At 45.4% G+C, this 115,343-nt stretch carries 100 protein-coding genes (1 of these 100 cut by a window edge); 24 read left to right on the forward strand and 76 right to left on the reverse strand.

The window, feature by feature from the left end:
* The 7 genes from ACTHPG_RS12540 to ACTHPG_RS12570 form a co-directional block, all read right to left on the reverse strand.
* Nucleotides 1-318, reverse strand: partial view of a cupin domain-containing protein gene (locus tag ACTHPG_RS12540; RefSeq protein WP_440389665.1) — the 5' portion only. Its footprint begins 279 nt before the window's first position; 318 of the gene's 597 nt are visible here — the first part of the coding sequence; its start codon is at nt 316-318; the stop codon falls past the left edge of the window.
* Between the two features lie 138 nt (nt 319-456).
* Nucleotides 457-585, reverse strand: coding sequence for a hypothetical protein (locus tag ACTHPG_RS12545; RefSeq protein ID WP_440389667.1), 129 nt, complete (start codon nt 583-585; stop codon nt 457-459).
* Nucleotides 586-617: 32 nt separating this feature from the next.
* A complete protein-coding gene (locus tag ACTHPG_RS12550) occupies nt 618-1,340 on the reverse strand; it encodes a GntR family transcriptional regulator (RefSeq protein WP_440389669.1) in 723 nt (240 codons plus the stop codon).
* Nucleotides 1,341-1,350: 10 nt separating this feature from the next.
* Entirely contained in the window at nt 1,351-2,364 is a 1,014-nt protein-coding gene (locus ACTHPG_RS12555) for a sugar kinase (protein WP_440389671.1), read from the reverse strand.
* The gene (dagF, locus tag ACTHPG_RS12560) at nt 2,357-3,112 is read right to left on the reverse strand and encodes a 2-dehydro-3-deoxy-phosphogluconate aldolase (protein WP_440389673.1); all 756 of its coding nucleotides are present in this window, start codon (nt 3,110-3,112) and stop codon (nt 2,357-2,359) included. The genes ACTHPG_RS12555 and dagF overlap by 8 nt, the downstream gene beginning before the upstream one ends.
* Nucleotides 3,109-4,218: a DgaE family pyridoxal phosphate-dependent ammonia lyase gene (locus tag ACTHPG_RS12565; protein ID WP_440389674.1), complete on the reverse strand. Its 1,110-nt coding sequence runs from the start codon at nt 4,216-4,218 to the stop codon at nt 3,109-3,111. The genes dagF and ACTHPG_RS12565 overlap by 4 nt, the downstream gene beginning before the upstream one ends.
* Complete coding sequence (locus tag ACTHPG_RS12570; RefSeq protein ID WP_440390238.1) at nt 4,196-5,245, reverse strand: amidohydrolase/deacetylase family metallohydrolase; 1,050 nt, start codon at nt 5,243-5,245, stop codon at nt 4,196-4,198. The genes ACTHPG_RS12565 and ACTHPG_RS12570 overlap by 23 nt, the downstream gene beginning before the upstream one ends.
* 263 nt (nt 5,246-5,508) lie before the next feature.
* Between ACTHPG_RS12570 and ACTHPG_RS12575 the strand changes: the two genes are divergently transcribed.
* Nucleotides 5,509-7,833, forward strand: a complete 2,325-nt coding sequence (locus ACTHPG_RS12575; protein ID WP_440389676.1) for a helix-turn-helix domain-containing protein — start codon at nt 5,509-5,511, stop codon at nt 7,831-7,833.
* Between the two features lie 71 nt (nt 7,834-7,904).
* Here ACTHPG_RS12575 and ACTHPG_RS12580 read toward each other — a convergent pair whose 3' ends face one another.
* From ACTHPG_RS12580 to ACTHPG_RS12605, 6 genes are all read right to left on the reverse strand, one after another.
* Nucleotides 7,905-8,924 carry a glycosidase gene (locus ACTHPG_RS12580; protein ID WP_440389678.1) on the reverse strand — a complete coding sequence of 340 codons (1,020 nt, stop codon included), beginning with the start codon at nt 8,922-8,924 and terminating at the stop codon, nt 7,905-7,907.
* 51 nt (nt 8,925-8,975) lie between these two features.
* Nucleotides 8,976-10,586 (reverse strand): extracellular solute-binding protein, encoded by a 1,611-nt coding sequence (locus ACTHPG_RS12585; protein WP_440389679.1) that lies wholly within the window; start codon nt 10,584-10,586, stop codon nt 8,976-8,978.
* 38 nt (nt 10,587-10,624) lie between these two features.
* Complete coding sequence (locus ACTHPG_RS12590; RefSeq protein WP_440389681.1) at nt 10,625-11,536, reverse strand: carbohydrate ABC transporter permease; 912 nt, start codon at nt 11,534-11,536, stop codon at nt 10,625-10,627.
* A gap of 25 nt (nt 11,537-11,561) precedes the next feature.
* Complete coding sequence (locus tag ACTHPG_RS12595) at nt 11,562-12,512, reverse strand: ABC transporter permease (RefSeq protein WP_440389683.1); 951 nt, start codon at nt 12,510-12,512, stop codon at nt 11,562-11,564.
* A gap of 387 nt (nt 12,513-12,899) precedes the next feature.
* Complete coding sequence (locus ACTHPG_RS12600) at nt 12,900-14,252, reverse strand: glucoamylase family protein (protein WP_440389685.1); 1,353 nt, start codon at nt 14,250-14,252, stop codon at nt 12,900-12,902.
* Nucleotides 14,253-14,531: 279 nt separating this feature from the next.
* Nucleotides 14,532-15,599: an ankyrin repeat domain-containing protein gene (locus ACTHPG_RS12605; protein ID WP_440389687.1), complete on the reverse strand. Its 1,068-nt coding sequence runs from the start codon at nt 15,597-15,599 to the stop codon at nt 14,532-14,534.
* A 191-nt stretch (nt 15,600-15,790) separates the two neighbouring features.
* Between ACTHPG_RS12605 and ACTHPG_RS12610 the strand changes: the two genes are divergently transcribed.
* On the forward strand, nt 15,791-16,777 hold the full coding sequence (locus tag ACTHPG_RS12610; RefSeq protein WP_440389689.1) for a serine hydrolase domain-containing protein: 987 nt from the start codon (nt 15,791-15,793) through the stop codon (nt 16,775-16,777).
* A gap of 94 nt (nt 16,778-16,871) precedes the next feature.
* Here ACTHPG_RS12610 and ACTHPG_RS12615 read toward each other — a convergent pair whose 3' ends face one another.
* Both ACTHPG_RS12615 and ACTHPG_RS12620 read right to left on the reverse strand, forming a co-directional pair.
* Entirely contained in the window at nt 16,872-17,894 is a 1,023-nt protein-coding gene (locus tag ACTHPG_RS12615) for a serine hydrolase domain-containing protein (protein ID WP_440389691.1), read from the reverse strand.
* 146 nt (nt 17,895-18,040) lie between these two features.
* The gene (locus ACTHPG_RS12620) at nt 18,041-18,634 is read right to left on the reverse strand and encodes a TetR/AcrR family transcriptional regulator (protein ID WP_440389693.1); all 594 of its coding nucleotides are present in this window, start codon (nt 18,632-18,634) and stop codon (nt 18,041-18,043) included.
* A gap of 183 nt (nt 18,635-18,817) precedes the next feature.
* Between ACTHPG_RS12620 and ACTHPG_RS12625 the strand changes: the two genes are divergently transcribed.
* Nucleotides 18,818-19,753 carry an alpha/beta fold hydrolase gene (locus ACTHPG_RS12625; protein WP_440389695.1) on the forward strand — a complete coding sequence of 312 codons (936 nt, stop codon included), beginning with the start codon at nt 18,818-18,820 and terminating at the stop codon, nt 19,751-19,753.
* Between the two features lie 134 nt (nt 19,754-19,887).
* Here ACTHPG_RS12625 and ACTHPG_RS12630 read toward each other — a convergent pair whose 3' ends face one another.
* The gene (locus ACTHPG_RS12630; protein WP_440389697.1) at nt 19,888-20,616 is read right to left on the reverse strand and encodes a DUF1361 domain-containing protein; all 729 of its coding nucleotides are present in this window, start codon (nt 20,614-20,616) and stop codon (nt 19,888-19,890) included.
* 103 nt (nt 20,617-20,719) lie between these two features.
* Here ACTHPG_RS12630 and ACTHPG_RS12635 point away from each other — a divergent pair, with 103 nt between their 5' ends.
* Nucleotides 20,720-21,361: a spore coat protein gene (locus ACTHPG_RS12635; protein ID WP_440390239.1), complete on the forward strand. Its 642-nt coding sequence runs from the start codon at nt 20,720-20,722 to the stop codon at nt 21,359-21,361.
* A 255-nt stretch (nt 21,362-21,616) separates the two neighbouring features.
* Complete coding sequence (locus ACTHPG_RS12640; protein WP_440389699.1) at nt 21,617-22,570, forward strand: hypothetical protein; 954 nt, start codon at nt 21,617-21,619, stop codon at nt 22,568-22,570.
* A gap of 98 nt (nt 22,571-22,668) precedes the next feature.
* Here ACTHPG_RS12640 and ACTHPG_RS12645 read toward each other — a convergent pair whose 3' ends face one another.
* A complete protein-coding gene (locus tag ACTHPG_RS12645; protein WP_440389701.1) occupies nt 22,669-23,604 on the reverse strand; it encodes a sigma-70 family RNA polymerase sigma factor in 936 nt (311 codons plus the stop codon).
* 34 nt (nt 23,605-23,638) lie between these two features.
* A complete protein-coding gene (locus ACTHPG_RS12650) occupies nt 23,639-24,085 on the reverse strand; it encodes a carboxymuconolactone decarboxylase family protein (protein ID WP_440389702.1) in 447 nt (148 codons plus the stop codon).
* Between the two features lie 405 nt (nt 24,086-24,490).
* Here ACTHPG_RS12650 and ACTHPG_RS12655 point away from each other — a divergent pair, with 405 nt between their 5' ends.
* The gene (locus tag ACTHPG_RS12655) at nt 24,491-25,534 is read left to right on the forward strand and encodes a Rieske 2Fe-2S domain-containing protein (protein ID WP_440389703.1); all 1,044 of its coding nucleotides are present in this window, start codon (nt 24,491-24,493) and stop codon (nt 25,532-25,534) included.
* A 538-nt stretch (nt 25,535-26,072) separates the two neighbouring features.
* Here the strand turns inward: ACTHPG_RS12655 and ACTHPG_RS12660 are convergent.
* Together ACTHPG_RS12660 and ACTHPG_RS12665 are read right to left on the reverse strand one after the other, a co-directional pair.
* Nucleotides 26,073-26,918 carry a cupin domain-containing protein gene (locus tag ACTHPG_RS12660; RefSeq protein WP_440389705.1) on the reverse strand — a complete coding sequence of 282 codons (846 nt, stop codon included), beginning with the start codon at nt 26,916-26,918 and terminating at the stop codon, nt 26,073-26,075.
* 156 nt (nt 26,919-27,074) lie between these two features.
* Nucleotides 27,075-28,124, reverse strand: coding sequence for a leucine-rich repeat domain-containing protein (locus ACTHPG_RS12665; RefSeq protein ID WP_440389707.1), 1,050 nt, complete (start codon nt 28,122-28,124; stop codon nt 27,075-27,077).
* Nucleotides 28,125-28,235: 111 nt separating this feature from the next.
* Between ACTHPG_RS12665 and ACTHPG_RS12670 the strand changes: the two genes are divergently transcribed.
* On the forward strand, nt 28,236-28,559 hold the full coding sequence (locus ACTHPG_RS12670; protein ID WP_440389708.1) for a hypothetical protein: 324 nt from the start codon (nt 28,236-28,238) through the stop codon (nt 28,557-28,559).
* A gap of 92 nt (nt 28,560-28,651) precedes the next feature.
* Here the strand turns inward: ACTHPG_RS12670 and ACTHPG_RS12675 are convergent, their stop codons facing one another.
* The 7 genes from ACTHPG_RS12675 to ACTHPG_RS12705 are packed head-to-tail and all read right to left on the reverse strand — an operon-like array spanning nt 28,652 to nt 33,705.
* The gene (locus ACTHPG_RS12675; RefSeq protein ID WP_440389709.1) at nt 28,652-29,263 is read right to left on the reverse strand and encodes an SMI1/KNR4 family protein; all 612 of its coding nucleotides are present in this window, start codon (nt 29,261-29,263) and stop codon (nt 28,652-28,654) included.
* Nucleotides 29,263-29,706, reverse strand: a complete 444-nt coding sequence (locus ACTHPG_RS12680; protein WP_440389710.1) for a hypothetical protein — start codon at nt 29,704-29,706, stop codon at nt 29,263-29,265. The genes ACTHPG_RS12675 and ACTHPG_RS12680 overlap by 1 nt, the downstream gene beginning before the upstream one ends.
* Before the next feature lie 32 nt (nt 29,707-29,738).
* A complete protein-coding gene (locus ACTHPG_RS12685) occupies nt 29,739-31,040 on the reverse strand; it encodes a hypothetical protein (protein ID WP_440389711.1) in 1,302 nt (433 codons plus the stop codon).
* 21 nt (nt 31,041-31,061) lie between these two features.
* Nucleotides 31,062-31,796: an SMI1/KNR4 family protein gene (locus ACTHPG_RS12690; RefSeq protein ID WP_440389713.1), complete on the reverse strand. Its 735-nt coding sequence runs from the start codon at nt 31,794-31,796 to the stop codon at nt 31,062-31,064.
* A gap of 45 nt (nt 31,797-31,841) precedes the next feature.
* Nucleotides 31,842-32,402, reverse strand: a complete 561-nt coding sequence (locus tag ACTHPG_RS12695) for a hypothetical protein (protein ID WP_440389714.1) — start codon at nt 32,400-32,402, stop codon at nt 31,842-31,844.
* Nucleotides 32,399-33,049 carry a hypothetical protein gene (locus ACTHPG_RS12700; RefSeq protein ID WP_440389715.1) on the reverse strand — a complete coding sequence of 217 codons (651 nt, stop codon included), beginning with the start codon at nt 33,047-33,049 and terminating at the stop codon, nt 32,399-32,401. The genes ACTHPG_RS12695 and ACTHPG_RS12700 overlap by 4 nt, the downstream gene beginning before the upstream one ends.
* Nucleotides 33,050-33,096: 47 nt before the next feature.
* Nucleotides 33,097-33,705 (reverse strand): hypothetical protein, encoded by a 609-nt coding sequence (locus ACTHPG_RS12705; RefSeq protein WP_440389716.1) that lies wholly within the window; start codon nt 33,703-33,705, stop codon nt 33,097-33,099.
* 279 nt (nt 33,706-33,984) lie between these two features.
* On the opposite strand from ACTHPG_RS12705, the gene ACTHPG_RS12710 reads away from it, so the two are divergent.
* The 3 genes from ACTHPG_RS12710 to ACTHPG_RS12720 all read left to right on the forward strand — a co-directional run bounded on the left by ACTHPG_RS12710 (nt 33,985) and on the right by ACTHPG_RS12720 (nt 36,334).
* A complete protein-coding gene (locus ACTHPG_RS12710; RefSeq protein ID WP_440389717.1) occupies nt 33,985-34,974 on the forward strand; it encodes a multicopper oxidase domain-containing protein in 990 nt (329 codons plus the stop codon).
* A 57-nt stretch (nt 34,975-35,031) separates the two neighbouring features.
* Nucleotides 35,032-35,718 (forward strand): Crp/Fnr family transcriptional regulator, encoded by a 687-nt coding sequence (locus ACTHPG_RS12715; RefSeq protein ID WP_440389718.1) that lies wholly within the window; start codon nt 35,032-35,034, stop codon nt 35,716-35,718.
* A 190-nt stretch (nt 35,719-35,908) separates the two neighbouring features.
* A complete protein-coding gene (locus tag ACTHPG_RS12720) occupies nt 35,909-36,334 on the forward strand; it encodes a YlbF family regulator (protein ID WP_440389719.1) in 426 nt (141 codons plus the stop codon).
* Between the two features lie 189 nt (nt 36,335-36,523).
* Here ACTHPG_RS12720 and ACTHPG_RS12725 read toward each other — a convergent pair whose 3' ends face one another.
* A complete protein-coding gene (locus ACTHPG_RS12725) occupies nt 36,524-37,246 on the reverse strand; it encodes a ZIP family metal transporter (protein ID WP_440389721.1) in 723 nt (240 codons plus the stop codon).
* 138 nt (nt 37,247-37,384) lie between these two features.
* A complete protein-coding gene (locus ACTHPG_RS12730; RefSeq protein WP_440389722.1) occupies nt 37,385-38,113 on the reverse strand; it encodes a YwiC-like family protein in 729 nt (242 codons plus the stop codon).
* Nucleotides 38,114-38,184: 71 nt separating this feature from the next.
* On the opposite strand from ACTHPG_RS12730, the gene ACTHPG_RS12735 reads away from it, so the two are divergent.
* Nucleotides 38,185-38,886, forward strand: coding sequence for a Crp/Fnr family transcriptional regulator (locus ACTHPG_RS12735; protein WP_440389723.1), 702 nt, complete (start codon nt 38,185-38,187; stop codon nt 38,884-38,886).
* Nucleotides 38,887-39,009: 123 nt separating this feature from the next.
* Here ACTHPG_RS12735 and ACTHPG_RS12740 read toward each other — a convergent pair whose 3' ends face one another.
* Genes ACTHPG_RS12740 through moaA form a run of 6 tightly spaced genes read right to left on the reverse strand, consistent with a single transcriptional unit; the run spans nt 39,010 to nt 48,196 of the window.
* Nucleotides 39,010-40,521 carry a nitrate/nitrite transporter gene (locus ACTHPG_RS12740; protein WP_440389724.1) on the reverse strand — a complete coding sequence of 504 codons (1,512 nt, stop codon included), beginning with the start codon at nt 40,519-40,521 and terminating at the stop codon, nt 39,010-39,012.
* Entirely contained in the window at nt 40,522-41,247 is a 726-nt protein-coding gene (gene narI, locus ACTHPG_RS12745) for a respiratory nitrate reductase subunit gamma (protein WP_440389725.1), read from the reverse strand. It abuts the gene before it with no gap.
* On the reverse strand, nt 41,244-41,906 hold the full coding sequence (narJ, locus tag ACTHPG_RS12750; protein ID WP_440389726.1) for a nitrate reductase molybdenum cofactor assembly chaperone: 663 nt from the start codon (nt 41,904-41,906) through the stop codon (nt 41,244-41,246). The genes narI and narJ overlap by 4 nt, the downstream gene beginning before the upstream one ends.
* Before the next feature lie 14 nt (nt 41,907-41,920).
* The gene (gene narH / locus ACTHPG_RS12755; protein ID WP_440389727.1) at nt 41,921-43,390 is read right to left on the reverse strand and encodes a nitrate reductase subunit beta; all 1,470 of its coding nucleotides are present in this window, start codon (nt 43,388-43,390) and stop codon (nt 41,921-41,923) included.
* Nucleotides 43,380-47,132, reverse strand: coding sequence for a nitrate reductase subunit alpha (locus ACTHPG_RS12760; protein WP_440389728.1), 3,753 nt, complete (start codon nt 47,130-47,132; stop codon nt 43,380-43,382). The genes narH and ACTHPG_RS12760 overlap by 11 nt, the downstream gene beginning before the upstream one ends.
* Nucleotides 47,133-47,191: 59 nt before the next feature.
* A complete protein-coding gene (gene moaA / locus ACTHPG_RS12765; RefSeq protein WP_440389729.1) occupies nt 47,192-48,196 on the reverse strand; it encodes a GTP 3',8-cyclase MoaA in 1,005 nt (334 codons plus the stop codon).
* A 321-nt stretch (nt 48,197-48,517) separates the two neighbouring features.
* On the opposite strand from moaA, the gene ACTHPG_RS12770 reads away from it, so the two are divergent.
* From ACTHPG_RS12770 to ACTHPG_RS12790, 5 genes are read left to right on the forward strand one after another with little or no spacing between them, the layout of a single operon-like run.
* A complete protein-coding gene (locus tag ACTHPG_RS12770; protein ID WP_440389730.1) occupies nt 48,518-48,751 on the forward strand; it encodes a DUF2249 domain-containing protein in 234 nt (77 codons plus the stop codon).
* Nucleotides 48,752-48,768: 17 nt separating this feature from the next.
* Entirely contained in the window at nt 48,769-49,143 is a 375-nt protein-coding gene (locus tag ACTHPG_RS12775) for a hypothetical protein (protein ID WP_440389731.1), read from the forward strand.
* The gene (locus ACTHPG_RS12780; protein WP_440389732.1) at nt 49,130-49,735 is read left to right on the forward strand and encodes a DUF2249 domain-containing protein; all 606 of its coding nucleotides are present in this window, start codon (nt 49,130-49,132) and stop codon (nt 49,733-49,735) included. Before ACTHPG_RS12775 ends, ACTHPG_RS12780 begins: the two co-directional genes overlap by 14 nt.
* A 13-nt stretch (nt 49,736-49,748) precedes the next feature.
* Nucleotides 49,749-50,981 (forward strand): hypothetical protein, encoded by a 1,233-nt coding sequence (locus ACTHPG_RS12785; RefSeq protein ID WP_440389733.1) that lies wholly within the window; start codon nt 49,749-49,751, stop codon nt 50,979-50,981.
* A 31-nt stretch (nt 50,982-51,012) separates the two neighbouring features.
* Complete coding sequence (locus ACTHPG_RS12790; protein WP_440389734.1) at nt 51,013-51,312, forward strand: metal-sulfur cluster assembly factor; 300 nt, start codon at nt 51,013-51,015, stop codon at nt 51,310-51,312.
* Nucleotides 51,313-51,553: 241 nt separating this feature from the next.
* Here ACTHPG_RS12790 and ACTHPG_RS12795 read toward each other — a convergent pair whose 3' ends face one another.
* The 9 genes from ACTHPG_RS12795 to ACTHPG_RS12835 form a co-directional block, all read right to left on the reverse strand.
* The gene (locus ACTHPG_RS12795) at nt 51,554-51,898 is read right to left on the reverse strand and encodes a cupin domain-containing protein (RefSeq protein WP_440389735.1); all 345 of its coding nucleotides are present in this window, start codon (nt 51,896-51,898) and stop codon (nt 51,554-51,556) included.
* Between the two features lie 139 nt (nt 51,899-52,037).
* On the reverse strand, nt 52,038-53,996 hold the full coding sequence (locus ACTHPG_RS12800) for an FtsX-like permease family protein (protein WP_440389736.1): 1,959 nt from the start codon (nt 53,994-53,996) through the stop codon (nt 52,038-52,040).
* Nucleotides 53,971-54,741: an ABC transporter ATP-binding protein gene (locus ACTHPG_RS12805; protein WP_440389737.1), complete on the reverse strand. Its 771-nt coding sequence runs from the start codon at nt 54,739-54,741 to the stop codon at nt 53,971-53,973. The genes ACTHPG_RS12800 and ACTHPG_RS12805 overlap by 26 nt, the downstream gene beginning before the upstream one ends.
* Before the next feature lie 193 nt (nt 54,742-54,934).
* Nucleotides 54,935-55,933: a sensor histidine kinase gene (locus ACTHPG_RS12810; protein WP_440389739.1), complete on the reverse strand. Its 999-nt coding sequence runs from the start codon at nt 55,931-55,933 to the stop codon at nt 54,935-54,937.
* Complete coding sequence (locus tag ACTHPG_RS12815; RefSeq protein WP_440389741.1) at nt 55,930-56,643, reverse strand: response regulator transcription factor; 714 nt, start codon at nt 56,641-56,643, stop codon at nt 55,930-55,932. Before ACTHPG_RS12815 ends, ACTHPG_RS12810 begins: the two co-directional genes overlap by 4 nt.
* 83 nt (nt 56,644-56,726) lie before the next feature.
* Nucleotides 56,727-57,701, reverse strand: coding sequence for a sugar kinase (locus ACTHPG_RS12820; protein ID WP_440390240.1), 975 nt, complete (start codon nt 57,699-57,701; stop codon nt 56,727-56,729).
* A 68-nt stretch (nt 57,702-57,769) separates the two neighbouring features.
* Nucleotides 57,770-58,813: an SPFH domain-containing protein gene (locus ACTHPG_RS12825; RefSeq protein ID WP_440389742.1), complete on the reverse strand. Its 1,044-nt coding sequence runs from the start codon at nt 58,811-58,813 to the stop codon at nt 57,770-57,772.
* Between the two features lie 197 nt (nt 58,814-59,010).
* On the reverse strand, nt 59,011-63,387 hold the full coding sequence (locus tag ACTHPG_RS12830; protein ID WP_440389743.1) for a glycosyl hydrolase 53 family protein: 4,377 nt from the start codon (nt 63,385-63,387) through the stop codon (nt 59,011-59,013).
* Between the two features lie 633 nt (nt 63,388-64,020).
* A complete protein-coding gene (locus ACTHPG_RS12835) occupies nt 64,021-64,923 on the reverse strand; it encodes a diacylglycerol/lipid kinase family protein (protein WP_440389744.1) in 903 nt (300 codons plus the stop codon).
* A gap of 340 nt (nt 64,924-65,263) precedes the next feature.
* On the opposite strand from ACTHPG_RS12835, the gene ACTHPG_RS12840 reads away from it, so the two are divergent.
* Nucleotides 65,264-66,376 (forward strand): nuclear transport factor 2 family protein, encoded by a 1,113-nt coding sequence (locus ACTHPG_RS12840; RefSeq protein WP_440389745.1) that lies wholly within the window; start codon nt 65,264-65,266, stop codon nt 66,374-66,376.
* A 95-nt stretch (nt 66,377-66,471) separates the two neighbouring features.
* Here ACTHPG_RS12840 and ACTHPG_RS12845 read toward each other — a convergent pair whose 3' ends face one another.
* The 8 genes from ACTHPG_RS12845 to ACTHPG_RS12880 all read right to left on the reverse strand — a co-directional run bounded on the left by ACTHPG_RS12845 (nt 66,472) and on the right by ACTHPG_RS12880 (nt 76,054).
* On the reverse strand, nt 66,472-67,299 hold the full coding sequence (locus ACTHPG_RS12845) for a YihY/virulence factor BrkB family protein (protein WP_440390241.1): 828 nt from the start codon (nt 67,297-67,299) through the stop codon (nt 66,472-66,474).
* A gap of 35 nt (nt 67,300-67,334) precedes the next feature.
* The gene (locus ACTHPG_RS12850) at nt 67,335-67,838 is read right to left on the reverse strand and encodes a DedA family protein (protein ID WP_440389746.1); all 504 of its coding nucleotides are present in this window, start codon (nt 67,836-67,838) and stop codon (nt 67,335-67,337) included.
* Nucleotides 67,838-68,179, reverse strand: coding sequence for an Asp23/Gls24 family envelope stress response protein (locus ACTHPG_RS12855; protein ID WP_440389747.1), 342 nt, complete (start codon nt 68,177-68,179; stop codon nt 67,838-67,840). The genes ACTHPG_RS12850 and ACTHPG_RS12855 overlap by 1 nt, the downstream gene beginning before the upstream one ends.
* A gap of 225 nt (nt 68,180-68,404) precedes the next feature.
* The gene (locus ACTHPG_RS12860; protein WP_440389748.1) at nt 68,405-70,300 is read right to left on the reverse strand and encodes an LTA synthase family protein; all 1,896 of its coding nucleotides are present in this window, start codon (nt 70,298-70,300) and stop codon (nt 68,405-68,407) included.
* A gap of 149 nt (nt 70,301-70,449) precedes the next feature.
* Nucleotides 70,450-72,669 carry an MMPL family transporter gene (locus ACTHPG_RS12865; RefSeq protein WP_440389752.1) on the reverse strand — a complete coding sequence of 740 codons (2,220 nt, stop codon included), beginning with the start codon at nt 72,667-72,669 and terminating at the stop codon, nt 70,450-70,452.
* Nucleotides 72,670-72,906: 237 nt separating this feature from the next.
* A complete protein-coding gene (locus ACTHPG_RS12870) occupies nt 72,907-73,554 on the reverse strand; it encodes a response regulator (RefSeq protein WP_307534972.1) in 648 nt (215 codons plus the stop codon).
* Nucleotides 73,541-74,749: a sensor histidine kinase gene (locus ACTHPG_RS12875; RefSeq protein ID WP_440389757.1), complete on the reverse strand. Its 1,209-nt coding sequence runs from the start codon at nt 74,747-74,749 to the stop codon at nt 73,541-73,543. Before ACTHPG_RS12875 ends, ACTHPG_RS12870 begins: the two co-directional genes overlap by 14 nt.
* 588 nt (nt 74,750-75,337) lie before the next feature.
* A complete protein-coding gene (locus ACTHPG_RS12880; RefSeq protein ID WP_440389759.1) occupies nt 75,338-76,054 on the reverse strand; it encodes a YceI family protein in 717 nt (238 codons plus the stop codon).
* 193 nt (nt 76,055-76,247) lie between these two features.
* On the opposite strand from ACTHPG_RS12880, the gene ACTHPG_RS12885 reads away from it, so the two are divergent.
* A complete protein-coding gene (locus ACTHPG_RS12885; protein WP_440389761.1) occupies nt 76,248-76,934 on the forward strand; it encodes a response regulator transcription factor in 687 nt (228 codons plus the stop codon).
* Entirely contained in the window at nt 76,919-78,385 is a 1,467-nt protein-coding gene (locus ACTHPG_RS12890; RefSeq protein WP_440389763.1) for a HAMP domain-containing sensor histidine kinase, read from the forward strand. The genes ACTHPG_RS12885 and ACTHPG_RS12890 overlap by 16 nt, the downstream gene beginning before the upstream one ends.
* Before the next feature lie 72 nt (nt 78,386-78,457).
* Here the strand turns inward: ACTHPG_RS12890 and ACTHPG_RS12895 are convergent, their stop codons facing one another.
* A complete protein-coding gene (locus tag ACTHPG_RS12895) occupies nt 78,458-79,270 on the reverse strand; it encodes an AAA family ATPase (RefSeq protein WP_440389765.1) in 813 nt (270 codons plus the stop codon).
* A 338-nt stretch (nt 79,271-79,608) separates the two neighbouring features.
* Here ACTHPG_RS12895 and ACTHPG_RS12900 point away from each other — a divergent pair, with 338 nt between their 5' ends.
* Both ACTHPG_RS12900 and ACTHPG_RS12905 read left to right on the forward strand, forming a co-directional pair.
* Nucleotides 79,609-79,764 carry a DUF1540 domain-containing protein gene (locus tag ACTHPG_RS12900; protein ID WP_440389767.1) on the forward strand — a complete coding sequence of 52 codons (156 nt, stop codon included), beginning with the start codon at nt 79,609-79,611 and terminating at the stop codon, nt 79,762-79,764.
* A gap of 202 nt (nt 79,765-79,966) precedes the next feature.
* Nucleotides 79,967-81,424, forward strand: a complete 1,458-nt coding sequence (locus tag ACTHPG_RS12905; RefSeq protein WP_440389769.1) for a 4-hydroxyphenylacetate 3-hydroxylase family protein — start codon at nt 79,967-79,969, stop codon at nt 81,422-81,424.
* 20 nt (nt 81,425-81,444) lie between these two features.
* On the opposite strand, the gene ACTHPG_RS12910 is transcribed toward ACTHPG_RS12905, so the two are convergent.
* From ACTHPG_RS12910 to ACTHPG_RS12920, 3 genes are read right to left on the reverse strand one after another with little or no spacing between them, the layout of a single operon-like run.
* Nucleotides 81,445-82,011, reverse strand: coding sequence for a nitroreductase family protein (locus ACTHPG_RS12910; RefSeq protein ID WP_440389771.1), 567 nt, complete (start codon nt 82,009-82,011; stop codon nt 81,445-81,447).
* A 52-nt stretch (nt 82,012-82,063) separates the two neighbouring features.
* Nucleotides 82,064-82,870, reverse strand: a complete 807-nt coding sequence (locus ACTHPG_RS12915) for a hypothetical protein (protein WP_440389773.1) — start codon at nt 82,868-82,870, stop codon at nt 82,064-82,066.
* Between the two features lie 5 nt (nt 82,871-82,875).
* The gene (locus ACTHPG_RS12920; RefSeq protein ID WP_440389775.1) at nt 82,876-83,328 is read right to left on the reverse strand and encodes a flavodoxin; all 453 of its coding nucleotides are present in this window, start codon (nt 83,326-83,328) and stop codon (nt 82,876-82,878) included.
* A 292-nt stretch (nt 83,329-83,620) separates the two neighbouring features.
* Here ACTHPG_RS12920 and ACTHPG_RS12925 point away from each other — a divergent pair, with 292 nt between their 5' ends.
* The 3 genes from ACTHPG_RS12925 to ACTHPG_RS12935 all read left to right on the forward strand — a co-directional run bounded on the left by ACTHPG_RS12925 (nt 83,621) and on the right by ACTHPG_RS12935 (nt 85,745).
* Nucleotides 83,621-84,484: a class I SAM-dependent methyltransferase gene (locus tag ACTHPG_RS12925; protein ID WP_017687801.1), complete on the forward strand. Its 864-nt coding sequence runs from the start codon at nt 83,621-83,623 to the stop codon at nt 84,482-84,484.
* A 2-nt stretch (nt 84,485-84,486) separates the two neighbouring features.
* Nucleotides 84,487-85,218, forward strand: a complete 732-nt coding sequence (locus tag ACTHPG_RS12930; protein WP_440389777.1) for an RluA family pseudouridine synthase — start codon at nt 84,487-84,489, stop codon at nt 85,216-85,218.
* Nucleotides 85,219-85,400: 182 nt separating this feature from the next.
* Entirely contained in the window at nt 85,401-85,745 is a 345-nt protein-coding gene (locus ACTHPG_RS12935) for an MGMT family protein (RefSeq protein ID WP_440389779.1), read from the forward strand.
* A gap of 108 nt (nt 85,746-85,853) precedes the next feature.
* On the opposite strand, the gene ACTHPG_RS12940 is transcribed toward ACTHPG_RS12935, so the two are convergent.
* From ACTHPG_RS12940 to ACTHPG_RS13035, 20 genes are all read right to left on the reverse strand, one after another.
* The gene (locus ACTHPG_RS12940) at nt 85,854-87,365 is read right to left on the reverse strand and encodes a DHA2 family efflux MFS transporter permease subunit (RefSeq protein ID WP_440389781.1); all 1,512 of its coding nucleotides are present in this window, start codon (nt 87,363-87,365) and stop codon (nt 85,854-85,856) included.
* Complete coding sequence (locus tag ACTHPG_RS12945) at nt 87,362-87,808, reverse strand: MarR family winged helix-turn-helix transcriptional regulator (RefSeq protein WP_440389782.1); 447 nt, start codon at nt 87,806-87,808, stop codon at nt 87,362-87,364. The genes ACTHPG_RS12940 and ACTHPG_RS12945 overlap by 4 nt, the downstream gene beginning before the upstream one ends.
* A gap of 281 nt (nt 87,809-88,089) precedes the next feature.
* Entirely contained in the window at nt 88,090-88,530 is a 441-nt protein-coding gene (locus ACTHPG_RS12950; RefSeq protein WP_421891008.1) for a MarR family winged helix-turn-helix transcriptional regulator, read from the reverse strand.
* Between the two features lie 229 nt (nt 88,531-88,759).
* Complete coding sequence (gene gyrA / locus ACTHPG_RS12955) at nt 88,760-91,222, reverse strand: DNA gyrase subunit A (protein ID WP_440389783.1); 2,463 nt, start codon at nt 91,220-91,222, stop codon at nt 88,760-88,762.
* A gap of 12 nt (nt 91,223-91,234) precedes the next feature.
* Nucleotides 91,235-93,214: a DNA topoisomerase IV subunit B gene (gene parE / locus ACTHPG_RS12960; protein WP_440389784.1), complete on the reverse strand. Its 1,980-nt coding sequence runs from the start codon at nt 93,212-93,214 to the stop codon at nt 91,235-91,237.
* Between the two features lie 76 nt (nt 93,215-93,290).
* Nucleotides 93,291-94,280, reverse strand: a complete 990-nt coding sequence (locus ACTHPG_RS12965; RefSeq protein WP_440389785.1) for an ABC transporter permease — start codon at nt 94,278-94,280, stop codon at nt 93,291-93,293.
* Nucleotides 94,273-95,238 carry an ABC transporter ATP-binding protein gene (locus ACTHPG_RS12970; protein ID WP_440389786.1) on the reverse strand — a complete coding sequence of 322 codons (966 nt, stop codon included), beginning with the start codon at nt 95,236-95,238 and terminating at the stop codon, nt 94,273-94,275. The genes ACTHPG_RS12965 and ACTHPG_RS12970 overlap by 8 nt, the downstream gene beginning before the upstream one ends.
* Nucleotides 95,239-96,108 carry a GDSL-type esterase/lipase family protein gene (locus ACTHPG_RS12975; RefSeq protein ID WP_440389787.1) on the reverse strand — a complete coding sequence of 290 codons (870 nt, stop codon included), beginning with the start codon at nt 96,106-96,108 and terminating at the stop codon, nt 95,239-95,241.
* Nucleotides 96,109-96,401: 293 nt separating this feature from the next.
* Nucleotides 96,402-97,217: a CAP domain-containing protein gene (locus tag ACTHPG_RS12980; protein ID WP_440389788.1), complete on the reverse strand. Its 816-nt coding sequence runs from the start codon at nt 97,215-97,217 to the stop codon at nt 96,402-96,404.
* 318 nt (nt 97,218-97,535) lie between these two features.
* A complete protein-coding gene (locus ACTHPG_RS12985; RefSeq protein WP_253438357.1) occupies nt 97,536-97,994 on the reverse strand; it encodes a GNAT family N-acetyltransferase in 459 nt (152 codons plus the stop codon).
* Nucleotides 97,984-99,171, reverse strand: coding sequence for a formate-dependent phosphoribosylglycinamide formyltransferase (gene purT / locus ACTHPG_RS12990; RefSeq protein WP_440389790.1), 1,188 nt, complete (start codon nt 99,169-99,171; stop codon nt 97,984-97,986). The genes ACTHPG_RS12985 and purT overlap by 11 nt, the downstream gene beginning before the upstream one ends.
* 252 nt (nt 99,172-99,423) lie before the next feature.
* A complete protein-coding gene (locus ACTHPG_RS12995; protein ID WP_440389791.1) occupies nt 99,424-100,449 on the reverse strand; it encodes an NAD(P)/FAD-dependent oxidoreductase in 1,026 nt (341 codons plus the stop codon).
* A gap of 62 nt (nt 100,450-100,511) precedes the next feature.
* On the reverse strand, nt 100,512-101,498 hold the full coding sequence (locus tag ACTHPG_RS13000; protein WP_440389793.1) for an ABC transporter substrate-binding protein: 987 nt from the start codon (nt 101,496-101,498) through the stop codon (nt 100,512-100,514).
* A gap of 131 nt (nt 101,499-101,629) precedes the next feature.
* Complete coding sequence (locus ACTHPG_RS13005; protein ID WP_440389795.1) at nt 101,630-103,270, reverse strand: helix-turn-helix domain-containing protein; 1,641 nt, start codon at nt 103,268-103,270, stop codon at nt 101,630-101,632.
* Between the two features lie 213 nt (nt 103,271-103,483).
* Complete coding sequence (locus tag ACTHPG_RS13010; protein ID WP_440389797.1) at nt 103,484-105,334, reverse strand: ABC transporter ATP-binding protein; 1,851 nt, start codon at nt 105,332-105,334, stop codon at nt 103,484-103,486.
* A complete protein-coding gene (locus ACTHPG_RS13015) occupies nt 105,331-107,103 on the reverse strand; it encodes an ABC transporter ATP-binding protein (RefSeq protein WP_440389799.1) in 1,773 nt (590 codons plus the stop codon). Before ACTHPG_RS13015 ends, ACTHPG_RS13010 begins: the two co-directional genes overlap by 4 nt.
* A gap of 324 nt (nt 107,104-107,427) precedes the next feature.
* Entirely contained in the window at nt 107,428-111,114 is a 3,687-nt protein-coding gene (locus tag ACTHPG_RS13020) for a dynamin family protein (RefSeq protein WP_440389801.1), read from the reverse strand.
* Nucleotides 111,115-111,415: 301 nt separating this feature from the next.
* Nucleotides 111,416-111,688: a hypothetical protein gene (locus ACTHPG_RS13025; protein ID WP_017687779.1), complete on the reverse strand. Its 273-nt coding sequence runs from the start codon at nt 111,686-111,688 to the stop codon at nt 111,416-111,418.
* A 23-nt stretch (nt 111,689-111,711) separates the two neighbouring features.
* A complete protein-coding gene (nth, locus tag ACTHPG_RS13030) occupies nt 111,712-112,407 on the reverse strand; it encodes an endonuclease III (RefSeq protein WP_253438436.1) in 696 nt (231 codons plus the stop codon).
* Nucleotides 112,408-112,570: 163 nt separating this feature from the next.
* The gene (locus tag ACTHPG_RS13035) at nt 112,571-115,309 is read right to left on the reverse strand and encodes an S-layer homology domain-containing protein (protein ID WP_440389803.1); all 2,739 of its coding nucleotides are present in this window, start codon (nt 115,307-115,309) and stop codon (nt 112,571-112,573) included.
* Between the last annotated feature and the right edge of the window lie 34 nt (nt 115,310-115,343).

The raw sequence follows: 115,343 nt of genomic DNA on the forward strand, positions 1-115,343 counted from the left end.
AAACCAGCCCTTCGGAAAAACCACAACCTGGCCTGGTTTCAGACGATATGTCAATCGTTCACGCGTAAACGGATTGAAGACTGACGCTGTAACTTCACCAGTGATGACTATAATCATCTCCGTAACATTGGTGTGCCAGTGCGGCTGCACAATAATTCCTTTGCTTAAGTACACGTTGAAGAAACCATTGGCAATGGTCGGCAGCTGTTCTCCAAACAACTGGGTTACATAGTTGCGTGAATCCCGCTGATAATTGACAACCGCATTGGAATCGGCAGCTAGCGGAACATTCGGGGATTGCAAAATCGGATTTATCATGCGATCATTTCTCCTCCTTGAGCATACATCTCATCGTTGTACTGTATGCCGGAGAATAGAAAGTTAATACTGTTGACACATGTTATATAGAGTTCTTCATCCTGAACTGTAGGTTTCTATGAATCATGTACTACTGAACTAGGCTTGACCAGGGAATCTGCCTCCGGCTGCAATGCCTTGAGGTGATATGCGATCAATCTGCTTCATCTCATCATCCGTAAGCATTGCAGGACCCCTTTTGTATGAATACAATTTCTTGCACTCCATTTTCACCTTCTAATTGAATAATGAGTTCAACCTCAAGTGTCATAACTAACCAGATAATGATGAAGTTCCGTGTTATAACAGCCGATACTGTGTTCAATTAATCTGCCTTCTCCATCGAAGGAGTTACGAAGGCGCTTGAGTACATGCTTCCCCGGTGGAATCTTCAGCAGTTGGCATACTTCAGGAGTTGCCGGTTCTACAAAAAAACGGTCTTTGAAGTTTTCCAGCAAAATGTCGTTCTCCTCCAGAGAGTCATACAGCGATTGAATGTCTCCATTGATTCCTTCCTTCCCTTCGCCGGTCAAAGCAGCTGCTGCCAAGAAGTGTATCAGATGAATATAGGGTTGTCCGTTAAGAATGTAGAGCCTTTCGATCCGCTGGCAATATGACCCGTAGAGACCATACTCCTCCGTACCGGTATCATTGGTGAGTAACCGGGAATTCAGAACTTTCTTTTCCAGCTTATGGCCCTCTTCTACAAGTAGTTCCGTAAACCTTTTACCCTTTGAGAGCTTCTGATGGGAGGTGTTCCGCATCACAATTGTACCGACACCGCTTTTTTTCTGCACGTAACCTTCCTGGGACAGCTCTTGGACCGCACCGCGGACTGTCATTTTGCTGACGCCGAATTCTTTCTCCAGCTGCGGTTCAGAGGGGATCGTGCTTCCGAGAGGATATACGCCATGTAGTATCCGATCTTTGAGAATTTTTTGGATTTGCTGATATAAAGGACCTTGCTTGCGCTTGAGAGACACTCACTTTTCACTACCTTTCAACATCTGAGGTATGGTCCGACAGCGCCCGGAGCACCTCATTCTCGGTAAAAAGCGCTGTATCGCCTTGGGTGGTATGGGCCAGCATCGCTGCTGCCACTGCCATATTAACCGTATGTTCCAGTGGGTATTGCTGCAATTCCCCATGGATGATGGCACTGGCAAACACATCGCCGGCACCGATTCTATCGTAGACCGGAAATGTTAGCTTGCGGGAAAATACAAAAGTACCCTGATGATAAATATATCCTGTCAAGGAATGCGTATGGTCCGCGTTAATCTCACGGTGGGTTCCTGCTACCGTTCCGATTCCGAAGCGCTTTGCAACTTCAGGGATCGCGTGCTTCATCTGGGTTATTCTATCATATTCTTCGGTACCGATGCCAAGAATACCCTTCGCATCCTTCTCATTCATTAAGACCAGATCTGCCAACCCCAGCATTACCTCATAATGCGGGCGGGCCTTGACATAGCCGTCCGTTCCCCATAACGAAGGACGGTAATTACAATCAAATACTACCTTGCCGCCAGCACTCTTCACTTCCTCAGCAAGCCGTTTCATCTGCTTGCGCACGCTATCATTCATAGCCAGCGTAATGCCACATAAATGAAGAACGTCGATCCGGGAGGCAAGATCTTTCATATCATAATTGTCTGCGTCCGCGGTATTAAAACTGCTGCCCAGTCGATCTGTGTAAGTGACTCTGCCTGAGCGGGCTCCAAAGCCATTTTCCAGAAAGTACATCCCAAGGTGTCTACCGCCGTGTCTAATAAGAGAGGTATCCACCCCAAGCTTGCGCAGATAAGCGATAGCCGCTTCGCCCACCGGGGTTTCCGGCAAAGTCGTAATAAGAGCACCGTTATGCCCGTATCTGGCTAGTGCTGCCGTTACATTCACCCCGCTGCCGGAAAAAGAATACTCCAGCCTGCTGCCCTGGACCAGCGTTTCGTACCCCGGAACCTGCAGCCGCATCATCACTTCGCCAAATGCAACAACCCTAGGCATATCGGTCCACCAGCGATTTCATTGTTTCGAGCAGTCTGCGGACATCCTGTACGTTCGTATTCCCGGTCTGTGACTCAATAATTGAAGAATACACATGGGGTATAACTTGAGGAACTCCTGCCTGAAGTGCAATCTCTAGAATGGGTCCAAAGTTGTCCAGATCAATTCCACCTGTAGGCTCCAGAGCAAAACCCGCTTCCCCACAAGCCTTGGCGACCGCACGGTACTCCTCTTCGAGCTTCAACCCTTGCATCGGATAATATTTAAGCGCGTTCCCTCCCATGTCACGAACCAGTGCAATAGCCGCATGAACCGGAACAATAGCCTGCGGATTGGTTACTGAACTGATGGGGCCAGTCGATATATTTACATAGCCTGGCTGTCCGCATGGAGAGACCAGGCAGTTAATCCAACTATCTTTAGGTCCCAGATTGGCACGGGTTGCCCCCACTGCCGGGAATACCTGATTGATATGACTGCCCGGATAACTCGCGGCAATCTCGGCCACAACTGCAGCCTGACGGCTGTCTCCAGCACCAAGTCCGATGGATACGGCATCTTGAATAGCCTGACCATATTCAGTCATGGCAACTACAGCTTCCTCCGACGTAGCATAGTTTTTGGAGAGCACACCCACAAGCGCATATCCTTCCGCAGCCTCGTACACATCTCTAGCGTTCACGATACTTCCAGCCAGTACATTCATTGCGGCCCTATTCTTATACAGACACTGCTGAATATGACTCATTTCGGTTTACCTCCCACGATTTCATGTATTCTGCTGATAATGACCTGCAAATCATCCCCTTGCAGCGACCTTGGATCAATATCAAAATATCCCTGCTTGACGCCATAATCTCGGGTATATACCGCAATTACACCTTCACGAAGCTGGTCATTCACTTTCTTCGCATCCACCCCAGCAAGAGAGGAATCAATCTGGACACGCCCTCGAAAAATCGATCTGCCGGCTTCATCCTGCACGATGCGGACTGAAACACCAGGAAGTCCACCAAGTGGCTGAAGAGCCTCCAGCGTCTGCTTCTCTCGTTCACTATTGTCCGCTTTGTCCTGGTATTCCTCCAGAGCTTGAAGTAACCCAAAGATGGTCTCTTTGCCAACCTTCATGCTGCGGCCAATCCCGTGTAGCTGTACCTTTAGCCACTCGACGTATTTCTTTTTACCGGCGACAATGCCGGAAGTAGGGCCTTCAATAGCTTTCGACCCGCTGTAAATGGCCAGATCGGAGAACTGGATATACTTATGCAGATCCTCTTCCGCTGCCGCATCAACAATCAGCGGCACACCTCTACGCTGTGCAACCTCCCAGGCCTCTTCCACAGAAATCATGTTTTTCTGCACAGCATGATGGGATTTAACATAAAGAATGGCTGCCGTGCGTTCACCGATTGCCTGATCAATATGTTCCTTGCGGCCTTCATTGGCATATCCGACTTCCACTACCCGGCCGCCGCCAAGAAATATCATGGTTTCGACGGGTGCTCCATATTGCACATTATGGCCCTTTAGCATAATAATTTCATTTTTTAATACCGGCTCCTGATGCAGACGAAGGCTGAGACGCGGATCTCCGGCAGTCACAATGGCTGCCACCGACAGCGCAATACCACTGGATGCTGAGTTCACCACAACCGCGCTTTCCGAACCAAGTAACTGTGTAATATATTCTCCGGATTTGTCCACAAGATCTGCAATTTCTACGTACCGCTGTCCGCCTTGTTTCATCGCATCCATGACTGAATCCGTTGGTGCGGAAACACCAAGGATGCTCATTCTCCCACTGGCATTAATAACACGCTTCAATCCATATTTAGCCTGTAATGAGTGACCCATTAGCAAAGACTCCTTTAACCTCAATATAGTGTCGCGTGACCCGGACATCTCCTTCCGAGTCCTCAAGTTGCTTTTCTCCTGCTTCCAGGGAAAACAAAGTCAGGTTTGCTGGCTGTCCCACCCTGATCTTCCCGAGCTCTGGCTTACCGAGCCACTCCGCTGGACTTCTTGTAACCGCGCGGATGACCTCTTCAAGACTGTAGCCGAGGTACAGAAATTTCGTCAGCACATTCGACATACTGTATACCGGACCATTCATACGGTTGCCTCGGTAAATGTCCGTACTGATTGTATTCAGCGCAATGCCTGCAGCCTTGGCCTGTTCTGCAATCCGGAAGGAAAAGCTCGCTGTGCCATGACCCACATCCAGATGAACTCCCCGAGCAGCCGCATTCAGTAATTCTTGCAGCGGTGTGCCATCCGGATGAAACAGATTGTTCGACTTACCGTTAAGATAATGGGTGATTACATCGCCCGACTGTAGTAGCTCCAGCACATCCGAGATCGCGGGCGGAGCAGAACCAATGTGAACCATAAGCGGAAGTTTCGTTTCCTCCGAGAGTGTGCGTGCCAACTTGAGCGGTTGTATCCCGCTGTCTTTGACGACACTTTCGCTGATGCGCGCTTTCAGGCCAACAATGAAATCAGGATAAGCCGCTACTGCCTCCAGGACCTTGGCCCGGTCAATCCATTCCAGCTGTGACAGTTCATCCGTCCGTTCGAGTCCGATCCTTGAAATATTCAACAGAGCAAATACTTGTGTAGCAGCCTGTAATCTTGCGGTGTAGAAAGCGCCAATTCGGTCTGCACCGCAGCTTCCGGCATCTACAAGTGTTGTTACCCCCTGCTTCACACCAATTTCGTCGATATCATCCCCATAGGGATCAAGCTCCTGAACGGCATGCACATGCAGATCAATCCACCCACTGGACGCATATAACCCTGAACAATCCAACTCATTTTCTCCTTCAGCCTGTCCTGGCGGTGACATGGCGGTGATGATCCCGTCCTGAATGGCGATATCCATGATTCGCCCGTCAACAAGCTGCAAATTGCGCAGCACATTCTCTGTGCCCACTCATCCCATCTCCTTTTTCAACCCCGGTATACAGGCAAATTCCAAAAATGATTCATGACATGTAAATCGTACTTCCAATTCGTTAAAAATAAGCCTGATGAGCTACTTCATTCTAAAGATTATAATGTTATAATGTTTATACTAGCACAAGTGTAATCCAGAAGAGAATAGTGATTTTAATCCGAATATTTTAACACTGGAGGGAATACTTCATGGCAAATTCGGCACTCAAGCCATCCTTGCTCAACAGATTCAGGCTCAGCTGGAATCATTTCAAATCAAGGCTTCTGCTGAAATATGCCTTTTCTTACATTCTCATATTTCTTATCCCTCTGACAGGTGTAACTATTTTTGTTTATGAAAACGCTGTCAAAGGTTTGCGTGTAGAAATCGAACAATCAAATGTCAATCAGCTTAACCAGGTGAAGAGCACGATAGATAACCGGATGAATGAACTTCAGGAAATAGCGGGGAGAATCGCCTATGACAAACACCTGACCCCTTATATGGTAAATCACCCTTATTACAGCTTGGAGGCGATTCAGGCGTTGGCGAATTACAAAGCTAGCAGCAGCATTGCAGAGGATCTGCTTCTCTACTTCCATAACGATTCCCACATCTATTCGCACCGCGGTTTGGCTAATCTTGATGTCACCTTTGGTAGCCTCTATCAGTTCGAGCATTGGAATCTGGAAGAATTGCAACAGGACTTGAATGAAACCAGGCATCCCCTGGTCCGTGCCGCTGAGAATGTGAAGGTTAATTCCCGAATGGAACCGATGCTCGTCATGCTTGTGCCCATTAAACCGAATGATCCGTTTCCATATGGGACCGTTGTCTATTTAATGAAAGAATCCAACCTTACCGGGGTCATGGATTCGATTTTGAGTGATTTTTCAGGGAGCAGCTACATATTCAGTCCCTCCGGAGAGGTGTTGACCGCGAACAGCCATGGCATCAGCCTTCCCCAAGACGAAATTGAGAACTTGGCTACACTTGAGCCCGGTATTCATAATTTGAAAATGGACGGAGAACAATACTCCGTTGTTTCTGTTCAATCGGAAGAAAATGGCTGGACCTATGTGACTACGATGCCAAGCTTCCAGTTCTTCAGCCGTGTCGCTCATGTCCAGACCCTGATCCTGATCGTATTCTGTATTACCGTCATTACCGGCATAGCTGCTGCGCTGCTGTTAGCCAAACGCCAGTACCATCCAATCAGGGATTTAATGGACAAGATGAGAGGCAGCGGCGATGATGCTTCCAAGCTGCGCAATGAATGGGAATGGATACGACAGACCCTACACAATTACAGTGCGAAAATTGATTTTCAGGAGCCCTTCGTCCGTAATCAGTGCATGCTGCTGTTACTCAAGCACGGCAAGCCGGATGATCCGGAGATTGAGCAAATGATTCTGAGCGCCGGATTCCGGCACCCTCAAGGACAAGGCCTCTATTTCTTGGCTATATTGTCTTGGGATTTGCCTGGCGACAAGTCCTGGCAGGAACGCCTTCTGTTGCAGGATATCCTCAGCAATGTATGTCTTACTGGTACCAGTGCTCAGATCTTCGGTGTAGAATTCTCGGTCAAAGACCAGTTTGCTCTGATTATTTCACTTCCCGGTGATGTGGACAAGCCGATTCAAAACCAATTGGAACAGGTGATTGAAGCTATTCAAGTGGTAATCCGCGAGCACTCGCAGCTATCTCTGAGTATCGGTGTTGGCACGGCATACAGGGACTTGGCCCGTCTTAACCAATCCTTCATTGAAGCAGCTACAGCTCTGGAGCACCGGATTATCCGGCGCAGTGGTCAGGTAACTTATTTTGAGCAGCTTGCCGAATTGAACCCTTCTGCTTCAGAGAGTTTCTGGTTACCACGCAAATCCATGCTGAAACTGGAGCAGAGTCTAAAGCAGGGCAACGAATCAGTAACCGCTCAACTGATTACCGAAACTATTCATACGATCAAAAACGAGCCCTTACAGGTTCATTTATTGCGTTGCATCTGTTTCGATCTGTTGAACGCTTTTCTACGCACCGCCTCCGAGCTTGGGATGAACGAAGTGTTCGCCAATATGCCGGAACTGACTGCCTTTGAAACACTTGAAGAGCTGGAGAGTCGCTTGGTCTGTCTGGCCGCTGACATCTGCGCGCAGGTGGATCTGAATACAAAGACAAGCGAATCTACATTAATGGATGACATTCTGGTTTACGTGGATCAACAGTTTGCAGATTACACACTCAGCCTAGAGCATGTGGCACTTAAGTTTGCCATTTCAACTTCATACTTAAGCCGGAGCTTCAAAGAGAAGACCGGCCGCAATTTTTCACAATATATCTGGCAGCGACGTGTAGATGAAGTCATGCGGCTGCTGGAGAACACTAGCGCACCGCTCAAAGAAATTATCGAACAGGTCGGTTATATGGATGCTCCGAATTTCATCCGCAAGTTTAAAAAAGAAATCGGTCTGACACCAGGGCAGTATCGCAAGGAACATGCCTTGAGAGGAGCTACTATTAAAAGACCTGTTTAAATTGGTGGAGCTTCCGAACCCTCTGTATTACATTCTTATATTTGATATACCGTTTCACTTTATGGTTTATTTTACTGTTGCCCTTCCTGGAGGATATGCTCTACCAGCTCATCCAGTGGAACTGTCGCAAGCGCAATCGCCGTGTCTGTTACTCCGTAATAGATATAAAGTAGCCCATCTTTGACCACATTTCCGGTCGGGAAGATGACATTTGGGATCTGGAACCCAAATTTCTCATAATACATCTCCGGCTCCATAATAAAATAAGGCGTCCGGGCAATGATTTTCTCCGGTTGATCCAAATCCAGCAGCATGGCCCCCACACGGTAGACAATGTCCTCATCGACGCCATGATAGAGCACCAGCCAGCCCTTGTCCGTACGGATCGGGGGCGTTGAGCCTCCAATCTTCCTTGATTCCCAGGAGAGGTTCTGGGCGGCAGCAAGCAGCTTGGGCTCTTCCCAGTTCACCAGATCCTCGGAGTAGGTAATCCACATGGCCGCCTTATCCGTACCGTAGGCTTCGCCCACATATTCCTCGGGACGACGCAACAGTACGAATTTTCCGCCTATTTTCTCGGGGAACAGAATGTTGTCCCGGTCATTGATATCAAGAGGTGTCGTGTCCGCCACATACTCCCAATCCAGCAGATTATCTGATTTCAAAATGGAGGACCGGGTTAGCCAATGTCCCTCCTCGTCCCCCCACCCGTCCGGATATTCCGGAATTGAGCGAAGGGGAACCCCTGCCCCGGTAGGATAATAACTCATGGCACAAGGGCGAAGGGCATAGTTCAGATAGAAGGTCCCATCAATTTTGACAATTCGGGGGTCCTGTACACTACCATAAGGGAATCCAAGCATGTCTGGCGTCACAATGGGCTCATCCTTCACGTGGATAAAGTTCACCCCGTCATCACTCTCTAGCAGACCCAAGTAATTTTTGCATGGAGTTAAGGAACCAGCGGTGCGCTCAATCATATAAAATTTGCCGTTATCAATGATCACCGCAGGGTTGAAAACCGTAACCTTGCGCCATTCGTAGTCCCCCGGCACAACAATGGGATTATTCGGATGTCTCGTGATTTGCATATCTAATCCTCCTGCATTTAGTGTTCTGCAACTTTCTGCGCATGGACCTGATTAGTTGGATTTCCAGCGATCATAGGCAGCCTGGTTGATTTCAACCATACGCTCTCCGCCCATTTTTTTGACAGTCGTCACATAATTATCCCAGCCTGTAAGCGGCTCGGCTCCGGTGATGAATTTCGCCTCCATCTGATTCACATACGTCTTCAAATCAGAATTCAGGCTACTGATTTCGGTCTGCTCTTCTACGGTAAGGAATAGCGTTGGGAACGGAATCCGTGCGCCTTTATCGAGAAGCTTCTGCTTGGTCTCCTGCTCTACCCAGAGGTCAAAGTCTGTCTTTAACCCTTTATTAATATCATCCATGGACAGGGTTGGAGCGGGTATGCCGTAGTTAGGTGTCAGCGTTGCCCGATAATCTTCCATTTCCTTGCCGTCTGGTACCGGTAAATACTTTTTGACCCGGTTCTCTATGTCGGTGTACTCCCAGAGAATGCCCTCTGGACCTTTATTGAAGAACATGGCACCTTCATAGGAATATAGATAATCCACCCAGCGTATAGAAGCTTCCGGTGCAGGATTACTCTCCGTGATCGCAAAGGCACCGCTTGTAATCCCCCTGTTCTTGGCAATGGCTGGGGCAGCAACTGATTCACTGTGGACAGGTGCAAACATCGGATCTTCTGTCGAAGGCTCTCCACCTTTGCTCATGTAGGCATGCCAGTCCGAAAAAAGGGCGATTTGATTGTTCTGTGCTTTGGCCTTTTTTTGCTCCGCTGTTTGTGAGAAGCTTTCATGATCCAGCAGATCTTCAGACCACAGGCGGTTCATATAGGTCAGATATTCCTTGTAGCCTTCTTCAAGCGGTGTATAATGCACCTTGTCCGCATCGTCCACGTAAATTTCTTCTTCATAAATGCCGAAGGCACCCAGCAGCCAGGTACGGATATCGCGGAGGTTCGCAGCGGGTGTTGTCACGGAAGAGATTGGAATTTCATCGGCTATGCCATTCCCGTTTGGATCTTCCTCTTTCACACGCTTCAGATAGGTATACAACTCCTCTGTCGTTTCCGGAAGTTTATCGATATTCAGCGCCTTTAGGAAGTCCCCGTTATACCACATCGGATTGCGGTACCAGTGCTGGCTAAGTTCTACTACTGGCAAGGAATAGATATGCCCGTCCGGTGCAGTTATCGATTTGCGGACATCCGGATTCTCCTCCAACAGCGCCTTGAAATTCGGAGCATACTCTTCAATCAGATCCTCCAGTGGAATGAGGATCCCCTGCTCTCCGTAATTCATCTGCTCTGCAGTTGTCAAACCCGCAGCATAGAGGATATCCGGGTAATCTCCACTGGCGAGCACCAGATTTTTCTTCGTTTCGAAGCTATCCTTAGGTGCGTTCTTGTATTCCAGCGTAATACCTGTCTTCTCCTGCATCTGCTGAAGCACCGCCATGTTCTCCCAGTTCTGAATTCCTACATCTGGTGCCATAAGCGACAGCGTAACGGGTTCATTAACAATCGGGAAACCTTCATTGTTCACAGCGACTTTTCCGAGATTGTTATTCGCTTCACCTTCGTTTGAACTGCTGCAGCCTGCCAGTAATGTAATAACTAAAGCCGAAGATAGCAGCAGCTTCCATGGCTTGCGTGTGGTTGGCATTTTATAATTCCTCCCTTGATTTCATACATTTTAGCTGTTTAGCCTTTAACAGAACCTATCATGACCCCTTGGACAAAGTAACGCTGCAGGAACGGATAAATGGCCACGATGGGCAATGTGGAGACAACAATAACTCCATATTTAATCAGGGATGCCGTTTCTGCCTTATTATTCATGGCTGTCGCCACCTCGCCGTTGATGGATGAGCCAGTCGTTTCCGCCGTCATTTCCTGAAGAACAAGGATCTGACGCAGAACCATCTGCAGCGGATACTTCGCTTCATCATTTAAATAGATCAGGGACGGGAAGTAACTGTTCCAGTGACTTACACCATAGAATAGGGCCATAACGGCTACAATCGGTGCCGACAGCGGAAGAACAATGCGAATGAACAGCTTGAGATTCGTACAGCCGTCGATGTGTGCTGCTTCCTGAAGTTCTTTCGGGATGGTCGTCTGAAAAAAGGTACGGGCCACGACGATATTCCAGACCGAAGCAGCTACCGGCAGAATCAATGCCCACATGCTGTTCATGAGTCCAAGGTTCTTGACCAGCAGATACGTCGGTACAATTCCTCCGCTGAAGAACATCGTGAATAGAATGAGGCCCATGAACAACTGGCGCCCGACAAAATCAGATCTGCTGAGCGCATACGAGGCCGGCAAAGTGACAGCGAGATTAAGCAAAGTCCCCACCACTGTGTATATAATTGTGTTCAAGTAACCACTCCATATCTTCGGGTTCTCAAACACAAGCTTGTAACCGTCCAGTGTTACATTCTTCGGAAACAACCACATCGCTCCCGAATTAACATCCTGCGGCGAACTGATTGAAGCGCTAAGAATATAGATGAGTGGATAGAGAACAACCAGCAGTGACAGACCTAAATAAATATAAGTGCTGATCAGAAAAAGCTTGTCCCCCCTGGATTCTTTCATCGCAGTAACCAAAGACTTCAACTCCTTTCTTCCAGATCTACCAGAGGCTGTTCTCACTGGTGCGTTTGGCGATCTGGTTGACTGTAACAAGCAATATAACGTTAACTACCGAATTAAATAATCCCACAGCCGTTGAGAAGCTATACTGGGCGTTCACCAAACCGGCGCGGTATACATAGGTGGATATTACATCGGAAGCTTCCATATTAAGTGAATTCTGCAGTAGCAGAATTTTCTCGAAGCCAAGGCCCAGTATATTACCCATATTCAGGATCAGCATGATTGTAATCGTGGGTAATATCGTTGGCAGGTTGATATGCAGTACCCGTTTAATTCGGCTTGCTCCATCCATAATGGCCGCTTCATGGAGCTGGGGATCTACACCTGACAGAGCCGCGAGATAAATAATGGTTCCCCACCCGGTGCTCTGCCAGACGCCTGAGAATACATACACGGTCTTGAACCATGCGGGATCCGTCAAAAATTGTGCTGGTTCAAGACCAATGAATTCGATGAACCGGACAATCATTCCGCTTGAGGGTGATAAAAAGGTAATGATCATACCTGCCATGACAACTACAGAAATGAAATGGGGTGCATAGGTGACCGTCTGGACCGATTTTTTGAACGGGCCGTTGCGGACTTCATTGAAGGCCAGCGCCAAAATGATAGGCAGCGGAAATCCGATGGCAAGTTCATAGAAACTGATACTGAATGTGTTCCAGAGCAGATCCCAGAAAAAATAAGAATTGAAAAAGCGTTCAAAATGCTCAAAACCAACCCATTCACTGCCTGTAATTCCTTTGGAAGGCACGAAATTCTTGAAAGCAATCTGAATGCCGTACATCGGTCCATAATGAAAAACAAGGAAATACAACAGCACGGGAAGCATGAACAGATATAGCTCCCAATTTTTCCAAATTCTTTTGCCAAGGGAATTCCTCTTCAATGAAGGATTTACGGGTACTACAATGTGACTTTCCTTCATTCTCCCACTCCTTTCTATATCTTTTTCATTGGATAGGAATATGTTGCTGCTATGCATCCTGTTAACTCTCTTTTTGGTAACGCTTACAAGTTGAAGTATAGAGAAATAAAGATGACACAGTAAATATGTAGGTTCTGCATTGTCATGTATAGGGTGTATAAAACCGCGCTACTGCAGTACTTTCCGTTCTGCTCTGATGTGGATGGTTGCAGATGGAGCAAGGCCGCAAATATGTGAAATACGAACCTCTCTTCACACTGCATAAGATACATATTGTGATGAACGAGTGTACCTAAAATTCGGTTTCGACATACGCAAATGGAACGAAGCAGAAAACACGCTGCTTCGTTCCATTTGAACAATCAGTATGGCAAGTTTCCCTCTCCTTTAATGAATGGAAAACACTTCTTTTTTCAACAATTCTTCTGGCTTCTGCCCAATCTCATCGCTGTGAAAATAATCGCGTATAACGCCATCCTGAAGATAGTTAGCGATCGACACCATAATCATTCCTTGATCCAGTGCCAGATAAGCCTTCGCAATCTCTCCCGTTTCCACATTGACTGAGTCATAGAATCCGTATTTGCCAACCATTTTGAAGTTCTTTAAAGCTTTGATGTTCTTTCGAACAGCTTCAGGAGCATAGTCCAGGGCAAGGAATGTTGCGTGTGCGGTTACCGTTGCTCCATCTTTATAACCTGAGGTACCTAACGGCGTTGCTGCAAACTCACTGTAACCTGTCGGAGTTGCGGATGGTGAAAATCCCCATGCGGCATACTCTTTTTCTTTGGCATATTCAATTTGCAATTCGACATGACGCTTGTTGTTCAATCCCAAAGCTTGAGTACCCAGCTCTTTTTCCTTTATAACCATACCGGGCATAAGAGCTTCAAACATACTGCCTCCCCAGCTTGGCACGAACTTTTTATCCTTATATACATAACTTCCTTCAAACACATCCACTCCATCGTACTTAACGGATTTGCCTTGAGGAATCTGTGCTTGCCAATCCCATTCTTGAGGTAATGTGCGATACATCTTCCACCAATGATCTTGGGGAACATCACCTTTCCCAATGGCAATATAGCTGCCTACACGTGGTTCCGTGTAAAACATTCCATAATGGTGATCCGTCAGTGCGCCTTTAGCCACATCGTAGCCTCCGCGGAATTGGCCGACTTCAGGATCATATAACGGAGTATAATTCATATTTTCAACCAACTTGCTTGTTTCCCCATGGAGTTCTTCATAGGCTTGCCCAACAACAATTAAACCAGCGGATAACCAGCCATTATCAACTTGGGAAATAAATTGTCCCCAATCTTTTTTCACTGAACCGTCATCTGTGTTATACCAGTTATAAAATAGGCCGTTCCACTTTTCTAACTTTTCGAGGGAATTTATAGTCGTTTGCAGACGATGTACCGCTTCTTTCTTCGAAATAGTGCCCAATTGTTGCGCGGAAACGGTACTCATCATATACATGGCGATGTTCGTGGGCGAGGTACGTTTAGCTTCTTCTGTCCCATTTTCAGTGAGCCGTACTTCATCGTAAGTCAAGCCGGTGTTCTGATCCGTATAGTCCTCAAAATACGAATAGGTCTTATATGCAATCGCTTTCAATTCTGCTCGAAATCCAATTAATTTGCTTGAGTCACCTGCTGAAGCCATAGGAGTTAAAGCCAGGCTAGCTAACAGACAAATAGTTAAAATAAAGTTGAACTTTTTTGCTTTTTTCATAAATTTTCTCCCTTCAAATGGATTCGAAACGTTTCGTGTATATGTTATCATAAAATTCCCATTTCAGTAACCATAAAATATAACGCTTACAAACAATGAATATAATACGGATTAGTTATAAATATAAATTCGAAACGTTTCATTGTCGAGGTAAGATGAAGGCAGAGTTTTAAGTTCTGAATTAAATATTTTTCCTATATTAGTATTTCTATCATAGTAAAAAAACCTCTCCCACTGATAATAGGAAAGAGGTTCATGGAATTCTCGTGTATACCCCATCTAATTCAGGATATCCTCTATAGCTGTAGCTGGATTTAACATGAACTCTTCAAATGTAGCTATTAGTCCATGTTCTTGATGTTCAATATCTGCATATCCAATCATTTTTTTGCTTGGATTCCAGACAATCAGAATATGTGAGTATTGATCGATGTTCGAGGATATACGCAGTAGCTTTTGTCTGCCCATTTTCATCTCTACCGTATCAATCAGATGAAAGAATTCTATATATCGGATATCTGATTCATTTTCTGGCAAGCCTATTCTTCGGGTACCGCTAGTTAGAAAATCAATGAGTTGCTGTGGAAGTTTATAAGACTTCAATGCATATAATTTGTTGCTCATATCATGAAACTCTTGAGGTTCGTGCCCCTTTAGATATTCCGCCATTTCTTCATTTTTCTGACTCACTGCAATCGTGTACGCCCGCTCACCATCCTTCTCCTGGATAGTCACATCTGCTCCGTGGTCCACCAGATATCGAACCATCTTCATGTTATCAAGTCGTGCAGCTACCGTGAGCGGTGTGGCTTTGTACGGATATACCATGTCCGGTTCATTGTAATTGATATCTACTCCCTGCTCCAGCAAGTACTGGACTGTCTTCATATCGTGATCAGCAACCGCTTTGCGTAACGTTTTGCCTCCATATTTTCGAATATCCAACCCGAGTTCATTCAGCACGGTTATATTCTTTTTGTTACCATAGTAGGCTTCATCATATGCACTGGATTTGACCCGATTAAGTCCGTTTAACTTGGCACCTTGCTGGTACAGGTATCGCACCATTTCTGCTCCACAATATCTGACTGCCTTCAGGATCGCCGAATTATTTTTGACATTCAAATTAACTCCATGCTCTACCAACAACTTAACCACTTCCGGTTGATTGCAGATTAAAGCAATGTCCAGTGGGGTCAGTGCTATGTATTTACTAAGCGTAATTTCTTCTTCGAGATCCATGCCCTGCTTAATGAATTGTTCTACAGCACCGGTATCTCCCTCATATATTGCCCTGGCATGATCAGGAAGCGTTTCAAACGTTCCTTGATTTCCGATTTTGAACAAAGGTGTACCCTCCTAATGTTTTATTTCTGCTACACTACGATCATCTTATTTTTATATTCCTAGCTACTAGTATACCTTTCACACCTGGAATACGTAATCGTTTGTTGAGCTTCGCTTAGCTAGTATGCTAAGATAATGGACACCTATTTCCACCAAATCTTATACCAAATCAACCGTACAGAAAGGACACTATGAATCCTTCATTACTGTCATCCAAGTTACAACAGATCATTCCACCGCTAGATTTGCGAAGCTGCCTCGTCAGCGTACGCGGTGAGATCATGTATGAACACTACCGCAACCAAGAGGCTGCGAACGATATTGCAAAAATCAATTCATGTACCAAGAGTGTGCTGTCCGCCCTCATCTGTATTGCGATGGATAAAGGCTTGTTGCCAGAGGCATCAACCCCAATCTCCACCTTTTTCCCACAGTTGACAACCGATCCTGACCCGCGTAAACCAGCAATTACACTGGAACAACTGCTGACCATGACAGCCGGATTTAACTGGGACGAGTTCGGTGGGCAGAATTCATTCCCTCGCATGACCCGCACTGATCATTGGGTGAATTTTGCGTTGGAACAACGCTTAAGCCATGTACCGGGTACATATATGGAGTACAACTCCGGAGTGTCACAGATTCTATCCGCCATCCTGATGCAAAATGCAGGTATGAATGTAGCCGAGTTCGCAGAGCGTTATCTTTTTAATCCACTCGGAATTAAGCATTACGAATGGGAGAGTGACCCTCAAGGTGTCCATACTGGCGGATTTGGTCTGAAGATGTTGCCCGCAGATCTGCTGAAGTTCGGCCAACTCTTTTTACAGCAAGGGATGTGGGAGGGTAAATCTCTCATTTCAAGTCATCTCGTCACCCGTTCTACGCAGCCTTACATTACAGTTCCTCCACCGAATTACGGCAGTTATGCTTGGCATTGGTGGGTGGATGTCTATCCGGATGAAAGATCTGCCGCCGAAGATATTGCTACTGAAGACACTCAATCCAATCTCCAATACTATTACGCGCGAGGGTTTGGCGGTCAGTATGTATATATTGTGCCAGAGCTTGAACTCGTTACCGTGTTAACCAATGACAAACGAAAGAAAGAGAAACCTCCGCTGGATGTTTTCCCTCGTTTAATCGCTCCTGAACTATGGAAAATGTTATACATGTAAACAACCGTACTTTTATCTTGTTCGAACCATGGTTAGATCCACGAACCCCCAACCTATGAAGGCTTAACCAGCCCATAGGCTGAGGGTTTCTTCGTCATACGAATGCCTCTTCGATGGCAACCGTGATTGGATAAGGACCAGACTCTTGATTAGAGACCACGACCAGTTGTAGATCATAGTCCGGATACACCGAAGACATGAACGACACCCCTGGATCGAATCCCATAATGTGAAATTTGAAAATGTCCTCCCCAATGCGGTCAATCCAGATCCCCTGCCCATAGTACTCTTCATCCTCTTGATGAGCATATGGAGTTAATAACTGACGTGTTGTCTCTGCATTTAACAATTGGTGACCCAGCAATGCCTCCCAGAACCGAATCATGTCCGGTGCGGTAACATATGCCCCACCATCTGATCCACCTTTGACAGGAAGAGCGAACATATTGGTGTTCCATGAGCCATCTTCGTGATCAATATATCCTAAAGCTGTATTCCGCGGTAGCTGATCTGTTAAGAAATAACCCGAGTCCTTCATGCCACACGGTTTGAAAATGTGCTCTTCCACATAATCTGTAAACGCCAGTCCTGAAACCTGTTCCACGATAAGCCCCAACACAATGAACCCCGCATTGTTGTAGTGAAAACGTCCACCCGGAGCAGACTTCATTGGCAGATGCTGAAACATGGGCAGAAAGTCACTTAAACGCCGCATCACGTAAACCGGTCTGTCTTTCCATAATTCTGAGAAGTCATCCATCACCTCTTCATCAAAATAATCCGGAATACCTGACGTGTGTGTTAACAACTGATGAATGGTAATTCCTTCGTCCCACAGCGGAAATTTCACATCCAACACATCCGTGAGCTTAGAATCAGCAGATAACTTCCCCGCTTCAATGAGTTGGCATATACTCACTGCCGTGAAGATTTTACATCCTGATGCAATGCCGAAGCGTGTATCCACCTGATTGGCAAGCTCTTCACTGCGATTTGCATAACCACGTTTCATATTCAGAAGGGTTTTCCCGCCTTGCTGGAGTAACACAACACCCGAAAAATTCACGCTCTCCATGACTTCTTCTACTTTTGTTGTCAGCTCTAATACATTCAACATTTTTTTCTTCACCTACTTGTCTATGTATTCATTACATTCTCATTCTTAATTCTTCGTTATATCATCCTGCATACCTGCCAAATTTTCATAAAAAGAAGGGTTACTCCCTTATAAAAGGAAATAACCCTTCTTCATACTAGGTAAGACTAAGTTGGACATAGCATGCTCAAGTGCTGTTCAATCACTTGCTCCCCTCGGTTTACTGTAAGTCTATCTGGCTGCATTAACATATGAATGGCGAGTCCATCCACAAGAGCATATAACTTCTCCGTCTCCATCTCGGCGTTCAGATCAGGTTGTGTCATGCCCTGCTTCTGCAACTCCTGTATTACCCACTGAGCAGACCGATACATCCCCTGATGCATCTGATCACTTAACTTTTTTAATTCAGGGTACACCAATAATTTGGCTGTAAACGTAAACCAGACCTCCATTTCCATCATTCTGTCTTCGTCCAACGGGAGAAATTGCAAGAGCAGATTCTTCATATCCTGCAGTACAGATCCACTCATCTGTAACGCCTCAACCCTTTTTTGTACCCGTTCTGCAAAAAGATTCATGCAAAAGGCGAACAATTCGGCCTGTGTGGCAAAATAATGACGCATGGAACCTACCGACAGTCCCGCTTCCTTTGCTATATTCCGAACGGTAGCATGCTCGAGTCCGTGATCTTGTATGACCCGGATTGCTGCATCAGCAACGATTTTCCTTTGAGCTTCATGATCTACAATTTTTGGCATGACATCATTATACACCATCCTTCTCTTTTAGTAATACACTGTGCTATAATAATATTTAATACATTGTACTAAATAAAATAACGCTGTAAGAGAGGAATTCATACGATCATGCATACAACTATTCCAACCAAAAAACGAAAGAAATTCAGAGTTCTCACCTTCATCATAAGGATATTCTACACAATGTTATTGCTAATTGGAGCGGCATTCCTTTATGAGTGGTTTGCCTCGTCGCAGACCAAAAAGGACTTTCCGCCTCCGGGTACGTTAGTTCAAGTCAGCGGTTACCAACTACACATTCATAAACAAGGCAGTGGTTCGCCAACCATCCTTATGGAGGCTGGAAGTGGGGAGACCAGCTTGTCGTGGAGAGACATTCCTGCCGAACTAGCCCAACATGCAACGGTGGTTACGTATGATCGCGCAGGATATGCCTGGAGTGAATCTTCATCCACAGAACGTACAGGTGCGAATATCGTTCAGGATTTACACGCAGCTCTGGAGAAGGAGAATATCCGTGGACCTTACGTTATGGTAGGTCATTCCCTCGGGGGGATGTATGCCAGACTCTTCGCACAGACCTACACAAATGAGATTCAAAGCCTTGTCCTCATCGATGCGAGACCTGAGAATGATGAGCAGAATACAAGGGCTTTGTTGGAACAGGCTCAGTTTCAGGGAAACCCGCCTGCCTCCCTATTATCATTATTAAAATCATCTGGAATTTTCAGATTATTTCCAGACTTTATGCTTGATGGTCTTGTTGCCAAGCAAGATCGGGATACTTTTGTTAATGTGATTGCCACCCCTTCCTATTTTCACGCCAAAGAAGAAGAAGCTCTCCTCGCTCATTCAACAGAAGATGCCATTCGTGGCCAAACTCTTGGATCCATCCCTGTACGTATCATTGCACGCGGACATCCTCAAGACTATGCTAGTGCAGGGATCTCGATTGAAATTGGGCAGAGACTCGAATCCATCTGGCAATCGGGACAGCGTAACATGTTGAATATATCGGAGGATAGTCAACTCATTACGGCCACCAACAGTGGTCACATGGTTATCCACGATGAACCCGAACTGGTTGTGAAAACCATCCTTGAGTTAATCCGTAAATAAGTAGAGGTATTTATCCAGGGCTCGATCCAATGTAAAAAGGCTGTTCCAAAAGCCATGTGTATGACTTGGAACAGCCTTCTCAGCAATATACGTTACGATTAGATGTAATGAGTTCAGCCTCAAGATAACAAGAGTTAGCGTAACGCTTGCAGGTCCCTCTCGGGACTTCCTGCACTCTGCTTCATTTCACGGGGAAACCTTGTATTGATCAGATAGTATAGTGTGGCATAGATTGTGATGATAAATGTGCCAAAAAACAGGCAAAACGCTAGAGACGGACGGCTTACACTTTCGTGCATCAGTTCAATTAGCGTCTCTCGGTTCGTCAGTGCATCCCAGCTATTCAGTCGATATACACGTCCAAGCAATACGCCATAACTTCCCAGAGCACAGCCAGCCAATACAAAGATCCATGATGCCCAGCGTCCAATGCGGTAATAGATCACTTCCTGAAGCTGATACATCGACAGGAATCCAAGCAGGAGCCCTGTCCAGACAAACATTAATACAACACTTAAGTCGTACCAGTACGTGTAGTCCACCCCATTACCACCATAGTACCGGGAACTTCTCGCTGTCAGATGTACCAGATCGGTAACAATGTACGAAGAATTCGGGAAAAATAACAACCACAGCAGCCCACTTGCGACTGCAAGCCATACAGCACCTTTCCATTTCACATGACTTAGAAGATAAGTTGCATAAGAGAACACAAAAGGAATCCAGCCCAAGAACAGATTCCAGATCAGGAAGCGAAAATAACGTTGATCCAGCCAATCTGCGGCTACGTAGTACAAGCCCAGCGTTACTATTGTGACCACACTAAGGAAAATAAATATGTGAATATAATTCAGTTTTCTCAATGACTCTAACCTCACTTATGTACATAAATTTACTACTCTCCAAGCATACTAGAATCATACCATTTACCAAAGGAGAATCAAATTTACAATGAATCCAAATTCCATGAACCCTCAGAATGCAGTACAGCCCACATTGAATACGAATCCAAATATCAGCCCTAACTTAAATCATGGTGGCCATGAGATGTTCGATGTGCATGAAATTCTGGCCTCCACCATTAACGTGCTGGATCAATATATGATCTTTCGTACATTTGTGCAGAGTCAGGAACTGATTGGTATTCTGGACCGACAGTATAACTTCATTTTATCCCAGTACAATCTGACTGCAGAGTGTTTTGCATCAGGACAGAAGCCTCATCAAGAGACGGCAACCTATATGATTCCCAACATGGTACCACCGGTATATGGCCTTAAGCCCTCAGCACCGAAAAAGCCAAACCAGAGCTTGGCTGACGTAAAGGATGCCGGGATTAGCGGTCATATGCTGGGACTGATCAAGTCACATGCGAGTCTTCTTGGCATGTCTTGCAGCGAAATTACGAATGGAACGGTTCGTCGAGTCATCGCTTCGCAGATTCAGCATTTTATTGAGATGGCTTATGAAATTTTCATGTTCCAGAATAAAAACGCCTATTATCAAGTACCTCAACTCACACCAAGTGATACACAACAGATGCTTCAGGCTTATATTCCAGCAACCGGAGCACCTCAGATGCCTATTGGCAATAAACCACTGCATTAATTAAAAACAAAGTCCCATATACCAGGTCAGAGGACAGTCTCTATAACCCACTCGGGTTGTAGGGGCTGTTTTTTTTGAATGTTCGTAATCAATTTTCATGCTTAAGACACTTGATTCAGTTACCAGAAACTGGTTTAATCAAAATCTAACCCGTACATATTCAGCTTACGGACCATACATATAAAATACGTTAAAGTACCGTTACACGAGAATCAGAATCAAAATGGCTTTTTCTTATTATGGGGAGGTATATGAATGAAATGGAATCAACCTGCTAAACTCGGTTTACTGGCTATGGCTCTCGGCTGTACTGCCATTGGCTCAACACTTGCGACCTCAACCACAATGGCTGCACCTGTCCCCGCTTCCAAAGCGGTGTATCATCAATTCCAAACCTATCGAACAGAAGCAGTGAAGTCCACACAAAGTCTGGTTAAAGCCCGTAAATATCTCATGAATCATATCGATAAAGTTAGTCCCTGGCAGGCAACATTGATGACCCTGCAATTGGAGAACATGCAGAACGTGAAGCTGGCTGATTTGGAATACCAAATGTATACGGAACAATTTCAACAAGCCCTATCTCAAGCCCATGAACAACTGGGTTACGAACAGAAGCTTACATATAGTCGTCTGCTCAAAGAAATTAAAGATCCGGCAGTGAAGAAGATTCTGCAGGAAGCATCTGATCTCGGGTTCAAACTGGAAACCAGTGAAGGCTTGTATTACCCCATCATCAATTATGAGATATACCAAAAGTTCAAACCTTTCGTTAAAGCTGATATTGCCGCGTACATTAATATTATGGCTACCGAGTCCAATCAAATGACAACTGCAGATGCTGGCATCATCATTCCCTGGAATGAACTAATTCAGCGCACATTGGAGAAAGAAGCCTTTTTGAACAACTTTCCGAATTCCAATCGTACAACAGTAGTGAAGCAGTGGTTATTTGTTGAATATCTGTTCTACGGAAGTGACAACACGCCTGCTTATGATTGGTACACGGATGAAGAAATTCGCACCATAGACCCTGAGGTGAAAAAGGCTTACGAGAAAGCTTTGGCTAAGCGGGAGCCCCATACGGAGAGTATTCTTCTGGATGCCATGGAAAAGATTTCACTAGTTCTCAATCAGAACAATGATGAGCTCACACCAGAAGTGAGAGCAATTATTGAATCGGTTGAACAACACTTTGCACTTGAATAATAAGGTGGAGCAAAACACCAATTGAATGCAAAAAAAGCGGCAATCCTCGGAACAGAGGTTGTCGCTTTTCCGTTTATCTATCGAGTCCTTCCGTTCTGTCAAAGAGTCGTCGTGTGTACCGCTGTAAGTTTATTTGGATTCACGATGAGGTAAACACCCACAATCCGCTCCCCGGAAGAGTCCAATTCCAAACAAAATACCTCGGACAACTGCCCTTCTTTCATCAACGCAAGTTGAAGCTCGCCATTAATCCACATCGGTACCCATTCTCTCTCACGCAATCGCGTAAGGACACGCCGGGAGGTCAGGAGGGCAAGCACGCCTTTATGAACGCTCATCGTTCTCATAACGGTATGCACAACACCACCGCCATCTGCTGTAAATACAGGCTGATCCGCCAGTAACTCGAGCATTGCAGAGACATCATAACGAAGGAAAGCCGTCGTAAAACGGCTCAGTAATTCGCCTTTGGCTAACATATCCGCATCACTCTGCTCGATCGGCGAAAGTTTTTCAGGCAAATTCCTTCTGGCACGGCTAAAGATTTGACGGCAGTTACTCTCCGTTTTGTCCAGCCAATCCGCTATTTCGGAATAATCATATCGGAACGCTTCACGAAGTACAAAAACAGCCCGTTCCATAGGCGAAAGACGCTCCAACATGACCAGATAGGCATAGGATATCATCTCTTTCTTCTGCATCGTTTCCTCTGGCATATTTTCCACTTCACTGTCACCAAGCGGCTCTGGCAGCCACTCGCCGGTATAACTTTCCCGCTGGTTGCGGGCGGAATTCAAGAGATTCAAACTTCGGTTCACCACGAGTCTGGCGATGTAGGACTTGGGATTACGAATATCCTGAGCAGACGTGCTCTGAATCCCCGCAAAACAATCCTGCACAATATCTTCAGCTTCTACCACACTGCCCAGCATGCGGTAAGCTATTGAAAATGCATAATTTTTATAACGAATATACAACTCACCAACGTCCAGAGAAGACACTTCTGGCTCATTGGTGTAAGGATTGGAATTCATAAGAATGGCCTCCTCTGGCATGGTGCGAGTATTTTTAGTTAAAGCAGCCCGGATACATTCCGGTTGTAATGGCAATCCGGTTCCAGTTGTTAATCGTGTTAATGGCCAGGATCAGATCCACCAGTTCGGATTCACTGAAATGTTCGCGGACCTTATCGTACAACGCAAGAGGTACACCCTGTTCCGAGATTCGAGTCACGGCTTCAGCCAGCTCCAGCATAACACGTTCTTGATCCGTGAATAAAGGTACTTCACGCCACACACTTAACAAGAGAATATGATCCGCGTAATCTCCCAATTTCATCAGATCTTTGGCATGCATATCGAGACAAAAGGCGCAGCCATTGATCTGGGACACGCGGATTTTCAACAGTTCGTATAACACTTTGTCTTCAAATTGCCCGGATATATATTGCTCCATTGCCATCATCGCTTTAAAAGCGCCTGGACTCACTGTTCTGTAGTTCGTTCTTAAATTCATTTCATTCGCCTCCGTCATTTGGTTTACATACTGTAGACAAACGACTGCCGGGATCTGTGACATACTTTACGAAAATCTTTTTATTCCCACAAGAATGGTTGCTCAACTAACAGATATTACAATGAGATTCTAACAAAACATCTCCATACAGCCATCCATCAGTTAAAGAAATAACATGCCTAGAAGTTGTTTTCCCCCTCTATATATAACATATGATGTAAAGTAAACTCGAAAATTTCCGTGTTCATGTACGGTTTTTGCTGTACCGTTTGTGATTTAAACCAAAAATAGGTTGGATATATTGATACTTTGACTATAAGAGTAGTAACATACGGCTAATAAAGTTAACTTTTCTAACATAATAAAGAGAAATGTTTATTCATATTGTTAAGGAGTGTTTTTACTATGATAACTTCCAACGCAAACCCTAATACGTCCGAATTGCCTAGAGGTTGTACATTCACCGCTGAAGACTGGCATGTATTATCACAATATTGGTATCCGGTAGCACAAGCTACCGAAGTAACAGACAAACCACTTGCTGCTCAATTACTCGATGTGAAGCTGGTTCTCTATCGTAGTAATGATCAGGTTGTCGTAGCCAAGGATCTTTGTTTTCACCGCGGGGCCCCACTTAGCAAAGGCTGGGTAGAAAATGGTGAGATTGTCTGCCCTTATCACGGCTTCCGTTATAATTGTGAGGGTAAATGTACCGCAGTACCTGCACACCCAAGCTCCAAGATCTCGCCTAAGCTCAAACTTATCGTGTATCCCGCAGTTGAACGTTACGGTTTAATCTGGACCACTTTGGCGGGAACGGAAGAACAGATCCCCTCCTTCCCTGGATGGGATGATCCGGAATATATCAATATTTTGCCACCCAACTTTGATATTGCCGGTTCCTCTGGACGACAAATGGAGGGATTCCTCGATGTATCCCATTTTGCCTATGTGCATACGGAAACGTTTGGTGACAAAAACAACACAGAAGTCCCTCAATACAAAGTGAAACGTGAAGGTAATGAGTTACTGGCCGAGTATTGGAGTACGGTGAGCAACTATGGCAAAGGGCAAGATCTTGTTGCTCCAGAAGGTTTCCAATGGTTGCGTGAGTTTCGGGTTTTCCCGCCTTTTGCGGCTTCGCTGACGGTACATTTCCCAGGTGAAGACAAGCTGAATATTCTGAATTGTGCTTCGCCGATCTCTGCTCGGTATACCCGTCTATTCTGTCCAATCACACGCAATTTTGACAAAGACGCTCCTATTGAAGACACAATCAAGTTTAATTTGCAGGTATTCGAAGAAGATCGCGAGATGGTCGAGTCACAGAAACCGGAGGATCTGCCCCTGGATCTGCATGCCGAGGCCCACATTCCCGCTGACCGTACTTCAATTGCTTATCGGCAATTATTAACGGAAATTGGTTTGGGACGAAATTACACATCGTAAGTAGATCATATATAAGTTCAACTAATGAATATATTTACACTGGCACTCCGATGGAAGAGTAACTTTCCGTTATCATGTAGATGTTTAGTTGAACATATATAGGTGTTCTTCAACCTCAGGCAATTTATCGATGATGGATGTCAGCGCCTAAAAAGTTTTGAATTCCCATGCTGCGGATTCTGGCGAATGAGTTGAGAATTTTCTAAAGAACTCAGGACATCTTATTTGGCCTCTAGCTCCTCATCTAAAATTGTAAAGAACATCAGACACCTTATTTCCCAAATCCCCCGATATAAACGCATGAAACGGCAGTTTATTCTGATATAAGGTGTCTCAGATTCTTTAGATTCCTGGGCACGCTTCAAATCCTTGATTTAAGACGCGTGCGATTCGTTAGCGCTTCATTGCATCGGCTTTCGGCAAGTATGAAGACACCCTTAATCAAGAAAAAGAAGCGTCCGCCAAGGAACGCTTCTTTTTCTCTACCTAATACAACTGAAGTACCTATGTGTACTAATAAACCTTGCCTAATAAACCGTCATCTTTCCTCTTGAATATTCGTATTCACAGGAAGCTCTCTATAATACGGGCAACCCGGTTCGTGGATAATACGTGGATCGACCCAAGTACCCCAGTACGGAAGACGGTTTACGTAAGGTTGCATATTGGGCAGAGTATTTGGTGCCATGTTTGGTTGTGCATTTGGTTGCATATTCGGCTGTGTGTTTGGTTGCATGCTGGGTTGTGTGTTTGGTTGCATGTTTGGCTGTACACTTGGTTGTACATTCGGCATTACGTAAGGATGATGATTCACATTTGGAGCACTGTTAGAGATAGGAGCAGTCGAAGTCTGGCAATCGGCCGGCGGGCCAATAATCACTGTTTTTTGGATGGGAGCCAGCGCTTCTTGAACTTTTTTCTCTTCCAGACAGTACGTATAAGCCAAAAGTTTTGCAGGTGTAAGACGCAGGATGTCTGAGCCAAATATCGCCTCAGGCACAGGAGCATCAAAGATCGCCAGTAAATGCGTATGATCTGCAGTAGCCACTTCATAGTGCCACCAGCCTTGAGGTACATTAGCTACCTGCCCTGGTGTAATCGGGAAATGAAGCAACTCGTTCGTGAACGGATTAATGAGTGACACGACTGCTGAACCGCTGATGCAGTATACCAATTCGGTCGCATTCTGATGAATATGTGGTTCAACCACATTGCCTGTGTTAAGGAAAATATCCAGTAAGGAAGTATTGCCCAGTGTGTTTAACTGGTTGATGGAGAGAGAGTTAATATAGTTGTCCTCATCCTTCTTGAATAACGGATTGTTGCTTAAATCGTAAGTAAATTGGGTGGTTGGTAAAGTATAATCCATGGTTGAGGTTGCCAAAATAAAACGCCTGCCCTTCGCTCTCGGTTTAGGTCATAACCTATATGCCAGCTTATGCCCAGCGCCCAGATCCGTGAGCCCATTTCCGCCAAATTTTCATCGTGTAACCAATGAGCCCTGACTCGGACATCCCAAGCAGGGCCCATTGCCCATTGGCTACATATTCTTTTTCATTTCCCAGACTTCTTCCCAAGAGGTACCAAATGGAATATTCATTAAGTCTACATACTCCAGCCAGTGCATTCGTTTGACAACATCCGGAGTTCCTTCAATTAGTGCATTCGTCACCAGTAAAGCGCGTAGATTCTTCAGTTTTTCCAATTCAGGAGGGAGTTCACGTATACCAGAATATACAATTTCGAGATACTTCAGCTCACCTAATTCACCAATTTCAGGTGGAATACAATTTAATCCCAATTCAGTTTGTGGTTTGGGCCTCCAACCAGGTTTAGATTCAAAAGGGCTCCCACAATAAATTCTTAACTCTTGAAGATGCTTCAGTTTCTTGATCTCAGCCGGAATACGCTCCAAATCCAGCGTTGTAATGACCAATCTTTCCAATGAGGTCAGTTCGAACAGACTTGCAGGGAGCGAGTACAGATTCTGCTCAAAAATCGTCAATTCCTTCAAGTGCTTCAACTCCCGAATTCGTTCGGGAAGTTCACTCAAACCATGTAAGCTGATATCCAGCTTATCAGTCTGATGCCTGATAGCATCGTCTAGAAGGTGATCGATTTTTTTATGACGGTCCAACTCAAAGAACAAACCCGGAATCCTCTCCATAAGTTCACTCGCTTCTTTGTATGTAATCCTCATGCCGTACATATGCTCGTGGGACACTGAGAAGAAATAATCATTCCCGTCTTCCGTCATAAAACAAAGATCGTCCGGCAATAAAGGATAGCACCAATCATGAAAACGATTGGCTTCTTCTTTGAGTACTTGACCCGATTCCGGCGTACAGCGATATGTATAATAGGTGCCTTCTGAATAATAGGCGCCGCTTTTTAACATCATCTCTTCCATCGTAGCACGTTCAACTAAATAGGGCTTCAATCTCTCTAACACGCGAACTACTTCGGGTATTTCGCTCTCTTCGTACCTTTGTCTGTCAACCAGCATAAAACGGTCTGTCTTCTCGATCAATTCATCAATCAACAGTTCATAGGCAGTTCCTTTTGGATCGGTGTGAAAAGCTACGGCCACCTTAAGTTCCCCCTCATGACTCTATATTTATTATTCTTCAATCTGCTGTATCATCTGAAACCACTGGGGCATAGGCTGATATCATCAATCCAGTTATTGGAGGCTTGTTACATGGCATACGGCCCTGGTTCAGTGTCATCCCCGCAACCTGCGGGTTATCCTTACCCTTATTATCCACCGCCACCACCGTATCCTTACCCTTATCCCTATCCATACCCGCCTATCGTTCCTGTTCCACTACCATATCCGATTGGTGGTCCTTGGTGGCACGGTGGATATCCCGGAGGTGGTTACCCCGGTGGACACCTTGGTCATTTCCCAGGAGGTGGCTATCCCGGCGGACATCACGGAGGTGGACCCGGCGGTCCGGGTGGTCCAGGTGGACACGGAGGACCTCCAGGCGGATTTCACGGACATCGTTTCTTTCAGCGGTAATCGAGACTTATGCAAAGTTCAGGTTAAGTTCAGATATAGGAGCTGCTTCGGCAGCTTCTTTATGTTTAAGGAATTGTCTAATCGTTCAGGATTTAATATGTGATCTCATCCATCCCCTTCAAATTATGGTTCGACATACTAAGAAGATCCGTGAAGGTAGGCGTTAGATAATAGACAAAGTCCGGATCATGCACATACATAATCACCTGCCCATACGTCCCTTCCTCCGTTGGATCGAAATCGAGCATCAGATACAGTGAACCTCCCGCAATCGTTGCAAAAGGAATCCATGGTTTATGGAACAGATATGGCTTGATCTCTGGGTCCAACTGCTTAATTTCCTCTGCAGAATAATACTCCTCCAACTTCTCATCCACTTCACAGAAGTATTGTTTGGTCTCTCGAATCTCTTCCAATGACATCAGATAAAATGGCGTACAACGCCCAGCCTCAGCATCACCCGGGTACAGCACATGCAACCCATAGCCACTACCATCTTTGCCTTGGTAAAAGGTACGAAAATCGCCAGGCAGCCTAATTCCATACTCCTTTTCGAATACATCGAGACTTTCTTCGGATGCCCCTTCCCGATGCTGATATTCTTCGTACAATTGGCGAATCTCTTGATCCTGTATTTTTTCATCCAGCAAGCGATTCAACTCGTCCATAAGTACGTTTAATGTTACATTCGACTCCGGATTCACTAGATCTCCCCTTTCTTAGCTCCGCCATTCTCTTCTTGAACATATTGGTGATATTCCCAAAACGCTTCTTTCTCTCCGCCACCTTCAATCAGAATCATAACTGCGTAAGATAACATATTAAGCCATAGTTCCATCAATGCCACCTGTCCGTCCGAAATGAGGTCGTTTCTGCGAAGCATGCCCCCAGGTTCAACAGCCCAAGCACGTGCCATGTGATTAATTCCCCATAGACATGCCACGACTTCCCGGTCCAGTGAAGGCTGTGCAAGTTCAGGCGCCAGAACACGCAGTATTGCCATTAACTCATGAAAGTTCTGCTCAATTAATTGTCCACGAAAGGGCCGCAGACTGCCAATAAAACCGTTCTCCATCTTGGGATGACTCAGATCATCATAGGAAAAAGCATGACATTTTAATAACATTACTGCCTCTTCACGTTCCATTCCTTCACCCCTAACCAGGTCAAAATGCTACCTCACCAGCGCAGAGGTTCTTCTCCACGCCACAATACATACCGCTCCAACTCACGAAGAGTGCCTGTACCGATCCCGTACTCGTCCATTTCATTGGAACGAAGATCGAGCACATGCAGCATGCCACCATACGTGCCAACTGCAAGTTTGGACTGCCCTGGCGATACGGCGAGAGAATAGATGGTACTTCCCACAAAATGACGCCATACTTCCTTACCCTTACCATTCACACAGTACAGGTAACCATAGGCATCTCCAAGCACCATGCCTTCCACTATATCAACCGCTGCATACACTCGTGCATTCTCGTCCATCACTGGCCAATCTTCCTTCGTTTCGTTACCTGCGATGGACTCCAACGGCACCTGCATCGTGATCCCGTTATAGAAATGACATGCGTTAAACCAGACATTTTGGTTATCACTGGTGAATGCCGCATAATGAGGATAGCTCGACACTGGATAGAGGGAGTATGTCTTGTGCAACTGGCGGTCCATCACCATATGATTACTCCCTTGGCTGCCATAGGCAACCCATCGGCCATCCAGAGATACCGCTGCATGTCCCATATCTATCTGTGTATCCTCTAACTCATACTCTTCGATCTCTGCCGGATCGGGATGAAGCAAGTTCACCTGAGCTTGTGTGACAAGATATATCCCGTATCGTGAATGTATAAGTAGTGCTTTTCCTTCATCCACAGGTATAAGTCCCTCTAGTGTCCGTTCGGGATGCTCACAGTCTGCAAGTGATTCAATACGAGGTAAGGAAGACTGTATCCGGGCTTGAATATCCTCCCAACGATATGTCGCTATCTCCTGTCCTTCCAACCTGCGATCAGGCTGACGGATCACACGAATACCTTCCGGTCCTGCAAGTGCATAGTCAAGCCCATCCGATGAGCAACCTGCAAAAGTATACGAAGATATCAACTGCCATCCGTGCTGATCCATCGTATAGATCTGAGCATTCTCTGTGAAGATCCCGGTATTACATACAACCGTTTCCTCGTTCAGATAACCTGCAACTTTGACCGCCTGCATGGAAGCCTGAAACGTCTCGTTTAGTGGCCACGTCGCTGCTGGCAGCTCACGTCGGAGTACCTCCACGTCACCGTGAAGATTGGCCTGTTTCACCATATGAAATACTTCAGTACCCATTCCGCTTCTGGAGTCTCCCCCCAACTCGGATTCATCTGGTTGCTCTCCCTCCATGCTTCTCCGGACAAATTCATTGACATCCTTTGCATAACGCTTGCCTTCATTACGCCACTGTTCCGCGATGTCTTCTTTTAACCAGCTCATCTGTACCCCTCCACTCTAAACCTATTCATATGACGTGCAATGATGTGCTTGCAAAAACAGACTGATATCGTTATCTGCCGCCTCCTCAGTACCGGTTTTTTCTTCGTAGAACAGGGCAATTTCTCTCCCATTCGCATAGTTAAAACGTACATATCCTCCCATCGACATCATAAACAGCTTGCACGTATACTCATTTTCCAGGACAGCGTCCCACTTAAATTCCGTTTTGCACATATCCGCCAGTGCCTTCATTGAACTTCCCTGCTCGAGACCTGTATAGTGATAAAACGTATGCTTCCGCAACTCATTCCACGGTTCATAGTATGATGGGGCTATAGGTTTATCCTGACGGTAATATCCACAATAGATTTGATCCAGCGTTTCGCCAAATTCAGTCTCCGAGCATGTCCATAAGGTGATATTTTCATCATGACGTGGTAGCCACAACAACCCATCAACCTCCGGATGAACAGCAAGGAAATCTCCATCTACAGAACTGCCAATAGTAATGCACTGTTCAAGTTGATGCTGACTTATAGGCGATTCATCCGTATGTACCCAGAAATCATATTCAACAAAAGGCTTTAACACTTCCGGGTCTGGTCTTTGCACATTCATCCATCCTGTGTATGTGCCTTCGCCGTAATGTTCAATCCAGGCACGATATGCTGAAGGTAGCGAAATGGCATATTGTTGTTCCAATTGACGCAGTTCCTCTGTTGAAACCGGCTTAAGTGCACGGGATACGATATACATTGGTGACATCTCCCATTTCTCAGTTTGGTTCATTCTTAATCAGATCTAAGCCAGTTCTTCCTGTACAATGTCAGTCCATACCCCTTTACGATTCAGAATACGAATGGCGAAGGCATCATATCCATCACGCTTGACCTGATCAAAATGCATGTGCTCTCCCGTAATCAGTTCATATGCACCATTTTCATCTACATCTTCGCCGAACTCTTCATCCCAAGGCACATTGTAATAGGCCGTTAATTCCACCTCAAAGATGTCCTCTCCTTCAACATCCAGATAAGGGCGAAGAGGTCTTTCACGTAGTGTTTCTTCTAGATAGGTCTCACATAACATGGCATCATATCCGTGCTTGGCGGCATCAATGAGCAGATAACGTTCACCTGTGACGGTATGCTCCGCATATACAAGAAGCGGTGTCGAATCATGCCAGGTAATCAGATCATCTTCCATTAAGTCACCATAATAAAAAATATGGAATTTGTCATGACCATCACTCGTTTGAAGTTTGCCTTTCCACTCCACTTCCTCGGAATTTATGTCCTCGTCTTTTCTTGTCAAACCTTCCAGATAAGCAGGTCCGTGTTGCACACCATACTCATTCATCATCTCGCCTCCGATTTGTTCATTCGAATGGTTACCACTTTGTGTTCCTCATCCACTGTCAGTTTCACATCGATGTTTAACTTGTCGCGAAATAACGCCGTAATATTGATATAAGGATCGCGAGCAGCTTCGCTGCCACTCCCACTGGTACGACTCATTCCCTGATGAATAATAGATTCTACGAGCTGTTTATCTCCCTTGCCAGTGTTATCGTAGGAATAAATCACCTGCCCATCCTGATCATACAGATTCAAAACCGTTGAGAAGTCATTGGCGTTCTCATACTGTTTCTCGGTCTGCACGTAGTTGTGGTCCGTATGTTGATAGTTTACAGTACCATCCAGATATGGATTGTCCCCACCGGGTTTCACTTCATACTCCCGATAGGCCAGATTAAACAGATATTGGAGATGACTCATGTCGATCCGGTAATAAAACTGACGGTGATCCTCCTGTTTATCCATCGCTGCAAAACTGTTAACAAGCGGCCAAGCCCCATAAGACTCCCCATTCACATCAACGGCGAGAGCATAGTCAGATAAGACTGTCTGTTTTTGAAATATGCCATAAGTCTGTAAAATAAAATAAGCCGGAATCATCAACATACCCAGAATGATTGCAAAAATAGTTAATTTAAATCGTAGTTTCATGTTTTACTCTCCCTTGCAGCTTTAACGCTTCATCTTCGCTTTCACTCTCATCCAGTCTTGTGCTGAAGCTTCGACAGTGTACGTACAACCATATCCCTGTTCTTCGCATCCTTAATATAAGCCGGGATACTATGTGAAGCTGTTTTTAAAGGCATATTTCCAGGTTTTTCACGCAGATCTGCCGAAACATAAGCGATGAGATAATTTAAGTGCTCCCGGTTCACTGCCCATATTATTTTTCCTCTGAACTCATCCAGGAAGTATAGCTCCAACCCGAATACAGGATCTTTCCCTGCTCGAATCTCGGAAAAACACCTTCCGTATATCGGCTTGGCATGTAATTCAACCTGATTAACAGAACCACAATGCGGACATTCCACATGCGATGATCGGTGAGACGTCTTCTTCTCGTCTGTGACCTCCACGTTAAACCAACGTTCACATACAGCACAATTCCCTTTGGCGTTATATTGATATACTGGTTCTTCAAGAGCTTGAGCGTAACAATCGAAACACTTCCATCCCAGTTGATCTTTCCGCTTTTCAATAGATGCGTGTCCACCGCATTTTGGACATTTCACATCAACCTGACCACCCCGACGAAGTACCGAATAGAAACTGTACTTATACGCACCTTCATCTTCGAAACGTTTCATTCCATATCCACCTACCTTCTGTAATTACGACATACACAGCCTGAAAATACGTAACATTTACCAATCCATCTCTCTAAAATTATATGAAACTCCGTTCCTCAGTACAAGAATTGAAGGCAGATTGTTGAAACCTGCTCGATTAAGACATACCCAAGTGTGTGCCGCATCACACCAGCTACTGCTTTAATAACGTAATCTATAACTAAATAAATACGGATTTGAAAGAATACCTGGTTTTTAGATTGTGAAAAACATCACTTGAGTAAAGGTCGTGCAACCATGTTTTCCTTACTGAATGTATATAAATACTCTCTCGTCATCGCCATATTCACAGCAACGCTCTCTCACTGTAGTTCAACGGCCCCGGCCAAACCTGTTCATCACAATGAAGTTTCTCCTTCTGCTGTCAGCCAAGCCCCGGTGGACCCGATCATTCGGAGAGAAGGTACTACGGTATATATTGAAATGACGGCGCAGGTTACAGATGTCGAAATCTCCGAAGGTGTGATCTACAACGCTTGGACATTTAATGGTACCGTTCCTGGACCTGTTCTACGAGTGACTGAGGGAGATACACTGGTATTCACGTTAAAAAATAAAGATTCCAGCTTGCCTCACTCCATGGATTTTCACGCTGTACATGCCGCACCCAGCAGCAAGTTTATTGATGTTATGCCAGGTGAGGAAGGCACGTTCACCTATCCAACCTCCTCGCCTGGTGTATTCATGTATCACTGTGGAACCAGACCGGTGCTTGCCCATATCGCGAACGGGATGTACGGCATGATTATTGTGGAGCCCAAGGCTGGATACCCTTCCGATCACTTGGTTGATCGGGAGTACACCCTGGTTCAGAGTGAATGGTATAAAGAGCATGATTACGAAGCATTTTTAAACGGAGAACCGGATTATGTCGTATTTAACGGCAATGATTATGGATTGACCAAACATCCCCTCCTAGCCAAAGTAGGAGATACGGTGCGAATCTATGTCAGCAATGCCGGACCCAATGAAGTCTCATCCTTCCACATTGTGGGTACAATTATGGACCGTGTGTACACCGACGGGAATCCACGCAACATCCAGTATGGCATACAGACGGTTATGCTTCCCGCAAGTGGCGGAGCTGTCGTAGAGTTCACCGTAACCGAAGAAGGCGATTATGCAATTGTAACCCATCAGTTCAATCATGTAGCCAAAGGAGCTTCCGCTGTTCTCCGTGTGACCCAGGATGGTACGGATCACGGTGGAACCGCAATGTCTCACTAAGACATGACAATAGATAATGGTTTTACCCATTCTGAACAATTTCGAGGTGATGAAATAATGATCTGTGCGCATGATGCGAAGGATGCCTGTTTCTCCAAAGTATCTCTGTTCCAGCATCTTGATCCTTCCGAGGCTGCATTGCTGACCTCCCTTTTGCATACTCGCAAATATAACAAAGGTGAAGTTGTCGTACAGGAGGGCGAACGCTCAGATACGCTTCACGTGGTTCACCAGGGATGTGTGAAGTTATCCAAATACAATGAAAATGGCAAGGAACATATTATCCGGTTTCTGTTTCCCGGCGATTTCTTCGGACAAGATTCCCTGTTACATCAACAACCACATGCCGCGAACGCCGAAGTTCTGGAGCCTTCGGCCATCTGCTCCATCAGCAAGCATGACTTTGACCAGTTACTTGAACATGATCCGAAGCTTGCTTACCATTTCCTGCTTGCCATTTCCAATCTTCTCCGTGAAACCGATGAATGGAACAGCTCGCTCAGTGCGATGACAACGGAACAGAAGATTGCCAAGCTGCTTTTGTTCTTCCACAACCGGAATCATGCAAAGCATGAGATCCGCTTGCCTGTTTCCAAAAAAGATATGGCTCTGCTGCTCGGGATTACACCCGAAACACTTAGTCGCAAACTTGCCATAATGCAGACTCAAGGATTGCTTCAGGTTACAGGGAACTGCATCCTTATTCTTCAATTGGAGCAGCTCAGGGAGAAGGTTTCATACTGAGCTAGAGATCGTTTACATTAACACTACGATGACAGAATAACCCTCCCACCGATGTTATTTGATGAATGATTAGTTCAACTCATATAGCTTTGGGACAAGTATTATATTTTCCATTGGATGTGAGTATCGTCACAGTGCACCCTTGCTTTACCGTTTACAGTTAAGAAAAGATCTTCAGGAGGTTTATGCGATGAATACAGTGGTTAAATTGGACAAACAGATCATTATGCACAAAATGCAGGAGCTCTGCTCACTGTTGCTGCAGGATGAAGGCTACAAAGAGATGCGGGACATGATTGATCAGTTTGCTGCGGATGAGCAAGCTACGTCTCAGTATGAGAAATTTATGGAGAAACATCAAGCACTGGAGGAAAAAGAACGGCAGAACATCGAATTGCTTGCTTCTGAAATCCAGGTTTATGAAGAGGAAGAACGTGCACTCTATGATCATCCCCTCATTCGTCGGTTTATCTATGCTCAACGGGAGTTCAGTCAGCTGCATCAACAGATCAGTCACTATTTTACGAAATCCGTGGAATTGAACCGCCTGCCCGAGGCCAATGAACTAGGTAAGGAAGCTTGTGGGTGCGGAGGAAGCTGTTCCGGCAACCATTAAAATCATTCTTTCTATAAAATAATCAAAAAAGAGTACCCGATCAGAGATCACTCTGTTCGGATACTCTTTTTGTATAAATTCAACTAGTATTTACACGAAATACGGAGAGGACAGCAATAAGCTAAAGATGCGAAGCGTGCGCCTTAAAGCTTTCTGGAAGAAAGCTGCATCGGAAGCTTATTCTGACCTCTACAGATCCAACAACAGCGAGACAAGCAATCCCATGGATGCAATCAAACCCACAACTGGCCCACCCTCTTCAAAAGCTTCAGGCATCATCGTCGAGCAGATCATCGCAATGATTCCGCCACCTGCAAATGCGCCAATTGCTGCCCCCATCTCCTCTGGAAGCTGCTCCAGAAACAGATATCCACCCAGCGCTGCAAGTGCAGAGATCAACAGTACACTCAGCCACATCAATATGATTTTGCCACGGCTGTACTTGCCCTGTAGCCCAACCGTACTGGACAGACCTTCAGGAATATTGCTGACAAAGATCGATACCACCAGCACCACACTGACACCGTTGCCAGCCAGTAAGCTGGCTCCAAGCATGATGGATTCCGGTATCGCATCCATTACCGTGCCTGCAAAGATCCCGAGGCCGCTTTGATTCGCATCTTCTGACCTTCCTGAGCGTTTGCGCCCTGCCCCTCCCTTTGCGGAAACAAGAAGGTCAAACAGGGTATATACGACGGCACCTGCCGTAAAACCAATGGCTGTAGGTATAATCCCTCCATCATTCAGCGCATCTCCGAGAAGTTCAAAGGTTGCTGCACCGATTAATGTACCTGTCCCAAAAGCCATGATCCAGCCAATGACTCGTTTAGGTATCTTCATAAACAATGCTGCGAGTGCGCCTATAACAACCGCTGAGGCAGAGATGCCGCCCCACATGAGTGCAGTCCACATCCGGGTCGACCCCTCTCAAGTTCAATTATGTTCTATCATTCCATTAACCTTGGCTGACCAATCAAAAACAATCCTGTGTCGTTGTGATCTATATCACCTGTCATGTTCAAAAATCACGCTATGATGAAATGATGCTGATTACAACAGAATAGACCAGAGCAAGAACTGCACGGCTCCAATAATTTCGATGATACCGACCTTCATGGGGCGCAGTGTCCTGCCTGCATAGATGAAGGTTCGCCCAGCGGAGTAAACATATGCCAAAGACATCCATGGATATCCGAACACAATGGGTATGATGATGATAAGGATATGTACCAAACGCGTTAGCATCTGCCAACGCTTATTTGTTCGCTCTCGAAAGACCGATTTCACAAAGAACGTACTTCCTGTAAAATGTAAGAAAGAAAACAAAACTACGATTGCCATTCCATGGTCCCACTGCCCACCTCCAATGAGATAAGCGGCTGCACCGCCTAGAGAGAAGACCAGCATGGCACAAAGGTCATTGGTAAGCGAGCGTTCTACTTTATGTCTAACATGCCAGATGTTCACGAGCAACAGGCCGCACAACACAGGGCCGAAGAATAACAATGAGGTCTGACCGAGAACGGGTGGGATCAGACAGATTAGAGCCACTGAACCGTAGATTGCAGCCCATTTGTAAAGACGATGCCGATTGGCATTTTTTTTCAAAGACTGTAGTAAGGGGTACGCCGTTAAATATAATCCAAGCCAGGCTACAAATAAAGGCACATGCAGCCAATGCGGTCCACTTGCAATCATACCTACCAGAAAAGGTACACTAACCATGGCCCAGCCGCCATGTTCATGAGGGATAACGATTGAATGCGTATTGGTTTTCACTTCACAGTTAACCTCCTAGGATTGAATGATGACGAAGTTCAGAAATATGAACACAGAGAGGAAAGATTCTCATGAGCAGGGTAAACAAAGATTCAGCAGCGGAGTTTCTACAACAGTTCCCCATCTTTCAGGACCTTAGTCCAGAAGAATTAAAGCAGGTCGAAGATATCGCCATTTCCAGAAGCATTCATAAGAAAACGGTTATTTTTAGCGAAGGTAGCGAAAAAGAAGCTGTTTTTTTCATTCGTACTGGCATTGTAAAAGCATACAAGACAGATGAGAACGGGCATGAACAGATTGTCTCTTTCCTCAAAACAGGGGATATGTTCCCACACACCGGCTTTTTCAACGCACATCCCTACCCGGCTACCGCTGAAGCGATTACCCCTACCGAACTACTGGCCATACCCGTCAGACTGTTCGAACGATTAATGCTGAGCACACCATCGATTGCGATCAAAATCATGCGTGTACTCGGAGACAAAATACGAGAATTACAGGATAAATTGCAGGTACTTTCTGGTCAGGATGTGCGCAACCGCGTACTTTCCTTCCTCTTGATGCTCGCAGAGCAACATGGACAGACACATGGGGACCAAATTATCATCAACCTGCCAATGACACATCAGGAGTTCGCCAATTCCATTGGAACTACCAGGGAAACAGCGAACCGCCTTCTAAACCAGCTTACGAAAGAGCATTTGCTCGAAGTCGATCGCAGCCGGATTATCATTCTTGATTTACAAGCCTTAAAGGAACAACGGGATGCGTGATCATCCTTATTAACTGGTGCTCACCTCATATCCTTACACCATCCCTTATGTGCAAAAAGAGACCTTAACGCCTGCAATCAATGTTAAGGTCTCTTGCTGTATGCACAATAATCGATTCATGTATCAGGCTATTGTGAGCTCTGGCCTGCCCATGTCACTGAACATGCCCGCATAATATTTGACTTCGCCGGCTTCGTTACGGATTGCCGTTATACTCAGCCATTCCTGATATTCCTCTCCATTTTTCTTCCGATTCCAGATCTCGCCCTGCCAATATCCCTTTTCACGTAATTCCAACCACAATTGGTCATAGAAACGTTTATCCTGTTTACCGGATTTCAGCAGACTTGGCTTCTGTCCAACCGCCTCTTCAGCGCTATAACCAGTGACTGCAGTAAAGGCCGGATTCACGGAAGTAATCACACTGTTCGTATCCGTAATCAGAATGGCTTCAATCGTATTCTCCAGAATGCTGGCTGATAACTGAAGCTTCTCTTGGTAGAACATCCAGATCACAAGGACCAGACTGACCAGCGCAATCTGAGACAAAGCCATGAATCCAATGGCATAATGCCCCGTCATGCTGTACAGCATAGTCAACATCAACGGAGGGAAGAATCCGCCCAGACCACCCATAGCCGAGATCATGCCATTCGCTACACCTGGTTGTTTAACGAAATACATCGGTACTAATTTGAAAATGGTCCCGTTACCCGTCCCTGCGCATAATGCAACAGTCAGGCATCCAATGGTATAGATATAGAATGAGGGCGCGAAGGATAATACAATTGCTGCGATCGTTAATCCGCCGAAGACAAACATTAATATTTTGAACGGATTAAATCGATCTCCAAGCCAGCCTCCAACAGGTCGCATGATCGTAGCAACGAGAATGAATCCCGCCGTACGAATACCTGCATCGACTTTGTCCATCTGGAAGTGACTGACCAGGAAATTTGGCAAATAAACAGTAAACGCCACAAATGAGCCAAAGGTCAGAAAATAAAACAAGCAGAGCAACCATAGTTTATTGTTGCGTGATATGGCCTTCAGTTGCTGCATGAGCGGAACATTAACACGAGTTTCCTTTTTGTCCCCCAGAGCAAAATTCAGCGCTGCCATTCCCAATAGCAAAATACTGTAGAGCAGCACCGTCGTAGACCATCCCATTTGATTGGCGATCAGCGGGGCTCCGAATGCAGACAGTGCTGTCCCCAGGTTACCAATCCCGTAGATCCCGTTAACAAATCCATGTCGCTCTTTCGGATAATATTTGGGCAGTGAAGTCACACCGACGGAGAAGACAGCTCCCCCAATGCCGAGGAACAGTCCACCAACAACCAGATCACTGAATGACGTCGCACGGCTAATCCACCACACAGGAGCCAGCAGCAATACAAAACTGATCATGAAAATATTACGTGCCCCATATCGATTCGTCCAATAACCAATTGGGATACGGGCAATCGATCCGATCAACACGGGAATTGCTGTTGCCCATGCTAGCTGGGAAGACGTAAGGGCAATATCCTCTTTAATAAATGGCATCAGAGATGACAGGATAACCCATACCATGAAACCGAGAACCAGACTGGCGGTTTGCAAGGGCAATTGAACCTTTCCTTTATGTTGCATTTACATCGCCCTTTCCTTTTTTTGTTCCTGATTCGGATACACGGCTCCATCTCTTCTGCGATACAATACATAACTGCGTTTCAGATAACCGAGTGGCATACTTAACATGTGAACCAGACGAGTAAATGGAAACACGCAGTACAGTACAAAGGTAAGCAGAATGTGTACTTTGAAGTTCATAGGTACTGTCTGCATCAGAACCGGATCAGGCTGGAATACGATCAGACCGCGCAGCCACGGATTGATTGTTGTTCGATAGTCGAAACCCGTGTGATTCACCGCATTGGCTGAGGTCGCCAGTATTCCGGTGACAATGACAATGATCAACATGGCAAGTGCCAGCCAATCCCCGATGCTGCTCGTTGCCCGTACTCTGCGAGCAACATAACGGCGAACCAGCAAAATGACTGCACCTGCAAATGCAATGATCCCCGCAGGCAGTCCTCCTGCAATAGCCATCAAATGATATCCTTCATCACTCAGGCCGATCCAGCGATAGAACTCCACCGGGACTAGCAAACCGGCAATATGTCCACAGATTACGGCGAATATTCCGATATGAAAGAGTAAGCTGCCCCATTTTAACATGCGTTTCTCCAGCATCTCACTGGATTTGGACGTCCAACTGAAGGGATTCGTCACATATCTCCAGATCGTCGCCGTAACACAGAAAACAATGACCATATATGGGAGCGCGCCCCATAACAGCAGTTCCAGTGTACTCACCGATTCCCCCTCCTCATCTGAGCCGCAATCTGCATAAGATCTTCAGGTTGTTGGTTCACTGCTTCTTCTTGTTCTGGTACATCAGGCGCTGGAGGTTCAGGAATGACCTGTAACATCAGGCTGAGCAATGGTCCGTATGGGCTGTTCTGTCCCGTGATGCTTCGGGTCATCGTGACCAGAGCCTTATGGCAACTGGAGAGCACACCCAAGGCGTCTTCCTCGGGAGCCTCAGCCACAAATTCAAGCACCATAGGCAGATAATCTGGCAATTCACTTACTTCCATATAAAATCCCGCAGCTTCGTATCTGCGCTTCAATTCGATCAAAGCCGGGCCCCGATCGCGTTCATCGCCATGGAGAGCATACGTGAGATAGAGGTTGGACTTTTTATCAAAATCAAATATACGAACATAAGAATCCTGCCACTTAATCGAGCTGACAGCCTGTGCTTCATCGACAAATGTCAACAGGATCTGGTTCACCGTCTCATCCGAAATGGACGCTGCCGCTTCCTTAACACCTTGCAGTCCTTCTCTCCATTCTGTATCAGGATATTGCAACAGATAGGAGATCAGTTTACAGACCATTCTTCTCGTATCCGTATCGTAAACCAGAGGCTGACCTGTTCCTTCATTGGTATTAATCGTCATCGTTGTCATTGTCCCCTCTCCCATCAGAATACCCCGCAAGAACCTGGACCACCTGCAAAATCAAGTCCGCAGCTACCCTGTTCGCTGAAGAGATCTTCCACTTCCTCGCGATGAGCTGGCGGGATGACAAAACGGTCGTTGTATTTCGCAATGGCGAGCAGGCGGTACATGTCCTCCACTTCCTGAGCATCCATGCCTACTCTTTCCAGCAATGCCGATTCACTGGTCTTACCCGTCTGCTGATTACGCATGTGAATGCGCATAACTGCCATCTTCCGCAGTACTTCACGGATTCGATCCGTATCTCCTGCCGTGAGCAGATTGGCCAAATATTCCACGGGAATACGCATGTTATCAATCGCCGGGAAGATGTCGTTGGCCTCCAGCGAACTCCCCTGTCCCTCTACCCGATTGGTAATCGGACTAAGCGGCGGAATATACCATACCATTGGCATAGTGCGATATTCCGGGTGAAGCGGGAGCGCAATTTTCCAATCGATAACCATTTTATAAATAGGGGACTGCTGCGCTGCAATAATCCAATCCTCTGGTATGCCAGCCTCGCGCGCTTCGCGAACCACCTCAGGGTCATTCGGGTCAAGGAAAATATCCATCTGGGATTCATAGAGATCCTGGTCATTTTCAACCGAAGCTGCGGCTTCAACGCGGTCTGCATCATACAGCATCAGGCCGATATAACGGATACGTCCCACACAGGTTTCGGAACAGATCGTCGGCAGGCCCGCTTCAATCCGTGGGAAACATAGGGTACATTTCTCGGCTTTGTTCGTCTGCCAGTTGAAATAGACTTTTTTGTAAGGGCAGCTCGATACACAGAATCTCCATGCGCGGCATGCATTTTGGTCAACCAGTACGATCCCGTCTTCTTCCCGTTTGTACATCGCTCCGGAAGGACAGGACGACACACAGGCCGGGTTGAGGCAATGTTCACAGATCCGTGGCAAGTACATCATAAATACCTGTTCAAAATCCATCTTGATCGAATCTTCGACACCCTTCATGTTGGGATCTTCCATCCCGGTTACATGCGCACCAGCCAGATCATCCTCCCAGTTAGGTCCCCATTCCAGATTCATATATTCACCCGTGATCTGGGATTTCGGTCTGGCTACAGGCTGATGTTTTTTCTCCGGACTGTTCGTCAATTTCTCATACTCGTATGTCCATGGCTCGTAATAATCATCTATGGTAGGCTGATCCGGATTATGGAAAATGTTAAGCAAGCGTCTTGCCCGTGTGCCGGACTTCAATTCCAGTTTGCCATTCTTCATCTCCCAGCCACCGCGATAACGCTCCTGATCCTCCCATTGTTTCGGATAACCGACCCCTGGCTTGGTCTCCACGTTGTTCCAGTACATATATTCTGCACCTGGACGATTGGTCCAGGTGTTTTTACACGTTACACTACAGGTATGACACCCTATGCATTTGTCCAGATTCATGACCATACTGACTTGTGCTTTAATCTTCAAGCCAATCCACCTCCTGCAGTTTTCTGATGATGACGTTGAGGTCACGCTGGTTGCCTGTCGGGCCATAGTAGTTGAAGCCATAACTTAACTGGGCATAACCTCCGATCATATGTGTAGGCTTCACATGAATACGTGTCGGACTGTTATGCGTACCACCGCGTGTCTGTGATATTTTGGTACCCGGAACATTAATGTGACGGTCCTGCGCGTGATACATGAATGCCATGCCGCGAGGAATGCGGTGTGTCACTACAGCTCTGGCAACGACTACCCCGTTCCGGTTGAAACATTCGATCCAGTCGTTGTCGACCAATCCCGCTTCTTCTGCATCTTCGTGGTTCATCCAGATTGTCGGGCCACCTCGGAACAAAGTCAGCATCGGCAGCGCATCATAGTACATACTGTGGATCGACCACTTGTTATGTGGTGTCAGGTAATTCAGAACAATCTCCTTGCCACCTTCAATCGGACGTTTGCTGTTTGGATGGAAGGGTGTATGTTTCAGCACAGGTTTAAATGTCGCTAATGTCTCTCCGAACTCGCGAAGCATCGCATGATCAATGTAGAACTGCTGTCTGCCCGTCAATGTACGCCAGGGAATCAGGCGCTCCACATTGGTGGTGAAAGGTGAATAACGTCGTCCGCCTTTTTCCGATCCGCTGAATGCAGGCGAGGTTATGACCGTTTTCGGTTTGGAAGTGATCTCATCAAATGTAAAACATTCCTCAGACCGTTCCTCAGCCAAATCTTTCAGATGCAGTGCCGTTTTCTGTTCCAGCGCTTCCCACGCACGCACAGCCATTTTGCCGTTTGTTGTACTAGACAAGGTCAGGATGGCCTCCGCAACATTACGGTCTGTGCTCAGATCCGGACATCCTTTTCCAATACCCTCCTTCCGGTTCACACCGAGAATGCTCTTGAGCTTCTCGTACTCTTCACTCGCAGGCCAGGATATGCCTTTGGTACCGATCGGTTTGTCCTTCACAACAGGTCCCAGACTGATCATTTTGTTGTATACGGCAGCATAGTCACGTTCCACGACCTGAATATGCGGCATCGTTTTCCCCGGGATCGCTTCACATTCTCCCGCGCTCCAGTCCTTGATCTCTCCGTACGGTTGAGCAAGTTCATCCGGTGAATCATGCAAGAGCGGTGTAGCAATGATCTCCTTCTGTGGCCCATCGAATTGCTGTGCAGCCATCTCGGAGAATACACGTGCGATTTCCTTGAAGGTATCCCAGTCGGAACGGGATTCCCATTGCGCGGCTACTGCCGGGTTGAATGGATGAACGAACGGGTGCATATCCGTACTGCTTAGATCGCTTTTCTCATACCAGGTCGCTGCTGGCAGTACAATATCGGAGTACATGGCTGTACCTGCCATCCGGAAATCCATGTTGATCATCAAGTCCAGCTTGCCTTCCGGTGCTTCATCCACCCACTCTACATGCTCTGGGCGCAGTCCATGATCATCATCGTTCAGCAATCCATTCGTTGCACCGAGCAGATGTTTCAGGAAATACTCATGTCCTTTACCGGAACTTGAGATCAGATTCGCTCTCCAGACAAATAGCACACGCGGGAAGTTCGCCGGATCATCCGGTTGCTCGATCGAAAACTTCAGATTTCTGTTCTGCAATTCAGAGGCCACATACGCGCCGATCTCATCCTTCGTCGTTGCTCCGGCCTGTAGCGCATCCTGATGCAGATTAATCGAGTTACGATTGAATTGTGGATAGGATGGAAGCCAGCCCATACGCGCAGCCATCACATTATAATCAGCTACATGCTGGAACCGCGGTTTCCCCTCAAGTGCTGAGGTCAACTCTCCTACTTGGGTCTCCTCGTATCTCCATTGATCTGTTGCAAAGTAGAAGAAGGATGTTCCGTTCTGCAGACGTGCAGGTCCGGTCCAGTCACGAGCAAAGGCAATCGTCTGCCAGCCTTCAGCCGGACGCAGTTTTTCTTGACCGACATAATGGGCCCAACCTCCACCGTTCACACCCTGACAGCCAGTCATCAGAATTAGATTGATAATGGCGCGGTAAATGACATCGGAGTTATACCAGTGGTTAATACCGGCCCCCATGATGATCATGGAACGACCTTTGGTATCGATCGCATTCTGCGCGAACTCGCGTGCAATCTGTACGACGGTCTCTTGGTCCACACCAGTGATTTTCTCTTGCCACTCTGGAGTGAATGGTTTTACCTGTGATGCATGCAAGATGTCGTCTCCATGGTTAACACGGACACTCAACTGCTCCGCACCCGTGACGACTTCTGCTGAATCCGCAGAACGCGTCATCTCACGTTCAATTCCGTATTTGGCAAGTACCAGATCATATACCGCTGTTACTGTAATCCATCTGTCCCCTAACCATATCTGACGTACTGGAATCTGCCGCTGCATGACATGTTTCCCCTCATCATCAAAGTACGGCAGTTGAATTGTGACCAGATCATGATGGACGCCGAGCATGGATAATCTCGGATCAATCGGCTCACCGTACTCCACTTGTTCCATTTTGAGATTCCATGTGCCCTCTTCACCCCAACGGAAGCCCAAACTTCCTTTTGGCATTGCATAGGTTCCGCTGTTTTCATCGTAAACAAGTGTTTTCCAAGCCATGTTGTTGCCCGTCATACCCAGGTCTTCCCCAACGAGAAATCTGCCTGCTGTGTATACGCCGTCCTTTTCTTCCACAATCAGCAGATTTGGAAAGTCCGTATACTGTTTGACATATTGCATGAAGTAGTCCGTCGGCTTTTCAATATAAAATTCTTTCAGAATGACATGGCCCATAGCCATTGCCAGAGCGCCGTCCGTTCCTTGTTTTACCGACATCCACGTATCTGCAAACTTCACATATTCCGCATAATCCGGGCTGATCGATACCACTTTCGTTCCCCGATAACGTGCTTCAGCCAGAAAATGGGCATCCGGTGTGCGCGTCATTGGCAGATTGGAACCCCATACCAGAATGTATCCGGAGTTATACCAGTCGCTGCTCTCCGGCACATCGGTCTGATCGCCCCAGATCTGAGGTGAAGCCGGCGGCAGATCCGCATACCAGTCATAGAAGCTGAGCAATGGTGATCCCATCAGGGACAGGAAGCGTGACCCTGCTGCATAACTGACCATCGACATGGCCGGAATTGGAGAGAAACCAATAATCCGGTCAGGCCCGTATTCTTTGATCGTATGAATCAGTGAAGCTGCGATAATCTGTGTCACTTCACCCCATGACGCGCGAATTAATCCACCTTTCCCCCGGACCGATTTGTATCTTTTTACTTTGACCGGATCATCCGCAATGCTAGACCATGCTTGAACGGGGTCACCATGCGTCTGAAGTGCATCACGCCACATGTCCAGCAGCGCACCACGTACATAAGGATGTTTGACACGCAGCGGGCTGTACAGATACCACGAGAAGCTCGCTCCACGTGGGCAACCTCGTGGTTCAAATTCCGGCATATCCGGTCCGGTTGAAGGATAGTCGGTAGCCTGCGTTTCCCAGGTTACAATGCCGTCTTTCACATAGATCTGCCAGCTGCATGATCCGGTACAATTGACTCCGTGTGTGGAACGCACGACTTTGTCGTGCTGCCAGCGGCGGCGGTAGACATCTTCCCAATCCCGGTTAACCGGGGACATTTCACTCCAGCCCTCCGCGCTTTTTTCACGTTTGGCAAAATATTTGAGTTTGCCCATCCAGGGCATGTTTTTGTTACTCATTGTTGTCCTCCCACATATATGACCTGTTGATGCAAGTCCTGACTCCTGAACTGCTGTTGCTAACCCCCGATTTGCGACATATGTCGCAGCGTTGGCGTGCCTTCGATCTGTTGCCCGTTTAAGGCTTTTAACATGTCATGTGTTTCGGGTTTGGCTCCGAGCGCCTTGTAAAATAGAGCCTGCACCGCTTCGTCATCACCTACGAGCGGACGAACATTGAACTCATCTGACCAGTAGAGACAAGGTTTGATATTTCCGTCTGCCGTCAGCCTCAGTCGATTGCAATTTCCGCAGAAATGGCTGCTCACCGGGTGAATCAGACCGAAGGTTCCAGCTGCTCCTACAATGCGATAACTATCTGCCGGGCCATTCCCATAAATCTCTTCTCCACAGCTTTCGTAATCCCATCGTGCTCCACATGTTTCCAGCACGTGTTCGAGGGGCATATAGCCTGATCTCCAACCTTCTCCACTTTCACCAATGGGCATGTACTCAATAAAACGAATATGAACAGCTTCATCCCGGGTCATCCTCAGAAAGTCTTCCACTTCATCTTCGTTCACGCCTTTCATCAGCACCACGTTAAGCTTGATCGGCTGAAATCCGGCCTTTTGGCTGGCCTTAATGCCTTCCAGCACACGCTGCACCTTGCCACCTCGGGTAATGCTTGCGAATCGTTCTGGCTTCAAAGAATCCAGGCTTATGTTCACCCGAGTTAGCCCAGCAGCCTTCAGTCGATCCGCATAAGCTGCCAAATAGATGCCATTGGTTGTTAATGCGATATCCTCAATTCCCGGAATAGCGGATAACATCGCAATCAGTTGATCCAGCCCCTTGCGAACAAGAGGCTCCCCTCCGGTCAAACGCAATTTTCGAATGCCCAGTGGAGCAAGCGCCTTAACGATGGACGTGATTTCTTCATAGGACAGGATGCGTTCTGTCGGTTCAAATTGCATTCCTTCCTCCGGCATGCAATACACACAGCGGAGATTACAGCGATCCGTAACCGAAATTCTCAAATAATTATGCACTCTTCCAAACGGGTCCATTAATTTTGATTCCATACACGTACCTCCCTTCTCTAGGGTGCTGTCTTAACATCAGCCGAAGGAGGAACCTGCTCTTCCTCTCATCAAGTGTCATCTTGACGCTAAATATAAGGATGTCTCGCTCGACGAACTGTGCAAAATATCACAAGAAGTGAAACATAGCGCACAGTCGCACATTTAATTATGCTCCGCAACCCTTTTCCGAACAGGATTCTAATCTAAATAAGGCAAAATTATGGCAATAGTAAATGTGTGAGCAGGCTCACACAGCCCTCTCTTCACGTTTTCTATAATCAAATTGCAACACCACACTATCCCTATTTGGAGGAATGACACATGAACACATACGCAGCAACCATTAATGCCACGGAGTATCCACCGCATTTGAAACATAAAGTTATTTTCGAAACGTTTGATCAGTTGCAACCACAGGAGTCCATGCTGCTCATCAACGATCACGATCCCAAGCCCCTTCGATTCCAGTTCCAGTCCACACATCCCGACGGCTTCAACTGGGAGTATATTGAACAGGGTCCTAAGACGTTCCAGGTCAAAATCAGCAAATTATAGATTGGAGTTGAACCGCTATGGCGCACGTTGAAATCATTGACGATACTACACTCCGCATTACGCTGCGGCTGGAAGACGCCACAACCATGGTTCAGATGGCACAGCGTGAACAAGCGGAATATGCGCAAGAGATTATCACCATTTATGAAAAAATGCCTGTATTCGAATATACTCATTTCTGTTTTTACGCCTATGACAGTGCAAGACTTTTTGAGCGTGTGCTCGGCATGGACCCGAAAGCCTATCTGTCCTTCTCCCTCGATGCGCCGGAGTCATTCTTCTATGCGCTGTACGGTGGTATGGCCGCCCTTTATGAATCATCTCTACAGCTCGTACCACAGGCAAATGCAGCTAATGCTGGATCGGATGTGAATGCACATGTCTCCATCTGATGTTCATATTGTTGAATTGGATGTTCGTCCTCATCTGAGTAAAAAACTGGAGCCATTTCAGCTGATCATGGACACAGTCAAAGGCCTTCAGCATAACGAAGTGTTTGTACTACATGCTCCATTCAAACCAACGCCTCTGCTCGGTATTCTCAAAATGAAAGGATATTCCAGCACATCGGAACGAAAGGGTTCAGATCACTGGATTACCACGTTTGTGCACAAAAAAAATAAAACCGGTGCAAAGGCAATTTCTGCAATGGTTTTATCTGGATCAGAAATTAATTCGGAACCCGATTCAGATGAAGAATCAGCTTCATGCCATGGACATCCGGAGGAGCAACCTGCTGCATTTAAAAACCTTGAATCTCTACAGGCACCCAAGGTGATATTGGATAATCGAGGATTGGAACCGCCACAGCCCATGATGCGAACACTTGCAGCGCTGGAGCGTTGCAAACCTGGGGAAATCGTACTGATTCATAATGACCGTGTACCTGTATTCCTGATTGAAGAGTTGAACAATCTCGGTTGCACCTACACGGTTGAAGATCAAGCTGATGGCACAGCCAAAGTGAGCATTGAAAAAGGGTAAGGAGGCGAAAGCCATGTCCAGGTTGCCGTTTCTTTTTATCATCACGGGCATCTTTGGATTTGTAATGTATCACGCCTTCTCCCTGCTCTCGCTGACAGGCTGGCTTGGTGATGAACTCAGAGGACCTGAAGGCTGGTTTCATGCGCATCTGTTTGTGCTCGGGTGGGCGACCATGCTGGCCATGGGTGCCGTTTATCAGTTGATACATGTTATTTTGCAATCGAACATCTACAGTTTGTTTCTCGGTTATTGTCACTACTTCTTCTTCAGTATCGGAATTGCGGGCATGTTATACGGCTTCATTCGTGCAGATGTCCATTGGATTGCCGGTTCGGCCACGCTTGCACTTTGCGGCATACTTTTATTCGGGTGGAATATGACCGTTACCCTCTTCCGAGCTTCACAGTGGAATCCGGTGACGATTAGCGCCACCTGCGCCTGCCTCTATCTGGTACTCACCGGTTTATCCGGAATGCTGATGGGTCTGAATTTTGCCTTTGGGTATTGGAATGGCTTGCATGAACGCTTGTTCGGAGCACATATCTGGATGGGGACACTCGGCTGGTTTGGCATGTTAATTACTGGATTTAGCTACAAAATGCTGCCCATGTTCTACCTGTCCCACAATTATTCCATTCGATTGCAGAAAGTGGTCCTGCTCCTGTGGAATGCAGCTGTAATCACAGGGGTTGTCGCATTTCTCACAGGGTTCAAGGGAGGCTTGCTCTGGTTCGCGCTCTTGCTCCTCACCGCAGCCCTCCTCTTCTATGTGTATCACTTGGAGCAAATTCAGGAAAAACGGCACAAAAGTAATCCGGGTCCGGGTATTCGTTGGTCTGTGTATGTAAGCCGTGCGCTTGCTGTATATGCTGTTTCTCTATTGATCTATTCCGCTCAAGGGACTGAGCTGCTACTCCATCCAAGGGTTTTACTCCTGTCTGGATGGGTATATCTCGGGGGCTGGGTGTCTCTCACCGTACTCGGATATGCCTCCAAAATCGTGCCTTTTCTGTGGTGGACCCACAAATACGGCAAGCAGGCAGGCAAACCCGGAACACCGCTGATGGCGGGTATGCTTAGTGAACGCTATGTCAATTGGGGTATGCTCGCCATGGTAGCTGGAAGCCTTCTGCTTGTCAGTGGAATTCTGATTAATCTGGCTGAGGTCATGATGGTTGGAGGAACGATTCTGTCTCTTGTCTCCATCGTATATATCGCAAATATTGCTTTGGTATTCAGGCGTTAACATAAATAAGATGGACTGGAGAGTGAACATCATGGAACAAACGACTCATTTGCTGGAATGTCTCAAGGAAGTATATGATCCTGAATTAGGTGTCAATATCGTTGACCTGGGTCTGGTATATGAAGTAAGGGAAGAACCTGAACGGGTACATGTACGAATGACGCTGACTACACCAGGTTGTCCGCTGCATGATACGATTGTTGGTGCGGTGAAATGGGTTTTGCAGGAAAATACGAAGAAGTCCGATATTGATGTGCAAGTGGTGTGGGAACCCCAATGGTCTCCGCAGCTGATGTCGAATGAAGCCAAGGAAATGTTGGGATATTTCTAGACATAATGACAATAATCCGAATCAATGAACAAGTTGGCAGCAGAATACGAAGAAGCATACTTAAGATCTGATGTTCTCAGACTCAGGTATGCTTTTTGTTTTGCGGTGGGAACATACACTTGATCCATGTCTTCTTGAACAAAAATATAAAAGGGAAACTCCAGAATAGAGTTCCCCTTATATGGTGCCGATCATTAACCATTTTATCGATGTCTGGATAAATAGATGTTAGATGAAGATGTTAGATGTCCTTTGCATAGGATGCTGCTGGCACTTTGTTTAACACCACGAACAAACGGACTTCCTGATCTCCTGTATTATGGAATGCGAACTCCACTTCACCGCCGCAATGAATTACATCCTCTTGTTTTACCGCTTGTTCTTTTCCATCCAGCATGAGTGTGCCTGTACCTTCGACCACCAGCAAAATAACGTCTGTGCCCGGATGTTTATGAACGGGAAGCTGCTGACCTGGCAGGAAATGAAGTACAAAGGTCACTCCACCACCCTGTTGGAATAAAACCCGTTTCGTAAAACGATCCTCACTGAATGCTTTGACTTCTTGCAGTGACGTAATACTCATCATAATCGTCCTCCTCGATAATATAATCTGTGAATACATTCATCTTATCGCAAGAAAGCCCGCATTTCCTTGATCTGAATCAAGGAATGCGGGCAATGAACAGATCGTGGTCGGTCCCTATGACCGTTTGTTTCTAAGATGGTTACACCATCATTTTGCGCAGAGAAGCGATATATCTCGAACGAATAACAAAGAAATAAAACGTCTGTGCAAGTAGAAACGCACCAAATACAGTCAACACCGGAATCGTATAGTGGGTAATACCGAATTCAGACAGAAATGGCTTAACCACGACCAACGTTTCAATGATAGCTACCCCGATCGGTAAAAAGAACAGAATGGCAATCTGAACGGTGGATGATCGTTTCATCTCGTCGAAACTAAGACCCATTTTCGAAAGAGAGTGCACCATTTTCCCATCTGCTTCAAGATCGGTATGCAGTCTGAAATACAGAAAGCTTGCCGAAGAGATGGAGAAGATTAACCCGATAAATATGCCCAGGAAGGTAAAGAGTGCTGTACCCTGTCTGTATCTCTCAAAATCACCGTACCGCGTACTCAGATATCCAGAGTGGTTATCCGTTGAAGCATTACTGCTTTGAATGGAATCCGCAGAGAATAGAAGCTGATCGCTAACCATGGCTTCCGAGGAGTGGCGGTCAGGTACCGCATGACCCCATGCAGGGATCTGATACAGATATTTACCAGATATCATATTCTCTTTGATCTGCTGGGCAATCTCTTCATACTTCTCATCCGGTAGGACAACTACACCTGTAGCATAGAGTAGGGCTCCAAACTTTGGATCGATATCTGTATCCGTAACCTCAGCTTCAAGTGCGCTATCATTCAGACTCAACGTCAACTTGTCTCCCTTCGCATAATTACGAAATCTGTTGCGTTCTATCTGAGCCTGATCCTTCTCATTGCGGGTATCCACAAATAAGGCGGATCCGGCATCCAATTGGAACGTCTTTCTCTCTTGTGTCAGATTATATTGGTTGTAGTGACTAAGCGGCATAACCGAGACAGCACTCTGATCTGCAGCGGACCAGAAATATTCCAGATATATCTGTTGATAATCCAAGCCTGCAGCTTCAAGCATCGAATCAATAGCGCTCATATCCAATTGCTCCGCTGGTCTGAAGACATTGTATTGAATTGGAAAATCGTTGTTTGTAAACTGCTCCCGGTTCTCCTGATCCAGTGACAAAATGACAACTGCACTCATTGAAGCAATCGCAATCACCACGGTCACCATAAAGAGCATGCGAGCATTATCCTTCATTTTGTAACTCATCTCTGAGATCCATAACAGACGTGTACCCTGCCATACGGTTTTGCGATTACGTTTCAATAAGCGAATGATCAGCACAGAAAGTTGAGAGTAGAAAAAATACGTTCCCGCTATCCCTGTTACAGCTGCAAGCAAGATTGTTCCGCCATTCAACTCGCTGCGGAGTGCCACAAAACCGACTGTAAGTAATGCCAATCCCAGAAGGGAGAAGAACCATGAAGCTTTGGGCTCTTTTTTAGGTTTGCTGGTTCCCGTCAAAAGTTCCAACGTCCGTTGGTTTCCAATAAAAACCAATGTGAAGAGTGAAATGCAGAAAAATAATAACAGAAAGGCCCCGATCGTAATCAGAATCGCTTTCACCGGAAAATAAAAGGGCAGATCATCCATCCCGATAAAACGAGTGGTTAACATCAGGAACAGCTTGGACAACAACATACCTCCGCTGATACCGGCAATAATGGACAGACAACCGATCAACATATTTTCCAATATGACCAATTTCCGAATCTGTCCAGGCTCCGCACCAAGTATGGTTAGAATGCCAAACTCTTTATTCCGTGATTTGAGAAAAGCACTGATGGAATACATGACAAAGAAAAAAGCAAACACGTACACGATAATTGAAGCGATCTGCATCCCCGTAGCAGTTGTGTCACCCATTGGCAACTCCGCCACATATGGATGATAGATAAATACTGCATAAGCGAAAAATATCATGACCATAAACACACTGCTAAGAAAAAAAGCAATATACGCTCGCCCATTGCGGCGAATGTTATTAAACGCGAACTGAGGAAAGCTCATGTGAATTCCCTCCCCAGAAGGATAACGTATCGATGATTCGCTGGAAGAACGTCTGCCGGTTATCCCCGCGGTGTACCTCGGCTGCAAGTTTCCCATCCTTGATGAATACGATTCGATTGCAATAACTTGCCGCAAGGGGATCATGTGTCACCAGCATAATGGTCGTTTTCTCCTGCTGATTAATCTGTTCGAGCGCCTCCATAACGGCCTGGGATGAAGTCGAATCCAATGCGCCGGTGGGTTCATCCGCCAATACAATCGAAGGCATATTAATCATGGATCTCGCAATGGCTGTTCGCTGTCGCTGTCCGCCCGAGATTTCATAGACTCTTTTATCCAGAATGTGATCAATCCCAAGCTTGGCAGTAATGCGATGAAGTCTGCTCTCCATTTCCTTCAGTTTGACCTTGTCCAGTGTCAATGGGAGTACAATATTTTCCGCAACCGTCAGCGTGTCCAGCAGATTGAAATCCTGAAAGACAAATCCGAGTTCCCGACGCCGGAACATGGCAAGTTCTTTCTTTTTCATATCAAACGGATTCAAGCCATTAATCAGCACCTTGCCTGAGCTGGGTTCATCAATGGTCGAGACCATGTTTAACAATGTAGTTTTGCCACTGCCCGACGGGCCCATGATGCCCACAAACTCACCTTGCTTGATTGTCAGATGAATATCACTAAGGGCTTGAGTTTGCACTTTGCCCCGATACACTTTATTGAGTGCCGATACTTGTAACATTTCCATGTATATTCTCCTCCGAATCTATCGTTCTATAACGTTATTTCTATCCTTATCCTAACGGACCTCCCGTAACGGTGCTATCGAATTACCTTAAAGTTCCCTTACAGCCCGATTAAGGTTCTGTTCCCCTGCCTCATCCAACACACTTCAGAGCATGTAAAAAAGCACCTCACCCATGTGATGGGCAAAGCACTCTTTACTTTGGAACTTTCGTATGCATCCAACTGAATCTAACCAATGTTCCTTCATTCGGCTCCGAAAACAACTCTACCCGGTTATCCAGGCGTGCACTGATTTCACGGACCAGATATAAGCCCATCCCTGTGGATTCGTGGTATTGCCTGCCCCGTTCACCTGTAAAATAGGGATTGAACACGCGATGAATATCCTCCGACGAGATGCCAATCCCCTCATCCTGAATGTCCAGGATGGTACGTTCTTCCTGCTGGTAGCCGGTTATGATCACTTTTTTGCCTGATTTGCTATCGGAATAGTTCACGGCATTCGTCAGGATCTGGGTGAACATGAACCTCAACCATTTGGAATCACTGTAGATCTGAAGGTCGCCCTCCATACGGATATCCGGCGTAATGCCTCTGCGAATAAACAAACGTCTGTTCTCAGCTATACTGCTCCGAAGCACATCTTGCAGAGAAAGCAGCTCCACACGAAAATCCCCTTCGAACTGTTCAAGCCGCGAGGAATGTAAAACCATTTCAAGTCCTTTGCGAATCTTATCCAGCTCATCCTGAATACTTGCAGCCGTCTCATCTTCCACATCTTCCAAGGTCAGTTGGATTATAGACAACGGGGTCTTCATCTGATGAACCCAGCGATTCATGAATACCACCTGCTGTTCCTTGCCAGTACGTAACTGACCCATCTCGTTCTGCCGATTACGCTCCAGTTCATGTAATAATTCCTGGATGGCTTCCGCCACGACCGAATTGCCAAGCGTTTGAAAAGGCTCGTTTACCAGCATACGTGGTTGTTGAAGTAGATGATAATATGCTCGTAGCTGGAAGTAACGTATGATCAGATAGACCATCAGCACCACGGTACTGATCAGCATGCCATAGAGGATAATTTTCAGCGGGCGACCCTCACCAGAAAGCCAATACACACACGGAACCAGTAACATCTGCAGCACATAAAATCCGATTAACATCTGGTGGTCTTTTAGAAAAAGTCTCATTCCCCAGTCCCCTGTGCGGATGAACCCAGATCCAATACGCGATAACCCACTCCGCGAACCGTCTCCAAAATCTCCTCTGCACCCAGTTCCTTCAACTTCCGGCGAACGCGTGTAATATAGACATTCAACGTATTATCATCAATAAAATGCTGATCTTCCCACATCTGTTCAAGTAATTTCTCCCTGCTGACCACTCGGCCTGCCTTCGCCATCAGTGCTTCCACCAGGATCGCTTCCTTCTGTGTCAGCTCTGTTGAGCCTTTATCATATTCCAATACGAATCGCTCAGGATAGAGGATCATGGGACCATTCTTCACCTTTATTTCCTGCTGGACTGCAGCGTAAGAACCATAGGCTCTGCGCAACTGACTACGTACTTTGGCCAGAACGACCTCATATTGAAAAGGTTTTGTTATATAATCATCCGCCCCATGCTCCAATGCCATAATCTGATCCATACCACTGTCACGAGCAGATATAAATAGAATAGGACATATGGAATGTGTGCGTATCTGCCTGCACCAATAATAGCCATCATATTGAGGCAAGTTCACATCCATCAGCACCAGATCCGGTGCCATCTTTAAGAATTCATCCAATACATGACGAAAATCATCTGTGACCTGTACCTGGAATCCATTTCGGGTCAGATAAGCCGCCAGCAATCCTGCTAGCTTGGCATCATCTTCAACCAACAAAATCGACTGCATCGTTAACCCTCTTTCCGTTTCCTGACGTCAGTGTATCACATCTAGTTACCCATTCTAGTCGGAAACGGCTTGAAAATAAAGGCTTAGACCACGAGACGCCCTCTCTTCTCTGCCAAACCAATGATAGCTTCCACTCCTGAATTAAACTCCAGAAAGTCCTGCTCGACCCCATCGCTGAAAATAACACCATCCTCCGGCATCTGTGATACTATGTGCAATGGTTGCTTCAAGTGGATCTGTCCAAACACCAGATTGGCAGCTGTCGTTCGGCTCGGAAAAGGTTCACGTACTGAAAAATATAAGTACGGCGCATCCCAGTTAAAATGATTCAGCTCCTGCCTGCTTCCATGAATGGATGAGGATGCAACAGCAACCTCAGCTTCAGAGTTCATGTGCTTCCATGCCGCCGATCCTACAATTCCGCTGGCTCCGGCCAGCACACTTTTGAACCAGCCTGTCGATCCCATGCCTGTGGATACAATAATCCCACTAGAGGATTGTTGTTCAGTCGATGTACCCAAACGCACTTCATAACGAGCCGATACATGTGTCTTCCGACCAATGAACAGATCATTGACTCCATATAGATACTGTCCATCATTAAGTTCCACTTTGGCGAGAGTAACTTCTTTCAAGGTTCGTTCTTTTCGCATGACATCAGGAACAATGAAGCTCAGATCCTCCACGGTAAAAGGTAATAACACCCCGTCCCACCGCATTGGGTCCGGGTTCACACCAATGAGTGGCTGCTCGGTTACGTATTTGAGGGTATTGGCTACAAGCCCATCCTGTCCAACCACAACCACGATATCCTGCTCTCCAAAAATAAAGTTCGGCACATGTTCCCGATCAATCGTCTGAACCCGTCCTAATTGCCCCAGTTGCTGCTGCGCCTGCTGCACAGATAACCGATAACGACGGTCTTCCTCCATATAATCACTGAAGTCTGCGCCCAGACGTTCAATATAAAACTGAGCTTGCTGCACCGTGTTATATCGAACCACCAACTCTTCCAGTCGGGTCCGACGCTTAACGAGAATGAGCTTGTGTTCGCTCATTCGATCGTCTGGCGTAGCCTGATGACGTACTGATTTCTCTGCTTGCTCTGCCTCTCTTCTTCCTAATCTCATCGCCCTCTACCTCCCTGATCTCTGCCCGGCGCGGGAGACATCAATCCCTGCAACAGATCCGGCGAGATATTAAGCTGTCCGATCTTGCCTGCATTTTCAGCCAGCTCCTGGAATGCAAGTGCAATCAGCTTATCGGAATTCATGCCCATGTTTGCCATCGCTTGCAGTACATTGGGCTGTACATGTTGCAACGAATTCATCACGGCAGCGATCTCATATGCTTTGGCATCGGCTTCTGCATTGTGATTGGCAATGGTTAACTCAATCAGTTGCTGCTTACGTTCCTCCATCGCTGTATTGAACTGAAGCTGTTCTTGCTCCATCTCGTTTTGTTTCTGTTTCACCGAGCGTTCTGCATGAAGTTGGGTCTCACGAATTTGCTGTTTCTTCGTCTCCACGGCAATTTCGGTGTTCAGTTCGTTCTCCTTCACTCGTCTCTCCTGTTCAATCGATGCATTGCGACGCACATACAGCGCTTCATCTGCTTGACGTAAAATCTCTTCCCGCGCTTGCGCTTCCAATGCACGCATCGTCTCTTTGTTAGGCAAGATGGCCAGAATGGATAGACTCATCAGTTCAACGCCGAGTTTCTCCAGTTCTTCACTTTGCACGACTTCGCGTTTCATGCTGCTTGCCAGTCGTTCACTGGATTGAATGGCTTCCTTCAGCGGCATTTGCTCCAGATGTTTCTTGGTTAATACCTTGGCTGTGGTAATCACCCGTTGATCCAGTTTGCCCGGGTCGTCGGAAATATACCGATTCTTGCGCAGATTGTATGTGTAATTCAGGCTCTGGGTTATTTTCAAATAATCCACAATGCGATAGCTTAGTTGCCCTTGCACTGTAACGGTCTGATAGTCCGCCGTAATCTCTTCGAACATGAATGGTACATCCACCGAGGACACGGGTAAGACCACTACCGATGTGGTCGGCTCATAATAATAGAAAGACAATCCGACACCCTGACGTTGTACCTTACCATTTTTCACCTTCATGACATATTCACTGGGTTGAAACTTCGCAAATCGGAATCCAAACATGGATCATTCCCCATTTCTTAATATTGTCGTTTTGATATTATCGAAATGATAACAAATGAATTCGATATTGTCAATACGACATTAACAAAATGTTTATATGCCTATTTAGAGAAAGGGATGAAGTCTGAACCTCTTCTTTCCACAAAACAAAGAGACCGAATCAGTTGATTCGATCTCCTTACCTGCTTTGTTAATTTCTAATACAGTTGTTCCATCAATCTGGCTACTGCAACAGCCCCTTGTGCACGGTTCGCCGTTTCTTTCGGAGCAAACGTGCCATCAGGCATACCGTTCAGTAGTCCAAGTTGTTGCATCGAGGCTACAGCTTCTTTCGCGTACCCGGCGATCTCGGCGTTGTCTACAAACACCATATTTTCTTTTACAGAATGGGTCACATCCTCTGGCTGCACAACCTTCAGTGCTCTGTTCAGCATAACGGCCATATCTTCTCGCGAAATACGTTCATTCGCTCCAAAGCTTCCATCTGCCCGGCCTTGAATAATGTCCATTTCAATTCCATGTCGTACTGAATCGGCATACCACTGCCCTTCCTTCACATCTGTTGGGACCGAAATAGATGGATTCGGCTGGCGTGTCTCACCAATACCTTTAATAATCATTTGCAAAAATTGTGCTCTGGTCAGTTCACCTTGCGGGGCAAAACGAGTTGCGCTCATCCCCGAAATAATCCCTTTACCGTAGAGGTTCTGTACCTCTTGGATTGCCCAATTGTGATTTTGCAAATCATGTAATGGCACTTCAACTTCTGCAATGACATAACTGGCGGATTCCAGAGGTTTGAACGTCATCGTTTTGGTCTTGTCATCGTACTTGGAATACGTAACAGGTTTCATTTCTCCACTTGGAGATATGGAATGTACAACCATAACTACATCATTTTTTTTAGGTTGCTCCACATTGGATAGAGCAACTTCAACCGCTCTGTTTGTCCATTGCAATGGCTTATTGTTCATTAACAAATTCACATCAACAATCGCATGATTACCGATCGCTGCTTTTTGAGATGTGGACAGTGTATCTGTCGAACCTTTTGCCACTACGATGTCGAACGTTCCCGCAGACTCCGCAATAGTTAGCGGGAGTGATTTTAGAGGAACACGAACGATAGTCTGTCCTACAACTACATCCAGGGATTTCACTTCCTCGGAACGAATCCATGCTGCCAGTTGACTTGCACCCAATTGGAATGTGACTGTCTTGGCTGTGTCAGGTACATCTGCAATCAGTTTCAACGTACGATTTCCTGCATCCATGGATTGCAGTGCCTGAGTTAATAGGGATACATCTGGACGAATCGAATACTTGTCATCCCCGGTTGCTGTTCCTTTTACCGTTATCAGACCCTTAACTGGCGGATTACCAGGTTCAACCGGTGGTGTTACAGCCGGATTCCCCGTTGAAGGAGCTGTTCCCGGGTTGGAAGGTTGTGAAGGTACACTTGGTTCTGATGGCTGGCCAGGGCCAGGTGTTACATTTTGACGTACAAGCTTACTCACAGCATCTTGTAACGCACGATCCGCATTGCTCACATCTTGCATTGAAGATTCAACATCCAGAATGAATGCCTTCGCTTCAGAAAGTGCCTTACTAAATACATTCCAGCTTGAAGTCGTGTATTCGGTTTGCTTTAATTTCTCGGCGGTATCTACAGTAGCTTGCAGTGCAGATTTGTCCGCCGGAAACGTACCGTAAGCTTCAAATTCCATGAATCCCACCCATGTGGGACCTGCTGTAATCGTTACCCGAATATAACGTCCCTCCGTGCCTTCTGGAAGAACATGGCTAGGTGCGGTTGATACAACAACATCACTTGTTGTGTCCACTACTTTCACAAAATTTTGGTTATCATTGGACACTTCGATTGTATATTTGATGCCGCCACTCCACATCGACATTTCGATTTTGCGGAGGTTAGCAACCTGACCCAAATCCACTTGCCACCATCTATCCTTACTCTGGTCTGTTCCCCATGAAGTGTTCGGATTGTTGTCAATCGCACCTTCAGGAGCGTTGGCTTGATTGCCTCCAGTCCCTGCACTGCTTGAAGCCGTTGCTGTTTTTCCCGTTGTTAAAGCCTCCAGAGAGACCAGATTAATAAAGGCTTGTTTCAACGTACCCAGTGCTGAATTCACCTCAGACTGGACAGCAGCATTGTTATCTCGGACCTGAATCGCTGCCTGCAAAGACTGTTGCAATACAGACCAGCTACGGCGTGTATAAGAAGATTCATTCTGCTGCTGCATTTGTTGAATGTACTGGTGCAGTTGTGTTTTGTCCACATTGGATAGACCTTGAATGGCATCATGCAAACGTTTAACCGCTGTATTCGCATCCGTCTGTGTTGCTCTTGGATCATTCAAGACCTGCTGAGCACCTTCAAGCGCTTTGGTCAATACCGCCCAAGTGGCCGCAGACCAGTCGTCCTGCTGATACGTACGCCCTTCCGCTATTTTGGCCCGAAGCTCGTCAAGTTGCGGGGGGATAACCTGCATTTGCTGCATTACACGTTCCAATGCTGTTGTCGCTGCATCTGTATCCGCTTGAGTCACCCCACCCGGCTTGTATGCCTGTTGGTATATTGCTTTCGCTGAGGTGATTGCCGGAGCCAGAGTACCCCAACTTTCCGGAGTAAAATCAGTCTCTACTAATGATTCCGCTCGTGCAAGGGCCGCAGCCAGTTGCTGGCGGTCTGCGGGCAGAAGATTCAATCCACGTTTGTACACATCAAGGGACCATAAAGCTCTGCCTTCATACGAATGCCCGCCGTTGGCCGGAAATTCGTCGTAGTCAAACATCGCTTGGTTCTCCCATGCATTCCCTTCCGATGCAATCCAGCCTACATCGGCCGGAATCCACGCTGGCTCCCAGTAGAAGAAACCTGCGCCATGATTATTCGGCACGTCAGCAATCATGTCCATAATGCCGGCGATGGCATCATATTGACCTTGGACTGTTGCTGGGAAGTCTGCTCCCCCTACATGAAGCGCTTCGTCCGACCCAATGATGTTCCCATGAGCGTCCCCGTTTTTGTAGGAAAACGGATAGGACGTTTCAGCGATAATGACATCTTTGCCAAACTCGGCTGACACTTCATTCATCGTTTTCTGTACATCTGCAAACGTCCCATGCCAGAACGGGTAATACGACAGTCCGATAATGTCATAGTCCAGCTCGCGTGAACTTAACTCTCCAAAGTACCATTTGAACATATCCGCCTTGCCGCCTTCAGCCAGATGGATCATGATCTTCACCTTATCCGCGTTATTGGAGATCTCTCCTTCTACAGCACGTACAGCATCAATTCCGCTTTTCAACAATGCAACATTTTCGTTGAAATCCACATCGCTGCTCAAGCCGTTCAGAACACCACTATTGATCTCGTTACCGATCTGCACCATATCTGGCATAGCGCCCTTTGCCTTCAATTCTCCCACAACTTCAAACGTATAGTTATATACGGCTTGCTTCAGCTCTTCGGGGGAAAGACCTTCCCAAGCTTTGGGACGAAGCTGCTGACCCGGGTGCGCCCACTCATCCGAGTAGTGGAAGTCCAACAGGATTTTCATGCCTTTTTCCTTCACCCGCTTAGCCAAACGAATGACATCTTCCTTATCGTTGTAGCCCCCTGATTTCTGTGGATCATTCCACAGACGAAGACGCACATAATTGACACCGCGATCCTTGAGAATATCCAGCAAATCACGCTCCGTACCGTTGCTGTCCACGTATTTGCCGCCTTTGTCCTCAATGGCAGTCAATGTGGAAATATCGACACCTCTAACATAGTCTGCACGGTATCCCTCGACAATTACCTTGGCTTCAGGCCGTGGCTCTGGAGGCGCACCATATACACTCCCTGTAACCGTAAAATTGCCTGCAGAGGCGTACTCCATAGGGTCGATATTATCCCAAGTCACAGGTACCATACCCGATTTTCCATTCTGGAACTGTGCTTTTACCTCGTTGGGCAGAACTGGCGCACTTCTTGTTACGGTTTTCACTTCGATTAGATCATATCCGTTAATATTGGCCGGTTCAGTGCCTTCTGCTTCTCCCCATACTTTGAACTCCAATATTTCGGGCCAGACTCCCTCACCCTTGTAAAAGGAGATGTTCAGTCTGATGTATCGTACATCATTCTGCTCGAACGCCAGATCAGCAATCTGTTTAGGATCGGCATTTTCACTTTGATCAATAACTTTGGTCCATGTCTCCTGGTCAGCAGACGTTTCTACCGTATATTTTACAACCGTGTTTTCTCTCCACGTGATTTCCGCTCCGGACAGGTTGTATTCTTCACCCAGATCAATCATGGTCCACTGTGGTTGCTCCGTTGTCACTCCTGCGGTAGCAGCCCAATGCGTATCACTTTTACCATCAACCAAGTGCTCCTTTTTACTCCCCCACTCCAAATATTCTGTGCTTACCGTGACCTGCTTGTTAAGTGCCACGTTCACTTTCCCCTCTTCTGCAGCCGCTGGACGAACCATTAAGCCCAGATCACAGAACAGCAACAGTAATACCAGACAACCGCTTATGTACCTCTTGTTCACTCTTGATCTCCCCCTTTTTGTGTTTGATTGTGCATGGATCAATGAATGTTATTAACCTCCCTCATTGTAAGCGCTTAATAGCAATAGACGACACGGCATAATCCAAAGGAAACAGCAGTTATTTTAACAATATGATCCTGTGACAGTTACATTTGCTCTATGTCTGGTTGTCATAATTAGTGAAAAAATCAAAAAAGAAAGTTTACGTTTCAATACAAATTTTCATAATGAATGAGAAAAAGCGCAAAACTCGCTTTGCATCTTTATGCATGATATATGAGTACAAATTTTGCGTTATTTTAATCTATTATAAAGAAAAAAAACCACTATCTTGTAATAGATAACAGTCAGTTCACATACTCTATTCTCTTCGTTAAGATTATTTCGTCTTCTGCTCTTTTATAGAAAATAAATACAAATATTGTTAAAAACAAAACGAGTAGATACAATCTTTATACATAAACCACACCATATGTACCTGTATTACCTAGATAATATTATTTAAATCAATAAATTTGGTACATAGGAGCATACAGTCCCACCTGAATCGATCCAATGAGGAACCGTATTATCCTATAATATAGAACGTTTAAATCTCTTCAAATCTTTCTACATAATAAGTCTATCCAGAATCTACGCCACACCCGAATTGCACGGAACTATCATGGTTAATCCGCGAGGGATAACCTCAATGTCCATTAACCCATTAGTGTGCATTTCACCGTCAATCCCCACTTTTGCTATGTTTTCACCATATTGAGTAATTCTTAAACGTTTTGTCTTAAAATACAAGACATCTGAGCGGTCAAGATGGGTTCCATTTTTTATATCTAAAAGAAGTTGAAATGTATTAAACAATGATTTTTTTTGAATTACAAGTACATGAAGATGACCGTCATCCATCTTGGCATCCGGAACAATGCCCTCAATTCCGCCAATAATCGCTGACTTTGAAACCAGGTAGAGAAGCACATCATGTTCTTGTTCTATATGATCACATTCAATCTTGATATGTGTTCCTGATAATATTTTAGGGAGTTTAGGTAGAGCGGACAAATAATAAGCCTTATCTCCTATAACGTTTTTTAGGGTTTGGTTGGTTGTATAACTGATTGAATTCATTGCACCACCAGCCACAACGTAATGAAAATATTCATTTCCAACCAACCCGATATCTATCTTCTTCGTCATTCCTTTTTCGAACATTTCCGTGAAACCTTCATATGATCGTGGTAATTTCAAAGCATTTCCAAAATCATTGACTGTACCTGTGGGTAGGTAAGCTAGAGGTATATCTAAACCTAGATTTTTAATTGTGTTAATGGCGTAATGCAAAGTTCCGTCGCCACCTGCCACAACCAGTGAATGGCAATCTTCAAAAAAAGAAGTTCCTATATCTGTATTCTCCTTGCTTGTGTAGAAGATATCACTATCAAGTAAAGCGTATTTCATTTTCATATACTCTATAACTGAAGCCTTCGTTTTATATGCTGTATGCAGCCCTGAAACGGGATTTACAATCATTTTTGGTTTCATCACTGGAATGCTCCCTCTCCATAACTTCCTTTGATTTATGAATAAATTTTATATTTTTCACCGATGATCGACATCGTACATATGGGCGGATGTGATCCTGCCCTTTCGGGTATCCGTGAATAGGAGGAGCATGAAAAATAACAAAGTTTGCCACTATTTCGGATTTTTTCATTTTGATCTGAGCAAATGGTACAGAGTTCCCTAAAGGGCAGAAATGATCTGCCTCTTCGAACGATGTTACATTTTTTTATCAGTTGTAGTATATGTGTATGCTATTAATTTAAATTTTGTAGTCGGCATAGCGAAGCATGAGAGTATCCTAAGAAGTGAGAGGAGAAAAATGATGAAGAATACTACGATAAGAATGTTGACGGCGAGTTTGACAGCTTTGGCGATGATGACCGTTGCTGTAGGTTGTGGAAATAATACAGATTCGAGCCCTACCCAAGTTGAGGAGAATATGAATTCAGGCGAAGAATCTATGGTCAGTATTTCTGATTCCTATGACAATACTGAAGAACTTGCGGCTAAATTCCCAATTATTAACTCAACACCAATTGAAACTAAATTGGAGAAAAATATACAGAATAGACTCCTAAATGGATTTGAGAACTGGAATAGAGGATATGAGGCATGGGAAGCCTGGGGGGACATTCTTTATACAGAGGACTCGCTCTATAACGTCCATGGCGTGAAGCTCATGTTGAAGGAATATCAGGCTACTATGGATGCACAGCTAAAGTCTACCGATATTCAGATGGGTAACTTCAACAATATGATCATTAACGACGATTGGGCAGCAATTCGATATGACATCTCTTCGACTGCACGAGACAGCCAGCAATCTTCCGATGGAAGCGTAATGGAATTCGTCCATTTCAAAGATTATGGTGATTTGCTCGGAACACGGGTCGTTGAAGGGTGGGCTGGTACAAAGGGGGCAGATTTTAACGCATTGACCAATTTCCAAACCGATGAAGCGAAGGCGGCACAACAAGCTGCATTGGATGAAATTGTTAATACCAAGATCCCTGACACTACAGATCTCAAAACCAAATATCCTGTTACTTATCCCACGCCAGTTGATACCGATATCGCTAAAAAAATTCAAATCGCCATTTTGAGCGATTTTGATAATTGGAATCAGGGCTTTGATGCTTGGACTGACTGGGCCGATACGTATTATACTAGCGATCTGAAATATCATACAAATGCGGAAACCATGACTCTCCAAGAGTATAAGGATTCCGTCAAGAATGATGCCGCAGCAACCGAGGTAAAACGTATTCGTTTTGATAATATGCTTATCAGCGGCGACTGGGCAGCCATTCACTATAGAATTACGAATGAGGACACGAAGACAGGGGAAAAGACTGCTGGGGACGTCATGCAGTTTTTACACTTTGCCGAAGAGAATAACAGCCTAAAAGTTATTGACTCCTGGACGAAGTGACTCAGACTCAGGTGTTTATGAGAGCACTAAACACATACGAGGAGTATCCAGCAATGGGTGCTCCTATATATGTTTTAGGAAAGTAACTGTGATCATCAGCTTACTTGTTTAATCCGGTAATGATATGCGTTTATAGAAATACCTAAAGTAAATACATAGGATAAAATGTACATCCACATGATTAAAACAATAACATTGGCAAAATCTCCGTATAAATCGCTGTATTGGTTATTAAAATGATTAAGATAATATGAGTATGCAAATGTGGAAACTACCCATACAATGCTCGTGAAAAGTGCTCCGATATTCGTGTTCTTTCCAGGGATTCTATATCTAGGTGTTACCATATACACGATTTTAATTGTGAGAAACAAAAACAGTAAAACGACAGGCCATCTCAGAATAGCGATCAACAGTTTTGTTATCTCATTAATGCCTTCAAGTAAATCGAAATGCAAGACAATACTGCTATAGCTATACACCAACAAGGTAAATATGATAATTACAACCAACATGATGGTCAGAAGAAGTGCTTTCAGTCGACGAAGAAAATAGTTTCGATGTTTGAAACCAAATAGAGTGTCCGAACAGACAAGCACTGCATGCATTCCGTTAGAAGCTAAAATAAATGCAAAGACCATCCAGACACCACTATGAAGCGTGAGCCCTTTTTCAGTATAAGGAACCAGCATTTCAAATACAGACGTTGGAAGTATTCCTTTTAACGATACTAAAATATCTATGATCGGAAATTTCAAATAGGACGATGTGTAACTAATCAAAATTAATATTGGAATCAGGGATAATACGAAAAAAAGAGTAAGATGCCCGGGGAGTAAACGTAACTCAGGTACGACGATCTGCTTTACTTTATTCCAGTATGGAGTGCATTTTTCTCGAATATGTATGTACGTTTCTTTAATTGCAAATCATCTCCTTTATGTACAATTATCATATATCAATATCCCAATACTTGCATCAATGATAGTACAGGCTCTTTAAAATAAATTCCTAAAGCAAAATAAGTTATTGTCCAAATCAAAGCACTTGAATAGGTAAAAAGAGCAAATTTCTTGAAATGAATTTCACTCATTCCAATCAGCAAAGGCATCGCATAACGCACCACTGGAATAAACATGCCAATAAGCATGGCCAGATCACCCTTTCTTCTTAACATAGACTCCGCTTTTAAGAAATAGCGATTGTTGGACCATCTTTTTTTAAATCTATGACCAAAAAACCTTCCTAGGATATAGGAAGTTGTGATCGCCGATAATAAGCCTGTTACAATGGCGCTGTACGTTGCCCAATAATTTACAACTCCTGTATGGCTTAATATGGAACCAGATAAAATAATGACTTCATTAGGTACTGGAATCCCAAAAGGGCCCAGTGAAAAAGCCAAGAAGAAAAATACATATCCGTACTGATTAACAAGTTCTAATAGTGTATTACTAATCATTATCGTTTCATACCTTCAATACGAATGTGGATCTGATCTGGAGAAATACCCGTCATATGATTCACCGCTTCAAATATGCTGGACTGTAATTCACGGCTGACATAGTGGATTTTCACTCCGTAAGTGACAACAATTCGAAGCTCAATGATTAATTTTGAGTTTAAGAAGGTAACCAATACTCCCTTATGCATTTTTTTCCCGCTCACGTGTTTAATTAGGCTATCTACGGCTCCTGTTGACAACAATATTATTCCAGATTCTAATCTTGCAACTCCTGAAACAATTGTTGTAATCGCCTGCTCTAAAACATGTAACTTCCCTATATCTGTCTGTATAATCAATTGTAATGTCCCCTTTAAAACAATTTTGTAAGTGGTATAAACCCATTTTATCTTGAATTAGAAATTAACGTAATGTACCTTGGGGCAGAGAGATATTGTACCTTTGGGCATGTGCTTTTCATATCTGAGGAGCACACAAAGAAAGGGAGAATCAACTACTGATGTCTCCCTTTGCCTGTATCCCGTATCATCGAACAGTTATCCTGCAATCACCCATTCAAACATTCATTTCTCCTGATTACTGTAGGCATCAGGTAACTGTAGTAAGTAGCTATTTGAAAGGTCAAGTAAATGCTGGGCAGCCAAGAATTGAGATGCAGTAGATCCCCCTTCAACGATTCTATTGTTACTTAGTTCATAATGTACTCCATCGGCATATTGATTACCTGGCATATATAATATTTTATCATTAATAAATGAACCATCAGGTAGAAAGTGTCTTAACGGAATCAAATTACGCTCCTGATTGAACAGGTCTTCACCTAAAACCAGTTGATCTCCCAAGGGAATTCCCAACAGATTGGCTACCGTTGGTAGAATATCAATTTGTCCACCTGTCGTGTTTATTACAGGAGGAAACTGCCCTGAAGGCGAATGCATAATGAATGGGATGTTCATCATATCTGTGTAACCATAGTCATGACCTAACAAGGAATTTATCAGTTCTTTTTCATTGCCTGTAAGACCAGTCATTGGTATCCCCTGGTGATCCCCATAAAATACGACCACACTGTTATCCCATAGTCCAGACTCTATCAGCTCATCAAGAAACTGACCCAGCGCAACATCTGCATAATTTTGAGCCTGAATATAATCACCGATCAATGTATCCTGGAAACGCTCAGGAAGCTTCATTTTAGCCTTTTCTTCAGGCAAGTGATAAGGATGATGTGCACTCATGGATATGACCATGGCATAGAAAGGTTGATCCTGCTTATTCAATATGGACAATTGAGCAGATGTTTTGGAGTATAAAATTTCATCCGATGCCCCAAAAGCAATAGGATCATCTTCTCCGAAAAATACTTGATCATAATATCGTTCAAAACCAATGGCACGATATAATCGATTACGATTCCAGAAATCCACACTATTGGTATGGAACGTCGCTGTATCATAACCATTTTCCTTCAGTAAGTGCGGTAGACTTGGAAGCTGTTTATCCATATATTTGGATGAGGTTGCTGGTTCATCCTTAGGTACGTAAAAGGAAGTGTTTACGACGAACTCGGCATCTGAGGTTGTCCCCTGTCCAGCATTCGTATAGAAATTAGGGAAGTACGTATTATTCTTAATCAACTGATTTAGATGAGGTGTAATCTCTTGCCCGTCGATTTGGAGGTCAATCAAAAAGTTTTGAAAGGATTCCATCTGTACGAGTATTAAATTCATGCCTTTATTGATTCCATGAAACTTGGGTTCGTCTTGAAGTGGAGGAATTCCCTTGGTTTCATGAATTGCTTCTTGAGAGATATCGTCAGGAGCTATTAGCACTTCCTTTTCCACACGATCGGCGACAACCTTATAGACCTCATAATTAAGAATCCCCATATTCTTCGCTTTATTGATTTCATTCAGACTTGCATGCACCGGCCAGATATTGAATACACATAAAACGAATGATGCGCTAATCGTACAAGTTAACACTTTACGACTCATACGTGAAGCACGATTCTTCCAGATTGAACCATACTTAGGTAAGATAATTAGAGCTAGAAATAAGGCAATATCAACAAACAAAAATAAATAATAGGGTGTAAGCAAAGATAATGTGCTCTCTCCGACATGAGTAACCTTTTTGGCTTGTTTAAGTGAATGATATGTAGCGATAACACCGTAATATTTGTAGTACATGATGACCGCAAAATATATTAACGTCATGCAGAAATTGACCAGCATATAGTATAAGACCTTCCTCTTGACTGCAAACCACTCAATTAGGCTGAACACCAGGATAAAAAAAGGAAGCTCTGTTTGAACAATACCCCAATTGGTTCCATCATGAAATACAACAGACCATGCGACTACACTTTTCAACAGGAGAATAAAACTAAACAAACACAAATTTTCATAGGATCGATGTTTTAATCTGATGTCCGCGCCTTCATTTCGTTTGTACATACCATTCATCCTCTAGAATTATTAAAAAGGAGAAGGAGCAGCACCTTCCTCCCCTACAACGTAATCAATCTTTTAGAATAGAAAAACGAGATTACCTCTCGGCAAAACATTGGATGGCAGATTTCATCAATAAACCTGCCATCTTCAATTTACATCTCTACTCTATTGATAGGCTCTGGAAATAGATCATGCTGATTCGTACGTTTCTGATGACGCTCTTCAACGATTTCCATTACCTTTTCTCCCTCAACATCCAAGTTCGGCAGAAGTCGATCTAACCATTTCGGCAAGTACCAAGCCGATTTACCCATCAAGATCATCACACCTGGGACAATGAATAGACGAACAATAAAGGCATCAAACAATACTCCAAAGAGTAGGGCAAAACTCATGACCTTAATACTTGGATCATTTGTCATCATAAACCCTGCAAATACGGATATCATGATCAATCCAGCAGTTGTAACTACGCCCCCACTATGCTTCATTCCTACGAGTACAGATTGTTTGGCATCACCATGCTTTTTGAAGTCCTCACGCATACGACTAACCAAAAACACTTCATAGTCCATAGCCAATCCAAACAGGATACCAACAACCATTATCGGTAAGAAGTTAAGCACAAGTGATTGTCCACTGAAGCCAAAGATATTTTGGAAATGTCCATCCTGAACAACGTAGGTAATAAATCCCATCGTAGCTCCAAGTGAGAGAACAAAACCGAGTACTGCTTTAATTGGAACCAAGATGGAACGAAACACCATGACTAGCAGGATAAACGCCAAACTAACGATTATGATACAGAACTTAGGTAAGGCTTCGTTCAGCTTTTGAGAGATATCAATATTAATTGCCGTACTGCCCGTTATTTGTAGTTCTACATGGTTCTGACGTTCAATCTCAGGAATATGACTGCGAATCGTTTTTACCAGTTCCACCGTTTCCACATCAGCGTGCCCCGTAGCTGGAATAATGTTAATCAAAGATACCTTTCCGGATGCGCCTGTAACCGGATCAGCAACCACCCCAATGTTCGGATAGGTTTTAAGCTGTTCCACTGTTTTCAATACATTAGCATCAGCTTCTGCACTTCCATCCGTTTTGGCAAGAATCATCAGAGGATTATGGTATCCCACGCCATATGCTTCAGATAACAAATCGTATGCTCGTCGTTCCGTCATACTTGTTGATTTTAATCCATCATCCATAGTCCCTGTTTCCATGTGTAGAAAGGGTACCGATATCGTGGAGAGAAGAGCCAATCCTAGAATCACTGTGATCCAAGGTCGTCCTGTAACCAATCTACCCCACAGATTTCCTCGAGTTGTTGCTTGATTTAATTTTTTAGAATTCTTTATCGGCTTAACCTTGATTTTTCCGCCCATTACGTCAAGAACGGCCGGCACTGTAATTATTGCAATTAGTACAGCTACAAAAATACAAAGCGCAGCGGCTACTCCCATCGCTGTGAGGAAAGGAATTCCAACGACTACCATACCTGCAAGTCCAATAATGACGGTTATTCCTGCAAAAACAACTGCACTACCTGCTGTACCGTTAGCTATTGCAATAGCCTCTCTTTTCTCAAAACCCTTCGCACGTTCTTGACGATATCTTGAAATAATAAATAGTGCATAATCAATACCTACTGCAAGTCCAATCATACTTGCTAATGATAATGCGAAGGAAGGTGTATCCAGAAAATTAGATCCAAGAATGATCAGCATTACGCCGGTTCCAAGACCAATGACTGCGGTTAGAATCGGAATGATGCCAGTGAGGACAGATCCAAAAGCAATAGAAAGTATAACCAGCGCAAGTAGAATACCAATTCCTTCTGTAGCTCCACCAATCTCCATCTTCACATAACCTGAACCCGTGAGTTCTGCTTGCAGTCCGGCGTTCCGTAAAGCTTCTGCCGCATGGATTACATATTCTTTAGACGTCTCACTAACATCACCATCAGCCTTGTTATAAGAGACTGTCGCATAAGCGATCGAGCCATCCGTGTTCATTGATTCATTATTATATGGCCCAGATACTTCAGTTACAGCAGGATCGTTGGATATGCCCTGAAGTTGTGTTTCAATCAGTTGTTTTACCTTTTCAGAAGATAATGTTTCGTTTGCAGGCGCTTTAAGCACCAGCTGAATTGCTTTGCTGCTATCTATCATAGAAGGAAACTCCTGATACATCTGCCCCATCGTTTCAATAGACTCTAACCCGGGTATCGTAGTTTCTTCACTAAGCTTCGGCCCCATCCCCATTGCTACCATTGAGGTAATCAACATCACCATCATTGTTCCGATGATTACCTTAATACGGTTCTTGGCAGACCAAAAACCCAGTCTGTATAACATTTTTGCCATGTCAGTTTCGTCTCCTCTGCTCTATATCTTAAATATAATCTTATTTTATAATTAGTTTGGGATAGCAACATCGTCCCAATGGGCATTCAATTCTGCCCTTTGGGGAAAGTTATATCAAGTTAAAATTCTCTTTTATGGATCTAATCTACAACATGTGTATTGATTGTCATCAACTCGATAACAACAGAAAAAGCATGCAGGTCGGTACCCTGCATGCTAGCTAGCATTGATCAACAATTATAGCTTCAAAATACCTCGATCCAGCGCAGTAGCTACGGCCTGTGATCGAGAATCTACCCCCAATTTATTGTATATGTTCGTTAGATGAGCTTTGACTGTTCGTTCTCCGATATTCATATCGAATGCGATTTCTTTGCTTTTATAGCCTTTAGCTACGCATTGCAAAATGTAGCTTTCTTTATCGCTCAAGAGTTTGACATCTTCCTTAACCTCTTGTTGCGATTTTAATTTAGCAGCCATTACTCGCTCTAGCATCTCCTCAGATAAAAGCATTTCCCCTCGCATTGCAGAATCAATGCTTCTGAACAAGCTTTCTCTGCTTGTATCTTTTAACAAATACCCTTTGGCTCCCAAAGCCAACCCGTTAATCATCATTTCATCCTCATTATACGTAGTCAGGATAATAATAGGGATTGTCAGACCTTTTTTCTTAAATTCCTTCATCGTTTCGAGTCCACTCAGAACAGGCATATTCAGATCCATTAAAATGATGTCAGGCTGAAGCTTTTCAACGTTCTCAAGCGCATCCTGGCCATTTACGGCTTCCCCTACGACTTGATATTTTTCGCTGGTCTCTAATATGAGCTTCAGCCCTTCACGCACTACAAAATGATCGTCCACCAACATAATTTTATAAGGGCTCATGCTGACCTCCTTCATGAATTGTCATTGACATCGTTATGGTTGTGCCTTCTTGGCTGCTCTCCATCTTAATCAGTCCACCAATTAATCTTGCTCGCTCATGGATTCCAAGTAACCCATAGTGACCTGGTTCCTTTCCGATCGCATCAGGATTGAATCCTTTTCCATTATCTGATATTTCGATCTGAAGTTGATTGTTCGAGACGATAACACTGATTTTTACTATATTTGCTTTGGCGTGGCGTGCAACATTCGTCAACACCTCTCTGACGATATGAAGACTATGTTCCATCACAACTCTGGATAGTAGCTGATTCAGTTGTACATGGCAGTCTACCTGAATGCCCGTGGAATGTCTGAAGTGTCTCACCTCATCTTCAAGCGCTTCCTTAAAATCGATATCAGGTGCTGATGTAGTTCTAAGATCATCTATTGCCCTACGCGCTTCAGCCAGTGTTCTGCGTGCTTGCTGCATGGATTGAATTATAATGTTATGAGCCTTCTCCGTATTCCCCTGCACCATATGTGCATTAGAAGCTTCCAATTGCATAATTAGACCCGCGACTCCTTGGGCAAGAGTATCATGTAAATCCCTAGCCATTCGCTGCCGTTCATTGGACAATGTAAGTTCTTCGACCTTTTGATGAGCCACTTGCAGTTCATTCAAAAACTTTTGCAGCCTGACTCGCTCATGTACTTGACGAAAAAATAGGATTCCATAAGCGATGACGATAATTAACATCATTATAAAAATCGGAATGAATACCAGCAGTTCCTTTGTATCTCCAACAGTTAAGGCAGAATCAAAAAATATAATAACACTAACTAAAGCTATAAATATCACCCTGCTGATTCGAAAAGAAAAACCCAAACTTTGAGCAATGAGTACAGGAAGCAACCCAACCAGAACTGCCTGATAACTTCCTGGAAAAAGTATAGCGCACAAGTAAATTAGAATCCCTTGAACTCCAAAATAAAACCAAAAATGTCTTTGGTTAACCCGATAAGAAATCCAATGCAACGCGGCGTGGAGAATAAACAATCCCGTAAATACCAAACTGCTAATTACTCTAGGATCATCCAGAAACTGAAGAGTAACAGATCCTGCGTATACAAAGATTAACCAAATCAAGATGGGCTTTCTTGTTTCAAATAGTTCATGTATAGTCTCAAGTTTATTCTTACTAGTAACAACCATAAAAGTTCACCTCAGTTCCAATATGTACAATGGTTTTTGCAAATTTTTCGATAAAAGCTTACATTCCCTTTTTTGGGTATATGGTTAACGACTTGTCCGATACTATGCTAAGGATTTGTAAAAGCGCGAAAGAGAGTTAATTCAGTTATTACCTCATCTTAATATTATCTACCTATCCTTTACATCGTACAAATGGGTATGTCTGATTGCCCTTTTGGGCAAATATACTGTTTATAGTATCAAAGTTACCCTCGAGGGAGAATCAATCCTCTCAGATGAATTCCGATAATTCCTCATGTTTTTTGCCTGACTACAAAAATCGGCTGCTCCTTGTTGTCATTATACACTAACGTTTCTACGTTAGTTTAATGTGCACTGGTTCAATGTCCCACAAAACTATACTTAGATGAATGTAAGGTTGGTCATCTATAAAATCCTAATCTCGTAGTTTCACAGCGTCTAAAATATTTTCATTCATATGACAACGCACACTATAAGAATGACACGATTTGTAAAAAACAAAAAATCTGTCCGTCCACCGGAAAGCGGAAGCAGAACAGATTTTTAGGTATATGATCTTTACTACACTTATTTGGTAAGTTTCAATTCAATCTGTACCTGAATGTCATTTTCAGTCGAGAGTACAACGGAGTGCGGATTTTCCATTCCGAAATCTTCGAACGTTACCATGGATGTCGCAGACAACAACACTTCGTTATTCTCATAAGCGGCTTTTGCATCAAAAGTTACTTCTTTTTCAATGCCTTTAACCGTAATGGTACCGTTCATTTTGATATCAACCGTTTGACCGACAGGCCATTCCGCAGGTACCCCTTCAAATGAAGTCGCTGTAAACGTAGCTTGCGGATATGTCGCAATATCGAAGAAATCGGCTTGCTTCACGTGACCGTCACGCTGTCCATTCCCGGAATCAATCCCGTCCATCTCGATCTGTCCTTCTGCTTTCATCTGGGAAGCATCGTCTACATTAATAGTCCAATTGCCTGTTACCTGCTCGTCCACAAAGTTAACTGTCTCCTGCGAAGTAGTTACAGAGAAGTATACTTTCGAACCTTCACTGATGCTCCAGTCTCCGTTCAATTGCTCTGCTCCCGCAGTTTCATTAGCGACAACCGCACCTGTACTATCTACTGATGTTGTCGAAGTCGCTGTGCTCGCAGGGAGCACCTGCTCAATCTCAACATTGTTCCCCATGTAACTATTGGCGAGATAGTAACCACCGCCACCGATTACGGCAACTGCCGTTACACCTGTAATAAGCCATGCTTTCGCTTTCTTGTTCATCTGTATGTTTCCTCCAGTTATATAATTGTTTAGATTGCTTGTTGATATGGATCATACCAACCGATTGTGTCAGGAAGAAGTCAAGATACGACAAGTGCGATATTTTTTTCAAATCCGTAATACAGGATTGGCTTTACGCTCTTGCTCATGTAAAATCAGTACAAGTTTATGAAATGAAGGGAGAACGCTTTTCTTGAAATCCATACTTATCGTCGAGGATGAGCAGGCCATTGCACGAGTACTGGCTGCTTATCTGAGAAAAGCAGAATTTGAAGTTCATCATGCAGCAGATGGGCCGACTGCACTTACCCTATTCGATACCGTCATGCCTTCGCTTGTATTACTTGATGTGATGCTACCAGGAATGGACGGATGGGATCTGCTGCGGATTATTCGCGAAAAAAGTGCTTGTCCCGTGATCATGCTAACCGCACTGGATGACATTTCAGACCGTCTCAACGGATTGAATGCCGGTGCGGACGATTATATGAGCAAACCTTTTGTACCGGAAGAAGTCGTCGCCAGAGTGAATGCGGTGTTGCGCCGTAATCCACATTGGACCTCAGGTGGTGAAGAGAAGCGTTCTTTCGGGAATCTCGTCATTGATCTTGCTGCCAAGCAGGTTCTCTTGAACGGTGCAGAGGTTGCACTCACACCTCGTGACCTGTCGTTACTGTTCTTCCTTTCCGATTATCCGAATCGTACATTTACCAGGGATCATCTGATTGAACAGGTATGGGGAATGGACTATGATGGCAGTGACCGTGCTGTGGATCTATCGATTAAACGACTACGTCAAGCCCTCTCCCATTGGTCGCCAGAGACGGGAGAAATTCGGACGTTGCGAGGAACGGGGTATCAATTTTGGATCGCCAACTGAAACAGAAGAAACCCAAACGAACCATATCCATTCTGTCACACTGGACTCTGCGATATTTTCTGATTTTGTGCATTGGTTTCACGATTATTGTGGCAGGAGCACTCTACTGGATTCGAACAACTTCCATTGAGAAAAGTCTGAAAACCGCAGAACTGCTTGGTCTGGAGATTGCCGATCATGTGACCAGTGAAAATAATATGCTTCGGGTTCCACCCGATCTGGACAGACTGGTAACCAAGCGAGAGAAATTATTCAATACAGATCACTATTTTTGTGTCATGATCTTGGACAATAACAATCAATTGATCTTTTCCCAGCCTAAAATGGAGCAAAAAGATGTGCATTATCGACTGTCAGACGACTATCGTGAACCGCGGAACAACAAATATGCAGGCGTAACGGTCAACATATCCGAAGGCGATCAAACCTTGGGCAAAGTGTGGGTCATGCAGTCCAAACAATCGATTACATTTGGTCCAGAGACCATATGGCTCGTGGCTCTAATACTGGGAGGACTAATCCTCTGTGGATGGTTTACCATCTATCTCCTGTCCAACAAGTTATCCAGACCTATTCGACAGGTGGCCTATGCCGCTGAACAGATTCGAGGTGGTAATTACGAGGTGAGTCTTGACTTGAATACACGAGAACGTGAGATCAATGAACTTGTCAATTCATTCCGCGATATGGCCACTCGTCTCCAACAACTCGAAGAATGGCGTACACTTTCGCTGGCTGGGGTAAGTCATGAACTCAAGACACCCGTAACTTCAATCAAGGGGCTCGTTATGGCAGTACGTGACGATGTTGTGAGTCCGCAGGAAGGAAAAGAATTTTTGGATATCGCTTTGAAGGAATCCGAACGCATGGAGCGTATGGTCGCTGATCTGCTTGATTATAATGCCATGGCTGCAGGAAGCGTTGCCGTTCGCAAGGAACGGACAGATCTGAAGCTGTTGGTCGGTGAGATCATCTATCAGTGGAAGATTGCATACGAGGATAAAATGCCAGAGGTGCAGCTGCACGCCCCTCCAATTACGTTTTTCACCATGGGGGATGCTCTCCGTATTCAGCAGATCATAGTCAATTTACTCAATAACGCACTTCATGCCACAGCTCCTGAACAAAAGGCTGTGTTCGATATATATCTTCGTGCAGAAGAACAGATGCTGTACGTTGAGGTCAAGGACAACGGCACAGGCATCGCGGCCGAAGACCAACCCAAGATCTTCGAACGGTTCTATCGAGGAGAACTCAAGAAACGACGCAATCGCGGTCTGGGACTAGGATTAACATACAGCCGGTTACTCGCCCACGAACAAGGCGGTGAATTGACACTTGTCTCCAGTAGCCCGGAAGGAAGCATGTTCAGATTAAGTCTGCCACGCTGGACTGCAACGCAAGAAGCCATGAATACCGAAAAAGCATACGGAGCAGCCGTTAAAGTGTAACGCAACATGCTAATATGCAAATAGCCCAGGATTCCACGATAGGAACCCTGGGCTATTTCAACGTTGTTTCAGTCAACACTCCAAGACACGTGGCCTGTATTCATCATAAGCATCCGAGATCAATTGCTTATGAAGTACACTACTGGCAATGATCGCTTTCCGTTTTGCTTTCAAAACGATCTGCTCTATATCCGCATAACTGCATCCGGTCAAGCGTTCACATATGTAATCTTCCACCTTTGTCTCCTGTTCAAATGATCCCACCAACTTACTGATATACAATCTGCGACTTGTATCATCAGGCATACCATAGGTCATCTTCGTATCAAACCGCCGCCAGATGGCGTGATCCAGTTGGGTTTCCAGATTCGTCGCAGCTACCAGGATACTGTCCCCATCGAATTCGTCCAGACACTGCAACAACGTATTGACGACACGAGCCATCTCTTTCACTTCATCATTGCTCTCACGCGTCCGGCCTATGGCATCAAATTCATCCAGAAATAATACACAGGGATTCATTCGTGCATATTCGAATAACTTACGTACATTACTACCCGTCTCCCCAAGATGACTATGGATGACTGCGTCCAATCTCACGAGAACGAGTGGCAATTCAAGGCGCTCCGCCAAATGTGATGCCGTTAATGTTTTTCCCGTACCGGGAGGCCCGAACATAACCATTTTGTTGGGGATTGTTACATCATGCTCTCTGAACTTCTCTTTCATGCCCAGAATGGTTATGAATTCGTTAATGATGCGCTCGTTTTCAGCAGAAAATACAATATGCTGAGCTTTGCGCCTGCACTCTTTTGGCGTGTAAAAAGCAGCCATATCGATCCCTTTGGCTCGGGGAATCCGGTTCATATGGTTTATTTTGCTCATGTATACACATGCTCCTTCATTTATAGTTTCAGTCCGTGATTCAAGTTATATAGTACTACCTAAACCATTAATCGTAATTATTACTATTAAATAATAACATACTACTGCCTTTTTGCAAATACAACCACAGCACGTCCACTATTTTGCCACAAAACAGAGGCATTTGGTTGCAAGCTTCCATAAAATTTGCTATTCTAAATATGCATCGTTGTGTATAACGCAAAAAAGCCCTCTAATTTCTTGAGAGCAAAAATTTTCCAGCTTTGCAAGCGGCAACTTGCTGTATCTGGATTCTTTATACCAACGAATGTAATCCAATTAAAGCGAGGTTAACAATCATGGCAAAAGACGTATTGTGTGAAGTAAATTCCTGTCGTCACTGGGCTCAAGAGAACAAATGTAACGCTTCTTCGATCTACATTGTAAGCCACAGTTCCACAGATGAAGTTCGTCAGTCTGCTGAAACAGACTGCAAGACTTTTGAAGTAAAATAAGTCATTTCAAGTGAACCACTTAAAGGAGCCCTTACCGGTTCCTTTTTTCTTTGTTCATTGTAACAAGAATGATAATTATTATCAAGCCCTAATCTGTAAAAATCCTTCTCATCTCTTAAATGCACATTGGACAGATCACCTACGTACACTACGTAAGAAGTCAGTCTGCCCATGAACGATTAGAACCAAGAGGTGAATATCAATGCCTGTTAAAAGTGGCACACAGTATCGTGAACGAATTGATGCTCAGTCCGTCCCTTGCTGGTACAAAGGCAACCTTATTATTGGTAAACGCTCTGAACATGTAGCATTTGCTGGTTTAATGGAAACTCAGATGCACATGTATGATCTGCAATCTGATCCTGAATTTGCGGAAACAATGACGTATGCCTCTCCAGCAGACGGCAAACCTGTGGGCATATCCTTTCTGCCCCCAACCAGTGCCGACGACCTCCGTAAACGACGGGAAGGGATGAATATCTGGGCAAATGTCCATCATGGCTTTCTTGGTCGCTCACCCGATTACATGAATACAGCCATCATGTCCTTCTACACAGGTGCGAATCTCCTGAACGAATTATCTCCCCAATATGCAGAAAATCTCAAGAATTATTATGCCTACTGCCGTGATCATGATATTACGCTATCCCATGCCTTCATTCAGCCCTTTGCCAGCAAAGTTTCAGGGCAATTGGATGCCACTGAGGATGCCATTGCCGCAAAGGTCGTAGACCGCACCGAGGAAGGCCTCATTATTAGCGGAGCATTCATGATGGCTACACAAGCTGCCACTTCGGATGAGATTTTTGTCTATCCTTCACCTTCTCCCGCCCCATTTGATGACGAAAATCCATTCGCATTCTCTTTTGCTGTGCCCAACGATCTTCCAGGAATCAGTCTGGTATGCAGGGATACTTATGCAGCCGAATCTCACACCAACTATCCGCTGAGTTCCAGATACGAAGAAATGGACAATATCGTCATCTTTGACCGGGTGCTCGTTCCACATGAACGAATATTTTTTGCAGGAAGTGAGGAAATGTCCTCGCGTCTCTTCAGTGGTAGCAACTTTCATATTCACGCAGGTCATCAGGTGCTGTGTCGTTATATTGCCAAGACAGAATTTGTTCTCGGTACAATCCAGCTGCTCACGGATACGCTTGATCTGAATACGGAAGCACATGTTATCGAGAAAACAGCACGTGTGTTCGCAGGTCTTGAATCGTTAAAAGCATTGGCTTTGGCCGCGGAGGCAGGTGCCATACCTGACGGACGAGGATTTGTATTACCTGCACCCAAACCGTTGATGGCAGCCAATCTCCTTTTTCCGAAACTTTATCCTGAGATGATTGAAATTCTGCAACTTTTGGGTTCGAGTGGGGTAATTATGATCCCTCAGGAAGAAGAGTTTCAATCCGATATCGCTCCTTCACTGAATATATATCTGAAAGGGAACGATATGGCTTCTCACGAACGTAACGCTCTGTTTCGCCTGATCTGGGAGCTTGGGGCTGGATCATTCGGGGGCAGACAGACCCAATTCGAACGATTCTTTTTTGGCAATGTGCTTACGGTATCAAACCGATTGTTCTCCGTCTACAACAAAGATCAGACCAATCGTCAGCTCGTTCGTGATTTTCTATCCAACACCAGTAAATAAGAGAACTAACGAATCATTCTTTATACCAGATGGTCATAGACCGTCATCAGTTCAGAGGCTGGTCTGCTTGCATCCATATCGCGCAATGCAGGCTGGTCTCCGTAACCGATATGGAATACTCCCAGCACCTTCTCTTCACTTGTCAAGCCCATCAAATTCATAAACACAGGATGTTGTTGATAATCATTGATCTTCCAGACCGCATTCAATCCCTGTTCCGCAGCCAGAATACTAAAACGTTTGCTCCAGGCTTTGGCTGGCAGAAGATCATCCTCACGGGCATTCATAGGTGCCACGACAACCAGATGTGTAGGGATCGCTTCCGTGTATTGATATGTAGCCCAATCCCCGTAGCGATCAGCCAGATGGGGTGGATAGCTCTGTCTGACGGCTTCCAGATATAGCTGTCGCCCTTCGCCTGCAAACAACATAAACCTCCAAGGTTCTGAACTTATGACATATAATGAAGGATCTGCTTCATCAAGCAACTTCCGTATAACCGACTGGGGTACTGGCAACGGACTGAATTCGCATGTTCCTGCACGTCTCTTGCCGCTGCTTATATCTTGACTTAGACCGGTAGACATGGCAACTTCCCCTCCTCTATCTGCATGATATATCGTTATCCTTCAACCGCCATTACATCAACCATGTTTTCTTCGGTTCAACGGCTTCCGCTCTCCAGCGATCTACCTCTTCGTGTATGCGTAGTTTGTCACGCGTCGTGAACTGTTCTGACTCCACCACTTCTGCATGCGGCATGCTATCACGTATTAATCGAATGTAGTCCATGGAACGAATCAGAGACTGGCGTCCAGGGATGTACCTAATTTTGCGTCCTTCCAACAAGCAGTATATCTCGATCATCCCCGGTAATTTTCCGAAAGCTTCCCAGCAAAATACACTGACCATATGCTGAAACGCCTCGACTACGTTCGAATCGTGGACAACCATATATTTCTGGATAAGCAGCGAATCCCAGCCTTCTGGTTGCCAGGCGGCCTGAAATATCATCGACAGTTGCATGGATAATGAAGGTACCTCCGTTCTCCACTGTTCAAAAAGAATGACTGGATGCTTCAGATCATCGTTGGTTGCAATGGACAGTGACAATTCATCCGTGATCTTGTTCTTCACATCCCAGTAATGGAGAACAGATTCAAAACCGTCTGTTTTTCTGGGCCACCACTTCTCAAGCAAATACTGTACAGGTACCTCTTTGCGAACATCGGGGTCGAGACTGTAAAAGGCATTGATTGCATGGCTCACCGCGTATTGTACACGGTGTCTCCATTGCAGTGGAGGACGCTGCTCAGACACTGGCTCAGGGCGGATGAACCGGTGTGGACTGCGCAGCATTTCTTCCAATCTGTAATCCTCAAGCAGACGTTCAGGAAGGTCATTCCTTCCGACCGGCATCGCTGCCTGAACATTATGTCGTAACATGATCTTTAGGATACCTGTAATCCGGCAGCAGCAAAGCGTTTGCCAAAGTCACGGCATGTATCCTTCTCCTGCTCCAGCGGACTGTATTCTATTTTCAACATCTCTGGAGATACCTCCGCCCCACGCTCTTGCAGCTTGGCAGCCGCGAGATCAACTGCACCGCAGTACTGCTCATACGAGGTGTCACCACTACCAAATACCGCGGCTCTCTTACCACTCAAGTCAAGTTCATCCAGCTCCTCATAGAAATCAAGGAATTCATCTGGCAATTCCCCATCTCCCCAGGTGTACACGCCGATCATGAATCCGTCATAGTCCAATACATCGGATGCATTACAATCCGTTACGGATTTCAGGTCCGCCTCATGGCCTCCCTGTGTAATTCCTTCCACAATCAGTTCTGCAATTTCTTCTGTATTTCCCGTCATGCTTGCATAAGCCACTAACAATTTTGCCATCTATTTTTCCCTCACTTTAATTTGATCATGTTAATTTCTCTCTGAAGAAAGAATGAATTTGAATTAACAAAATCATATGTGATAATGATTATCATTGTCAAATTAAATTTTGGATATCTTTGTTTTTCAGTATATGGCGCACATTGGATTTCAACACAGCCAAACAACCTTCACCCTTATTAAGGTCGGATGGCAAACCTTCCTTCACTGATCCCGTCCCCCAACTGGCGTCCAAGCCCTTTTTTGTTGTACAATAGTATCCAAATGACTTTTGAAGGATGGATAAATCATTATGTACGTAGCTAAGAATTGGAAGGATTATGAAGTAATCGATACAGGAGGCGGCGAGAAACTGGAGCGTTGGGGAGATGTGATCTTACGCAGACCCGATCCACAGATTATTTGGCCCCTTGAGCAAGAAACCAACGAATGGCGTCAGGTGCACGGTCACTATCATCGCAGCTCTTCCGGTGGCGGTAACTGGGATATGAAAAAGCCCATTCCCGAGCGCTGGACAATCGGATACGAAAACCTGAAATTCCACATTAAACCTACCAGCTTTAAGCACACTGGCCTGTTCCCTGAACAAGCCGCCAACTGGAGCTGGATGATGGATAAAATCTCCAATGCAGGACGCCCTATTTCCGTCTTGAATCTGTTTGCCTATACAGGCGGGGCAACGGTAGCCGCAGCTTACGCAGGGGCTTCTGTCGTGCACGTGGATGCTGCTAAAGGCATGGTTCAATGGGCCAAGGAAAATGTTCAACTATCCGGACTGGCAGATCGCCCTGTTCGTTTTATTACAGATGATGTATTCAAATTCGTACAACGGGAGCAACGACGCGGAAATCGTTATGACGCTATTATCATGGACCCTCCTTCTTATGGCCGCGGTCCGAATGGAGAGACATGGAAACTGGAAGAGAACCTTTATCCTTTCTTGAAGTCATGTATGACGATCTTGTCGGATAACCCTTTATTCATGCTGGTTAACTCTTACACCACGGGCATCTCCTCCACGGTTCTGCGCAATATGCTGACCATGACGATGTCTGCTCAGTACGGCGGTGACATTACTGCAGGTGAAATTGGTCTGCCAATCACACGCAGCGGTCTTGATCTGCCTTGTGGTATTCTGGGCCGTTGGGAGTCCTGATCATGTCAGAACATTGGCATGATCACGACGCAATTCCGATTCTGTTCGAAGATAACCATCTGTTAGGTATTACGAAGCCGGTCAATGTACCTACCCAGGAAGATGCATCAGGTGATCCGGATTTGCTTACATTGCTGAAGCGAGATCTGAAAGAACGATATAACAAACCCGGCAATGTCTATCTCGGACTAGTACACCGCCTTGATCGTCCTGTTGGAGGGGCCATGATATTTGCCAAGACATCCAAAGCCGCTTCGAGATTGTCCGAGACAGTACGGGGACGTCATTTCCGTAAAATATATGCAGCTGTTGTACATGGCAAGTTGCCTGCACAGCAGGGAACGTTAAAACACACGCTCCTGAAAGATGCACGCACAAATACCGTTACTGTTGTACCTAAGGGTACGGCTGGCGGTAAGGATGCTGTTCTGGATTACCGTGTTATCGGGGAGACTGACCGTTACAGCCTCGTCCATATCGAACTGCACACCGGCAGATCTCATCAGATTCGGGTGCAAATGAAAGAAATCGGCTGTCCTCTGTACGGGGATCAGAAGTACGGCGCAGGTGTAAATAAACCCGGGCAACAGATTGCTCTCTGGTCCGTGATTGCTGCTTTTCCCCATCCGGTCACCAAAGAAGAAGTTATTTTGCAATCTTTGCCTGCAAGAGAATTTCCCTGGGCAGAATGGCCAGCTGCTGTGTATCAAAAAGCTTTTGAACAACTTCGATAAGTACGGGTTCAAAAAGAATGGTTTTCAGTTGTAATCAAAAGAGATTTTTCTGAACAATCTCTATAATTGCACAGGATCTGGTTAGATCTGTCCATACAACGTGTCGTTCAGATTCTGCATCTGAACGACACGTTTTTTTATTTTAAGCTTACGTATCTAAGATATAGAGAGGAGACATCCTGATGACCCCATTTACCAAACAAGTCATTGCGATCATCGCGGCGATTCCGGAAGGAAAAGTGATGACTTACGGTCAGATTGCAGCTCATGCCGGAAGTCCAAGAGCCGCAAGACAAGTCGTACGTATCCTTCACTCCATGAGCCGCAAGGAACGTCTGCCCTGGCACCGTGTCGTCAATGCCAAAGGTGAAATCTCCATACCGGACGAACACTCACGCATGATGCAGGAAACAGAACTGATTAGCGAAGGCGTCGAGTTTCAACTGAACGGAACCATTAATCTCAACCGATTTGGACATGAGCCTGATCCTGTATTTCTTGTCGATCCAACGATCCAGTCCGAATAAGAGTACTTTCCTCCTCATATCGTGCACAAAAAAAAGAGAACTCAGGCAGTTAGGGGTACCCCTTTTCAACTGCGAGAGTTCTCTTTTTTGATATTTATCTGATATTCTTTATGCTGTAGCCGTCGCTTTTTCCTGTTCTACCGTAACAGGTTCGACAGCTGGTTTCGTTTTACGAATAAAGAACGCCATAATTAAAGCAACCACAGTCATTCCGGTAGCGACCATGAATGCATAGTTAACACCGTAAATCGTTGCATCTGCTGTAGCAGCCATCATCGCTGTCTTATCATCCGGATTAACTTGACCCGTAGCCAATGTCTCTGCAAGATGTGTTTTGAGCTTGCTGCTCATAATGGTAACGAGAATCGCTGTACCGATTGCACCGGCAACCGTACGCAATGTGTTGGACATCGCAGTACCATGCGCGTTAAGACGTTGTGGCAGTTGATTCAGACCTGCTGTCTGGATCGGCATCATCAGCATCGACATACCGAACATACGAGCCGTATAGATAAACATCATGTAGCCGTAAGTCGTATCGATTGCCAGGCGACTCAGTCCCCAAGTTGTAATCGCCGTAATGGCAAGACCAGCAACCGATAGCCAGCGTGCGCCCACTTTATCAAATATGCGACCTGTAATTGGAGACATGATCCCCATCAGAATCGCACCTGGCATCATCAGAAGTCCTGATTCAATCGGTGAGAAACCACGAATGTTTTGCAGGAAAATAGGAAGCAGAATCATACCTGCAAACATCGCCATTGTCACGAGCATGTTAATAATTGTTGTTAATGTATACATGTTGTACTTGAAAATACGGAACTCAAGGAGCGGATGATCTGTTGTCAGTTGACGAATAACGAACAGAATCAGGGATATCGCACCTACGACGAGGCATCCAATGACAATTGCACTGCCCCATCCATCGGTACCCGCATCACTGAATCCGTAGAGTAAACTACCAAATCCAAGTGTGGATAAAATAACGCCTGGATAATCCAGTTTAGGTCTGGACTGGCGTGTTACGTTTTTGACAAAAGCAATACCAATTGCCGTTGCAATAATAGAGAATGGCAGGATGATATAGAACAACAATCTCCAGGAATAATGCTCAACCACATAACCTGAAAGTGTAGGCCCAATCGCAGGAGCCAGAATCATCGCGATCCCCATGGTTCCCATGGCCTGACCGCGTTTCTCAATCGGGAAGATAGTCAGGAATACAACGGTCATCAGAGGCATGAGGATACCTGCACCAGCTGCCTGAATGACACGACCTACCATCAAAATGGTGAAGGTTGGACTAATACCACAGACTAACGTACCTATGGTAAATAGAGTCATGGCTGTAATAAAAATTTGACGTGTTGAGAACTTGGCAATCAGATATGCCGTAACCGGAATCAGTACACCGTTGACAAGCATGTAACCCGTGGTTAACCATTGGGCTTTGTTTGCATTGATTGCGAGGTCTTCCATGATTTTCGGAAGCGCTACGTTCATCAGGGTTTGGTTCAGGAATGCCACAAAGGCACCAATTAACAATGCCGCTACAATCGGGCCTTTCTTGATGTTGTCCATCGCGGAGGATGGAGCTGCAGCAGTAGTCGTACTCATGTGTTGTTCATCTCTCTTCCTTGTAACTTTTCAATCATTTGACTATGAATTCTAAGTAGGTGCTCAAGATCTTCCTTCGATATATCCAGAATGGGTGACACTCTTTCCATCCACAGATGGTGCGTTTCCTGTTGGGCCCATTCTCCTTTATCCGTAATCTGCAGCTTAACGGATCGGCGGTCAGCATCCGAACGTGTCCGAACGATATACTCGCCTTTGACCAGTCGGTCCACAACGGCGCTCATGGAACTGCTACCCATATGGCATAGTTCAGCCACTTCGTTGATTCCGATGGAAGGACGCTCCCTCAGGATGGATAACACCATAAATTGAATCGAAGTCAGCTCGATCTCCTTGTTTTCATTCCAAAATGCTCGAAAAAGCATCTGATTCACTTGGCGGAACGAATTGATAATATAGAATACTTCATACGTATCAGTCATTGATTCACCCTTTTACTTTTGGAATATAATATTTCGTACACGAAATATCAGGGGAACAATTATTTATTATAACAAAAATATTTACATAGTCAACTCTTTACATATGAAATACTAAAATAATATTTATACATACTAACTGTGTTAAAAGCATGCCTTTAATAATTAATCAACTAAGCTGGACACAATGTGTATCATATGTAATTTGTAAATAAAATAACCATAGGGTCCCTGCATGAAACGAGCAGGTACTCCTATGGTTACTCAGAAGAATGAGCATTGTATTACACCGAAGTAGATAATGCTGGCTCTTTGGTCTTGGGTGTTGTCATTTTACCTAACAGATATACGAGCAATTGTTGATTATGCATGGAAATGTTACTAAGAACAGAATTCATGAATTCATTACGGATGGTGATCCCCCGCTCAGTCTCCATTCTTCCTTTCTCTGAAAGAGATATCCAGACAATGCGTCGATCCTGATTATCCCGATTCCTGTGAATCAGATCATTCTTCTCCATCCGATCGAGCAGCATGGTTACGGCAGCTGGGGTAGTCGCCAGGTAAGGAATCAGATCCGAAGGTTTCATCTTCTGATGATCCTCAAGCACCTCCAGAACAGCCAGCTGAGCCTCCGTTAATGACGGTGCCAGCTCTTGATCCATGTGCAATTTATAATCTTTGGTTAGTCTGGACCAGCACTTGGCAAAATCGGAATTATACATCTTGCATCGCTCCTCTCTGCAACCGGTTATCACTTCACCTGCTTAAGTTTTCGCCCTCCAAAGCCGCATTCCTGCTGACTTTTTTCAATTTCCTAGCGATCGACCGTAATCGACGAAGGTTGTTAAACTTCGCATGGATGCGATCATCTAATCCGCCTTCGAACAACAAAAAAAGACTCTTCGCATGACAGGATTAGCTGCTCTGCGAAAAGTCTCATTTGTTTAATTTTTATGAAGATGAAACAGGTTGATTCTCATTGAAGTCCCTCAGAAGTTCAACGATCTCGTCCTGTTTATCCACAGGAACAAGCAGTTTGCCAATATGTTTGCGCTCAGTAATCGGAACACCTTCCGAAGAGATCGGATGCACTTGGCCTTCCTTGGTCATTACAGTGAGATTACGTTGCTCTTTGCAATAAAATGCTCCAGCAATACGGCTGCCATTCGGTTTCACACGTTTGCCTTCTTTGAACTCAAATGTGGCAAGTCCCTTGCCTCCACGACTCTGCACAGCATAATCCAGAAGTAATGAACGTTTACCGTATCCCAAATCGGACAACACGGCTACTTCACCTTCATCTCCTTCTACCCATAGGGCGGATACAACTTCATCTGTATCTCTCAACTGAATACCACGGACACCACCGGATACACGGCCCATAGGATTGACCTCATCCTCACGGAAGCGAATCGCCATGGCTTCTTTTGTGATCAACATAATATCTTGACCACCTGTACTTAGATGTACAGATAACACTTCATCATCCTTGCCCACTTTACAAGCCGCAACTGCACCGGATCGTTTGGTAACATAATCCTTCAGTTCCGTTCGCTTCACTTGTCCTCTTCGTGTGACGAAGACCAAACTGTGATTCGGTTCTTCAAAGGATTTCACAGCAAGCACACTTGCAATGCGGTCGTCTTTCGCAAGTGGAATGACATTCACAATGGCTGTGCCTGGATCTTTCCACTTGAATTCAGGTACCTGATGAACAGGTAACAGGAAATACTGACCTTTCTTTGTAAAGACAAGCAGATTCTCCAGCGTATTCACTTCCAGAACCTGAGCGATATAATCGCCGTCTTTTACACCACTTCCGCTCCGTTCACCACCGGAACGTGTAAAGGACTGCATGCCTGTACGTTTCACGTATCCTTCTTTGGATAATGTAACAAATACATCTTCCGCATTCACAAGCACTTCGAGATTAACCTTGAGTTCTTCCACTTCGCCCTGGATAGCAGAACGACGGTCTATGCCATATTTCTCACGAATCTCCATCAATTCCTTGCGGATGACTCCGATGAGCTTGCGGTCACTATCCAGAATGGATCGTAACTGCGCAATCTTTTTCATCAGATCACCAAGTTCCTTCTCCAGAGAATTAATCTCCAGATTCGTTAAACGGTACAATTGCAAAGTAAGGATGGAATCCGCTTGACGTTCCGTGAATCCAAACATCCACATCAAGTTATTTTGGGCATCTTGTCGGTTCTTCGACGCTTTGATCGCTGCAATGACCTCGTCAAGGATGTTAAGAGCTTTAACCAAGCCCTCCAACACATGTGCACGGTCTTCCGCTTTCTCCAACTCAAACCGGGTACGGAATGTTACAACTTCCCGCTGATGGGCAATGTAAGCCTCCAGAATTGATTTCAATCCCATTTGCTGTGGTGCTTTATTCACAATCGCGACCATATTGAAGTTATAGGTGACCTGAAGGTCGGTTTTCTTGAGCAAATAAGCCAGAATACCTTGTGCGTCCGCTTCTTTTTTCAGTTCAACCACGATTCGCAGACCTTCACGTCCGCTCTCATCACGTACTTCGGCAATACCTTCAACTTTCTTCTCAAGTCGGATGTTCTCCATCGCTGTAACCAGTCGAGACTTCACAACCTGATAAGGGATTTCAGTAATGACAATCTGCTGTTTGCCACCACGCATGTTTTCGATTTCGGTTTTGGACCGGATATAGATCCGTCCCTTGCCCGTGCGATAAGCATCCAGAATACCGTCCCCGCCCATAATCAACCCGCCGGTTGGAAAGTCGGGACCCTTCATGAACATCATAATCTCATCCAGTTCAATTGACGGTTTCTCCATTACAGCGATCGAAGCATCAATGACTTCACGCAGATTGTGTGGAGGAATCTCCGTTGCAAATCCTGAGGAGATACCGCTGACACCATTAACCAGCAAGTTCGGATAACGGGATGGCAATACAACCGGTTCTTTGGCTGTATTATCAAAATTATCCTTAAACAGAACGGTCCGTTTCTCGATATCGCGAAGCATCTCCATCGCGATGGGCGACAAACGGGCCTCCGTATACCGCATTGCCGCTGCCGGGTCATCATCCTGTGATCCCCAGTTACCATGACCGTCCACGAGCATATGGCCCATTTTCCATGGCTGAGCCATCCGCACCATGCCCTCATAGATGGAAGAGTCACCATGTGGATGATAATTACCCATTACATCTCCAACGGTTTTGGCAGACTTGCGGTAAGTCTTGTCAGGCGTATTACCTGAATCGTACATGGCGTACAGAATACGCCGTTGTACTGGCTTCAATCCATCCCGTACGTCGGGAATGGCTCGATCTTGAATAATATATTTGGAGTAGCGACCGAAACGGTCCCCAACGACCTCTTCGAGAAAGGCCGGCATAAATTGTTCTGATGGACTCATTCCAAGCACCTTCTATTCTTCGTACTCTGTAAAGTCGACGTTTTCTACAATCCAGCGTTTCCGTGGATCAACCTTGTCACCCATGAGCGTAGATACACGACGTTCTGCTTTTGCTGCATCAACAATCTGTACCTTAAGCATCGCACGAGTCTCCGGATTCATTGTTGTCTCCCACAGTTGATCCGGATTCATCTCACCAAGACCTTTATAACGTTGAAGCTCAACATTATTACCGAATTCCTTCATATAATTCGCCAGTTCTTCATCCGTCCATGCATATCGAACGCTCGCGAGCTTACCAGACTTACGAGTAAGTTTGTACAATGGCGGCTGAGCAATATATACTTTGCCTGCATCAATTAAAGGCTTCATATAACGATAAAAGAAGGTTAACAACAGCACCTGAATATGTGCGCCGTCCGTATCTGCATCGGTCATAATGATAATTTTGGAATAATTGCTGTCTTCAACTGCAAATTCGGTTCCAATACCCGCCCCGATCGCCGCTGTAATGGCACGATATTCTTCATTTTTGAGAATGTCCGCCAGCTTCGATTTTTCCGGATTAAGCGGTTTTCCCTTGAGGGGCAGAATAGCCTGAATCTTCGAGTCACGTCCCTGTTTGGCAGAACCCCCTGCGGAATCACCTTCGACAATAAATAATTCATTTCGGGTAAAATCCTTGGATTGCGCCGGCGTCAACTTGCCGTTCAGGTTGGAACTTTCACTGCGTTTCTTGCCTGTACGCATATCATCACGTGCTTTGCGAGCCGCTTCTCTGGCTCTGGAGGCTTGAACCGCTTTGCGAATTAACGTTTGCGCTACCTGCGGGTTCTCTTCGAGGAACCGCTGAATATTCTCTGACACGACCGAATCCACTGCACTCCGTGCTGCTGCACTCCCAAGCTGATCCTTCGTCTGACCCACGAACTCAACCTCTGACATTTTGACACTGATGACGGCCATCATACCTTCACGCAGATCATTGCCTTCGAGGTTTTTATCTTTTTCCTTGATCATGCTGGTACGACGAGCGTAATCATTCATTACACGGGTATACGCAGCCCTGAATCCGGTCTCATGAGTACCGCCACCCCGAGTAGGGATTGAGTTCACGAACGAAGCCAATGTTTCCGTATAACCCGCGTTATACTGGATTGCCACTTCGACTTCAATGTCATCCTTCTCCGCATAGAAGTGAATAACATCATGCAGCACATCTTTATTTTCATTAAGAAAAGCCACAAACTGGCTTGCTCCACCTTCATACATGTATTCATCCTGATTGCCCGAACGTTCGTCCTTGAGCACAATTTTCAGACCTGAATTCAGAAATGCAATCTCCTGAAGGCGTTCTGCCAATGTATCATAATTAAATTGAATACCGTTCTGGAACACCCGAATATCCGGTTTGAATGTAACTTTCGTACCTGTCCGATTGGTATTGCCCAACACTTCGAGACCGGACACCGGTTCTCCGACATGTTCAATCCCTTTTTTGTCCTTCCAATACTCGAATCGCTGACGATGAATCTTGCCATCACGGAAAATCTCGACTTCAAGCCACTCGGATAATGCGTTTGTAACCGACGCACCTACACCGTGCAAACCGCCTGATTTTTTGTATCCTGATCCACCGAACTTTCCGCCTGCGTGCAAAATCGTAAACACGACCTGGGGAGTAGGAATCCCTGTTTTATGTATACCTGTCGGAATTCCCCTTCCGTTATCCTGAACCGTAATAGAACCGTCCTTATGCAGCGTGATATCGATTTTGGAGCAGAATTTGGCGAGATGTTCGTCGACAGCGTTGTCGACAATTTCCCATACCAAATGATGTAAACCCGAAGTGCTGGTGCTGCCGATGTACATCCCCGGCCGTTTCCGTACCGCTACCAGCCCTTCAAGTACTTGAATGTCGTCCGCGTCGTAGCCTGAAGACCCCTGTCCTCCGCCTGTCGAACCTGCCGACATATCGATTTGCTCGACCATTCATGCTCCCCCTTCTTAACTTGCAACTAAAAAAATGCCTAAAATGCAAACAGATGTTTTCTTATCCTTGTCCATTTTAATTCAAGATATCCCGTTTCGTAAAGACAAGGAATGACACAATGAGTGAAGCAATGCCCCAAACACTAAGCACAATAAGGGAAAAACCTAAATTCATACCCTCAATTGGCGGCAATCCGCCTGACAAATAATCAGGAAGTTCGAGGTTAACCATGAACAGATATTTTGCTGTCTGCCAAGATGCAGCCATACTGGTCAAGATTGTGCCTGCAATCAGAGCAGCCATCATGATTACAATACTTGCAGCTGTACTCCGTACAAGTACGGATACCATAAATGCAAGCATAGCCACAATTACACTGACAAACCAGATCAATCCTGCCTGCATAAGCATATACAACCACTGGTCTACAGCATGAACTGCCGACATATCGACATCTGTTCCCACAACCTTGAATCCTGTGAAGATTGGCATGTTGAAGCCTTTGTAGCCAAAGACCGCACCCGATATGACATAACATATAATGTAGGCTGATACCACGATGATCGAAACAAACATGATCAGCGTAATTAATTTGCTCAGAAGCACTTTCCAGCGTCTAACCGGACGCGTTAAAAGCATTTTAATCGTACCTGTCGTACGTTCACCTGAAACAAGATCTGAAGCAATGGCCATGATTAACAGCGGAATAAACAATCCAACTGCATTGTTCATGAACTCCCGTGTAAAGGTAACACCACCCGGTTCTTTGGGATTGATGTCATTTTCGAGATAATACTGCATCTGTTGGATATACACGGTTCTATATTTCTTGTACTCTTCAGGTACCCGATCACTACCGAGCGAGTTTTGATTGTCTGTGATGGCCTGTTGCAGTTCAAGCCGCCAATCGCCACCGAACTTGTCGCGATTATTCTCCGCAGATTTCATCTGGGCATACGTAAACATCGGTACGAGGATCGCAAGTACAATAAATATAATATAAAGCCGTTTTTTCTTCACCATCTTAATCGTTTCATTCCGGATCAGCGGCATGATATTACTCAATGGATTCACCTTCTGTCATTTTTAAGAATAGTTGTTCGAGCGTAGGCTGAATCCGCTGTACCCCTTCAACCTGAATACCCGCTTGAACCATCTGCTGCACCAGATCGGGAATTCGCTCTTCATGCATCTCGGCAACCACAGCGTTAGGTCCAAGGCCTGCAACAATGGTATCATCCATCACATCCGCAGGTCGGCTTACCAGAGCAATACCTGCATCCAGTAACATCTTTTTACCTTGCTCCAGTGGTGAAACGTGCCATATGGCCAACTTGGAGTGATCTTCAATCAGTTCGCTTACGCCTCCAACGGCAAGCACACGCCCTGCACTGATAATCGCTACTCTGTCACAGAGAAGCTGAATCTCACTTAACAAGTGACTGCTGACAAACACAGCCATACCTTCACTCGCAAGTTGCTTAATAAAGACACGAAGTTCCTTAATGCCTTTTGGATCAAGTCCATTCGTCGGTTCATCCAGAATCAACAGACGAGGCCGCCCAAGGAGTGCTTGTGCAATACCAAGCCGCTGACGCATACCCAATGAATATGTTCTGACTTTATCGTGAATGCGTTGATCCAGACGAACAATATCCACGACTTCCTGAATACGATCATTATCCACTCCCGGTTGCATGCGGGCAAAATGCTCCAGGTTCTCCCATCCGGTCAGATATGTATATACCTCGGGATTTTCAACAATGGAGCCGACATACTTCAGAGCACGCTCGGGGTCCCGATTCACATCGTAACCACAGACTTTAATTTTCCCTTCTGTCGGTTTGATCAGATCCACGAGCATCCGTATCGTTGTTGTTTTTCCTGCACCATTAGGACCGAGAAATCCAAAGATTTCACCAGGTTTTACGTCAAATGTAACGTCTTTTATGATCCACTTGCGCCCGATCCGCTTCTTTAGATGCTGTACAGACAGGACGGAATCATACTGTTGCTCTGCCATTTAATTCCCGCTCCCTTCTGTTGGTGTATCTGTCTGGAATTCCTGTGCAATCCGAACGGCAATCTGCTCGTAACCTTGTCCGTTGGGATGGAAATGATCTGAAGAGAGATACTCCCCCAGATGATTTTCGAATAAATCGAATGTAGGAACCAGTGTCATCTTGTCCTCATTATTCAAAATAGCCAGGGCAGCATCGTTCCATGCAGCTACAACTGCATTACCTGGCTTCTCCAATTCCTTCACATCGCCAAATGGATTGTACAATCCTATGTACGCAATCTGTGCATCGGGATTGATTTCTTTTACTTTTTTCAATATCTCTTGCAGGCGTTTCGACGTTTCGGGTAAAGCCGCTGCCAACTGCTCTGCTGTTGGCGGATCTTCTCCCTGTAGCACTTGCCCTCCCTGGAACAAATCATTTGCGCCGATAGAGAGTAAAATAAAATTGGACTGCTGTAGTACGTAACGCACGCCTTGCTCATCCAGTTTTTCCAATAAAGCATCCGTTCTCAAACCGTTTACACCCAGATTATTAAGAACCTGAACGTCATATCCTTTATCTTTGAGCAAGTTCCCTGCACGTCTCACAAAACCGAGTCCCGCATCATCCCCTGTGCCTCTTGCCAGGGAATCACCAATGACAGCCATCCGAATCTTGCCATCTTCCACCGCAGCCGATTCGTTTTCGTTATTCTTAGGTGGTGCAGTTGTCTCCTGACCTGCGGATAACGCGGAATCTCCCTCCGGGAAAATAACGTCTTTTATGGCGTATCCAAATCCAAATAACAACAACAAGGTTGCCAAGATGGATACTGTACTGACAGTCCTCCAGATCCATGGTGCTGAATCAAGGCTTTTTTTCTTTTTCATCATCACATCTCCGCTCTTATACACCAGTCCGGGTGCTTAATAATTTATAATGACTTTACATTAAGGCGTGTCTGAAAATCCGCTTCCTTCGGAGTTTTCAGACACGCCTTAATGAGGCTATTCCTAAATAACATAAATGTTCTGTCGTTAATTTGCAAATCTTGGCGCTATATTCGCATAATTCATTTTCCATATGACACTTTACGGAAAAAAAGGTTATACCGTACACAGATTTCATCTGTGCTGGTATAACCTTACGGAGCATAACTATATAATTACTTCATTAATAAAGCTTATTTACCGATAAACTCTTGAGCCCAGTATCCATTGTAGTAACCTACACCAATGTGCGTAAAGTTTTTGCTCAGAATATTTGCACGATGTCCTGCACTATTCATCCAAGCAGTAACAACTTCTTGTGGTGTTTTTTGACCTTGGGCAATGTTCTCGCCTGCATAGCTGTAAGTTACTCCGAATTGTTTCATCATATCAAACGGAGAACCATACGTAGGTGACTGGTGATCAAAATAGTTATTGTTGCTCATATCTTTTACTTTGGCAACAGCTACTTTGTCCAGAAGAGCATCTGAAGTCAGTGCGCTCAGACCTGCTTTGGCACGCTCAGCGTTCACAAGCTTCACAACTTGCGTAGCAAAGTCAGATTGTGTGCTTTCGCTACCATTATTACTTGTATTGTTACCGGTATTACCTGTGTTACCTGCGTTTGAAGGATCTTTAGCCGGTGTCGTTGCCGGTTTTTCTTCTTGAACCGGTTGAGCCGGTTTTGTCGGTTGCTCAGGTTTTGTTGCCGGTTGTTCAGGCTTAGTTGTTGGTTGGGCTGGTTTTGTTGTCGGCTCAGCCGGTTTGGTCGTTTGGTCAGGCTGCGTAGCAGGCTTCTCTACGATTTGACCTTCGGATACAGTGTATCCATTTTGTTTGAGCCATTTCTCCAGATACGCTTTCAAGCTGTCTGTACTTGTAATTTTGTAAGTGGTGACAGTCTTATATGTTGAATCTGCAGCAGACGCGGAAGCAGGAAGCATTACACCTACGGCCAGTACGGCTGTCAGACTACTCGTTACGACAGTTTTCATCCATTTCTTTTTCAAATTCATTCATCTCCTTAAGATTAGTTATTACAACTTTGTAATTAATACTCTAGCAGTATATCAATTCAACAGGAGATTGTGAACCTATAAAATATGGAAAAGTAACTTTTTTGTCATTTTTTAGATTGTTTCAGATCGTACTGCGGGCGTGTCCTGCATTCCTCTATCCAGCCTACAAAAAGCATAAAAAAAAAAGACATTCAGACTAAAAATGCTAGTCGAATGCCGCTTCACCATCTATTTATCATTCACGACACCAGAAGGTGCAGATCAGGATATAATGAGAATTTTGCATACTATAAAAAGAACCTTTTTATACTATAGAAGAACTTTACTGAACCGATAGCCTCTCTTCTGAAAACCAATGTGCTCATAAAAAGAGTACGTTGTTGAAGTTACTTCACGGTTCGCACCCGTGACAAACAGCTGTTTACCACCTTGCTGTCTGCCCCAATCTTCGGCACGAGCCATCAGACGACGGCCAATACCACCACCACGATGTTCTTGACCTACGATTAGGGAAGTAATTTGTGCGGCAGGTTCTGGATAGGCATGACTTTGCACACATTGCAAGCCAATCACACCAATAATTTGTTCATCCACTTCGGCAACAAGCATGCATGCATTGGGGTTGGTTTCCAAACATTCAATGCGTTCTTTCATGACATTGGCTGTTGTCGGATAGCTGACCTCTCGCATCAGTCCCGTTACCGCTTCAGCATCTCGCAGTTCACACTCTCGGATCATCAGTACAGGGGCCTCAACATTATTGGACATGATTTACCTCCACTTTCAGCATATTAGCGGCTTGTACCGCTGTTTTACGAGCTTCTTCCACATCTTGACCAGCACTTAGCGCTACAGCCATTCGGCGTCCTACTTTGGTCTCAGGTTTGCCAAATACACGAATCTGAGTACGAGGAAGAGCCAATGCCTCTTCAATCCCGCCTATAGTAAAGTCAGATGTTTCATTATTAGCCTTCAGCGTTGCTGAAGCTCCCGGTGTCAACAGATGTACACCTGTGACCGGAAAACCAAGAATTGCACGTACATGCAGCGCAAACTCGGAACTGTCTTGCGTCACCATTGTAACCATACCTGTGTCATGTGGACGAGGAGATACCTCGCTGAACACAACACCATCCGGAGTCAGGAACAGTTCCACTCCAAATAGTCCATAACCGCCGAGTTCATCCGTAACGGATTTGGCAATATAACAAGCCTGTTGCCATTGCTCAGGAGTCATCGCATGAGGCTGCCAGGATTCGACATAATCCCCATCCTTCTGAATATGACCAATCGGAGGACAAAATACGGTGCCTGATACAGACCTAACGGTGAGTAATGTAATCTCACTGTCAAACTGCACAAAGCTTTCCACGATAACACGAACGGATTTGCCACGAGCCCCCGAAAGAGCAATGTTCCAGCAATCCTCCACGTCGCCCGGTGTTCGGCATACACTCTGCCCTTTGCCGGAAGAACTCATCAATGGTTTAATGACACAAGGTGTGCCAAGCTCACGTACGGCTTCCTGAAGTTGTTCCAGGCTGTCCGCAAAAAGGTAATCAGCTGTCGGAAGTTTCAATTGTTCGGCTGCAAGACGACGGATGCCTTCGCGATCCATGGTTAGACGTGCAGCTCGGGCAGTAGGTACTACACAAAATCCTTCTTCCTCAAGCTCCAGTAGTGCTTCTGTTGCAATAGCTTCAATCTCAGGCACGATGTAATGAGGTTTTTCTTTACGGATCAACTGTTTCAAAGCTTCCGCATCCAGCATGTCGATGCAGTAAGACCGGTGTGCGACCTGCATTGCAGGTGCGTTCTCATAACGATCAACAGCGATCGTCTCTACTCCCAGTCGCCCAGCCTCAATAACGACCTCTTTTCCCAATTCTCCACTGCCTAATAGCAGCATTTTTTTGGCTTGAGCCGTATAAGGAGCACCCCACATGTTCTTTCCAATCCTCCCAAAGAGAAATCTTCTATATCTGTCTCTCTATTTTCGGGGTTTTGGTTAAAGATTGCAAGAGTGCTCCCTATTTTTCTTGTGAATTTTACAAGATTTTTTGTGTTTTTTCGATCAAATTTTACAATTACCGCTCACAGATTCGATACTCCTTCCATTCCTCCCAGAATTAAGGAAATGTTAAGTGTGTATATTTTAATACTCCGGCAAATCTGAATATGCAAACAACTCCCAAGTTTATGAACTTGGGAGTTGCCGATTTTTTTCTCTGAAGATTTCATTATGGGAAGAAACATAAGCCATCTTGGGTGCATCAGGCTTCAGATATTGCTTCGCACTATTGACTGCCACAATTGCGTCATTGAAGGCACCTGCAATGAGTCTGACTTTGCTCTCATGGGTCGAACAGTCTCCTGCTGCAAAAACACCCGGAAGGTTCGTCTCTGCATGGTGGCTCATTAGAACCATTCCATCGTCCATCTTCAGCCCACAGCTGGCCAAATCACTTAAATTACTTTTATATCCATGACTAATGACGATTTCATCCACTTCCAACACCACATTGTTCTGAATCTCCATATGGGTAATCACAACATTCCGGATGTTTCGACCATCACCATGAAGCTGCGTGATGTTATATGGTGTTCTCACATCCGTTATGTTGTGCATCTCGCTTACATTTCGTTCCATTGCGCGGAACTCCTTATTCCGATGGATTACGACTACGCTGCGAGCTACATTAGCAAGTTCAATTGCCCAGTCTACAGCACTGTTTCCTCCACCCGAAATGAGTACCCGCCTCCCGGAAAAATGTTCTGGATTTTGTACGGTGTAATGAAGGTTCTCATATTCACATTCGATTGGCCCCTGCAGCTCCAATTTCTGCGTTTCTGCGATACCGCGGCCTACTGCAACAATGATTGTACGCGTATAATGTATATCGCCTTCAGCCGTATACAGAGCCAAAATCTCGTTATCCAGTCTGACGAATCGATCTACTTTGCAATTTAATTCAACCGTTGGACCAAAGGTATTCGCCTGCTGAACCAGATACTCAATCAACTTTGAACACTTCATTGGTGGCAGGCCACCCACATCCCAAATGGTTTTTTCGGAATAAGTATGCAGAAAACCACCAAGTTGGTCTTTGCCTTCAATGATCTTAACTCTCATATCACGCATTCCTGCATAAAAAGCCGCATACAATCCGGCTGGTCCGCCTCCGATGATGGTTAAGTCATAGATTTCTTCTTCCTTATTCATTTTGGACACATCCTGTTATTTAGTAGTGAATTTAGAGATACGTATAACATGAACCGTTGGCTTTAGTTATTTTTTTCTTCAAAAGCAGTCACGATATCCTCAATTACATATTCATCGGCAAGCGGAGACATGCCCAGATTGAACCATTCTTTTCCACCCACCATGTACACTTGGTCCTCTTTGACTGCTTTCAGATTTTTCCACAACGACGTCGATAACATATCTTCAAACTTCTTTTTTATTTCCGGGTTAGTCTCATCATCCAACTGAACAATCAGATGATCTGCGTCGTATTCAGGTAATACTTCCAAGGATACGGACATGGCAGTTTGATCTTTTGGAAAATTAGGAAGTGGATTCATTCCCAATCGTTTGTGGACGAAGTTTCCTCGGTCAAGATTCTCCCCGTGAAGTACGATTTCTTTTTCCATCACTCTGATGTAGAGAACAGTCTCATCACCAATCAGATTGTGTAACTTGTCAGCAGCTACTTTCTCCTTCACTACCAGATCCTGAATAACCTTTTCTGCCTGATCTTCTTTGTCCAGAATTTTGGCAATGTCCCGCAGTTCATCGCGCCAATCATCACGCTGTGGCAAAAGTACCGTAGGTGCAATCAGAGTAAGCTGATCATAGTCCTTTTTAGACCACCAGTCAGGAGCGATAATCAAATCCGGATCTGCCTCCATGAGGGCTTCAAAATTAGGCGTTCTTCCTATTCCCATTTTCATCGTGTTTGCGAATGGTTCATCCAGGTAAGAAGGAAAATCCTCATGGTAGTTCTGTACGGCAATAGGTACGATGCCAAGCGAATATAAAAATTCTGGATATACAACGGACAAACCAACTATTTTTTGTGGCTTTACGGGGATTTCAACTTCTCCCATTTCCGTGTTTACTTTTTTCTGACTTGCTTCTGTTGTTGAAGAACTGCCGGTACCGGCTTTTTGTCCCTCGCTCATGGATGCTTCTTTGCCTGCTGTCCCACAAGCCGACATAACAAGCATCAACATCATTGTGCATATTACGGTTAACCATCTGTATCGCATTCTGTATGTACCCCCTATAGCTCAGTAATATATGACAATGTCTAATCAATAATAATTATCATTATCAGTGTGACATAGGAGTAGTATAATAAAATATGTTCAAGCATGATATTGACTATTCAGACTTTTTGCTATGGACGATCTTGCCATAACTTTAATATTTCATCCAACATAAGCTCATGGGTAAACGCAGTGTAGTCCATCAGGACGCTCGATAAGAGGATGTCCATTCTGCCATTCTGTACCGCTGACAACTCAAGCCATTCTGCAGACTTACGCACAGCAGACCATTTCTGTCTGGATGTCTCATCATCACCCGCAATCAGCAATATTCTTTCAACGTTGAGAACTGACAACTCCCTAATGCTCACTGTGCCCCGTTCCCAATAAATCTCAATTCCTTCAGGACCCACCATCTGCATATCAACGTAAAAAACGGAAGCAATGCTCCTGGGGCCTAATAACTGCAACTCTTCACCATAAACTTTGAGTACAACCAATCTGTCTTTTCGTATAAAATCCGCAAGCTGGTCCTTTATGATCGTTGCTTTCACTTCATACCTTTGAAGCCATACCTCTGCAATATCTGACCGGTCCAAAAAGCTCGCAACAACTCTCAAATGTTCTCTCCAATCCCCTTCTTCCCACAAGAGGTTACATACAGGAGCAATGGAATGAAACTGACTTTGCAGAGCCTCAGCCTCAGCCCCGATCGTAATAATATAATCAGGCTTAACTAATCGAAGCTGTTCCAGCCAGGTCGTCTCACTCTCTGCGAGAGGCATAACTTTGTCCGTTTCATACTTACGTCTATAATAGTATGTCCATGGATGACTTGCTGGTGCTGCACAGGGAATGATTTGCAATGCCAACAGTATACCTATGCTGAGGGAATGAACAGCAGCAATTTTTTGTTTGCTATTACGTATAAACGCTGCTGGCGGAACACCAGAGATTTGCTTGAATTTACGCCGGAAATACGTCTCATCCTGATAACCCACGTACGATGCCACATCCTTGAGGCGATAACTGTGATCATTTCTCATTAAGATCTGGGCTTGTTTAATTCGATATAGAGTTAAATAGTCCACTGGACTGTAGCCATATCTTTTCTTGAATAAACGCATGAAGTGTCGAGGGCTCATGCGTGCCACATTTGCTAATTCCTCAATGTTTAATCTCTTGGAGTAATTCTGCTCCATGTATTCTTTAACATGTTCAACTGGTGAGGCCAGATCCGCCTTATCTGCACAGGACACATCGTAAAACATGGTATACAACAGTTCCTGAAAACGAATCTGGCCATAGTACCTCTGCAAGCCATCCTTCTTCAATGTGTGGTGGTAAATCATCTGACAGATGACGCCGACAGCAACGGGTGAAGATGAGCTGACCTCACCATTCAATTCATTACGCAAAAATTGTTTCATCATATCAAGGGCTGTTCCACCCTCATGCTCCAGTGTGTACATAACATCAAAACTCATATGATACACACCTCGTTCATCCAACGAATGCACATTTGCCTCAACCAGCTGCCCTGGGAAACCTATGTACAGCCCGCCCGCCTTTAATTCGACGAAACTTCCATCTATCTTTAACCACCCTTGCCCACTGGCAACAAATAATAACATGTATGTTTCAATGAAGTGTTTCCTCAGAATCCACTCCGTCGCAGGATCACTTGTGTAATTCACATGAATGAGCCTGAAATTCATATGATCCAGGTGATCAAAATGCTTTGAATTTATTTCGTTGTTGTCCATCTGCATGATCTCCCTCCAGACAATAAACGATTGTACTGATTTCATTCTTTAAAAATATAACATACCACACTAACTAAAGATTAAAAAAACACTCCGGCTATCTTCTAACCTGTCTTCAATACATAAGATGTACTTATTATTGAAGGATCAGGCTATAGAACGCCAGAGTGTTATAAGTTCATATGTGTTCAGACGCTTCACAGACGTCCAAGAAATTCATCACAAGAATCTGTATTGAGCTTCAATTAACCCATTATAAACGCCTTGTTTTTGAATAAGCTGCTCATGGTTGCCCTCTTCTTTAATTTCACCATGATCCAGGACGATAATGTTATCTGCATTCCGGATGGTGGAGAGACGGTGAGCGACCATAAATGACGTTCTTCCCTGTAGCAGCACCTTCAATGCTTCCTGGATTTTAAGCTCTGTCTCCGTATCGATACTGGCTGTAGCCTCATCCAGGATCAATATGCGTGGATCGGCAAGGAGCGCACGGGCAAAGGATAACAATTGTCGCTGTCCCATGGATAATACGTTTCCGCGTTCCTCTACCTCAGTATCATATCCGCCAGGCAGTTTCATGATGAACTCATGTGCATTGACTGCTTTGGCCGCTTCCTCCACTTCTTCATTCGTTGCATCCAGTCGTCCAAATCGAATATTGTCACGAATGGTACCCGAGAAGATGAAGGTATCCTGTAATACAATGCTGATCTGGCTTCGTAAACTCTCTACGGTTACATCCCGCACATCCTGTCCGTCAATGGTGAGACGCCCACCGGATATGTCATAGAATCGGCTGATCAGATTGATGATCGTACTTTTACCTGATCCGGTATGACCGACAAGTGCAATCGATTGTCCCGCAGCCGCCGAAAAGCTGATTCCTTTTAACGCCTGTCTGCCCTTCTCGTATTCGAACACCACATTTTCGAACGCAATATCTCCTTTAATAGAAGGAAGTGGCTTGGCACCTGGCTTATCTGCGATACTTGGCTTTTCATCCATGAATTCGAAGATGCGCTCCGAAGATGCCATGGCAACAAGAAGCTGATTGTACATCTGTCCCAGACGGTTGATCGGGTCCCAGAAGTTGCCGACATAGTTGGCAAAAGCCACAAGCAATCCCACAGTCAACTGGTCATTTTGAATCAGATAGGCACCAAACCAGAAGAGGATCAAAGTCCCGAATCCGCCGGTAATCTCGATCAGTGGTCCGAAGCCCTGGTTCATCGCTGACGCTTTATCCCATGACTTTTTGCTGGACAGATTCATGTTGTCAAAATACTTCATGTTCTCTTTTTCCTGTGTGTAAGCCTGCGTCACGCGAATCCCCTGAATGGATTCATTCAAGTGAGAGTTAATCCGGGAGTTCTTCATGCGCACATCCTGCCAGGCACGACGGATCAGCACCCGCAGCTTGGTTGAGATAATAAACATGATAGGCACCGTAATAATTACGGCAAGCCCCAGTTTCCAGTTGATTAACAGCAAGATCACAATAATCCCGAGCAGCTGTACGCAGTCGATCATGACGTTAACTGCACCGTTGGTGAACAGATCCTGAAGGGAGTTAATATCATTCGTCACACGCACCAGTACGGAACCCGCCGGTCTTTTGTCAAAAAAGTTAAAGGACAGCTTCTGGATATGCTTGAACAGATCCGAGCGAAGGTCATAAATAACGCGCTGTCCGATAATGTTGGTCAGTTTGATCCGGTACGTATTGGCAGCCCATTGAACAAGGTACAACAACAAAATGGAGCCTGCGATAATATAAAGCATAGTCATACTTGGCAACCCTGTTGCAGGTGCGATGGCCCGGTCAATCGCCAGACTGATCAGAAAAGGTACAGACAATTTCGTAATGGTACCCAGAATCATCATTAGAATAACGAGCGGCAACAGTTGTTTCGCATAAGGTTTCATGTAGGCAAATAAACGTCCAAATTCTTTCCAGTTAAACGGTTTTTCAATAATTTCATCATCCTGATACACAAATCGTTCATTCAGTTTCTTCTCAGAGGCCCCTTTGGCCTCGCGCCTGTCTGCTATCGTTTCGGCACTCATGAATTCACCTGCTCCCCAACCTCCCGCTTCCCGCGGGCAATATAATCTGCATATTGAATTTTATAAACATCCTGGTATGGTCCAGGCACTTCAATGAGTTCGGTATGTTTGCCGCGTTGTACCACGCGACCTTCATCCAGCACCAAAATCTCGTCTGCGTGCCGCAGAGATGAAATACGGTGTGCAATAATAAATGTGGTTCTACCGCGCATAACTTCTTGGAAACCGGATTGAATCTCATGTTCCGTCTCCATATCCACGGCGCTGGTTGCATCATCAAGTACCAGAATTTTCGGATTTTTCAGCAAAGCCCTTGCGATCGCAATCCGCTGTTTCTGTCCACCCGATAATCCCATGCCGCGTTCACCCACCACTGTGTCATATCCGTCCGGGAACTCCATAATGAAGTCATGAGCCTTGGCCAGCTTGGCTGCACGGATAATCTCATCCATGGTAACATTCTTAAGTCCGTAAGAAATATTATTGCGAATACTGGATGAGAACAGGAATGTTTCCTGGAAAACAGAAGCGATCTGACTCCGCAAACTGCGAATGCCTATATCTTTGATATTTTTGCCATCCAGCTTGATCGTTCCCGAGTTGACGTTATATGCACGCATCAGAAGCTGAATGATGGTCGATTTACCCGACCCTGTGCCCCCGAGGAAACCGATTACAGAACCCGGTGCAGCATCAAAATTAATATCGGTTACCGCTGGCATTTTATTGCCGTAAGCAAAGGTAACGGATTCGAATGTCACATGGCCGTTCACCTGGTCTGCTTCCACAATGACCGGATCTTGCGTTTCTTCCACATCCACTGGCGTATTGAGCAGTTCGAGCACCCGTTCACCTGAAGCTTTGGATTGCGTGTAGTTGTTGATATGGAATCCCAGATTCCACATTGGACCGATTATGTACCAGATCAAACTGAAAAAGGCAACGAGTTCACCGAGTGTCAGGGTATTCTGTATAACCATTCTTCCACCAATTACCAGCAACAGCACGATACTCACCGAAGCAAGAATTTCCATGATCGGAAAATAGCGACTCCACAATGTTGCAGCATGAATCTGATTCGTCTTGTAACGCTCATTACGTGTGGAGAATTTCTCCACTTCATAAGGCTCACGTGCAAAGGATTTTACCGTACGCACGCCAGTGATATTCTCCTGTACCGCTGTCGTCAGTGAGCTGAGCGCAAGTCGCATCTCCTGGAACGCAGGGTGAATTTTGGATTCGAATCTCAGCGCAACGAAGGCGAGTAATGGGATGCATATGAGTGTGAACAGCGTAAGCTGCCAACTCATGGTCATCATCATGATTGCGCCGAATACGACCATCAAAACCATGTTGAGAATCTGGGCGAAACCAAATCCGATAAAGTTACGGATGGCTTCCAAATCTCCCGTGAGGCGGGACATCAGATCACCTGTCTTGGCCGTATCATAATAACGGAAGGATAAAAATTGAAGCTTTTCATAACATGCGTTACGAAGTCTGTACGCCAGGAAGTTACCCAAGCGTCCTCCAAAAAAACCGTGTAAGAATTGCATTCCCGCTTTCAAAATCACTACACCTAACACAGTCAAGGCAATTATGGGAACGTCTTCAAAAGTGCGCGGAACAATGATGTCATCAATCAGTATCCTTAGCATGTACGGATACACCAACCCAAGTGCGGTCGCTAAGGCGAGGAACAAGATTGATACAAATAAATACGTTCGCTTTTCCCAAAAAAAGGTTTGCAGTTGCCTAAGAACATCCATGTTTCTCCTCCTCTTATGTCGTTCAAAAATACTATGAACATTTATGAAGTTTATCACCGTACCCCATTCGCGGCAAAGCGAATATCAGACCATATTCTGCCTGCTTTCAGCTTATTGACGCATTAACGAAGGTAAATACCCACCTTTCAATCAAATGTTTGAATATTCTCTTTATTTCAGGTTGTTCGTGCAAAAAAAAGGCTCCCTGTATGCCTTTTCGGCAGGAGCCTTTTTGGGTTGGTTTACGCAACATTTTCAATGTGTTGCTGTATCCATCATTTTCTTTTACAAAGACTTCCAGAGAATACGCGTCATGCCTTGATTTTAACTGCGTTCAATCTGTTCCAGTTGTACAGACAAGCTGGTCCATTGCTCGGCCGGAATTCCGCTCTCCAGCGTATCTTGAATTCCGCTCACCGCCTCGTCCAGACGTTCTTCCAACTGACGGGATTGGTGTTGCAATGATTGACAAAGCTGGTTGTCATAAAACTGGATCAGCTTGTCTTGCGCGGCAGGAAGAACTTCAATGATCATCTGTTTGAGGACCGGATCAAGTGCCTCCTGTAACCGCTGACGCCCATCCCCTTCGAAGAACTGTTTCGGATTGCGGAAATAATTCAAATAGCTTTTCCATCCAGACGGTTCTTCCAGACGAACTTCTTCAAGCACAGGTGTACTCCAGCGTTCGTTCAGTGGCAGTGACACATCCACGCCCCCTGATAACTGTCTCACCTCATCTATACAATCCGTAACTTGTTTCATCAGCCAAGCCTGGCCTGCCTGTTCAAGTCTGAGGGTGGTAGCAAGCAGTTCCTGCTCCAGTTCAATGGCAACCATACGCAACAGTTCACGTCCACAGGCTGCAAAAGCGGTTTTCAGATTGCCCCGATCCTCCCGAAGTACGGATGGATGGAAAGCTTCTGCCATGAATAGGCCAAGACGGTAGGCAAGTCGCTGCCGCACATGGAAGAGCAGTTCTGCTGTTTCCTGTGACAACTCTTCCTTCATGGATCGTGCTGCGAGTTGCTGTATACGCTGGCGTGACTGTCCCTGGATGGTCTCCAGTTCATCCCGCCGCTGCTGCAATGCTTCCTCTCCTTGCGCTGCATCCTCCGCGCGTTTCTGCAAACGCTGAATGACACGTGCCATCTCTTCGGAAGCTCCGCCGACGGCAAGATCAGCCAATTCCCTGCCTGCAAATTGGTTGAACTCTTCCTCAAAACGGATAAAACCGGATTGCTCAAGCAGTTTCGAATCACCTGCCATCTTGCCTTCCATCGCCAGTATGCTGGATACAGGGAAGAGCCTTGGTGCCCGAATGCCATTACTGCGCAATTGGGTGCTCACATGATCGAGAACCTGCTCCAATTCTTCTTCGGAGGAAGAAAGGTCACTGGCATTCACGACAAAGAACATCTGATCCATGGCAGAACTGTCCTTGACACGTCCCAACTGACTCAGGAACTGGCGATCTCCTTGTGAGAAAGCATGGTTATAATATGTTACAAAAATGAGGGCATCCGCATTCTTCATATAATTGAAGGTTACACCCGTATGACGAGCATTCACGGAGTCCGCTCCTGGTGTGTCTACCAATACAATTCCTTGTTCAGTCACATCGCAACTATAGTAAAGATCAATACTGTCTACAAAGCAGGACTTCTTCTCATTTGCGACAAAGTTACGATAACCGTCCAGATCCACCAGCACATCCTGACCTAGCTGGTTCGCTGTTTCTTCCCAACCGGCTGCTGCCGCCTGTAAAAAGCTGTAATGCGGGCGGCCTGCCGGATGCACATCCTGTGGCGAGAGGGAACGTACTCGCTTCTGCCACTCGGTTCCCGGCTCGCCCAGTCCAAGCAGACGGAAGGAATAGGCGAGGTCTTCCTGGAAGGCATCCCGGGTCTTCATGCGGACCCGGGCTGTTCCATGCTCCGCGCCCCCGGCAGGAGCCATGATCCGGTTAATCGCCGCAGTTGTTGGATGCGGCGAGACAGGTAGTACAGCTTCGCCCAGCAACGCGTTGGCGAAGGAGGATTTGCCGGCGCTGAATGCTCCGAACAGCGCGAGTGTAAACGTGCCGCCCGCAAGCGAAGCCGCGCGTGCACGCAGATCCCGTACCGCCGACCCCATGGCGGGGTACGGCTCCACCAGCGCAGCAGCGGCTTCGAGCCGCGCCGCTGCTGCGTCCAGGCGTCGGCGGCGTTCAGCGCCAGCCGCCGCCGATGGCCCTGGCACCGCCGCTGCGACTGCGCGCTGCGCTGGCGGTGCCTCTGGCGTCTGTGGCTGCGCAGCCACAGACGTTGACGTGCCCGCATGCGGACCGGGTGCTTCGCCCGGTCCAGGCACCGCGGGCACGTGCGGGCCCTTCACCTCCGGCAATAGCCCGGAGGGGAGGGGGCCCGCATGGGGCAGCAGGCTGCGCAGCCCTGCTGCCTCAGCGGCGGCGCTGCGCTGGAGCGCCGTGTAGCGCGCCGCCGCCTCGGATTGCGCCAGCAGCGCTGCGCGGCTGGCGTCCAGCGCCTGGAGCGCGGCTTCGCCTCGCGCGCCCAGCGCTTCCAGCATGCGGTCGGCAAGCATCATGGCCGACCTGCGATAGCGGGCCTCTATCTCGCCCCGCACATCTTTACTGAACTGGATCACATACTCTGGAGATACCTCAGCACTGGCACTGCGTTTCATCTCCAATAGTGCTTCATCCACAGCAGGAAGCTCCGTATTGAGCGCCTGCTCCCACTCTGCTCCCCATAGCTGATGGGATTCACCTAACTGTCTCAGCATCGTACGAATATGTACTTCCACTTGTCCAGAAGCCTGATCCTGTAATAACCGCACCAGTTCAGAAGCACGACGTTGCTTCTCCTGTTCGGTCTTGCCGCCTGAGAACAATAAGCCTACCCTAAAACCCGGTTTTCGGCTCTCCAAATAGGCAGCAGCCGACGTACGAATATCGGCAGGAGTAAGATTCGCGTTCGCCAGAAGAGGCTCAAGATCTGCCCGGAATTTCTCACGCACGCGCGATGGCCCGGTACGAATGTCTGCTGCTTGTTGATCAAGAAGCTCGAGCTCCCGTTCCAAGCGTTCAATTCCTTCCTTGCCACCAATCTCATCCAGCAGAGAGTTTTCTTCGTCTTCACGTTTCTCCGCTTCTCTTGTCAGATGTTGCTCCGTTACATGACTGGCCGAACTTGCCAAACTGTGCGCAATTAATGCTTCCTTCTCTTGCATCATGTGTCCAATGAGTTCCGGAAGCACATCCCACTGGTTGTAGCGATGTTCCTTGTCGCGGAGGGAAGTAAACAACAGTCCGTCATATCTGACTTCCCAGGCTGTAAATATAGCTTCGACACCTTCGGTATATTGGTCAAAAGAAAGCTCACGTTCCCGATGCTTATCGATCTGGTTCACGATCAAAAACAACGGTTTGCCCCAATCCGACAGACTCTTGGCAAATGAAAGGTTCGTCTCGGACTGGACATGATTATAGTCCATAACATAGAAGACCACATCCGCCAGATGTAGCGCGGAATGCGTCGCGAGACTGTGTCCGCGATCTGTTGAATCCACACCTGGTGTATCCAGCAGGACAGCATCATCTTTCAGCAGCGGAATGTCATCCCATACCTCAATGGAGCTGTACGCTCCCCCATTTTTGCAATATGCCTCCAATTCCTCTGGAGAAACTTCAAGTGTTCCTGCTCCATTGTCAGCGCTTACGTTTGCAGTAGTATAGATAAGCGCTCTCGGCTTACCATTGCGTATAGATACCACATTCGCACTTGTTGGCACGGGACTAGAAGGCAGTACCCGTTTACCGCACAAACTGTTGATGAGACTCGATTTGCCTGCAGAGAAATGACCACAGAACGCAATCGTCAGATGTTTCGTTTCTGCTTTGCTGATTAAATCCGTTAAAGCCTGTACAGCCGTATGGTCCCCTGTCTGCTCCATCGCTTCACGCAGCGGAAGCAGAGGTTTGGCCATTTCTTTTGGGTAATCTGTTCTGGACATGACTGGCCTTCCCCCTGGCTCCTCTAATTTGACATCCATTTCGACGTCTATCTCTTTTACCACATTTATTTTAACATTATCATGTTTAAATTTGAACGGTTGGAATGGAATATACATGACACCTACCCTGCTTATATAAAAAAATAAAACCGAACAGGTCGGTTTTATCTCTAATAGGTTCTATATTCGGCATTTAGCAAATGCTTACGCCAAGTGTCTGTTGCATGAATGCGATGCGATCACTCTAACCACAACGATCCTCATGACATTGATACAACAGACCCTGCAGTGTAATCACTTCTTAGGAAACTGCGTTCTCCATGGAAGGCAGCAAGATTTCGAATACCTGTCCATGTTGCAGAATTGTAATGTCTCTGCCTTTGTCTCTCATCACAACAACTTCTGGTTTAACAGACATACGCTCCAGATAATGCTCAGGCACGTCGCCAGAGTGGCTTACAGTGATGCCTTCTACTTCTTTTTCTTCATTCTCAGCCATTTCCTGTTCAACGATTTGTTCAAAAATATCGGAGAAAGCCTCAAAATTGTCAGTGTACACGGAAATGCATTTCATGATTATTCATCCTTTTCTGCTCATTAATTTATTTTTCGTTTTCGGGTAATGACACGTTCCTTATCTTTCCTGATTTGGGACGTTTTCATACGTTTTTTCCCTTCCCTGCATATGTCCAGCAATGGACAGATATGACATGCAGGGTTCTGTGCCTTGCAATGGTAGCGTCCAAAAAATATAAACCGGTGGTGAGTTAAAGTCCACTCATCCCGGGGTACGCGCTTCATTAGTTTCTTTTCGACTTCAAGTACGGAGTCATCCCAACCTGCAAGTGCCAGCCGCTTGGATACACGTTCAACATGAGTATCTACCGCAATTGCCGGTACTCCAAAGGCATTGGAAACAACTACATTCGCGGTTTTCCGCCCGACACCTGGTAGCGTCACAAGCTGATCATGTTCCTGCGGTACATCTCCGCCATACTGCTCTATTAAAATTCGGCACATGTTCTGAATATGCTTGGCCTTGTTCCGGTACAAACCGATTCGCCGAATATCCTGTTCCAACTCTTCGAGAGGAACCGCCAGATAATCTGCTGGGCTTCTGTACTTCTGGAACAAATCTGCGGTTACCTTGTTCACCGTTTCATCGGTGCACTGGGCAGACAAAAGGACAGCTACTGTCAATTCAAATGCATTGCTGTGATTTAATTCGCAATGTGCATCAGGAAACATTGCTTCCATAGTTTCGAGTATATGCCTAACCGTCGCTGCATTCATGAAGAGCTACCTCCCACAAAATGACTCCACTCTGCGGAGCCTTACTTCGAAGCTTCATCCGAATACTTTGCGGGGACCTCAAAAAGCTTGCAAAAAAAACGTCTTGATGCGGGAAAGATCCCGTATCAAGACGGTCATTCTTTTGATCCTCGAAAAGAAACGATTACTGTTTTTGAATCTCCATAATAACATTGTTCAGGAGATACAATACAATATTATCATTATCTCTGAGAGATTGCACGCTTAAAGTATTGTCACCCTGGTGAACAAATACACTTGATCCGAGTGCAAAACGATAGTTTGTGTCTGCTGTCGTCTCCCGTTTAACCAGGATCTGGTTACCAACACCATCATAAGACCAGAATTGTTTACTCATGACAGTCAGCACTCTGAAGCGTGTTGAATTATCCGTATCTTTTGTCATTTCAACACGATCTCCGACCGTAAGACTAGTTAGTGAAGTTAATGTGGAACCAGATTTAACGACTTTAACCGAACCGCTAACAGGCACGGTTTCAGTCTGGCCGTTAAACTGCTTGAGCGTTACGGATGAAGCATCCACTGCTGTAACTTCAGCCAACGTACGCTTCACGACTTGAACCGCTTTTGGCGTAGCTCCTTCAAACGTTACATTAATCAGGTTGCCTACTGTCAGTTGTGAAGGCGTGATCGTCTGACCACTCTCTCCTGTCAGTACCGCTTGATCCACATAGAACTGACTTGTCAACAGATCGGATTTCACCCGAATACGACTATTTGCTTCCAAAGCAACCACTTCGAATTGAGCTACAGTATTCAGTGCAATCTTCTGCACGACATCCTGATTTGCTCCAAGCGTTACGGTAACTTTGTCACCAATCTTCAAATCTCCCAGACTTGCGCCGGATTTGTTATACATCTCAACGGTAGGTACCGTAGAATACGGTACGGTAATGGTCTGATTACCGGACAACAAGCTGATCTTCTTGCCAGAAGTATCAATGTTGCTAAGCGTACCTTCATACTTGTAAATCACTTTAACGGACAATGCACGTGTTCCCACATATGTCAGATCCAATTTGCGACCATCATTTAAGAGTGACTCCAGACCAGCCAGTGTAGGTTTGGTCGTATTATAATCCAGTTTGGTTTTCTCATCCAATGTAAATACATACGGTTTTTTGTTGTTATCCAACACGGTAAGTACCTTTGTTTTACTGTTGTATGATACTACCGTTACCCCATTCATAGGCTCCATCTGGCGTCCAATGACCTGAATACGCGTTACCTGGTCGTCAGAATTTAATGTCAACTCCACCTGATCCCCGTTCGTTGCATCCGTGATGAGATCATTTAGCGTTGCATCCTGAATGCCATTGATAATAACTTCCGGCTTTTCAGTCAGCAGTTTAGCCTCAAGTGAACCCCCTTCACGTTTGAACGTTAACGTGGATTGGTTACCACCAATCTCAACCAGTGTTCCACGTACAGATTGCTCCACACCTTGAGATAATACGATCGTTTGCAGAACGCTGTCCTTAACGGTGTATTTCACGGCACTGCCGGCTTTGAGATCAGCCACTGACAGGATGCGGTTTTGATATGTGATTAGCAGATTGTCATTGTATGCGAATTGCTCGGTAGCACCCGCTGCATTGACAAGTTTAATTGTCTTGCCAGAAGTAGATACTTCTGCAATCACACCATTGTCACTTTTGTTAACAATGCCGGATTTCACACGAATAGCGACTGTTTTTTTGTCAGCCGAGAACGTCTCGCGCTGTACTTCAATGATGCTATCTGCCGTAATATCGGATAGTTTGATTGCATTACCATTCTGGTCGATGAATGCTGTTGCGTCATCATAACTGTACGTTTCGTAATTTTCGCCTACAAAGATACCAATCTTGTTACCAGACAATGAACGTGCAAATGAACCTTCAATGCTTTCCACCTGTGGTGTAGCATCAACGACTTCCACATAGGAAGCCCCACCTGCCGAACCTACAACCATAACTTTCGTATACAACTTCACATCTGTGGATGAAGCACGAGTTTCACTGTCTTTCGTAAAGTAAGGCGTACTGCTGTTCACTGCGAAGTTAACGGCTTTGCCGTCCACAACCAGCGTGATCTGCCCATCTTTCAACCCAATCACATAACCTGTGGATGTATTTGGGTACGCTGTATCCGTCAACGATTCGCCACGACTGAAGAAGGTAGCGAGTTGAGCACGGGTTACGGAACCGGTTGGATTGAATTTGTTGCCTTCTACACCTTTGGCCAGATCCAGGCTAACAGCCAGATTGACATAACCTTTACCACTTTCAGAGATATCTGCATTATCAGCAAATCCGGTAGATTGATTGTTTTGTGCTTTCGCTTCAGCATCCTTGTCCAATGAACGGATTAGCAATTTCGTAATCCATTCCCGTGAAGCTGGCTTTTGCCCCCAGGAGGTTTTGGATACATCCACCGTGGATTCTTCCGTCTTGTCAATCAGTCCCAGTTGAAGTGCCAGCGCGACATATGGCTTGAAATAATTTCCCACTTCCATGTTTGTCGGTAATGCCGCAGCCGTGTCGGTCTTCAACTGGCCCTCTTGATTCATAAAACGGATGGCCATCGTTACAGCTTCTTGCTGAGTTACCGCGTCTCCTGGACGGAACAGGCCGTTATTACCGAGAAGAATGCCTTGATATGCCAGTTTGTACACATGTTTCTCAGCCCAGTATCCGACCTTGATGTCACTGAACAAACCAGTTGGTGCAGCCGTATTCGTTATTGCAGCAGTCTGACCCTGTCCCGTTTCTGTTGATTCTGCTGCCATGGCAGCTCCGCCGGCGCTAAGGGCCATCATGCCTGCAAGCACGGCTGATACTACTTTTTTAGAGTGTGATGGATTGTTATATTTAAAAGTCACCTATGATTCCCCTCTCTCATGTAAAACGACCCAT

The sequence above is a fragment of the Paenibacillus sp. SAF-068 genome (assembly GCF_051967555.1).
Classification (GTDB): domain Bacteria; phylum Bacillota; class Bacilli; order Paenibacillales; family Paenibacillaceae; genus Paenibacillus.

Coding starts and splice junctions, on each gene's coding strand:
- ACTHPG_RS12930 (WP_440389777.1), top strand. CDS start 84,487: ATGTCAGAACATTGGCATGATCACGACGCAATTCCGATTCTGTTCGAA.
- ACTHPG_RS12975 (WP_440389787.1), bottom strand. CDS start 96,108: ATGAAAAAGAAAAAAAGCCTTGATTCAGCACCATGGATCTGGAGGACT.
- ACTHPG_RS13005 (WP_440389795.1), bottom strand. CDS start 103,270: ATGCAGATGGACAACAACGAAATAAATTCAAAGCATTTTGATCACCTG.
- ACTHPG_RS12595 (WP_440389683.1), bottom strand. CDS start 12,512: ATGAAGGAAAGTCACATTGTAGTACCCGTAAATCCTTCATTGAAGAGG.
- moaA (WP_440389729.1), bottom strand. CDS start 48,196: ATGGAATCAAAATTAATGGACCCGTTTGGAAGAGTGCATAATTATTTG.
- ACTHPG_RS12945 (WP_440389782.1), bottom strand. CDS start 87,808: ATGACTGATACGTATGAAGTATTCTATATTATCAATTCGTTCCGCCAA.
- ACTHPG_RS12850 (WP_440389746.1), bottom strand. CDS start 67,838: ATGATTAGTAATACACTATTAGAACTTGTTAATCAGTACGGATATGTA.
- ACTHPG_RS12985 (WP_253438357.1), bottom strand. CDS start 97,994: ATGTCCAATAATGTTGAGGCCCCTGTACTGATGATCCGAGAGTGTGAA.
- dagF (WP_440389673.1), bottom strand. CDS start 3,112: ATGAGTCATATTCAGCAGTGTCTGTATAAGAATAGGGCCGCAATGAAT.
- purT (WP_440389790.1), bottom strand. CDS start 99,171: ATGTGGGGTGCTCCTTATACGGCTCAAGCCAAAAAAATGCTGCTATTA.
- ACTHPG_RS12970 (WP_440389786.1), bottom strand. CDS start 95,238: ATGGCAGAGCAACAGTATGATTCCGTCCTGTCTGTACAGCATCTAAAG.
- ACTHPG_RS12620 (WP_440389693.1), bottom strand. CDS start 18,634: ATGCCAAAAATTGTAGATCATGAAGCTCAAAGGAAAATCGTTGCTGAT.
- ACTHPG_RS13020 (WP_440389801.1), bottom strand. CDS start 111,114: ATGTCCAGAACAGATTACCCAAAAGAAATGGCCAAACCTCTGCTTCCG.
- ACTHPG_RS12950 (WP_421891008.1), bottom strand. CDS start 88,530: ATGTATAATTCCGATTTTGCCAAGTGCTGGTCCAGACTAACCAAAGAT.
- ACTHPG_RS12670 (WP_440389708.1), top strand. CDS start 28,236: ATGGCATACGGCCCTGGTTCAGTGTCATCCCCGCAACCTGCGGGTTAT.
- ACTHPG_RS13025 (WP_017687779.1), bottom strand. CDS start 111,688: ATGAAATGCATTTCCGTGTACACTGACAATTTTGAGGCTTTCTCCGAT.
- ACTHPG_RS12625 (WP_440389695.1), top strand. CDS start 18,818: ATGTTATTGCTAATTGGAGCGGCATTCCTTTATGAGTGGTTTGCCTCG.
- ACTHPG_RS12805 (WP_440389737.1), bottom strand. CDS start 54,741: ATGGAAATGTTACAAGTATCGGCACTCAATAAAGTGTATCGGGGCAAA.
- ACTHPG_RS12735 (WP_440389723.1), top strand. CDS start 38,185: ATGAGCAGGGTAAACAAAGATTCAGCAGCGGAGTTTCTACAACAGTTC.
- ACTHPG_RS12575 (WP_440389676.1), top strand. CDS start 5,509: ATGGCAAATTCGGCACTCAAGCCATCCTTGCTCAACAGATTCAGGCTC.
- ACTHPG_RS12995 (WP_440389791.1), bottom strand. CDS start 100,449: ATGAATAAGGAAGAAGAAATCTATGACTTAACCATCATCGGAGGCGGA.
- ACTHPG_RS12880 (WP_440389759.1), bottom strand. CDS start 76,054: ATGAACAAGAAAGCGAAAGCATGGCTTATTACAGGTGTAACGGCAGTT.
- ACTHPG_RS13015 (WP_440389799.1), bottom strand. CDS start 107,103: ATGGATGTTCTTAGGCAACTGCAAACCTTTTTTTGGGAAAAGCGAACG.
- ACTHPG_RS12825 (WP_440389742.1), bottom strand. CDS start 58,813: ATGTTTGGATTCCGATTTGCGAAGTTTCAACCCAGTGAATATGTCATG.
- ACTHPG_RS12780 (WP_440389732.1), top strand. CDS start 49,130: ATGTCTCCATCTGATGTTCATATTGTTGAATTGGATGTTCGTCCTCAT.
- parE (WP_440389784.1), bottom strand. CDS start 93,214: ATGGTCGAGCAAATCGATATGTCGGCAGGTTCGACAGGCGGAGGACAG.
- ACTHPG_RS12795 (WP_440389735.1), bottom strand. CDS start 51,898: ATGATGAGTATTACGTCACTGCAAGAAGTCAAAGCATTCAGTGAGGAT.
- ACTHPG_RS12715 (WP_440389718.1), top strand. CDS start 35,032: ATGATCTGTGCGCATGATGCGAAGGATGCCTGTTTCTCCAAAGTATCT.
- ACTHPG_RS12895 (WP_440389765.1), bottom strand. CDS start 79,270: ATGAGCAAAATAAACCATATGAACCGGATTCCCCGAGCCAAAGGGATC.
- ACTHPG_RS12655 (WP_440389703.1), top strand. CDS start 24,491: ATGATAACTTCCAACGCAAACCCTAATACGTCCGAATTGCCTAGAGGT.
- ACTHPG_RS12650 (WP_440389702.1), bottom strand. CDS start 24,085: ATGAATTTAAGAACGAACTACAGAACAGTGAGTCCAGGCGCTTTTAAA.
- ACTHPG_RS12740 (WP_440389724.1), bottom strand. CDS start 40,521: ATGCAACATAAAGGAAAGGTTCAATTGCCCTTGCAAACCGCCAGTCTG.
- ACTHPG_RS12645 (WP_440389701.1), bottom strand. CDS start 23,604: ATGAATTCCAATCCTTACACCAATGAGCCAGAAGTGTCTTCTCTGGAC.
- ACTHPG_RS12835 (WP_440389744.1), bottom strand. CDS start 64,923: ATGAAACCAAAAATGATTGTAAATCCCGTTTCAGGGCTGCATACAGCA.
- ACTHPG_RS12710 (WP_440389717.1), top strand. CDS start 33,985: ATGTTTTCCTTACTGAATGTATATAAATACTCTCTCGTCATCGCCATA.
- ACTHPG_RS12695 (WP_440389714.1), bottom strand. CDS start 32,402: ATGATGAATGAGTATGGTGTGCAACACGGACCTGCTTATCTGGAAGGT.
- ACTHPG_RS12570 (WP_440390238.1), bottom strand. CDS start 5,245: ATGGATATCGCCATTCAGGACGGGATCATCACCGCCATGTCACCGCCA.
- ACTHPG_RS12680 (WP_440389710.1), bottom strand. CDS start 29,706: ATGGAACGTGAAGAGGCAGTAATGTTATTAAAATGTCATGCTTTTTCC.
- ACTHPG_RS12565 (WP_440389674.1), bottom strand. CDS start 4,218: ATGGGTCACTCATTACAGGCTAAATATGGATTGAAGCGTGTTATTAAT.
- ACTHPG_RS12705 (WP_440389716.1), bottom strand. CDS start 33,705: ATGAAACGTTTCGAAGATGAAGGTGCGTATAAGTACAGTTTCTATTCG.
- ACTHPG_RS12815 (WP_440389741.1), bottom strand. CDS start 56,643: ATGCAGTCGATTTTGTTGGTTGAAGATGATGCCAAGCTAGCAGGATTG.
- ACTHPG_RS13000 (WP_440389793.1), bottom strand. CDS start 101,498: ATGCGATACAGATGGTTAACCGTAATATGCACAATGATGTTGATGCTT.
- ACTHPG_RS12935 (WP_440389779.1), top strand. CDS start 85,401: ATGACCCCATTTACCAAACAAGTCATTGCGATCATCGCGGCGATTCCG.
- ACTHPG_RS12720 (WP_440389719.1), top strand. CDS start 35,909: ATGAATACAGTGGTTAAATTGGACAAACAGATCATTATGCACAAAATG.
- ACTHPG_RS12580 (WP_440389678.1), bottom strand. CDS start 8,924: ATGCAAATCACGAGACATCCGAATAATCCCATTGTTGTGCCGGGGGAC.
- ACTHPG_RS12555 (WP_440389671.1), bottom strand. CDS start 2,364: ATGCCTAGGGTTGTTGCATTTGGCGAAGTGATGATGCGGCTGCAGGTT.
- ACTHPG_RS13010 (WP_440389797.1), bottom strand. CDS start 105,334: ATGAGTGCCGAAACGATAGCAGACAGGCGCGAGGCCAAAGGGGCCTCT.
- ACTHPG_RS12690 (WP_440389713.1), bottom strand. CDS start 31,796: ATGTATATCGTATCCCGTGCACTTAAGCCGGTTTCAACAGAGGAACTG.
- ACTHPG_RS12865 (WP_440389752.1), bottom strand. CDS start 72,669: ATGGCAAAAATGTTATACAGACTGGGTTTTTGGTCTGCCAAGAACCGT.
- ACTHPG_RS12940 (WP_440389781.1), bottom strand. CDS start 87,365: ATGAGTACGACTACTGCTGCAGCTCCATCCTCCGCGATGGACAACATC.
- ACTHPG_RS12700 (WP_440389715.1), bottom strand. CDS start 33,049: ATGAAACTACGATTTAAATTAACTATTTTTGCAATCATTCTGGGTATG.
- ACTHPG_RS12840 (WP_440389745.1), top strand. CDS start 65,264: ATGATGAAGAATACTACGATAAGAATGTTGACGGCGAGTTTGACAGCT.
- ACTHPG_RS12790 (WP_440389734.1), top strand. CDS start 51,013: ATGGAACAAACGACTCATTTGCTGGAATGTCTCAAGGAAGTATATGAT.
- ACTHPG_RS12870 (WP_307534972.1), bottom strand. CDS start 73,554: ATGAGCCCTTATAAAATTATGTTGGTGGACGATCATTTTGTAGTGCGT.
- ACTHPG_RS12785 (WP_440389733.1), top strand. CDS start 49,749: ATGTCCAGGTTGCCGTTTCTTTTTATCATCACGGGCATCTTTGGATTT.
- ACTHPG_RS12925 (WP_017687801.1), top strand. CDS start 83,621: ATGTACGTAGCTAAGAATTGGAAGGATTATGAAGTAATCGATACAGGA.
- ACTHPG_RS12910 (WP_440389771.1), bottom strand. CDS start 82,011: ATGTCTACCGGTCTAAGTCAAGATATAAGCAGCGGCAAGAGACGTGCA.
- ACTHPG_RS12685 (WP_440389711.1), bottom strand. CDS start 31,040: ATGAGCTGGTTAAAAGAAGACATCGCGGAACAGTGGCGTAATGAAGGC.
- ACTHPG_RS12900 (WP_440389767.1), top strand. CDS start 79,609: ATGGCAAAAGACGTATTGTGTGAAGTAAATTCCTGTCGTCACTGGGCT.
- ACTHPG_RS12920 (WP_440389775.1), bottom strand. CDS start 83,328: ATGGCAAAATTGTTAGTGGCTTATGCAAGCATGACGGGAAATACAGAA.
- ACTHPG_RS12585 (WP_440389679.1), bottom strand. CDS start 10,586: ATGCCAACCACACGCAAGCCATGGAAGCTGCTGCTATCTTCGGCTTTA.
- ACTHPG_RS12860 (WP_440389748.1), bottom strand. CDS start 70,300: ATGTACAAACGAAATGAAGGCGCGGACATCAGATTAAAACATCGATCC.
- ACTHPG_RS12915 (WP_440389773.1), bottom strand. CDS start 82,870: ATGTTACGACATAATGTTCAGGCAGCGATGCCGGTCGGAAGGAATGAC.
- ACTHPG_RS12760 (WP_440389728.1), bottom strand. CDS start 47,132: ATGAGTAACAAAAACATGCCCTGGATGGGCAAACTCAAATATTTTGCC.
- ACTHPG_RS12905 (WP_440389769.1), top strand. CDS start 79,967: ATGCCTGTTAAAAGTGGCACACAGTATCGTGAACGAATTGATGCTCAG.
- nth (WP_253438436.1), bottom strand. CDS start 112,407: ATGAATGCAGCGACGGTTAGGCATATACTCGAAACTATGGAAGCAATG.
- ACTHPG_RS12640 (WP_440389699.1), top strand. CDS start 21,617: ATGAAATGGAATCAACCTGCTAAACTCGGTTTACTGGCTATGGCTCTC.
- ACTHPG_RS12610 (WP_440389689.1), top strand. CDS start 15,791: ATGAATCCTTCATTACTGTCATCCAAGTTACAACAGATCATTCCACCG.
- ACTHPG_RS12770 (WP_440389730.1), top strand. CDS start 48,518: ATGAACACATACGCAGCAACCATTAATGCCACGGAGTATCCACCGCAT.
- ACTHPG_RS12875 (WP_440389757.1), bottom strand. CDS start 74,749: ATGGTTGTTACTAGTAAGAATAAACTTGAGACTATACATGAACTATTT.
- ACTHPG_RS12635 (WP_440390239.1), top strand. CDS start 20,720: ATGAACCCTCAGAATGCAGTACAGCCCACATTGAATACGAATCCAAAT.
- ACTHPG_RS12725 (WP_440389721.1), bottom strand. CDS start 37,246: ATGTGGACTGCACTCATGTGGGGCGGCATCTCTGCCTCAGCGGTTGTT.
- gyrA (WP_440389783.1), bottom strand. CDS start 91,222: ATGAGTCCATCAGAACAATTTATGCCGGCCTTTCTCGAAGAGGTCGTT.
- ACTHPG_RS12600 (WP_440389685.1), bottom strand. CDS start 14,252: ATGAAAAAAGCAAAAAAGTTCAACTTTATTTTAACTATTTGTCTGTTA.
- ACTHPG_RS12800 (WP_440389736.1), bottom strand. CDS start 53,996: ATGAGCTTTCCTCAGTTCGCGTTTAATAACATTCGCCGCAATGGGCGA.
- narJ (WP_440389726.1), bottom strand. CDS start 41,906: ATGACAACGATGACGATTAATACCAATGAAGGAACAGGTCAGCCTCTG.
- ACTHPG_RS12775 (WP_440389731.1), top strand. CDS start 48,769: ATGGCGCACGTTGAAATCATTGACGATACTACACTCCGCATTACGCTG.
- ACTHPG_RS12810 (WP_440389739.1), bottom strand. CDS start 55,933: ATGAGACTTTTTCTAAAAGACCACCAGATGTTAATCGGATTTTATGTG.
- ACTHPG_RS12545 (WP_440389667.1), bottom strand. CDS start 585: ATGGAGTGCAAGAAATTGTATTCATACAAAAGGGGTCCTGCAATGCTT.
- ACTHPG_RS12615 (WP_440389691.1), bottom strand. CDS start 17,894: ATGTTGAATGTATTAGAGCTGACAACAAAAGTAGAAGAAGTCATGGAG.
- ACTHPG_RS12820 (WP_440390240.1), bottom strand. CDS start 57,701: ATGAGCGAACACAAGCTCATTCTCGTTAAGCGTCGGACCCGACTGGAA.